102 protein-coding genes, 3 tRNA genes and 1 pseudogene (2 of these 106 cut by a window edge) are annotated in these 115343 nt (G+C 71.1%); 41 read left to right on the forward strand and 65 right to left on the reverse strand.

Annotation, left to right across the window (positions count from 1 at the left end; translation table 11 throughout):
* The 3 genes in view from NYF13_RS05660 to NYF13_RS05670 are tightly spaced (at most 58 nt apart) and all read left to right on the forward strand, a layout consistent with a single transcriptional unit that may run on beyond the window.
* Window positions 1-309, forward strand: the final stretch of a protein-coding gene (locus NYF13_RS05660) for a trypsin-like serine protease (RefSeq protein ID WP_315654601.1). The gene continues 438 nt to the left of window position 1, outside the view; the window shows 309 of its 747 coding nt (coding positions 439-747); its start codon lies off the left edge, out of view; it ends in the stop codon at window positions 307-309.
* Window positions 310-346: 37 nt separating this feature from the next.
* On the forward strand, window positions 347-682 hold the full coding sequence (locus tag NYF13_RS05665; RefSeq protein ID WP_315654602.1) for a hypothetical protein: 336 nt from the start codon (window positions 347-349) through the stop codon (window positions 680-682).
* A gap of 58 nt (window positions 683-740) precedes the next feature.
* Window positions 741-2348, forward strand: coding sequence for a hypothetical protein (locus tag NYF13_RS05670; RefSeq protein ID WP_315654603.1), 1608 nt, complete (start codon window positions 741-743; stop codon window positions 2346-2348).
* Here NYF13_RS05670 and NYF13_RS05675 read toward each other — a convergent pair.
* On the reverse strand, window positions 2314-4341 hold the full coding sequence (locus NYF13_RS05675; protein WP_315654604.1) for a hypothetical protein: 2028 nt from the start codon (window positions 4339-4341) through the stop codon (window positions 2314-2316). The genes NYF13_RS05670 and NYF13_RS05675 overlap by 35 nt on opposite strands.
* A 290-nt stretch (window positions 4342-4631) precedes the next feature.
* Here NYF13_RS05675 and NYF13_RS05680 point away from each other — a divergent pair, with 290 nt between their 5' ends.
* Complete coding sequence (locus NYF13_RS05680; RefSeq protein ID WP_315654606.1) at window positions 4632-5966, forward strand: hypothetical protein; 1335 nt, start codon at window positions 4632-4634, stop codon at window positions 5964-5966.
* Here NYF13_RS05680 and NYF13_RS05685 read toward each other — a convergent pair.
* Window positions 5922-7964, reverse strand: a complete 2043-nt coding sequence (locus tag NYF13_RS05685) for a hypothetical protein (protein WP_315654607.1) — start codon at window positions 7962-7964, stop codon at window positions 5922-5924. The genes NYF13_RS05680 and NYF13_RS05685 overlap by 45 nt on opposite strands.
* 322 nt (window positions 7965-8286) lie before the next feature.
* A tRNA-Leu gene (locus NYF13_RS05690) sits at window positions 8287-8369 on the reverse strand.
* 130 nt (window positions 8370-8499) lie between these two features.
* Between NYF13_RS05690 and NYF13_RS05695 the strand changes: the two genes are divergently transcribed.
* The 7 genes from NYF13_RS05695 (at window position 8500) to pknB (ending at window position 17986) form a co-directional block, all read left to right on the forward strand.
* Complete coding sequence (locus NYF13_RS05695) at window positions 8500-9768, forward strand: DUF3662 and FHA domain-containing protein (protein WP_315654608.1); 1269 nt, start codon at window positions 8500-8502, stop codon at window positions 9766-9768.
* Between the two features lie 101 nt (window positions 9769-9869).
* A complete protein-coding gene (locus tag NYF13_RS05700) occupies window positions 9870-10331 on the forward strand; it encodes an FHA domain-containing protein (RefSeq protein WP_033291485.1) in 462 nt (153 codons plus the stop codon).
* Entirely contained in the window at window positions 10328-11737 is a 1410-nt protein-coding gene (locus NYF13_RS05705) for a PP2C family serine/threonine-protein phosphatase (protein WP_315654611.1), read from the forward strand. Before NYF13_RS05700 ends, NYF13_RS05705 begins: the two co-directional genes overlap by 4 nt.
* Window positions 11737-13233: an FtsW/RodA/SpoVE family cell cycle protein gene (locus NYF13_RS05710; protein WP_315654612.1), complete on the forward strand. Its 1497-nt coding sequence runs from the start codon at window positions 11737-11739 to the stop codon at window positions 13231-13233. The genes NYF13_RS05705 and NYF13_RS05710 overlap by 1 nt, the downstream gene beginning before the upstream one ends.
* Window positions 13230-14693 carry a penicillin-binding transpeptidase domain-containing protein gene (locus NYF13_RS05715; protein ID WP_315654613.1) on the forward strand — a complete coding sequence of 488 codons (1464 nt, stop codon included), beginning with the start codon at window positions 13230-13232 and terminating at the stop codon, window positions 14691-14693. Before NYF13_RS05710 ends, NYF13_RS05715 begins: the two co-directional genes overlap by 4 nt.
* Before the next feature lie 3 nt (window positions 14694-14696).
* A complete protein-coding gene (locus NYF13_RS05720; protein WP_315654615.1) occupies window positions 14697-15995 on the forward strand; it encodes a protein kinase domain-containing protein in 1299 nt (432 codons plus the stop codon).
* The gene (pknB, locus tag NYF13_RS05725; RefSeq protein WP_315654616.1) at window positions 15992-17986 is read left to right on the forward strand and encodes a Stk1 family PASTA domain-containing Ser/Thr kinase; all 1995 of its coding nucleotides are present in this window, start codon (window positions 15992-15994) and stop codon (window positions 17984-17986) included. Before NYF13_RS05720 ends, pknB begins: the two co-directional genes overlap by 4 nt.
* A gap of 62 nt (window positions 17987-18048) precedes the next feature.
* Here pknB and NYF13_RS05730 read toward each other — a convergent pair whose 3' ends face one another.
* The 4 genes from NYF13_RS05730 to NYF13_RS05745 are packed head-to-tail and all read right to left on the reverse strand — an operon-like array spanning window position 18049 to window position 20386.
* Entirely contained in the window at window positions 18049-18252 is a 204-nt protein-coding gene (locus tag NYF13_RS05730; RefSeq protein ID WP_315654618.1) for a hypothetical protein, read from the reverse strand.
* 39 nt (window positions 18253-18291) lie between these two features.
* Complete coding sequence (locus NYF13_RS05735; RefSeq protein WP_315654619.1) at window positions 18292-18936, reverse strand: hypothetical protein; 645 nt, start codon at window positions 18934-18936, stop codon at window positions 18292-18294.
* Window positions 18924-19736: an ABC transporter ATP-binding protein gene (locus tag NYF13_RS05740; RefSeq protein WP_315657210.1), complete on the reverse strand. Its 813-nt coding sequence runs from the start codon at window positions 19734-19736 to the stop codon at window positions 18924-18926. Before NYF13_RS05740 ends, NYF13_RS05735 begins: the two co-directional genes overlap by 13 nt.
* Before the next feature lie 5 nt (window positions 19737-19741).
* The gene (locus NYF13_RS05745; RefSeq protein ID WP_315654621.1) at window positions 19742-20386 is read right to left on the reverse strand and encodes an aminodeoxychorismate/anthranilate synthase component II; all 645 of its coding nucleotides are present in this window, start codon (window positions 20384-20386) and stop codon (window positions 19742-19744) included.
* A gap of 111 nt (window positions 20387-20497) precedes the next feature.
* On the opposite strand from NYF13_RS05745, the gene NYF13_RS05750 reads away from it, so the two are divergent.
* Window positions 20498-21826 carry an FAD-dependent oxidoreductase gene (locus NYF13_RS05750; RefSeq protein ID WP_315657213.1) on the forward strand — a complete coding sequence of 443 codons (1329 nt, stop codon included), beginning with the start codon at window positions 20498-20500 and terminating at the stop codon, window positions 21824-21826.
* A gap of 111 nt (window positions 21827-21937) precedes the next feature.
* A complete protein-coding gene (locus tag NYF13_RS05755) occupies window positions 21938-22330 on the forward strand; it encodes an SCO5389 family protein (RefSeq protein ID WP_315654622.1) in 393 nt (130 codons plus the stop codon).
* Here the strand turns inward: NYF13_RS05755 and NYF13_RS05760 are convergent.
* Genes NYF13_RS05760 through NYF13_RS05770 form a run of 3 tightly spaced genes read right to left on the reverse strand, consistent with a single transcriptional unit; the run spans window position 22299 to window position 24402 of the window.
* On the reverse strand, window positions 22299-23336 hold the full coding sequence (locus NYF13_RS05760) for an LLM class flavin-dependent oxidoreductase (protein WP_315654623.1): 1038 nt from the start codon (window positions 23334-23336) through the stop codon (window positions 22299-22301). The two genes, NYF13_RS05755 and NYF13_RS05760, sit on opposite strands and share 32 nt — an antisense overlap.
* Window positions 23306-23464, reverse strand: a complete 159-nt coding sequence (locus NYF13_RS05765; RefSeq protein ID WP_315654624.1) for a hypothetical protein — start codon at window positions 23462-23464, stop codon at window positions 23306-23308. The genes NYF13_RS05760 and NYF13_RS05765 overlap by 31 nt, the downstream gene beginning before the upstream one ends.
* Window positions 23464-24402: a class E sortase gene (locus NYF13_RS05770; protein ID WP_315657215.1), complete on the reverse strand. Its 939-nt coding sequence runs from the start codon at window positions 24400-24402 to the stop codon at window positions 23464-23466. Before NYF13_RS05770 ends, NYF13_RS05765 begins: the two co-directional genes overlap by 1 nt.
* 587 nt (window positions 24403-24989) lie before the next feature.
* Here NYF13_RS05770 and crgA point away from each other — a divergent pair.
* Together crgA and NYF13_RS05780 are read left to right on the forward strand one after the other, a co-directional pair.
* Window positions 24990-25256, forward strand: coding sequence for a cell division protein CrgA (gene crgA, locus NYF13_RS05775; protein WP_315654626.1), 267 nt, complete (start codon window positions 24990-24992; stop codon window positions 25254-25256).
* Window positions 25257-25326: 70 nt separating this feature from the next.
* On the forward strand, window positions 25327-25746 hold the full coding sequence (locus NYF13_RS05780; protein WP_315654628.1) for a PH domain-containing protein: 420 nt from the start codon (window positions 25327-25329) through the stop codon (window positions 25744-25746).
* Here the strand turns inward: NYF13_RS05780 and NYF13_RS05785 are convergent.
* Both NYF13_RS05785 and NYF13_RS05790 read right to left on the reverse strand, forming a co-directional pair.
* Window positions 25743-26699, reverse strand: a complete 957-nt coding sequence (locus NYF13_RS05785; protein WP_315654630.1) for a rhomboid family intramembrane serine protease — start codon at window positions 26697-26699, stop codon at window positions 25743-25745. The genes NYF13_RS05780 and NYF13_RS05785 overlap by 4 nt on opposite strands.
* A gap of 37 nt (window positions 26700-26736) precedes the next feature.
* Window positions 26737-27261: a peptidylprolyl isomerase gene (locus tag NYF13_RS05790; protein WP_315654632.1), complete on the reverse strand. Its 525-nt coding sequence runs from the start codon at window positions 27259-27261 to the stop codon at window positions 26737-26739.
* 205 nt (window positions 27262-27466) lie between these two features.
* Between NYF13_RS05790 and NYF13_RS05795 the strand changes: the two genes are divergently transcribed.
* On the forward strand, window positions 27467-28129 hold the full coding sequence (locus tag NYF13_RS05795) for a hypothetical protein (protein ID WP_315654634.1): 663 nt from the start codon (window positions 27467-27469) through the stop codon (window positions 28127-28129).
* 61 nt (window positions 28130-28190) lie between these two features.
* Here NYF13_RS05795 and NYF13_RS05800 read toward each other — a convergent pair whose 3' ends face one another.
* Window positions 28191-28646, reverse strand: a complete 456-nt coding sequence (locus NYF13_RS05800) for a DUF6918 family protein (protein WP_315654636.1) — start codon at window positions 28644-28646, stop codon at window positions 28191-28193.
* Between the two features lie 137 nt (window positions 28647-28783).
* Entirely contained in the window at window positions 28784-29317 is a 534-nt protein-coding gene (locus tag NYF13_RS05805; protein WP_315657217.1) for a DUF2020 domain-containing protein, read from the reverse strand.
* A 107-nt stretch (window positions 29318-29424) separates the two neighbouring features.
* On the opposite strand from NYF13_RS05805, the gene NYF13_RS05810 reads away from it, so the two are divergent.
* Together NYF13_RS05810 and NYF13_RS05815 are read left to right on the forward strand one after the other, a co-directional pair.
* Window positions 29425-30219, forward strand: coding sequence for a hypothetical protein (locus NYF13_RS05810; protein WP_315654637.1), 795 nt, complete (start codon window positions 29425-29427; stop codon window positions 30217-30219).
* Window position 30220: 1 nt separating this feature from the next.
* Entirely contained in the window at window positions 30221-30859 is a 639-nt protein-coding gene (locus NYF13_RS05815; RefSeq protein WP_315654638.1) for a pyridoxal 5'-phosphate synthase, read from the forward strand.
* A 40-nt stretch (window positions 30860-30899) separates the two neighbouring features.
* On the opposite strand, the gene NYF13_RS05820 is transcribed toward NYF13_RS05815, so the two are convergent.
* From NYF13_RS05820 to NYF13_RS05830, 3 genes are all read right to left on the reverse strand, one after another.
* Complete coding sequence (locus NYF13_RS05820; RefSeq protein ID WP_315654640.1) at window positions 30900-31787, reverse strand: hypothetical protein; 888 nt, start codon at window positions 31785-31787, stop codon at window positions 30900-30902.
* 84 nt (window positions 31788-31871) lie between these two features.
* Window positions 31872-31944 (reverse strand) — tRNA-Ala (locus tag NYF13_RS05825).
* A 33-nt stretch (window positions 31945-31977) separates the two neighbouring features.
* A complete protein-coding gene (locus tag NYF13_RS05830; protein WP_315654641.1) occupies window positions 31978-32151 on the reverse strand; it encodes a DLW-39 family protein in 174 nt (57 codons plus the stop codon).
* A gap of 470 nt (window positions 32152-32621) precedes the next feature.
* Between NYF13_RS05830 and NYF13_RS05835 the strand changes: the two genes are divergently transcribed.
* A complete protein-coding gene (locus NYF13_RS05835) occupies window positions 32622-33425 on the forward strand; it encodes an SDR family oxidoreductase (protein WP_315657218.1) in 804 nt (267 codons plus the stop codon).
* A gap of 78 nt (window positions 33426-33503) precedes the next feature.
* On the forward strand, window positions 33504-34376 hold the full coding sequence (locus tag NYF13_RS05840) for a helix-turn-helix transcriptional regulator (RefSeq protein ID WP_315654642.1): 873 nt from the start codon (window positions 33504-33506) through the stop codon (window positions 34374-34376).
* An 89-nt stretch (window positions 34377-34465) separates the two neighbouring features.
* Here the strand turns inward: NYF13_RS05840 and NYF13_RS05845 are convergent.
* From NYF13_RS05845 to dnaA, 9 genes are all read right to left on the reverse strand, one after another.
* Window positions 34466-34539, reverse strand: a tRNA-Ile gene (locus tag NYF13_RS05845).
* Window positions 34540-34589: 50 nt separating this feature from the next.
* A complete protein-coding gene (locus NYF13_RS05850; protein WP_315654643.1) occupies window positions 34590-35264 on the reverse strand; it encodes a DUF3566 domain-containing protein in 675 nt (224 codons plus the stop codon).
* 35 nt (window positions 35265-35299) lie between these two features.
* On the reverse strand, window positions 35300-37885 hold the full coding sequence (gyrA, locus tag NYF13_RS05855) for a DNA gyrase subunit A (protein ID WP_315654645.1): 2586 nt from the start codon (window positions 37883-37885) through the stop codon (window positions 35300-35302).
* Window positions 37886-37933: 48 nt separating this feature from the next.
* A complete protein-coding gene (gene gyrB / locus NYF13_RS05860; RefSeq protein WP_315654647.1) occupies window positions 37934-39901 on the reverse strand; it encodes a DNA topoisomerase (ATP-hydrolyzing) subunit B in 1968 nt (655 codons plus the stop codon).
* Between the two features lie 197 nt (window positions 39902-40098).
* Window positions 40099-40596, reverse strand: a complete 498-nt coding sequence (locus tag NYF13_RS05865; RefSeq protein WP_315657220.1) for a DciA family protein — start codon at window positions 40594-40596, stop codon at window positions 40099-40101.
* Window positions 40597-41737: 1141 nt separating this feature from the next.
* Complete coding sequence (gene recF, locus NYF13_RS05870) at window positions 41738-42892, reverse strand: DNA replication/repair protein RecF (protein WP_315654649.1); 1155 nt, start codon at window positions 42890-42892, stop codon at window positions 41738-41740.
* Between the two features lie 21 nt (window positions 42893-42913).
* Complete coding sequence (gene gnd, locus NYF13_RS05875; protein ID WP_315654651.1) at window positions 42914-43804, reverse strand: phosphogluconate dehydrogenase (NAD(+)-dependent, decarboxylating); 891 nt, start codon at window positions 43802-43804, stop codon at window positions 42914-42916.
* A gap of 48 nt (window positions 43805-43852) precedes the next feature.
* Window positions 43853-44986 (reverse strand): DNA polymerase III subunit beta, encoded by a 1134-nt coding sequence (gene dnaN, locus NYF13_RS05880; RefSeq protein ID WP_315654653.1) that lies wholly within the window; start codon window positions 44984-44986, stop codon window positions 43853-43855.
* A gap of 1252 nt (window positions 44987-46238) precedes the next feature.
* Window positions 46239-47936 (reverse strand): chromosomal replication initiator protein DnaA, encoded by a 1698-nt coding sequence (dnaA, locus tag NYF13_RS05885; RefSeq protein WP_315654655.1) that lies wholly within the window; start codon window positions 47934-47936, stop codon window positions 46239-46241.
* Window positions 47937-48531: 595 nt separating this feature from the next.
* On the opposite strand from dnaA, the gene rpmH reads away from it, so the two are divergent.
* The 8 genes from rpmH to NYF13_RS05925 all read left to right on the forward strand — a co-directional run bounded on the left by rpmH (window position 48532) and on the right by NYF13_RS05925 (window position 54188).
* Window positions 48532-48675 (forward strand): 50S ribosomal protein L34, encoded by a 144-nt coding sequence (gene rpmH / locus NYF13_RS05890; RefSeq protein ID WP_091624469.1) that lies wholly within the window; start codon window positions 48532-48534, stop codon window positions 48673-48675.
* Window positions 48676-48696: 21 nt separating this feature from the next.
* Entirely contained in the window at window positions 48697-49128 is a 432-nt protein-coding gene (gene rnpA, locus NYF13_RS05895) for a ribonuclease P protein component (RefSeq protein WP_315654660.1), read from the forward strand.
* 5 nt (window positions 49129-49133) lie between these two features.
* Window positions 49134-49463: a membrane protein insertion efficiency factor YidD gene (gene yidD / locus NYF13_RS05900; protein WP_315654662.1), complete on the forward strand. Its 330-nt coding sequence runs from the start codon at window positions 49134-49136 to the stop codon at window positions 49461-49463.
* Window positions 49464-49467: 4 nt separating this feature from the next.
* Window positions 49468-50613: a membrane protein insertase YidC gene (yidC, locus tag NYF13_RS05905; RefSeq protein ID WP_315654663.1), complete on the forward strand. Its 1146-nt coding sequence runs from the start codon at window positions 49468-49470 to the stop codon at window positions 50611-50613.
* Between the two features lie 30 nt (window positions 50614-50643).
* Window positions 50644-51201: a R3H domain-containing nucleic acid-binding protein gene (locus NYF13_RS05910; RefSeq protein ID WP_315654665.1), complete on the forward strand. Its 558-nt coding sequence runs from the start codon at window positions 50644-50646 to the stop codon at window positions 51199-51201.
* Between the two features lie 285 nt (window positions 51202-51486).
* A complete protein-coding gene (gene rsmG / locus NYF13_RS05915; protein ID WP_315654667.1) occupies window positions 51487-52167 on the forward strand; it encodes a 16S rRNA (guanine(527)-N(7))-methyltransferase RsmG in 681 nt (226 codons plus the stop codon).
* Between the two features lie 87 nt (window positions 52168-52254).
* A complete protein-coding gene (locus tag NYF13_RS05920; protein ID WP_315654669.1) occupies window positions 52255-53181 on the forward strand; it encodes a ParA family protein in 927 nt (308 codons plus the stop codon).
* Window positions 53178-54188 carry a ParB/RepB/Spo0J family partition protein gene (locus NYF13_RS05925; RefSeq protein WP_315654671.1) on the forward strand — a complete coding sequence of 337 codons (1011 nt, stop codon included), beginning with the start codon at window positions 53178-53180 and terminating at the stop codon, window positions 54186-54188. Before NYF13_RS05920 ends, NYF13_RS05925 begins: the two co-directional genes overlap by 4 nt.
* 113 nt (window positions 54189-54301) lie before the next feature.
* On the opposite strand, the gene NYF13_RS05930 is transcribed toward NYF13_RS05925, so the two are convergent.
* Together NYF13_RS05930 and NYF13_RS05935 are read right to left on the reverse strand one after the other, a co-directional pair.
* Window positions 54302-55252, reverse strand: coding sequence for a D-alanine--D-alanine ligase (locus NYF13_RS05930; protein WP_315654672.1), 951 nt, complete (start codon window positions 55250-55252; stop codon window positions 54302-54304).
* Window positions 55253-55290: 38 nt separating this feature from the next.
* On the reverse strand, window positions 55291-56610 hold the full coding sequence (locus tag NYF13_RS05935) for a PLP-dependent aminotransferase family protein (RefSeq protein ID WP_315654673.1): 1320 nt from the start codon (window positions 56608-56610) through the stop codon (window positions 55291-55293).
* A gap of 196 nt (window positions 56611-56806) precedes the next feature.
* On the opposite strand from NYF13_RS05935, the gene NYF13_RS05940 reads away from it, so the two are divergent.
* Window positions 56807-57451 carry a GNAT family N-acetyltransferase gene (locus NYF13_RS05940; RefSeq protein ID WP_315654674.1) on the forward strand — a complete coding sequence of 215 codons (645 nt, stop codon included), beginning with the start codon at window positions 56807-56809 and terminating at the stop codon, window positions 57449-57451.
* 1405 nt (window positions 57452-58856) lie between these two features.
* On the opposite strand, the gene NYF13_RS05945 is transcribed toward NYF13_RS05940, so the two are convergent.
* The 9 genes from NYF13_RS05945 to NYF13_RS05985 all read right to left on the reverse strand — a co-directional run bounded on the left by NYF13_RS05945 (window position 58857) and on the right by NYF13_RS05985 (window position 70041).
* Window positions 58857-60005: an N-acetylmuramoyl-L-alanine amidase gene (locus tag NYF13_RS05945; RefSeq protein WP_315654676.1), complete on the reverse strand. Its 1149-nt coding sequence runs from the start codon at window positions 60003-60005 to the stop codon at window positions 58857-58859.
* Window positions 60006-60284: 279 nt separating this feature from the next.
* A complete protein-coding gene (gene trxA / locus NYF13_RS05950) occupies window positions 60285-60608 on the reverse strand; it encodes a thioredoxin (RefSeq protein WP_315654678.1) in 324 nt (107 codons plus the stop codon).
* Window positions 60609-60636: 28 nt separating this feature from the next.
* Window positions 60637-61629, reverse strand: a complete 993-nt coding sequence (trxB, locus tag NYF13_RS05955; protein ID WP_315654679.1) for a thioredoxin-disulfide reductase — start codon at window positions 61627-61629, stop codon at window positions 60637-60639.
* Between the two features lie 114 nt (window positions 61630-61743).
* Window positions 61744-62553, reverse strand: coding sequence for a hypothetical protein (locus NYF13_RS05960; protein WP_315654681.1), 810 nt, complete (start codon window positions 62551-62553; stop codon window positions 61744-61746).
* Complete coding sequence (gene sigM / locus NYF13_RS05965) at window positions 62550-63212, reverse strand: RNA polymerase sigma factor SigM (protein WP_315654683.1); 663 nt, start codon at window positions 63210-63212, stop codon at window positions 62550-62552. Before sigM ends, NYF13_RS05960 begins: the two co-directional genes overlap by 4 nt.
* A 31-nt stretch (window positions 63213-63243) precedes the next feature.
* Window positions 63244-64839 (reverse strand): protein kinase family protein, encoded by a 1596-nt coding sequence (locus NYF13_RS05970; RefSeq protein WP_315654685.1) that lies wholly within the window; start codon window positions 64837-64839, stop codon window positions 63244-63246.
* An 82-nt stretch (window positions 64840-64921) separates the two neighbouring features.
* Window positions 64922-66781 (reverse strand): murein biosynthesis integral membrane protein MurJ, encoded by a 1860-nt coding sequence (gene murJ / locus NYF13_RS05975; RefSeq protein WP_315654687.1) that lies wholly within the window; start codon window positions 66779-66781, stop codon window positions 64922-64924.
* Between the two features lie 597 nt (window positions 66782-67378).
* Window positions 67379-69520, reverse strand: coding sequence for a DUF6049 family protein (locus NYF13_RS05980; protein ID WP_315654689.1), 2142 nt, complete (start codon window positions 69518-69520; stop codon window positions 67379-67381).
* A gap of 14 nt (window positions 69521-69534) precedes the next feature.
* Window positions 69535-70041: an NUDIX hydrolase gene (locus NYF13_RS05985; RefSeq protein ID WP_315654690.1), complete on the reverse strand. Its 507-nt coding sequence runs from the start codon at window positions 70039-70041 to the stop codon at window positions 69535-69537.
* 102 nt (window positions 70042-70143) lie between these two features.
* Between NYF13_RS05985 and NYF13_RS05990 the strand changes: the two genes are divergently transcribed.
* From NYF13_RS05990 to NYF13_RS06000, 3 genes are all read left to right on the forward strand, one after another.
* A complete protein-coding gene (locus tag NYF13_RS05990; RefSeq protein WP_315654691.1) occupies window positions 70144-71589 on the forward strand; it encodes a CCA tRNA nucleotidyltransferase in 1446 nt (481 codons plus the stop codon).
* 173 nt (window positions 71590-71762) lie between these two features.
* A complete protein-coding gene (locus tag NYF13_RS05995) occupies window positions 71763-73094 on the forward strand; it encodes an ATP-binding protein (RefSeq protein WP_315654692.1) in 1332 nt (443 codons plus the stop codon).
* Window positions 73095-73119: 25 nt separating this feature from the next.
* On the forward strand, window positions 73120-73965 hold the full coding sequence (locus tag NYF13_RS06000) for a methyltransferase domain-containing protein (RefSeq protein WP_315654694.1): 846 nt from the start codon (window positions 73120-73122) through the stop codon (window positions 73963-73965).
* Here the strand turns inward: NYF13_RS06000 and NYF13_RS06005 are convergent.
* The 6 genes and pseudogenes from NYF13_RS06005 to NYF13_RS06030 form a co-directional block, all read right to left on the reverse strand.
* Window positions 73951-75849 (reverse strand): glycohydrolase toxin TNT-related protein, encoded by a 1899-nt coding sequence (locus tag NYF13_RS06005; RefSeq protein WP_315654696.1) that lies wholly within the window; start codon window positions 75847-75849, stop codon window positions 73951-73953. The two genes, NYF13_RS06000 and NYF13_RS06005, sit on opposite strands and share 15 nt — an antisense overlap.
* A 42-nt stretch (window positions 75850-75891) precedes the next feature.
* Window positions 75892-77007: an ADP-ribosylglycohydrolase family protein gene (locus NYF13_RS06010; protein WP_315654697.1), complete on the reverse strand. Its 1116-nt coding sequence runs from the start codon at window positions 77005-77007 to the stop codon at window positions 75892-75894.
* Window positions 77008-77026: 19 nt separating this feature from the next.
* Window positions 77027-79273: an ADP-ribosylglycohydrolase family protein gene (locus NYF13_RS06015; protein ID WP_315654698.1), complete on the reverse strand. Its 2247-nt coding sequence runs from the start codon at window positions 79271-79273 to the stop codon at window positions 77027-77029.
* Window positions 79274-79404: 131 nt separating this feature from the next.
* A pseudogene (locus NYF13_RS36665) lies at window positions 79405-79644 on the reverse strand (hypothetical protein); the annotation flags it as partial.
* Window positions 79645-79673: 29 nt separating this feature from the next.
* Entirely contained in the window at window positions 79674-79973 is a 300-nt protein-coding gene (locus tag NYF13_RS06025; protein WP_315654699.1) for a hypothetical protein, read from the reverse strand.
* 115 nt (window positions 79974-80088) lie between these two features.
* Complete coding sequence (locus NYF13_RS06030; RefSeq protein WP_315654700.1) at window positions 80089-81384, reverse strand: MFS transporter; 1296 nt, start codon at window positions 81382-81384, stop codon at window positions 80089-80091.
* A gap of 386 nt (window positions 81385-81770) precedes the next feature.
* Here NYF13_RS06030 and NYF13_RS06035 point away from each other — a divergent pair, with 386 nt between their 5' ends.
* Window positions 81771-82352, forward strand: a complete 582-nt coding sequence (locus tag NYF13_RS06035; RefSeq protein ID WP_315654701.1) for a YqgE/AlgH family protein — start codon at window positions 81771-81773, stop codon at window positions 82350-82352.
* Here the strand turns inward: NYF13_RS06035 and NYF13_RS06040 are convergent.
* Entirely contained in the window at window positions 82349-82771 is a 423-nt protein-coding gene (locus NYF13_RS06040) for an SdpI family protein (protein WP_315654702.1), read from the reverse strand. The genes NYF13_RS06035 and NYF13_RS06040 overlap by 4 nt on opposite strands.
* Window positions 82772-83086: 315 nt before the next feature.
* Here NYF13_RS06040 and leuS point away from each other — a divergent pair, with 315 nt between their 5' ends.
* Window positions 83087-86002: a leucine--tRNA ligase gene (leuS, locus tag NYF13_RS06045; RefSeq protein ID WP_315654703.1), complete on the forward strand. Its 2916-nt coding sequence runs from the start codon at window positions 83087-83089 to the stop codon at window positions 86000-86002.
* A gap of 63 nt (window positions 86003-86065) precedes the next feature.
* On the opposite strand, the gene NYF13_RS06050 is transcribed toward leuS, so the two are convergent.
* Window positions 86066-86803, reverse strand: a complete 738-nt coding sequence (locus NYF13_RS06050; RefSeq protein WP_315654704.1) for a TetR/AcrR family transcriptional regulator — start codon at window positions 86801-86803, stop codon at window positions 86066-86068.
* A 9-nt stretch (window positions 86804-86812) separates the two neighbouring features.
* The gene (locus NYF13_RS06055; RefSeq protein ID WP_315654705.1) at window positions 86813-87214 is read right to left on the reverse strand and encodes a hypothetical protein; all 402 of its coding nucleotides are present in this window, start codon (window positions 87212-87214) and stop codon (window positions 86813-86815) included.
* A gap of 393 nt (window positions 87215-87607) precedes the next feature.
* On the opposite strand from NYF13_RS06055, the gene NYF13_RS06060 reads away from it, so the two are divergent.
* Both NYF13_RS06060 and ptsP read left to right on the forward strand, forming a co-directional pair.
* A complete protein-coding gene (locus tag NYF13_RS06060; protein WP_315654706.1) occupies window positions 87608-88480 on the forward strand; it encodes a ribokinase in 873 nt (290 codons plus the stop codon).
* Between the two features lie 187 nt (window positions 88481-88667).
* Window positions 88668-90392, forward strand: coding sequence for a phosphoenolpyruvate--protein phosphotransferase (gene ptsP, locus NYF13_RS06065; protein ID WP_315654707.1), 1725 nt, complete (start codon window positions 88668-88670; stop codon window positions 90390-90392).
* 34 nt (window positions 90393-90426) lie between these two features.
* Here the strand turns inward: ptsP and NYF13_RS06070 are convergent, their stop codons facing one another.
* Window positions 90427-91077 carry a DUF1707 domain-containing protein gene (locus NYF13_RS06070; RefSeq protein WP_315654708.1) on the reverse strand — a complete coding sequence of 217 codons (651 nt, stop codon included), beginning with the start codon at window positions 91075-91077 and terminating at the stop codon, window positions 90427-90429.
* 198 nt (window positions 91078-91275) lie between these two features.
* Here NYF13_RS06070 and NYF13_RS06075 point away from each other — a divergent pair, with 198 nt between their 5' ends.
* Complete coding sequence (locus tag NYF13_RS06075) at window positions 91276-92202, forward strand: hypothetical protein (RefSeq protein ID WP_315654709.1); 927 nt, start codon at window positions 91276-91278, stop codon at window positions 92200-92202.
* 10 nt (window positions 92203-92212) lie between these two features.
* On the opposite strand, the gene NYF13_RS06080 is transcribed toward NYF13_RS06075, so the two are convergent.
* The 3 genes from NYF13_RS06080 to NYF13_RS06090 are packed head-to-tail and all read right to left on the reverse strand — an operon-like array spanning window position 92213 to window position 95234.
* Window positions 92213-92869 (reverse strand): response regulator transcription factor, encoded by a 657-nt coding sequence (locus NYF13_RS06080; RefSeq protein WP_315654711.1) that lies wholly within the window; start codon window positions 92867-92869, stop codon window positions 92213-92215.
* Window positions 92866-94014, reverse strand: coding sequence for a MacS family sensor histidine kinase (gene macS / locus NYF13_RS06085; protein ID WP_315654715.1), 1149 nt, complete (start codon window positions 94012-94014; stop codon window positions 92866-92868). The genes NYF13_RS06080 and macS overlap by 4 nt, the downstream gene beginning before the upstream one ends.
* Window positions 94011-95234, reverse strand: coding sequence for an AI-2E family transporter (locus NYF13_RS06090; protein ID WP_315654717.1), 1224 nt, complete (start codon window positions 95232-95234; stop codon window positions 94011-94013). The genes macS and NYF13_RS06090 overlap by 4 nt, the downstream gene beginning before the upstream one ends.
* Window positions 95235-95509: 275 nt before the next feature.
* Between NYF13_RS06090 and NYF13_RS06095 the strand changes: the two genes are divergently transcribed.
* Together NYF13_RS06095 and NYF13_RS06100 are read left to right on the forward strand one after the other, a co-directional pair.
* Window positions 95510-96568: a hypothetical protein gene (locus NYF13_RS06095; RefSeq protein WP_315654718.1), complete on the forward strand. Its 1059-nt coding sequence runs from the start codon at window positions 95510-95512 to the stop codon at window positions 96566-96568.
* A 200-nt stretch (window positions 96569-96768) separates the two neighbouring features.
* Window positions 96769-99948, forward strand: a complete 3180-nt coding sequence (locus tag NYF13_RS06100; RefSeq protein WP_315654719.1) for a PE-PGRS family protein — start codon at window positions 96769-96771, stop codon at window positions 99946-99948.
* A 65-nt stretch (window positions 99949-100013) separates the two neighbouring features.
* Here the strand turns inward: NYF13_RS06100 and NYF13_RS06105 are convergent, their stop codons facing one another.
* The 13 genes from NYF13_RS06105 to NYF13_RS06165 all read right to left on the reverse strand — a co-directional run bounded on the left by NYF13_RS06105 (window position 100014) and on the right by NYF13_RS06165 (window position 111481).
* A complete protein-coding gene (locus NYF13_RS06105) occupies window positions 100014-100784 on the reverse strand; it encodes a class III extradiol ring-cleavage dioxygenase (RefSeq protein WP_315654720.1) in 771 nt (256 codons plus the stop codon).
* A gap of 149 nt (window positions 100785-100933) precedes the next feature.
* On the reverse strand, window positions 100934-102337 hold the full coding sequence (gene dnaB, locus NYF13_RS06110; RefSeq protein WP_315657222.1) for a replicative DNA helicase: 1404 nt from the start codon (window positions 102335-102337) through the stop codon (window positions 100934-100936).
* Window positions 102338-103266: 929 nt separating this feature from the next.
* Complete coding sequence (locus tag NYF13_RS06115; RefSeq protein ID WP_315654722.1) at window positions 103267-104070, reverse strand: ESX secretion-associated protein EspG; 804 nt, start codon at window positions 104068-104070, stop codon at window positions 103267-103269.
* Between the two features lie 11 nt (window positions 104071-104081).
* Window positions 104082-105497, reverse strand: a complete 1416-nt coding sequence (locus tag NYF13_RS06120; RefSeq protein WP_315654723.1) for a hypothetical protein — start codon at window positions 105495-105497, stop codon at window positions 104082-104084.
* Window positions 105498-105548: 51 nt separating this feature from the next.
* The gene (locus NYF13_RS06125; RefSeq protein WP_315654724.1) at window positions 105549-106124 is read right to left on the reverse strand and encodes a DUF3558 domain-containing protein; all 576 of its coding nucleotides are present in this window, start codon (window positions 106122-106124) and stop codon (window positions 105549-105551) included.
* A 17-nt stretch (window positions 106125-106141) separates the two neighbouring features.
* Window positions 106142-106501, reverse strand: coding sequence for a hypothetical protein (locus NYF13_RS06130; RefSeq protein WP_315654725.1), 360 nt, complete (start codon window positions 106499-106501; stop codon window positions 106142-106144).
* 257 nt (window positions 106502-106758) lie between these two features.
* The gene (rplI, locus tag NYF13_RS06135) at window positions 106759-107220 is read right to left on the reverse strand and encodes a 50S ribosomal protein L9 (RefSeq protein ID WP_315654726.1); all 462 of its coding nucleotides are present in this window, start codon (window positions 107218-107220) and stop codon (window positions 106759-106761) included.
* Window positions 107221-107231: 11 nt separating this feature from the next.
* Window positions 107232-107480, reverse strand: a complete 249-nt coding sequence (gene rpsR, locus NYF13_RS06140) for a 30S ribosomal protein S18 (RefSeq protein WP_003098744.1) — start codon at window positions 107478-107480, stop codon at window positions 107232-107234.
* A gap of 41 nt (window positions 107481-107521) precedes the next feature.
* Window positions 107522-108058 (reverse strand): single-stranded DNA-binding protein, encoded by a 537-nt coding sequence (locus NYF13_RS06145; protein WP_315654735.1) that lies wholly within the window; start codon window positions 108056-108058, stop codon window positions 107522-107524.
* An 18-nt stretch (window positions 108059-108076) separates the two neighbouring features.
* Window positions 108077-108421 carry a 30S ribosomal protein S6 gene (gene rpsF / locus NYF13_RS06150; protein WP_315654737.1) on the reverse strand — a complete coding sequence of 115 codons (345 nt, stop codon included), beginning with the start codon at window positions 108419-108421 and terminating at the stop codon, window positions 108077-108079.
* 104 nt (window positions 108422-108525) lie between these two features.
* On the reverse strand, window positions 108526-109431 hold the full coding sequence (locus NYF13_RS06155; RefSeq protein ID WP_315657224.1) for a hypothetical protein: 906 nt from the start codon (window positions 109429-109431) through the stop codon (window positions 108526-108528).
* A gap of 93 nt (window positions 109432-109524) precedes the next feature.
* Window positions 109525-110427: a hypothetical protein gene (locus tag NYF13_RS06160; RefSeq protein ID WP_315654739.1), complete on the reverse strand. Its 903-nt coding sequence runs from the start codon at window positions 110425-110427 to the stop codon at window positions 109525-109527.
* Between the two features lie 136 nt (window positions 110428-110563).
* The gene (locus NYF13_RS06165; RefSeq protein WP_315654741.1) at window positions 110564-111481 is read right to left on the reverse strand and encodes a hypothetical protein; all 918 of its coding nucleotides are present in this window, start codon (window positions 111479-111481) and stop codon (window positions 110564-110566) included.
* A 111-nt stretch (window positions 111482-111592) separates the two neighbouring features.
* Here NYF13_RS06165 and NYF13_RS06170 point away from each other — a divergent pair, with 111 nt between their 5' ends.
* The gene (locus NYF13_RS06170; RefSeq protein ID WP_315654743.1) at window positions 111593-112366 is read left to right on the forward strand and encodes a deoxyribonuclease IV; all 774 of its coding nucleotides are present in this window, start codon (window positions 111593-111595) and stop codon (window positions 112364-112366) included.
* Between the two features lie 43 nt (window positions 112367-112409).
* Here NYF13_RS06170 and NYF13_RS06175 read toward each other — a convergent pair whose 3' ends face one another.
* Complete coding sequence (locus NYF13_RS06175) at window positions 112410-113972, reverse strand: glycosyltransferase 87 family protein (RefSeq protein WP_315654745.1); 1563 nt, start codon at window positions 113970-113972, stop codon at window positions 112410-112412.
* 25 nt (window positions 113973-113997) lie between these two features.
* Entirely contained in the window at window positions 113998-115077 is a 1080-nt protein-coding gene (locus NYF13_RS06180) for an ROK family protein (RefSeq protein WP_315654747.1), read from the reverse strand.
* Window positions 115078-115132: 55 nt separating this feature from the next.
* Here NYF13_RS06180 and NYF13_RS06185 point away from each other — a divergent pair, with 55 nt between their 5' ends.
* On the forward strand, window positions 115133-115343 hold the start of the coding sequence (locus tag NYF13_RS06185; RefSeq protein ID WP_315654749.1) for a Gfo/Idh/MocA family oxidoreductase. The gene runs 845 nt beyond the window's last position; the window shows 211 of its 1056 coding nt (coding positions 1-211); the start codon lies at window positions 115133-115135; the stop codon falls past the right edge of the window.

Below are 115343 nucleotides of genomic sequence, written 5' to 3' on the forward strand. Positions count from 1 at the left end.
CAGACGCTCACGCTGGCCGGCTGGGGCGCCACCACGGCGAAGAACCCGGCCCCGTCGGGCAAACTGCAGCAGGGCACGGTGCAGGTGGCCAACGTCGCCGGGACCACCATCGGCGTGAAGGGGGTCAGCCCGGCCGCCACCACCAGCGCGTGCACCTACGACGCCGGGGCGCCCTACTTCGTCCCGTCGGGCGCGGGCGGGCAGCTCTTCGCCGTCGAGATCACCGGCCCGGACTGCCCGCACACGACTCCGGAGCTCACCGGCCGCGTCGACGTCATCGCGGACTGGATCGCCGACCACACGAAGTGAGTACCGTGGACGGGAGCCGTCGACCCGAGGAGTCCCGATGCCCGAGCCGATCCTGACCGCCGTCGCCACCACGCTCGCGACCAAGGCCGCCACCGGCCTGTACGAGCTGGTCAAGCGCAGGTTCTCCAGCGACCGGAAGGCCGTCGCGACACTGGAGGCGGCCAAGCCCGAGGACCCGGCCACCATCGCGGCCCTGGCCGAGCGCCTGGACGTGGAAACCCGCGCCGACCCCGCGTTCGGCGCCGCCCTGCACGCCGAGTTCGAGGTCCACCAGGACGCCCGTGGCGGCAGCGTGAACAACCACGTGGGCACCGTGGCCGAAGGGGCCAAGGTCGTCCAGACCCGTGACGTACACGGCAACATCAGTTTCTGAGTCGCACGGAGAGCAATCGCCAGGGTTGCTCTCCGTGCCCCTCTCCATGCCCCTCTCCATGCCCTCTCCGCCGATCCCCGTGCCCCCGCGCTGGCGCACCGTGTCCACGGAACGCACCCTGCTGGCGGTCGTCCACAACGTCACCGCCGCCACCCGCCTGCTCGACGTGCTGGCCCTGTTCGCCGTCGACCCGCGGATCCAGACGGTGTTCACCTGCCCGGGCTCGAGCGCCTTCACCCGCGGGACCGAAGAGTTCCTGTCCGCCCGGGGCATTCCGCTGCTGCCCTGGCCGGAGGCGGTGCGGACCGAGTTCGACTGGGCGCTGGCCGCCAGCTGCGGGGGTGACCTGCACGAACTGCGGGCGCCGCTGACGGTGATCCCCCACGGCATGGGCTACAACAAGTTCCTGGACCACGGGAACCGGAAAGCGGTGTTCGGTCTTTCCGAGCCCTGGCTGATGCATCGGGGCGAGGTCGTCCCCGCGCACATCGTGCTTTCGCACCAGGAGCAGCTCGATCGGCTCGGGCGCGACTGCCCGCCGGCGGTGGACCGTGCGGTCGTCGCCGGTGATCCCTGTCTGGACCGGCTCCGGGCGAGCAGGCCGCTGCGCGAGACCTATCGGCAGAAGCTCGGCGTCCGGCGCGGGCAGAAACTGGTTCTCCTCTCCTCCACCTGGGGACCCGAGTCGTTGTACGGGCACGCCCCCGACCTGCCGGCCGAAATCGCCCGAGAGCTGCCGCTCGACGAATTCCGGGTCGTGCTCGCGCTGCACCCGAACATCGGCCAGGGCCATTTCCCGTGGCAGGTCCGGAGGTGGCTGGAGGACGGCCGGCGCAGCGGGGTGCTGGTCCTGCCGCAGGAACAACTGTGGCAGCCGGCGGCTGTGGCGGCGGACGTGACCATCGGGGACCAGGGCTCGGTCACGTTCTACTCGGCCTGCCTCGGCACCCCGGTGCTGCTGGCCACCGCACCGCGGGAGACCGTCGACCCGGCTTCCCCGATCGCCGCGCTGCTGCGAAGCGCGCCCGAGCTGAAGCCGGGCCACCTGGCCGACCAGCTCACCGAAGCCATCGCTCACCCACCCGCGCTCGACGCGGTGATCGAGCTGGCCACGAGCGTGCCGGGTGAGTTCGCGGCCCGGCTCACCGAACTCGGCTACCGGACACTCGATCTGTCGCGCCCGGAGCGCCCACCCGCCCTCGTCACGTTCGCGCCGCCGCGGATCCGGACCGCCGCCGTCGGCGCGCAGTGGGTCAGCGTCTTCGACGGCCAGGTGGTCCGGCACGCCGCGAACGGCACCTCGGCTCCCCCACGGGCGCACCTGGTGGTCACCACCGACGCGCCGGATCCGCGGCTGCTGGAGCGGGCCGGCGTGGTGCTCGGCGACCAGGTGCCGGACCCGGTCCGCTGGATCGTGGCGACCCTGACCACGTTGCCCGGCTGCTCGTGGGCCGCCTGCCCGGACGGGACGAGCTGGCTGGCCGGCGCCCACGACGGGCGGCTGGTCCGGTTCGCCACCCCGGAGCTGCCCGAAGCCGTCCCGTCACTGCTCCACTCCCACCACGGCGAGCTCCCGGCCGAACTCCGCTTCACCGTCGCAGGCGTTCAGCACGAGGTTCGGCTGAGCGTGGTCAAGGACGGAACCGCTCCTCCAGCCACTCCATGAGGTCGAGGGCCTCGGCGGTGAAACCCTGTAGCCGGGCCACGTTCAACGCGTCCTCGGCCCGGGCCGTCGCCGATTCCCGATCGCCTTCGGCCAGCGCCACTTCCGCGAGCACGCGCAAAGCCGCGATGCGCTCACGGTGCCAGCCTCCGGTCGCGGCGAGTTCGACAACCTCCCGCAGCCAGCCGGCCCCCGGTTCGCGGTGGCCGCCGTCGACGGCTTTCCGCCCACGCCACAGGAGGATCTTCACCCGGTTGCCCGGCTCGCGGTCCAGCTCGGTCGACGCCCGGTCCAGCAGCCCGGCCGCCTCCTCGGGAGCCGCGACCTTGGCCAGGTGGAGCTGGGCCAGCGCCGTCCGCCGCGGCTCGCCCAGCTCTTCGGCGAGTCGGAGGTTGAGCCGCAGCTGCTCCTCCGCCTCGGCGAGGAGCCCTTCGGCCGGTTCGTGGGCGGACGCCTCGAAGCAGGCCAGGCCCAGCGACTCGACCGCCGTCGCCCGGGCTTCGGCCGACCCGGCCTGCGCGGCCAGCTCCGCGGCCCGCGCGTGGTGCTCTCGAGCGCTCGCCCAATCCCGGCGCTGCCCGTCGGCGAACCCCCACTGCGTGAACATCAGGGCCGCGGCGAGCGGCGATCCCCAGGCCCCGGCGGCGGACGCGGCGTCCCGGTTGACCGTGACCATCTCGGCCGGGTGACCGCCCTCCTGGTGCACCGGCCACAACGCGAGCGCCAGCCGGCAGACGTCTTCGTGCGCGCCCTCCTTATACGCGGTTTCCGCCGCGGCCACCAGGTTCAGCCGTTCCGTCCGGAGCCACTGCCGGGCCTCGGCCTGGTCGAGCCCGGCCGGTTCGAACCCGGGCCAGAGCCGCGCGGCCCAGCCGCGGGCCAGCACCTTTTCCGCGACGGCGAGAGCCGTTCGCGCGTAGTGCGCCACGATCTTCGACGGCGGGCGGCCCTGGCCGGCGGCGTGCAGCCGGGCCAGCTCGGCCATCCGGTACCGGTCGGCGCCCATCGGCTCGATCAGCTTGGCGCGCACCAGGTCGGCGAGCGCGTCCTCGGCCTCGTCGAGGTCCAGTCCCAGCACGGCCATCAGCGTTTCCAGCGCAACGTCACCGTCGCCGGGGTGCGCGCCGAACAGCCGGTAGGCGGCCTGCGCGTCCTCCCGCAGCCGCTCGTAGGCGACGTCGAAGACCGGGCTCGCGAGGCTGCCCTTCCGGCGGATCCGGCCGATCAGCCGTTCCAGCGGCCGGCCCGGCGAATCGGCGAGCAGCGCGCCCGCGACCGTCAGCTCGGCCGCGGAACCGGCGCAGATCCGGATCAGCTCCTCCCGCGGCCCCGGCTCGGCGTCGAGCCGCTCGACCCCGACCAGCTCGGCGAGCACCCCGCGGGCGGCCTCGTCGCTCAGCGGGTCCAGCTCCACGTCCTGGGCCGAGTGCCGGGTCTTCAGCTCGGTCAACCGGCCCGCCTCGACGACCAGCACCATCGAACCGGCCCCGGCCGGCAGCAGCGGAAACACCTCCGCCGCACTCATCGCGTCGTCCACCAGCAGAGCGATCCGACGCCCACCACTCCAGGCCCGCCACATCGCGGACCGCCCCTCCAGGCTCTGCGGCCACTGCTGCGCGCCGTACCCGGCCAGCGCCAGCAGATCGGCGAGCACATCGGTGACCGGACGGCGCCCCAGCCGCACCGGGTACACCCCGCCGTCGAACCGATCCTGGTGGCGAAACGCCCAGCACTCGCACAAGGTGCTGCGCCCGCTCCCCGGAGCCCCTCGCACGATCGCGATCCCCACCCCGGCCCGGGCCCTTTCGTGCACCCGGCTCAGCTCGTCGAGCTGCCGCTCGTTGTTCCGGTAGTGCCGCGGCGGCTCCAGCACCGGCACCGGCGGCACCAACGACACCGATGCCCCGGCCGGCGCGTGGAAGTGGACGTCGCCGTAGACGTCCCGGCCCTGGAACACACTGCCGGCCGAACCGTCGAAGAAGTTTCCCTCGCCCATCGCTCCCCAACTCCGAACTCGTCCACCCAGGCTACCCGAGCTGTCACAATCCGTGGTGCTCCGTTCACCGGCCGGCGGAAGGTAGTATTCAATTGGTCGTTTCGAGAACGGATTTGGGCAAAATCGATGGAGCAGCAAAGCCGGTGGCAGACATTTGACCGATCCAGATCCGCTTCGTCTTCGCCGTCGACAACGGCTCCGAATTCAGCAGCGGCGTTCAGGAACTGCTCGTCCGCGCAGGAGTTCGCCTGCATTCCTGGGACGAAATCGCGAAACTGAACTACGCCCTGGTGCTGACCGCGAGTGAGAACATCGATTTCACCCGGCTCCGCGGACCGGTGCTGGTCTTCCCGCACGGAGTCGGTTTCCACAAGTACGTGCCCGATTCCGAATCCAGCGGAGACCGGTTGTCCGGGCTGGTCCCCGCGACCGCGCTGGCCTCCGGCCGGGTGCGAATGGTTGTCTCCCACCCGGCCCAGGAAGAACAGCTTCGGTCGGTGAATCCGGCCACCGCCGGGAAAACCGTGCTGATCGGCGACCCCCAGCTCGAGCAACTGCTGGAAAGTGCCGCGCACCGCGAGCATTACCGACGTCTTCTCGGCGTGGGCGATCGCCGTTTCGTCCTGTTGAGCTCGACGTGGGGTCAAGGCTCTTTGATCGGAGCCCGGCCGCGGCTGCCCGCGGAGGTCCTCGCGGCCATGCCGTTCGACGAAACCGCCGTCGGGCTGGTGCTGCACCCGAACATCTGGTCCCGCTACCGGCCGTTCCAGCTGCACGCCTGGTTCGCCGCGGCCGAGGAGTCCGGGTTGCTGCTCTTCCCGCCGGACCTGGGCTGGCAGGCCGCGGTCGTCGCGGCGGACCTGGTGGTCGGTGACCACGGTTCGGTCAGTCTGCTGGCCGCCGCGGCCGGGAAGCCGCTCGTGCTCGCGGCCTCCGGGGCCGAGATCGTCCCCGGCACCAGCGCCGCGTTGCTGAGCGAACGCGCCACCAGGCTGTACCGCGATCGTCCGCTGCGTCCCCAGCTGGAAGCAACCGAGCCACAGCACTGGCAGGAGCTTCTCGCCGAACGGACCTTCGCCCGCACCCGCGGCTCGATCGGCCGGCTGCACGCGCTGGTCCACGAGATGCTCGAACTGCCACCGCAGCCGGCCCCGCGACTGCGGGCCGCCGACCCGGAGGTCCGCCCGGCGCCGGTTCTCGCGTTCACCACCTACCCGGATGGCACCGATTCCCTCACCCTCCACCGCTTTCCCCGCGCGGTCGAGCCGTGGCGCCCCGACACCGACCGCGCCCCCGGCGATCGGCGGCACACGGTCGTGGACGAACGCGAGACCAACCTCGGCCGGATCGGCAACGCCGCGGTGCTGGTGCGATCCACAGTGGACAAAGACCCGGAACGCTGGTGCCGGACGACACTCCTCCACCACCCACGCTGTGAGCTGGCCGCGGCCGCGACGCCGGACGGCTGTGTCGCGGTGACCGCCGCCGGCGACGCCTTCACCGCGACCGGAGCGGCCGACACCGCCGCACTGGCCTCGACGCTCTACGCCGACCGGAGCGCCGGAGACCGCACCGTCTCGCTACGCCTGGGCGGCGCCGTCACCACCGTTGTCATCCGGCGCTGACCGCTCCAGTTCGTCGGCCCGGGGGCTGCCGAGCCACCGGTACAACGCGATCGCCCGGTCGAGCTGCGCCCGGGCCCGATCCCGGTCGGGCAGCTCCCGGTGCAGCAGCTCCCTGGCCTCGGCTTCGTACGAGTGGAGCCCGCTCTCGCCGAGGAGTTTCGCTGCCTCCTCCGCCGCTTCGATCCCTTGCGGCCGCGCGAGTTTCAGCCTCAGCTTCCCGATGGCCAGCAACGCGCGCGCCGCCATCCGCCCGTCGTGGGCGGCGAACCACCGGTGGGCCGCCCCGAGTTCGCTCAGTCCGGCCTCGTCGGCGAGCGATTCGCCGAGGAACATCCGGGCCAGCGCTGCCCCTCGCGGCTCTTCGGCCTGCTCGTTCAGCTCGATCGAGCGCCGGTACGCCGCCTGCGCCGCGGCCGGCTGCCCGGCCAAGGCCAGGTAGCGGCCCTGGAATTCACGCACCGAAGCCCGCAGCACCAGCGGGCCTTCGCGATCGGCCAGCTCGATCGACCGGTTGACCAGCTCTTCCGCCTCCGGGAACCGCCCGAGGTCCGACAGCGGACGGGAAGCGACGCTCGCGAGCCTGGCCTCGGCCTCGGCGTTGCCCGCCGCGCGCGCCGCTTCGATCCCACGCAGGGCGACCTGGAGCGAGTCGGCGTGCCGCTTGCGGTTGAAGTAGTAGGCCGCCAGCGATTCCGCGAGCTGCCACCCGGCGTCCGGGAGGCCGGTCTCCATCGCGATCGCCTGCATCTCGTGCAGCGTCCGCCGGTGCGACTCGAACCAGTCCAGCGCCTCGGAGTTCCGTTCGTCCTTGGTCCCGGCGAACGGGTCCGCGGTGTCCGGGGCCGCCGCCACCCGGTACCGCTTACCCATCACCGCGACGTCCGCGTGGTGGGCGACCTCGCGAAAGTCCCGGACGACCCGGCGCAGGGCCTCCTCCCGATCCTCGGCGGCACCACACGCCCGGGCGTGATCGCGCACGAGCGGGTGAAGGAGGTAGCGGCCGTCCTCCTGGCCGAGGAGCCGGAGCGTGACCAATTCGGTGAGCAGATCGGCGGCCTCGATCCGGTCGACGGCGGCCAGCACCCCTGCGGTCCCGGCCGTGATCCCCACCGCCGGGTACGCCCCGAGGAGCCGGTACATCCGCTGCGCTTCGGCCCCGGCCGCCTGATACGTGGCCTGGAAAACCGATTCCCCCTGCTTACCGCCGGGCCACACCCGCGTCAGCTCGTCGCGCGACCGCCGGAGTCGCTCACGCAGAGCCTCCAGCGTCGGGCACCGCCCGCTCAGAACGAGGTTCGCGGCCTGCTCCAGCGCCAGCGGCAGGCCCCCGCAGTGCCCCAGCACCTCATCCCCGGCCCCGATCTGCACCCCACTGAGCCATCCGAACAACTCGGCCGAGGCCGCCGGCTCGAGCGGCTTCAGCTCGAGCGTTTCGCCACCGGCCGACCGCACCCGGACCCGCGACTCCACCCGCCCCGCGGCGATCACCACGCTGTGGTCCCCGCCGGGCAGCAGAGCCAGGACCTGCTCCGCCTCGGTGACGTTCTCGACGAGGAGGAGCAGCCGCGACCCCGCGGACTTGGTGCGCCACCACGCGGCAAGCTCGGGGTCCGGCGGCATCACCGAATCATCGACGCCCATCGAGCGCAGCAACCCGCGCAGCGCGGCCGGAACCACCAGTTCCCCGTCGACCAGAAAAGTCGCCAGATCGAGGTAAAGCTGTCCGCCGGGGAAATCCGCCAGCCGCCGCCACGAGACCTCCCGGGCCAGCGCCCGCCGCCCCGACCCCGGCATCCCGTCGATCACGAGGAGCGGCAGAGCCGCACGCTCCGCGCAGTACCGAACCGGCTGATCGCGCCCGACCAGCTTCACCACGGGCCGCCGCAACTGACGCGGCACCACCGGTTCGGAACCGGACGGGATGACCTGACCGATCGAATTGGCCTGAACCACCCGCGCGCCGCCGCCCACCACCCCAACCTCGTTGCGCCCCGCCACCAACCCACCCTACCGAGACCCCCGTCACAAAAACACCCACGCACTCCCCAACAAGCCCACTCACCGGCCCCAGGCGCCTCACACCCTCCGCCCCCGCTCACCGAGGCCCGGGCGCCCCGCACCCCACCCACCGAGGCCCGGGCGCCCCGCGCCCTACGCCCTACCCACCGGGGCCCGGGCGCCCCGCGCCCTACGCCCCACCCCGCTGGTTCCGCACCCCCCGCACCGTGGGGGTCCGGGGGCTCGGCCCCCGGGAGCAATGACGACCTCCCCAACGGGAAGAGGCCCCCTCCGCGCTAGCGGAAGGGGCCTCTGACCACGGTGGGCGAGGAGGGAGTTGAACCCTCACGTCCTTTCGGACACACGGACCTGAACCGTGCGCGTCTGCCATTCCGCCACTCGCCCGAGTTGCTTCTCTCTGACAGCCAGCAAAGCTTAGCAGCCGGATTCAGCGGGTTTCACCGGGGGCCGTGTCGAGGCTTCCTCGCCCGGATAGGATCGGCGCGGAAGCACACGTGTGAGGAGGTAGTCCCCGGTGGGTCGCGTAGAGCGCTTCGACAGGCGGCTCGAGAACCTCGTGGGGAACACCTTCGCGCGCATGTTCGGTGGCAACGTCGTCACGCAGGAAGTGGCGGTCGCGCTCGAGCGGGAAGGCGAGGAGAACGTTCGTGAGCTGGCAGGCGGTCGGCAGCTCGCCCCGAATCACTACATCGTGTCCTTGGGGCAGGCTGACCACGAACGCATGGCCGGCGACGAGCAGCGGGTCACCGGGGTTCTCGCGAAAGCCGTGGCGGAACACCTCGCCGAGCACGGCTGGGACACCTATGGTGACGTCGTCGTATCACTCGAGCGCAACGAGGCGCTGCATACTGGACAGTTCAAGACCCGTTCGTCCGTCGATCCCGACGCCCGCGCGAGTGGGGCCGGTGGCTCGCCACGGTCGGCACGACCCAGCAACGCAGGAGACCCAGCAATGAGCCAGCCCCCCGGATACGGCCAATACGAACAGGGTGACCCGTACGGCCAGCAGGGCCAGTACGGCTACGGACAGCAGGGTGGCCAGCAGCCCGGGTACGACCAGGGTTACGGCCAGCAGCAGCAGGGCGGCTACGACCAGCAGGGCTACGGCCAGCCCCAGCAAGGCGGCTACGACCAGTACGGCCAGCCCCACCAGGGCGGTCAGCAGCCCGGCTACGACCAGGGTTACGGCCAGCAGCAGCAGGGCGGCTACGACCAAGGTTACGGCCAGCCCCAGCAGGGCGGCTACGACCAGGGCTACGGCCAGCAGCAGGGCGGCGGCTACGACCAGCAGGGCTACGGCCAGCCCCAGCAAGGCGGCTACGACCAGGGCTACGGCCAGCAGCAGGGCGGTTACGACCAGCAGGGTTACGGCCAGCAGCAGGGCGGCGGCTACGACCAGTACGGCCAGCAGGCGGCGTACGGACAGCCGGCCGCGGACCCGTACGCCCAGCAGGGCGGCTACGGCCAGCCGGGCGCGCCCGCGGCGGGCCGCGCGCTGGCGGCGAGCCTGCAGCTCGACGACGGCTCCAACCGCACCTACTCGCTCAAGCAGGGCGGGAACGTGGTGGGCCGGGGCCAGGACGCGGACTTCCGGCTGCCCGACACCGGCGTCTCGCGCCGGCACCTGGAGATCACCTGGGACGGCCAGAGCGCCACGCTCGCCGACATCGGCTCCACCAACGGGACCACGGTGAACGGCACGCCGGTGCAGACCTGGCAGCTCGCCGACGGCGACGTGATCCGGGTGGGGCACTCGTCCCTGGTCTTCCGAACCCAGGGCTGACCGACCGACGGAGACGGGGTTCCCGCAGAATTGTCGTGCGGGGGGATCCGCGGTGCGCGCGCACCGCGGCTTGCAGGCAGAGTCGGGAGCGGACACAACAAGTGCCAGAGCTGGTCGTTCAACTCACCAGGGTGGGCTTTCTCGTGCTGCTCTGGCTCTTCGTGTTCGCCGCGCTGCGGGTCGTGCGCTCGGATCTGTATGCCGCTTCGGGCCTGCGGGTCCAGGTGCCGAGCTTCCGTCGCAGCAAGGAGAAGAAGCCGCGGGGCAGCAAGGCCCCGCAGCAGCTGCTGGTGACCCACGGGGCGCTGGCCGGCACCCGCATCGCGCTCGACGGGCGGCCGATCCTGATCGGCCGCGCCGACGACTCGACGCTGGTGCTCGACGACGACTACGCGTCGACGCGGCACGCCCGGATCGCCCTGCGCGGTGAGGACTGGTACGTGGAAGATCTGGGCTCGACGAACGGGACCTATCTCGACCGGGCTAAGGTCACTGCACCCCTCCGGGTCCCGCTCGGAGTCCCCATCCGGATCGGCAAGACGGTGATCGAGCTTCGCCCATGACTCTCGTCCTCCGCTACGCAGCCCGCAGCGACCGTGGCCTGGTTCGTTCGAACAACCAGGACTCCGTGTACGCCGGCCCCCGCCTGCTCGCGCTCGCCGACGGAATGGGCGGCCACGCGGCCGGTGAGGTGGCCAGCAAGGTCGTCATCGCCTCGCTCGCCCCCCTCGACGACGACGAGCCGGGCGACGACCTGCTCGCCCAGCTCCGGGAGGCGGTGTCGAACGGCAACGGCGCCATCGCCGAACTCGTCTCCCAGGACCCCGATCTGGACGGCATGGGCACCACGCTCACCGCCGTCCTGTTCGCCGGCACCCGCCTCGGGCTGGTGCACGTCGGCGACTCCCGGGCCTATCTGCTGCGCGGGGGGCATTTCGCGCAGATCACCCGGGACGACAGCTTCGTGAACGAGCTGCTGGAGCAGGGCCGCATCACGCCCGAGGAGGCGGCGGTGCACCCCCAGCGGTCGCTGTTGCTCAAGGCGCTGACCGGGCACGAGGTGGAGCCGAGCCTGACCGTGCGCGAGGCGCGTTCGGGCGACCGGTACCTCATCTGCTCCGACGGCCTGTCCGGCATGGTCTCCGACGAGACCATGGCCGAGGCCGTGCTGATCAAGGACCCGCAGGACTGCGCCGATCGGATGATCGAGCTGGCGCTCAAGGGCGGCGGCACGGACAACGTCACCGTGATCATCGCCGACGTGGTCGACGTCGACTTCGGTGACGACGCCCCGATCGTCGGCGGCGCCGCGGGCGACGGCAGCGACGAGCGGCACCAGGGCGATTCGCCCGCCGCGCGGGCCCGGGCGCTGACCCAGCCGCCCCCGCCGCAGCGGACCGAGCCGCAGCAGCTCGAGGAAGACCCGAAGGCCAAGCGCCGCAAGCGGTTCCGCTGGCTGGTGGGCGTGGTCGTGGTGCTCGTCGTGCTGGCCGCGGCCGCGATCGCGACCCGGTACTTCGTGCTGAGCCAGTACTACGTGGGCGAGGGGCCCGACCAGGAGGTCGTGATCTACCGCGGCGTCCCCGGCAGCATCCTCGGCATCCAGTTGCACAGCTTCGAGCAGGGCTCGTGCCCGCCCGGCCAGCTCTGCACGGACAAGCTGCGCACCCCGGCCCTGCAGGAGGTCGCGCGCATCGCGGTGCAAAACGGCGTCAAGCGCGAGAGCCTGGACGACGCCCGCAAGTACATCGACGACTTCCTGCGCCGGAACAAGCAGCTGGCCGACTGCGAGCCGGCCGGGACCCCGGTCGGCCCCGCCTCGGGGGTGCCGACCGCGCCCGGCGGTCCGCCGAGCCCGAGCACCTCCGCTTCGGCCCCGGCCAGCAGCGCTCCGGCTTCGTCGGCGAACCAGCCTGCGGGGAGGGACTGCTCGACGTCGAGTACGGCGCCGAGCGGGGGCGGTAACTGATGGGCCAGCCGTCGGCCGACCCGCTGTCCGCCCAGTTCGCGACGAACCCGCCGCGCGAGCTCCCGACGCGGCGGGGCACCGAACTGCTGCTGCTGGCCTTCGCCACGTTCATCGTCACCCTGGCCCTGGTGCTGGTGGAGGCCAACCAGGAGCAGGAGCTGACCCTCTCGATCCTGTGGCTCGGCCTGTCCTACCTGGCCATCCTGACCGCCGCGCACCTCGCCGTCCGCCGCTGGGCGCCCTACGCCGACCCGGTGCTGCTGCCGTGCGTGGCGCTGCTGAACGGCATCGGGCTGGTGATGATCCACCGCATCGACCTGGCCAAGGCGGAGAAGGCGCTGCAGCAGGGCTCCGCCTTCAAACCGGCCGTCACCAACCAGGTGCTGTACACGGTCATCTCGCTGGTGCTGTTCGTGGTCGTGCTGATCGTGATCAAGGACCACCGCACGCTGACCCGGTACGGCTACACCGCGGGCCTGCTCGGCATCGGCCTGCTCGCGCTGCCGGCGGTGCTGCCCTCGTCCCTGTCCGAGGTCAACGGCGCGAAGGTGTGGATCCTGCTCCCCGGCTTCTTCTCGATCCAGCCCGGTGAGTTCGCGAAGATCCTGTTGATGATCTTCTTCGCCTCGTTCCTGGTGTCCAAACGCGACCTGTTCATGGTGGCGGGCAAGAAGTTCCTCGGGGTGGAGCTGCCCCGCGCGCGTGACCTCGGCCCGATCCTGATCGCCGCGGCGGCCAGCGTCGGCATCCTGGTGTTCGAGAAGGACCTCGGCACCTCGCTGCTGTACTTCTGCATCATCCTGGTCATGCTCTACGTCGCGACCGAGCGCGTGATCTGGGTCGTGGTCGGCCTGAGCTTCTTCGCGGCGGGCTGCGTGATCGCCTACAACCTCTTCACCCACGTGCAGCAGCGGGTGCAGAACTTCATCGACCCGCTGGGCCCGCGCTACGACGCCCGGGGCGGCTCGTACCAGCTCGCCCAGGGTCTGTTCGGCCTCGGCACGGGCGGGGTCGGCGGCACCGGCCTCGGCTCCGGGCGGCCGGACATCGTGCCGGAGGCGAACAGCGACTTCATCACCGCGTCGATCGGCGAGGAGCTCGGGTTCATCGGCCTCGCCGCGGTGCTGATGCTGTACCTGCTGCTGGCCATGCGCGGGATGCGCAGTGCGCTGGCCGTGCGCGACACGTTCGGCAAGCTGCTCGGCGGCGGCCTCGCGTTCACCGTGGTCATGCAGATCTTCGTGGTCGTCGGCGGCGTCACGGCGCTGATCCCGGAGACCGGCATCACCGCGCCCTTCCTGTCCCAAGGCGGTTCCTCACTGCTGGCGAACTACATCCTCGTCGCCCTGCTGCTGCGGATCTCGGACGCGGCCCGGCGCCCGGCCGTGCGCCCGAAGCCGCAGCCCCAGCAGGCCCCGCTGGCCGAGGCGCACACCGTGATGGTGCAGCGCCCGGTGGCCGAGGGCCTGATCAACGGTGACGGGAGCAAGTCGTGAACACCCCGCTGCGCAAGGTCGGCATGGCGATGCTGGTGATGATCGTCCTGCTGCTGGCCAACGACACCTACATCCAGGTGATCAAGGCCGACGACTACCGCACCGACTCCCGCAACCAGCGCGTGCTCTACGACGAGTACTCGCGCCAGCGCGGCCAGATCGTCGCCCCGGACGGCACCGTGCTGGCCGGCGTGCAGGCCGCCAACGACAAGTTCAAGTTCACCCGCACCTACACCGACGGCCCGATGTACGCACCGGTCACCGGCTTCTACTCGATCAACTACGGCGCGGGCGGCCTGGAGCGGACCGAGGACGACGTGCTCAACGGTTCCGACCCGCGGCTGTTCGTGCGCCGGCTCTCGGACATGATCACCGGCCGCGACCCGCGCGGCGGCAACGTGAAGCTGACCATCGACCCGAAGGTGCAGAAGGCCGCCTACGACCTGATGACGCAGCGCGGCTACACCGGCGCCGTCGTCGCGATGGAGCCGAAGACCGGCCGCATCCTGGCCATGGTGTCCACGCCCTCCTACGACCCGAACAAGCTGGCGGTGCACACCCAGAGCCAGACCACCGCGTACACGCAGTATTCGCAGGACCCGAAGAACCCGATGCTGAACCGGGCGATCTCCGAGACCTACCCGCCCGGTTCGACGTTCAAGCTGGTCACCGGCGCGGCCGCGCTGGCCGACGGGATCGCCCCGGACGCCCCGGTGTCCAACGCGCCGAACGTGAAGCTGCCCGGCACCAACCAGACGCTGGAGAACTACGGCGGCGAGACCTGCCCCGGCTCCACGTTCAAGGAGGCGCTGGCGCACTCGTGCAACGTGCCCTTCGCGACGTTCGCCGGCCAGCTGGGTGCGGACAAGATGAAGGCGACCGCGGCCAACTTCGGCATCGGGCAGACCGCGCTGACCGTGCCGATGAAGGTGGCGACCTCCACCGTCGGCGCGCTCGACTCGCAGGGCGCGCTCTACCAGAGCGGCATCGGCCAGCGCGACGTCCGGATCACCCCGCTGCAGGACTGCATCCTCTCCGCCACCGTGGCCAACGGCGGCATGGCGATGAAGCCGCAGCTCGTGCAGTCGATCCTGGCGCCGGACCTGTCGACGATCTCGGACACCGAGCCGGAGGAGCTGACCGGCACCCCGGCTCTGAGCGGTGCGAACGCCCAGATCATGACCGACATGATGCTCTCCTCCGAGCAGTTCACCGCGGGCGGCGGCAAGGACCCGGCGCTGAAGATCGCGTCGAAGACCGGCACCGCCGAGCACGGCACCGACTCCAAGAACACCCCGCCGCACGCCTGGTACACCGCGTTCGCACCGTCGGACAACCCGCAGATCGCCGTCTCCGTCATCGTCGAGAGCGGCGGCAACCGCGGTCTGGCGGCCACCGGTGGCTCCGTCGCCGCCGAGATCGGCCGCGCCGCGATCGCCGCGCACCTCGGGGGTGGGTAGCGGATGCTGTCCTCGGGTCAGCTGCTGGCCGAGCGCTACAAGCTGACGAACCGGATCGCCGTCGGCGGGATGGGCGAGGTCTGGCAGGCCAGCGACACCCGGCTCGACCGGGTCGTCGCGGTGAAGGTGCTGAAGGCCGAACTGTCCGGCGACGCCGAGTTCCTGCACCGTTTCCGCACCGAAGCCCGGATGACGGCTTCGCTCAACCACTCCGGTATCGCGGCGGTGCACGACTACGGCGAGACGGTGGACGAAGACCTCTCCATCGCCTACCTGGTGATGGAGTTCGTGGAGGGCGACCCGCTCGCGGGCATCCTGGCCAAGCACGGCCGGCTCTCCGCCGACTACACCCTCGACCTGCTCGAACAGGCCGGCCACGCGCTGCAGGCCGCGCACGAGCGGGGCCTGGTGCACCGCGACGTCAAACCGGGCAACATCCTGGTCACCCCGGCCGGTCAGGTGAAGATCACCGACTTCGGGGTGGCCAAGGCGGCCGACGCCGCACCGGTCACGCGTTCGGGCATGGTGATGGGCACCGCCCACTACATCGCCCCGGAGCAGGCGCTCGGTCACGACGCCGAGCCGACCAGCGACGTCTACTCCCTCGCCGTGTGCGGTTACGAATGCCTGACCGGGTACCGGCCGTTCCTGTCCGAGAACGCGGTGACCGTCGCGATGATGCACATCCGCGACCTCGCCCCGCCGCTGCCGCCGGACGTCCCACCGGGGGCGCGGGCGGTCATCGAGGCGACCCTGGTCAAGGACCCGAGGCAGCGTTACGCCAGCGGCGGCGAGTTCGCGAACGCCGTCGCCGCCGTCCGCGCCGGGCACCCCCTGCCGACGCCGCTGGGTCTGGTGAACGCCGCGTACGGCCCGGGGCCGATGGGGCCGCCGATGAGTTCCGGGCCCACTCCGGCCGCCCTGGCCGGCCCCCCGCCGCTCGGTCCCGGCTCCCACCCGCTCCCCGGCCCCGTCTCCCACCCGCCGCTCCCGTCCGGACCGGTCGCCGCGCCGCGCCGGCGGAGCCAGTGGGGCTGGTGGGTCCTGCTCGCAGTGCTGATCGTCGCCGTACTGGCGGTCGGGGTCTTCTTCGTCGCCCGAGCGGTCTACCGGGGCAACGGCCGGCCGACGGGAAGCGTGGACACGAGTGAACCCTTGCCGGGCAGACCGGCGCCGGCCGCGCTCGAGCCGCCCGGCGGTCCTGCGGAATCGGACACAGTCGGCGCGGGGCCGAGCCAAAAGCGGGGCCAACAAGGCATCATGACCACACCTTGGACGGAATGGAACGGCACACAGAGATGAGCACACCCAGACTGCTCTCCAATAGGTACGAGCTGGGCGACACGCTCGGCTACGGAGGTATGTCCGAGGTCCATCACGGACACGACGTGCGTCTGGGCCGGGAAGTGGCGATCAAGGTCCTGCGCGCGGACCTGGCTCGCGACCCGCAGTTCCAGGAGCGGTTCCGGCGTGAGGCGCAGAACGCGGCCGCGCTCAACCACCCGGCCATCGTGGCCGTCTACGACACGGGCGAGGCGAGCACCGATGTCGGGGCGCTGCCCTACATCGTGATGGAGTACGTCGAAGGCCGGACGCTGCGCGACATCGTCAAGACCGAGGGCCCGATGTCGCAGAAGCGGGCGATGGAGGTCATGGCCGACGTCTGCGCCGCGCTGGACTTCTCCCACCGCCACGGCATCGTCCACCGCGACGTCAAGCCGGCGAACGTGATGATCACGAAGAACGGCGCCGTCAAGGTGATGGACTTCGGCATCGCGCGCGCCATGCACGACGGCCAGTCGGCCATGACCCAGACCGCGGCCGTGATCGGCACCGCGCAGTACCTCTCCCCGGAGCAGGCGCGCGGCGAAGCGGTCGACGCCCGTTCGGACGTCTACGCGGCCGGCTGCGTGCTGTACGAGCTGATCACCGGCGAGCCGCCGTTCACCGGTGACTCCCCGGTCGCGGTGGCCTACCAGCACGTGCGGGAGGACCCGAAGCCGCCGTCCTCGGTCAACCCGGCGGTGACGCCCGAGCTGGACGCGGTGGTGCTGAAGGCGCTGGCCAAGGGCCCGGCCAACCGGTACCAGTCGGCCGCCGAGATGCGCTCCGACCTCGTGCGCACGCTTTCGGGCCAGCGCCCTTCGGCGCCGATGGTGATGTCCGAGGACGAGCGCACCCAGGTGATGGACACCGACCGGCGCCAGCCCCAGCGGTACGACGAGTACGCCGAGGAGCCGGAAGAGGACCCCGCCGCCAAGCGCCGGCGCCGGATCATCATCGGGGTCATCCTGGCGGTGCTCCTGGTCGGTGTGGTGCTGCTGATCATGCTGCTGAACGGGGCGTTCAAGGAGACCGACAAGACGGCCACCATCCCCCCGGTGGTGCACCAGACGGTGGTCGTGGCGAAGTCCGCGCTCAACGACCAGGGCTTCCAGAACTTCGGTCCGCAGACCCAGATCACCTGCGGGATCACCCCGCAGCCCGGCCAGATGAGCTGCACCGAAGACCAGGTCAACCAGGTCCTCGCGATCGACCCGGCGGTCGGTGCGACCGTGTCGACCAGCACACCGATCAAGCTGACGGTCGGGGTCAGCCCCGGTTCCACGACCGTGCCCGACCTGAAGGGCCTGTCCAAGGACGACGCCTCGAAGAAGCTGCAGGACGCGGGACTGACGGTGGGCGACATCAACACCGCGATCGCCGACGACCCGAACGACGTCGACAAGGTCACGCTGCAGATGCCGACCGCGAACTCGACGGCCGCGAAGGGCACCGCGGTGTCCATCACGATCGGCATTCAGCAGGCCCAGAAGCAGGTGCCGAACGTCGTCGGCCAGACCTACGACGCGGCCAAGTCCCAGCTCCAGAACGCCGGCTTCAAGGTCACCCGGACCGACGTGGACTCGACCCAGCCGAAGGACCAGGTGGTCGACCAGCGGCCCAACGGCGGCAACCTGCCCAACGGCGGCACGGTCACGCTCTCGGTGTCCAAGGGCGTGACGCAGCTTCAGATGCCGAGCCTGAAGGGCCAGACCGAGGACCAGGCCACCCAGACGCTGCAGGGCATGGGCTGGCACGGACAGACCCAGACCCAGACGGTCACCACCGGCAGCGGCGACCCGAACACGGTGGTCAAGACGAATCCCACGGCCGGCTCGACCATCGCGGCCGACCAGACCATCATCCTGTACATCAAGTCCGACAGCAGCAGCAGTCCCACGACGACCCCGCTCATCCCGACCGGCAACGGCAGCCCGCCGGGCTGGGGTCTGCCGACCAGGCGCCCGTGATCCGGGAAAAGGGCCCGCACGGTTCGCCGTGCGGGCCCTTTTCCGGTCCGGGCTAGGGCTGGTCAAGACCAAGGCTGGTCGAGGAAGTCCCGGACGCGGGCGAGCACCACGTCGGCGTCGCTGCCGGCGCCGCAGTCGAGGTCGAGTTCCTCGACCGCGCCGGAGCGTTTCACCTTGAGCCAGACCTGCTGGTCACCACGGCGCCGGCGCAGCCAGCCGAACAGCGAGCGGCACGGCTCTCCCCTCGCCCGGGCTGCCGAATGCACCTTGCCGATCACCCCCGGCGGCCGGTCGACCGGACCGGATCAGGACCGACGGTCCGCGAGCCACCCGACCACCGTCGCGCTGGCCGGCACCGCCACCACCGAGGTGAGCACGGCCAGGATCAGCGGCCCGCCGTAGCTGTCACCATCGGTGAGCGCGTGGATCAGCGGGTGCACCAGCGGTACCCACTGGCCGAGCAGCACCACTCCGAGCAGGAGCACGGCGGCGAGCACCGTCCAGCCGATCCGCGAGACCAGCAGCCGCGAGCACGGCAGCCCGATCGCCATGCCCAGCAACGCGCAGGCCAAGTGGGTCAGCAGGCCGACGCCCAGGGCATCCCAGTGCAGCCGCCACGGTCTGACCACCGACCAGCCCAGGGTGATCAGCGTGAGCCCGGCCGAGCAGCCGGACACCGTCAGCAGCGCCCCGCCGATGGTCCTCCGGCGCCCTCCGGCGTTGCTGAGCGTGACCAGAAGCTGCACCGGGTCTTCGATGTCGAGCAGCGCGATGGTCAGCCAGCAGGCCACCACCAGCATCGCGCCGCCGCTCACCCCGTACAGCGGGAGCACCGGGGAGCTCGGGTCGGAGTAGAGGATCACGCACACCGCGAGGTAGGCGAGCAGGGCCGGCAGGTACCGCTGGGAATGGCCCAGCAGCGCCAGGTAGTACCGGGTCACGGCGAGCACGGCGCCACCTCCCGCACCGACCAGCCGCCCGAAAGCGCGCGCAGCAGCACGGCGTCGGCGCTGGTCGCGTCCACGGTGAGCACCACCCGCGTGCCTTCCGCGAGGACGTGCCGCACACCCGGTTCGCCGGTCCAGTCGCCGCCGGGGCCGGACAGCACGATCCGCGTGGCCGGCCCGGGCGCACCGTCCACCGCCGGGGCGGCTGACGGCGTGAGCTGCCCGACGTCGAGCCGGTGCACCTCGTCGGCGTGCTCGCGCACCACCTCCGGCCGGTGGTCGGTGAACACCACGCTCGCGCCGCGCGCCCGCGTCTCGGCCACCAGCTCCCCCAGCACCGCGTGGGTGCCGACGTCGAGCCCGGACCACGGCTCGTCGAGGATCAGCAGCTCCGGCCGGGGCAGCACCGCCTGGGCGAGCCCGACCTTCTGCGCGTTGCCCTTCGACAGCGTGCGCAGTTGCGCGTCCGGTCCACCGACCAGCGCCAACCGGCGCAACAGCGGATCGATTGTCGACAAGTCGGCCAATCCGCGAATCCGCGCCATGTGCCGCAGGTACGCCCGCGCGCTCAGCCGCTGCCCGCCCGGGAACCGGTCCGGCAGGTAGCCGACCGACGGCCGTCCCTCGACCACCCCGCTGCTCGCGCGGGAGACCCCCGCCATGATCCGCAGCAGCGTGGACTTGCCCGAGCCGTTCGAGCCGAGGATGCCGACCACCCGGCCCGCGGGCACGGACAGGTCGACCCCGTCGAGCACCGGCCCGCCGGCCCCGTAGCGCTTGCCGACGCCGGTGAGCCGAAGCAGCGGGCTCACGCAGCGGCGGCCTTCTGCAGGGCCTCGGTCGCGCGCTCCAGCTCCTCGACCAGCGCGGGTTCGACCGGATGCCCGGCCGCGGCCATCCAGTTGGCCAGCATCCGGTGGCCGCCCTGGGTGAGCACGGACTCGGGGTGGAACTGCACCCCCTCCAGCGGCAGCGAGCGGTGGCGCATGCCCATCACCACCCCGGACCCGGTGCGGGCGGTGACCTCGAAGACGTCCTCGGGAATCGTCTCCGGCAGCACGGTGAGCGAGTGGTAGCGGGTGGCGGTGAACTCGTCCGGCAGCCCGGCCAGCACGCCGGCTCCGGTGTGGCGCACCTGGCTGGTCTTGCCGTGCAGCAGCTCCGGCGCCCGGTCCACGGTGGCGCCGAAGTGCACGCCGAGGGCCTGGTGGCCGAGGCAGACGCCGAGCATGGGCGTGCCCGTCTCGGCACACTTCGCGATGACCTCGATGCTCTGACCGGCGCGCTCGGGCGTACCCGGGCCGGGCGAGACGAGTACCGCGTCGAACTCGGGGACGCGCTCGAGGTCGACCACGTCGTTGCGCCACACCGTGCAGTCGGCGCCGAGCTGCGCCAGGTACTGCACCAGGTTGTAGACGAAGCTGTCGTAGTTGTCGACGACGAGTACGCGCATGGGCTCAGCTTAGCGACTCCCACCTGGTGGACCGTACGCCAGATCACAATGAAAATTAGGGCAGCCTAACTTACCTTGGGTAGCGTGAGCCGATCTCTTCGCGTTGCCGTCGTGGGTGCGGGCCCCGCCGGCATCTACGCCGCCGACATCCTGGACAAGTCCGACGCTTCAGGCACGGTCGCGATCGACCTGTTCGAGCGGATGCCCGCGCCGTTCGGCATGATCCGCTACGGCGTCGCCCCCGACCACCCCCGGATCAAGGGCATCGTCACCGCGCTGCACAAGGTGCTGGACCGCCCGAACATCCGCCTGCTCGGCAACATCGACTACGGCACCGACATCAAGCTCGACGAGCTGCGCGAGTTCTACGACGCGGTGATCTTCTCCACCGGCGCGATGGCCGACCGACCGCTGGACATCCCCGGCGCCGGACTCGAAGGCAGCCACGGCGCCGCCAACTTCGTCTCCTGGTACGACGGTCACCCCGACGTGCCCCGCACCTGGCCGCTGGAGGCCACCTCGGTCGCGGTGCTCGGCGTCGGCAACGTGGCCCTCGACGTCGCCCGGATCCTGGCCAAGACCGCCGACGAGCTGCTGACCACGGACATCCCGGCCAACGTCTACGAGGGGCTCAAGGCCAGCCCGGTCACCGACGTGCACGTGTTCGGCCGCCGCGGCCCGGCGCAGGCCAAGTTCACCCCGCTGGAGCTGCGCGAGCTCGACCACTCGCCGAACGTCGAGGTGATCGTGCAGCCCGAGGACATCGAGTTCGACGAGGGCAGCGTCGCCGCGCTGCGGGCGTCGAAGCAGATCGACATGGTGGTGAAGACCCTGCAGGAGTGGGCGATCCGCGACCAGGGCGCCCGCCCGAAGCGGCTGCACCTGCACTTCTTCCACTCCCCGGCCGAGGTGCTCGGCGAAGACGGCCGCGTGACCGGGCTGCGCACCGAGCGCACGGAGTACACCGGCGACGGCACCGTCCGCGGCACCGGCGAGTTCCACGACTGGGACGTGCAGGCGGTGTACCGCGCGGTGGGCTACCTCTCGACGCACCTGCCGGAGATCCCGTTCGACCACGTGGCCGGTGTGGTGCCGAACCAGGCCGGCCGGGTGCTGGACCTGGACGACAACCAGCTTCCCGGGGTGTACGTGACGGGCTGGATCAAGCGCGGCCCGATCGGCCTGATCGGCCACACCAAGGGCGACGCCGCCGAGACCGTGGCCAGCCTGCTGGCCGACGCCGAAACCCTGGCCACCCCGAAGTACAGCTCGCCGGACGCGATCCTCGACTTCCTCGCCGCCCGCGGCATCGCGTTCACCACCTGGGACGGCTGGAGCAAGCTCGACGCGCACGAACGCTCCCTCGGCGAGCCACACGGCCGCGAGCGGATCAAGGTCGTGGAGCGCGAAGAGATGGTGCGCGTCTCCCGGCTCCTGTGAGTCACGCCGGGCCGGCCCGTTCCGCCGAAGTGGTGATGAACATCGTTTTCTCTTGTGGCCGGGGCGGCCGGGCGGTAGCCAGGACAGGACCGACTGACCATGGAGGTTCTCTTGTCTCTGGACGTATCGCCCACGCTGCTGGAGAAGGCCGAGCGCGGTGAGGTCACCGACGCGGAGTTCGTGGCCTGCGTGCGGGAGTCGCTGCCCTACGCGTGGGAGGTGATCACCGGCGTGATCGCCGAGGCCGAAGGCGCCGCGGACGGGTTCGCCGACAACGAGACGCCACCGCCGGACGAGACCGCCCGCGGGCAACTGCTGCGGGCCCTGGCCTCCGACGCCATCCGCGGCGGCCTGGAGCGGCACTTCGGCGTGAAGCTCGCCTTCCAGAACTGCCACCGCGTGGCCGTGTTCCGCTCGTCCGCACTGGACGGCGACCGCTACCGCGCGTTCGTCTCGCCCCGCGGCCAGTTGCTCAACCAGAGCCCGGAACTGCGCGACTGCTGACCGGCCGCGGACGCCGCAGCGCGGGCAGCACCTCGGTGCCGATCCGCGTGATGTTCTCGCACGTGCCCTCCGGCGTGCCGGACGCCTCCACGAACATCACCACGTGGGCGACGCCGGTGCGCCGGAGGCTCGTCTCCAGGGTTTCCACGCAGTGGCCCGGATCCCCGACGGGGTGGATCGCGCACAGCCGCTCGGTGTAGTCACCGGGGTCGCGCGAAGGACCGGGCCGGCCGTCCACCGTCACGTGCGCGCCGAGGCCGTCGGCGAGCCAGCCGGGCAGCGTCCGCCGCACCACTTCGACCGCGTCCGCGCCGACCTGGCACAACACCGTCGACACGTGGTCCGCGGGCGTCCCGTGGGCCGCGACCGTGGCGGCCTTCTCGGCGTCGTCGGCGTGCAGGCCCAGCAACATCGGCAGCCCGCGCTCGGCGGCCAGGCGCACGGCGCCGGAACCCGGCCCGCCGCAGGCGACGACCAACCGCGGCTGCCGCTCCGGCCGCGGCACGAACGGCACCTCGCGGAACGCGAAGTGCTCACCATCCGCGCCCACCCGGCCGCCGGCCATCGCCGACCGCAGCAGGTCCAGCGATTCGGCGAACCCGCTCTCATACCGGTTCAGCCCGGTGCCGAACACCTCCAGGTCCTGCCACGGCCCGCCGCGCCCGACGCCGACGCGCAGCCGGCCGCCGGACACGGCGTCGAGCATCGACCACTGCTCCGCCAGCGCCACCGGGTGCGTGGTGGACAGCACGCTCACCGCCGTGCCGACGTCGACGCGCGAAGTCCGGCCGAGCACGTGCGCCGCGAGCGTGACGGCCGACGGGCAGACGCCGTAGGGCATGAAGTGGTGCTCCGCGAGCCACACGTCGTCGAACCCCGCGGCCTCGGCGGCTTCCGCGGCGCGGACGGTGCGGCGCAGCACGTCGGCGTCCGCCTGGCCCGGGAACCGCCCGGAGACCAGGAAGACCCCGAACCTCAGTTGTCGACCGCTACTTCGTTGAACCACAGCAGCGGGTCGATCCACGGGAAGATCACGAACATCAGCAGCGCCACCACCCCGAGCACCAGCACCACGGACAGGGTCAGCTTCGCCGCGAACGGTCCGGGCAGGTGCCGCCAGAGCCAGCCGTACATCAGGAGGCACCGCCGATCTGCTCGAGAAGCTTCGTGTAGTCCGAGACCTGCGACTTCGGCACCTGCTGGGCCAGCACCGAGGTGATGATCAGCCGCTGCTTGGCCGAGAACTGCGGGTGGCAGGTGGTGAGCGTGAGCAGCGAGGCCTGCTGGGCCTTGGGCAGCGCGTCGGCCGGCTTGTACGGCACCGGGTTCACGGCGTCGCCCTGGCTGGGCAGCACCACCTTGCGGCCGAAGGTCTCGTCGTACGCCCCGCCGCCCGCGAGGCTCGGGTCACGCAGCGTCGGCACGCCCTTGCACTCGGGCTGCGCGCCCTTGCCGCTGGTCCAGCCCTTCATCTCGTCGTCGTAGGGCAGGACCTTGTAGATGAAGAAGTCGGTCGAGGTCTCGATCACGATCTGGTCGCACGAGCTGAGGTTGTCCAGGTCGTTGAACGGCGCGCCCTTGCCCACGCGGTGGCCCGCGATGCCGAAGTTCCCCGGCTCGCCGGGCAGCGCGGTGCCCTTGTAGTGGCCGGGTCCGATGGCGAGCGAGTCCTCGCCCGTGCCCTCCTGGATGGTGAAGTTGAAGTCCGCGCCGAAGCTGGGGATGTGGATCCGGGCGAACGCCTTGCCGTCCACCAGCTCGGGGTGCAGCGTGCGGTCCTTGGCCCAGTCGCCCTGCAACTGGTCGCTGGCCACGGACTGCTTCTCGGCCGAGAACAGGTCGGTCACGTAGACCTCGTAGACCATGAACAGCAGCACGATCACGCCGAGGGTGATGAGGATCTCGCCCGCGGTCCGGATCGCGACGCCGCCCTTGCCGAGCGGCGCGGGCTCCGGCTTCTCCTTCACCGCCGTGCCGCCGGCGCCGACCGCCGCGAAGACCTCGGTCTCCTGGTTGGCCAGCCCGGGCCCGGTCGGGCGCCGGCGCGGATCCGGGCCGCCGGGGCGGCGCAGCTGCTCGGTCGGCCGCGCGCGGTCCGGGTCACCGGCGGGCCGGGTTCGCCTCGTGCCGTCGCCCGGCCGTCCCCGGTCCGGATCGGCCGAGGGTCGCGGCCGGTTCGGCTCGCCCGGTCGTCCACCCCGGCTCTGATCGGGTGCTCTCCGCGGGTCGGCCGCCCGGCGCGGGGGCTCCCCGAGCGGACCCGGCCGTGGGCGCCTCGGCTGTCCGGAGCCAGACGGCGGGGTCCTGGGCGGAGTCTCGCCCGGCGGCTGCCTGCGGGGTCGGCCGGCACCGTCGGGACCGGGCGGCGGCCGGTGTCCCCCACCCTCCGGCCCAGGCCCGGAGGGGCGGCGGCGATCCTCGCCCGGCCAATCCTGCGTACCCACGCAAGCTCCTCTCGCGCCCAGCGTCGCGGCCCCGCGGCGAACTCTAGGTGGCGCTATTGTCACAGTCCGGAAATCCGACCGCTCCCGACCAGTGCTCTGGAGCCGTCGTTTACGTTAACGTGTCCACGTGGCGCTGGTTGCGCAACCCGACAGCGGGGACCCCCGCGGATCAGGCACCGCCACCAGGAGAGCCCGAACCGCACGCGAGGAACACGATGCCGAAGTCCAAGGTCCGCAAGAAGACCGCGTACACCCCGCCTGCCGATCGCCGTACGCCGGTGAAGGTCAAGGCCGCGGGCCCGTCGAACCTGTTCTACAAGATCGTCATGTTCGGTCTCATGCTGATCGGGCTGCTCTGGCTCATCGTGAACTACATCGCCGGTCCCAAGATTCCGTTTCTCAACGACCTGGGCAACTGGAACTTCGCGATCGGTTTCGCCGCGATGATCGTCGGCCTGCTCATGACGATGCGGTGGCGCTGACCATTACCCCGGACGGCGGCTTGACACCGAATTACAGCGGTGTGACTCATCCCCAGTGTGGATAACCTCTGTGGATAACTACCCCACCTCGTGGGCGCCGCGCCCGGCCCTTGTGGTACTGGCCTGGTCGGTCACCGCCCTGCTGCTGGCCGGGGTGGTGACCGACGCGGTCTTCGGCGACGGCAAGGGCGCGGTGCTCATGGGCGTCGCGCTGCTGGCCGTCGCCGGTTTCGCCGCACACTGGAGCCTCGTGCGGCCACGCCTGGCCGTCGACGCCGAGGGCCTGGTGGCCCGCACCCTCGGTGGCACCCACCGGCTGCCCTGGGACCGCACCTCGGCCCGGCTGCGCACCACCCGCCGCATGGGCCGCGACGGCGTGACCCTGGAGCTCGAGCACGGCGACGAGCTGTACGTCTTCGGCCGGCTGGACCTCGGCGAGGATCCCCGCGACGTGATGGACGTGCTCAGCGCCCGACGCGGCGCCCGCTAACCGCAGAAGTACGACGGAACTCCCCGCACCGCGGCGAGCCGGCAGTCGAGCGACGGGATCTGCGCGTCGCGGTAGAGCAGCAGGCCGACGAGCGCGACCACCACGATCACCGCCCCGGTCACCTGCCAGCGCGTGCGGTTGCGCTCCGGCGCGTACAGGAACGCGAAGGCGACCAGCGCACCGGTGACCAAGCCGCCGACGTGGGCCAGGATCGAGATGTTAGGGATCGAGAACGTGATGTAGGCGTTGATCGCCAGGGTGATCAGCAGGCCGGACGGGTTCAGCTTGAGCTTCAGCACGATGACGGCGTAGCAACCCATCAGGCCGAACAGCGCACCGGAGGCCCCCGCGGTCGGCCGGTTGGGCTGGTCGAACAACAGCACGGCGGTCGAGGCGCCGAGCATCGAGACGAAGTAGAGCGCGGTGAAGCGCGCCTTGCCGAACACCGGCTCCAGTGCGCGGCCGATCATCCACAGCGAGAACATGTTCGCCGCGATGTGGATGGGCCCGTAGTGCAGGAAACCGCTGGTGAAGACCCGCCACCACTCGCCGCCGCCGAGCGTGGGGTAGGTCCAGAGCTCGCCGAGCGCGGAGAGCTGCGATCGGCCGTTGTCGAACAGGCTCCGCGCCTGGACCACGGTGATCAGGAAGACCAGCACGTTCACCGCGAGCAGCGTGCCGGTGACCGCCACGGAGTTCGACGGCCGGGCCCCGGCGATGGTGCGGGCACCCAGACCGGAGTCCTGGTAGTCGCGGTGCTGCCGGCGCTGCTGCTGGGCGCCGGTGTGCACGCAGTCGGTGCACTGGAAGCCCACGGCGGCCTCGCGCAGGCAGTCCGGGCAGGCCGGACGGCCGCAGCGCGCGCAGCTCAGGCCGGTCGGCCGGTTCGGGTGCCACCAGCACCCGGGCTGCGGGAGCTGGGGCTGGGCGGAGGGATTCGGCGGTTGGTTCACGATGCCCCCAACCTACCGAAATCCCCCCGGGCCGGCCTCAGTCCTCGACGGTGACCTTCTCGATGACGATGTCGGACAGCGGACGGTCCGCCGGTCCGGTCGCCGCACGGCCGATCGCGTCGACCACGGTGCGGGACTCCTGGTCCGCCACCTCGCCGAAGATCGTGTGCTTGAAGTTCAAGTGCGTCGTCGGCGCGACGGTGATGAAGAACTGCGAGCCGTTGGTGCCGGGCCCGGCGTTCGCCATCGCCAGCAGGTACGGCTTGTTGAACTGCAGCTCCGGGTGGAACTCGTCGCCGAACTTGTAGCCGGGGCCGCCGCGGCCGGTGCCGGTCGGGTCCCCGCCCTGGAGCATGAAGCCGTCGATCACCCGGTGGAAGATCGAGCCGTCGTAGAAGGGGCCGGAGTTGCCCCCCTGCGCGTTCGGCTGCGTGTACTCCTTGGAGCCGTCGGCCAGCCCCACGAAGTTCGCGACCGTCTTCGGCGCGTGGTCGGGGAACAGGTTCACGTGGATGTCACCCTGATTGGTGTGCAGGGTGGCCTTGCGGGCGCTTTCAGTCACGCCGCCATCGTGCCATCCCCTCGCACATTTGGGGGGTTCAGGGGGCGCCGACCGGCCGGTGTGACGCGTCCGACCGCAGGAAGAGGCCCCTTTCCGAGGTTTCGGCGATTCCCGAACGGGGAAGAGACAGCGTTACGTCGGGAAAAAGGGCACGATAGGTTGCAGGCAACAGAGCAGTACCACAACGATTGATGAGGTGAAGGCCATGACCCGGACCGCAGATTCGGTGGGCGAGTCGGTGAAGTCCGGCACGCTCGGCCTGCGCAAGCGAGCCACCGAAGCGGGCAGGGCGGGGGCGGAGGCGGCCGCGAAGGCCGCCGAGGCCGGTGCTGAGGAGTTCGCGAAGCAGAGCCGCCAGGCACGCCAGAAGCTGGCGAAGAAGACCGAGCTGACCCGCAAGGAGCTCAAGAAGAGCTCCGCCGCGGCCCGCAAGGAGGCGCTGGCCCGCGTCGCCGAGCTGAAGAAGCCCGGTCGCAAGGCGAAGAAGGCGGCCATCAAGGCGGCCAGGTCCGCCGGTGACTCCAGGCGCCGCGGCAAGAAGGATTTCAAGAGTGCGAAGAAGGACTTCCGGGCGGCGCTGATCGAGGCGAAGTCGGCGGCCAAGGGTACGCGCCGGCGTCGTCGCTGGCCGTGGCTGCTGGGCCTCGGTGCGGTCGCCGTCGGCACCGCGGTGGCGTTGAAGTCGCGTCAGCAGGAGCCTCCGGTCGCCCCGGCCCCGCCGAAGGCGACGCCGCCGGCTCCCCCGGCACCCAAGCCGGCGGCCCCGAAGCCCGTCGCCGAGGCGCCGAAGCCCGTCGCCGAAGCCCCCAAGCCGTCCCCGACGGCCAACGGCAAGGCGCCGAGCACCCCGGTCGAGAAGAAGAACTGACCGAACAGCGAAGAGGGCCCCGGGAGCGATCCCGGGGCCCTCTTGCGTTCGCTCTGATCGATCAGACCGCGGTGGCGGCGTGCTTGTCGATCAGCTGTCCGAGACGGGGAAGGGCCTCTTCGACGTTCTTCTTGCCGTTCGGGCGCAGCTTCGAGTAGACCTTCTTGATGCTGTCGCGGCTGCTGCGGTCCGCACGGGAGTCCGTGACGGTCAGCAGCGCGTCGGAGGCCTCGTCCGAGCGGCTGGTCAGGTAGGCGCCGAAGTCGTTGCCGCCCTTGGCCTTGTAGTCGCCGTAGAAGGGCTCGAGCGCTCCCGCGAAGTCGTCCAGCAGGGTGTCGACCGCCGAGGGGATGATGCCCGGCTTGATCTTCTTGACCGCGGCGAAGCCGGTCTTCACCACAGCGCCGGAGACCCCGCCCTTGTCGGAGACCTCGGCGTCCACGAGGCCTTCGAGGTCGGTCACGACCGTCGGGCGACGGCTGGAGTCGAGCAGGATTTCCTTGAGGGTGTCAGCCACGAATCTTGTCCTTGTCGTCGTATGGCGAAGTGCATGTGGTGCCGGACGGGCACCCGCCCGCGCGAGTGCTCCAGGCCTGCGCGTGACGCACAGGGTAATACAAGATCAACTTCACTCACCCGTGTGGAGGCCACTACTCAGAGCTTCAGGGCAGCGATAGCATTTTTCGCCACTTTGCGTGCCTTGATGCTCTGCTTCTGGTTGCTCGTCACGATGACGGCCGCGTTCCCTTTCGAGACCGCGTACACCACACCGTCACCAGAGGGCTGGTAGCCGCCCTTCCACCCCGGCGGGTCCGAAGCCGGGTTGGACGTGTCGATCGGGGCGACCTTGTTGACCAGCGCCGTGGCGACTTCGGCCTTCCCGACGTACACCTGCACGGTCAGCTGAACGTGCCCGTCGGGCCGGTAGAAGAAGCACGCCGGATCGGGCTGGTCGTCCGACACCCGCACCTTCGACACGTGCTGGCCGTTCGCGTCCTCGACCACCAGGCTGTCCAGGTACGGGCAGTCGGCCGTCTTGCCGGGCTGCGGATCGGGCGGCAGCCCCGTCCCCGCCGAGCTCGTCGCCTCGGTGGACGGCGCGGGCGCGGGCGTACCCGGAATCTGGGTCGGCGCTCCGCAGCCGGCGAGCAGCACCAGGGCGGGCGCGAGAACGAGGATTCGTCGCATGGCGCGCACAGTCAACCATGCCCGGTCAGGCGGGAGTGAAGCCGCGACACCACCCCGGCGTGCGACGATGTCCGGGCGCGAACGCCGGGTCGGGGAGGTCGGGAAAGTTGCTCACACCGGAGCAGTACCTGCAGGTGGTGGCCGAACGCGTCCAGCGCAGCGGCGGCCGGCTCCACACCGTCCGGATCGGCCCGTCCACCGCCGTGGTCGGCCTGTTCGCCGAGCCGATCCTGCTCTCCACGATGAACTACTGCGTGGTGGCCGCGCCGTACCCGGAGATCGACGCGCTGACCCTGCACCAGTTCACCGGGCTGGCCATCCAGCACGCCCGCGCGAACGTCCTGGGCACCCTCGGCTGGACCGCCGCCTCGGTGGTCATCGCCGGCTTGGTCGGCCGCGTCCACCCGGACGCCGCCCAGCTCGCCGCGGCCAAAACGGGCAACCAGTTCGGTGGCGAGACCCGCATGGTCGCGGTCGACCCGGCCGGCCGGCGCCACGCCTGGATCGGCGGCAAGCTCTGGGGGGCCGCCATCCACGGCTCGGTGAACGCGAAGCTGCAGTTCTGCTTCCCGGAGCCGATGGAGGCTTACCAGCAGTGGCACTGGCAGGCGGCCCAGCGGCCGGGCGGCTACCCGGCTCAGCCAGGCAACCCGGGACAGTCCGGCGCTCCCGGCAACCCGGGGCAGTCCGGCGCACCTGACGCCTACCCGGTACAGCCCGGTGTCCCCGGTAACCCGGGACAGCAGCAGATTCCCCCCGGCCCGCCCGGCCCCGGTGGCTTCCCCGGCCAGCCGATCCCACCGGGTTCCCGGCCGACGACCGGGCCGCCGCCGGCCGCGGGGCCGACCGGGCCGGTACCGCCGCACTACCCCTCGCCGGGGCTTCCCCCGTACGGTCGGTGACATGGTTTCGTTGCGTGGCTGGCCGTCCTTTCCGGCCGAACTACCCGGCTTCGACCCCGACCCGGCGCCGGACCGCCCCGAGGAGCTGTTCCTGACCTGGCTCACCGAGGCCGGTGAGCACGTGCTGGCGCCGCACGCCGTCACCCTGTCCACAGTGGATGAGCACGGCGCGCCGGACGCGCGGGTGGTGATCCTCAAGGACGTCGGCCCGGCCGGCTGGGCCGTCGCGACCAGCTCGGAGAGCCCGAAAGGCCGCCAGCTCACGGAAAATCCCCGCGCCGCGCTGACGTTCTTCTGGCCGGGCCGCGGGCGTCAGGTCCGCGTGCGCGGCACCGTCGAACCGGCCCCGCGCGAAGTCTCCGACGAAGACTTCCGCGCGCGCCCGCCCGCTTCGCGCGTCGAGGCGTTCATCGGCCACCAGTCGGAAGTACTCCGGGATCCGGACAAGCTGACCGAAGCGGCGGCCGCGGCCGAGCTCTGGGTCGAGGAAAACCCCGACGCCGCACCGGAAACGTGGACCCGCTACCTGATCACGCCGACCGTCGTCGAGTTCTGGCAAGCGAGCCACGACCGGCGGCACGTCCGCCTCCGCTACCGGCGCGAAGACGAGGGCTGGACGCGAGAACGCCTTTGGCCGTAGGGCCGCGGCGTGGTCACCACGCCCGCAGCCCCAGTGCGGCTCACCAGGTGACGCGGGAGTTGGCGTTGAGCACCCGGATCGCGTTCACAGTGGTGTAGCCGCGCCATTCGAGCGTGGCCGCGGGTGAGTAGCTGGCGAACACCACGGGCCAGCCGCCATCGTCCTGCTGCCCGGCTTCGAGGTCGTCGAGTTCGCGTTCGACGGCTCGGTCGTCGAAGAGCCTCCGGGCCGGACCGGGGTTCGGGGCGAAGTCGAGCGGGCGCATGAACTCCTCGGCCGAGCCACCCGCGACGTGGAGGATTCCGTTGTCGGGCAGGAACTTCCCGAGGTGGTCGAGCAGCTCGGCCGCCTCCGGCCGGGTGGCGTGCGCCGCGTCGAGGAACCGGATCGCGAACGACAGCTCGATCGCGTGCGGCGCGCTGTCGATCCGCCGGATGGCCTCGATGCAGGTGCGCGTCGCCTCGGCCAGCCACGGGTGCTCAGCGACGGCACCGTCGTGCGCAGCGACCCGCAGCGCCGTACCGGCGACAAAAGCCGTGCTCTGCAAGGAGAACGTCGGTACGGCCTGTGTCCAAAATGGAGCGCACCCGGCCGGGTCGGCCACGGGGAACGCGAACGGCAGCCCACCGCCCGGCAGCGAGACCGACGTCAGCCAGTCACACAGCTCGGCCGCGAGGGGCGTGGTCGCCGGCGCGATCTGCTCGAAGACTTCGAACGCGTGCAGCGCCCCACCCGGCTGGCTCTCCGGCGCGCGCAGATCGGGCTCCAGCCCCCAGCCGTAGCCGCCGTCCGCGTTCCGATACCCCTCGACCGCCCCGAGCACGGCCTGCGGTATAACCTCGCCGGTCAACAGCTCGAACCGCCGCCGTTCGAGCACCCGGGCGTGCGTGGCGAGAAATGAGGCGGCGGCGTTCAGATTCACAGTCACCCGATCACCGTGACATGCGCGCGGGCGAACGTCTTGAACAGTTCGGTCATCCGGCAGCAGTTCACCCGGGAAGACGGAACGGAGTGGAGCTGAGGGGAATCGAACCCCTGACCCCCGCCTTGCAAAGGCGGTGCTCTACCAATTGAGCTACAGCCCCGGGCACGGGCGGCGGCGGCCGCCCGTCCGCAGGTCAGTTGTGCGAGGCGTCCGTGGTCTTGGCCGGCGTGGTGCCGTTCACCGAGATCGGGCCGGTGGGAGCCGTGGCTTCACGCCACAGGTCAGCTTCGGCCTTGGCCGCCTTGTTGCGCTTGACGACGAACAGAACGCCGCCCGCGACGACCGCGAGTGCCACCAGCTTCTTCACCTGAAGCCCCCTTATTCGACTTGCCGAGGTACTCCCCGATGCTACTGCACCCGGCCGACACGGAACCCGGCGGTTCCCGGCCCGCGTTGGTTCCACGTGGAACCACGGGCGGCCCGCGTCACCGCGAGCCTGGAATACCGACGCGGCCCGGACGGTTGAACCCACTGGTCGGTACGCCCACCGTGTCCCCCGGGCTCACCCCCTGGCCCTCGCGGAGTTCCGTTCGGCTGGAACCGCGTCGCGCCCTCCGCCGAGAGGCGACCGTGTGCGGGCCGACCACGCACAACTCAGCCCTGCCGGTCCTTCTCTTCCCGGCAGGGCTGACTCTTGTCCACCGCCGCTCGCCCTCGCTGAAGGGTGGCTCGCCCAGTACCGGTATCGCCGGGATCTCCCAGACCGCCTGGCCGCCTGCCAGCCTGGTCGAGCCGGTTCACGGCACCCAAGCTTCCCCGGCGGAGGAACGAAAACCCATGGCGGACAACCACTTCACCCCTCACACTGACCTGTTCACCTTGAGCGGGAAACGCGCGCTCGTCACGGGCGGCACCCGGGGAATCGGGCTGATGATCGCGCGCGGCCTCCTCCAGGCAGGCGCTCGCGTCGTCATCAGCTCACGCCAGGCAGACGCGTGCACCGAGGCCCAGCGGCAGCTATCCGAATTCGGCGATGTCCGGGCGATTCCGGCCGACCTGTCCCGGCACGACGAGTGCCGGCGCCTCGCCGATCTGGTCGAAGCCGGCTCGGAGCGCCTGGACATCCTCGTCAACAACGCGGGGGCGATGTGGCGCGAACCCCTGGAGACCTTCCCGGAACAGGCTTGGGACTCGGTGGTCGACCTCAACCTGAAATCGCCGTTCTGGCTGGTGCAGGCGCTGCTGCCCGCGCTCGGCCGGGCGGGCACCGCCGACGATCCCGCGCGGGTCATCAACATCGGCAGTATCGCCGCCATCCACGTCGCCGCTTCGCCCAACTACTCCTACGCCAGCAGCAAAGCGGCACTCCACCAGCTCACCCGGGTGCTGGCCCGGGAGCTGGGCCCCCAGCACGTCACGGTGAACGCGGTGGCCCCAGGGCCGTTCCCCTCGCAGATGATGGCGTCCACGCTCGAGGCCATGGGCGACACGATCGCGGCGAAGGCCCCGCTGCGCCGGCTCGGCCGTGACGACGACATGGCCGGTATCGCCGTCTTCCTCGCCAGCCGGGCCGGGTCCTATCTCACGGGCGCCGTCATCCCGGTCGATGGCGGCATCGCCACGACCGCATCGGGTACCTGACGACCGGTCCTCGCGGACACAGCCGGGGGGCACCGGCAGAGCCTCCCCCCGTCCGCGGACCGGGCCTATGGTGAAGGCGTGGCCAAGATCGATCTGCGCACCGAAATCAAGGAGTTCCTGACTTCCCGTCGCGCGCGGATCACGCCCGAAGAGGCTGGTCTGCCCGCGTACGGCGGCAACCGCCGCGTCAAGGGCCTGCGCCGCGAAGAGGTGGCTCTGCTGGCCGGGGTATCGGTCGACTACTACGTGCGGATGGAGCGCGGCAGCCTCGCCGGCGCCTCCGACGGAGTGCTCGACGCGATGGCTTCCGCCTTGCACCTCGACGAGGCCGAGCGCGATCACCTCTTCCACCTGGCCCGGCAGTCCCGGACACCCGGTGGTCCACGCCGCCGGCGGCCCGCCGCGACGGTGCGCCCGGCCCTTCAGCAGGTGCTCGACGCCATCACCGGCGCACCGGCGTGGATCTGCAACAGCCGTGACGACGTGCTGGCCACGAACCACCTCGCCCGCGCGCTGTACTCGCCGGTGCTGGCCGACCCGCGGCGGCCGGCGAACACCGCGCGGTTCGTGTACCTGAACCCCGAAGCGGCACGAACCTTCTTCGTCGACTACGACCGGATCGCCCGCGATGTGGCCGCGAAGCTTCGCATGGAGGCCGGGCGCCACCCGCACGACGAGGAGCTGATCACCCTGGTCGGCGAGTTGTCCACCCGCAGCGAACGGTTCCGGCAGCGGTGGGCCTCGCAGGACGTTCGGCTCCACCGGTCCGGGCTCAAGCGGATGCACCACCCGGTGGTCGGCCGGCTCGACCTGGACGTCGAGTCGATGGAGCTGCCGGCCGAACCCGGACTGATCCTGAACGTCTACACCGCGCCCACCGGCACGGCGACCGCAGACGGTCTGGCCCTTCTGTCGTCGTGGGCGGCGGACCAGGAGAACCCCGTGCGCTGAGCCACCGGCTCATCCTCACCAGGTCGGGCGAAAATCACCCAGACCAAGCAAAAGCCCGGCTCGCAGCTTGCGAACCGGGCTTTGGACTGTGGGCCCACCAGGACTTGAACCTGGGACCTCTTCGTTATCAGCGAAGCGCTCTAACCACCTGAGCTATGGGCCCGTCGAACGGAAGGAACTCTACCGGACCCCCGCAGGGGCCCGGCAACCGGGTTACTCCCGTTCCGACAGGGTCACTTCCAGTCCGCCCGCGAGATCGGCCGAGACGTTGTAGATGAACGCGCTCACCGTGGCCAGCGCGGACACCAGCACGATGTTGATCGCCCCCAGGATGGCGGCGATGCCGAACACCCGGCCCGCGCTGATCAGCGGCTCCGAGGACGCGTTGGCGCCTTCACCGCCGACCAGGGACGAGTACGTGCCGTTCAGCTTGTCCCACACGCCCATGCCGTCCAGCACCGTGTACAGCACACCCACGGCGACCAGCCACACGAAGAACATCGCGACGCCGAGGACCAGGGCCAGCTTCAGCACCGACCACGGGTCGAACCGCTTGATCTGCAGGCTGGCCCGGCGCGGGCCGCGACCCGGGCGGCGCAGTGCGCTGGGGGTGGGGCGGGGCCGGCCGGCCGGCGGGAGGTCTTCGGCCGGCTCGGGCTGCACCGGCCCCGCGGCCCCGCCGAACAGGCGGGGGGCCGCGGAGCCGGTCACCACGGGGTATTCGCTCTCGCTCACGCGCGGTCCGTCCTGCTCATGATCCGAGTAGACCACACCCTCGGTGGCGATTCCGGTCGAGACCGTGGCCTCGGCGTCACCGCCGCCGTCCTTGGCGGTCCGCTGCCACGGAGGGGTCGCCGACGCGCCGTCGGCCTTCTCGGATGGTGTCACGAAGAGTCAGTCCTTACCCGTGCGTGGGGCGCCGCTCACTGTTCCGGCGCCGTGCCGTCTTCTGCGTCGGTCTCCTCGGGCGTGGTGGCCACCTCGCCGTCGATGACGGTGGGGGTTTCCACGTCCGCGGATTCCTCGCCATCACTGGCGACGTCCGAACCCTCGTCGGCGTTGCGTGCGACCGCCAGAAGTGTGGTTCCGTCACCCAGATTCATCAGGCGCACCCCCTTGGTCTGCCGACCGGCCTTCCGCACGTCGCGCGCCGGCGTGCGGATGACCCCGCCGCTGGACGTGATGGCGAACAGCTCGTCGTCGAAGTCGACGATGAGTGCCCCCACCAGCCTGCCACGCTTGCGGTCGTGCTGGATGGTGAGCACCCCCTTGCCGCCGCGGCCCTGCACCGGGTAGTCCTCGATGGGCGTGCGCTTGGCGTACCCGCCGTCGGTCGCGACGAGCAGGAACTTGTCCGGTTTGACCACGCTGATGCCGAGCAGTTCGTCGCCGTCGTTGAAGCGCATGCCGAGCACGCCCGAGGTCGCCCGGCCCATCGGCCGCAGAGCCTCGTCGGTGGCGTGGAAGCGGATCGACTGGCCCTCCGCCGACACCAGGAGCAGGTCGTCCTCCGCCGCGGCCAGCACCGCGCCCATCAGCTCGTCGCCCTCGCGCAGGTTGACGGCGATGAGGCCGCCGGCGCGGTTGGAGTCGAAGTCGGTGAGCTTGGTCTTCTTCACCAGGCCGCGCTTGGTGGCCAGCACCAGGTACGGCGCCACCTCGTAGTTCGGGATCTCGATGACCTGGGCGATCTTCTCGTCCGGCTGGAACGCCATGAGGTTGGCCACGTGCTGGCCGCGCGCGTTGCGGTTCGCCTCCGGCAGGTCGTAGGCCTTGGCGCGGTAGACGCGGCCCTTGTTCGTGAAGAACAGGATCCAGTCGTGCGTGGAGCAGACGAAGAAGTGCTGGACGATGTCGTCCTGCTTCAGCGTGGCGCCCTGCACGCCCTTGCCGCCGCGCTTCTGCGAGCGGTACAGGTCGGTCTTGGTGCGCTTGGCGTAGCCGGTCCGGGTGATGGTGACCACCACGTCCTCGACCGCGATCAGGTCCTCGACCGAGACCTCGCCCTCGAACGGGATGATCTTCGTGCGCCGGTCGTCGCCGTACTTGTCGACGATCTCCATCAGCTCGTCGCGGATGATCGCGCGCTGGCGCTCCGGCTTCTCCAGGATGTCCTTGAGGTCGGCGATCTCCAGCTCGATCTCGGCCAGCGTGTCGATGATCCGCTGGCGCTCGAGGGCGGCCAGGCGGCGCAGCTGCATGTCGAGGATCGCGGTGGCCTGGATCTCGTCGACGTCGAGCAGCTCCATCAGGGCCGGCCGGGCCTCGTCGGCCGAGGGCGAGCGCCGGATCAGGGCGATCACCTCGTCCAGCAGGTCCAGGGCCTTGACCAGGCCACGCAGGATGTGGGCCCGCTCCTCGGCCTTGCGCAGGCGGAAGCGGGTCCGCCGGACGATGACCTCGACCTGGTGCGTCACGTAGTGCCGGATCATCTGGTCCAGCCGCAGCGTGCGCGGCACCTGGTCGACCAGGGCCAGCATGTTCACGCCGAAGTTCTGCTGGAGCTGGGTGTGCTTGAACAGGTTGTTCAGCACGACCTTGGCCACCGCGTCCCGCTTGAGCGTGACCACGATCCGCATGCCGGACCGGCTGTTGGACTCGTCGGCGATGTCGGCGATCCCGGTGAGCTTGCCGTCGCGCACCAGGTGCGCGATGTTCTCCACCAGGTTGTCCGGGTTGACCTGGTACGGCAGCTCGGACACGACGAGCGTGGTGCGCCCCTTCGCGTCCTCCTCGACCTCGACCACGGCCCGCATGCGCACCGAGCCGCGGCCGGTGCGGTAGGCGTCCTCGATGCCGGAGTTGCCGAGGATCATCGCCTTGGTCGGGAAGTCCGGGCCCTTGACCCGCACGAGCAGCGCGGCCAGCAGCTCGTCGTCGGAGGCTTCGTAGTTCTCCAGCGCCCACACGACGCCGGAGGCGACCTCGCGCAGGTTGTGCGGCGGGATGTTGGTCGCCATCCCGACCGCGATCCCGGAGCCGCCGTTGACCAGCAGGTTCGGGAACCGCGCGGGCAGCACGTCGGGCTCCTGCGTGCGGCCGTCGTAGTTGTCGGAGAAGTCGACGGTGTCCTCTTCGATGTCCGCCAGCATCTGCATCGCCAGCGGCGCCAGGCGCGACTCCGTGTACCGCATGGCGGCGGCGGGGTCGTTGCCCGGCGAACCGAAGTTGCCCTGCCCGTCGATCAGCGGGTAGCGCATGGACCACGGCTGGGCCAGGCGCACCAGCGCGTCGTAGATCGCCGAGTCGCCGTGCGGGTGGTAGTTGCCCATGACGTCGCCGACCACGCGCGAGCACTTGTTGTACCCGCGGTCCGGCCGGAAGCCGGAGTCGAACATCGAGTAGAGCACCCGTCGGTGCACCGGCTTGAGGCCGTCCCGCACGTCCGGCAGGGCCCGCGACACGATCACGCTCATCGCGTAGTCGATGTAGGACCGCTGCATCTCCTGCTGGATGTCGACCGGCTCGATCCGGTCGTGGTCCGGCGCCGGCGGCAAGGTTTCCGTCATGGGTTCCTTCTCGGTGGAGAGTCCTGGGGTGGCAGAGCGGGCGGACGGCTACACGTCCAGGAAGCGCACGTCCTTGGCGTTGCGGGTGATGAACGATCGGCGGGCCTCGACGTCCTCGCCCATCAGCACGGAGAACAGCTCGTCGGCCTGGGCCGCGTCGTCGAGGGTGACCTGGCCCAGCAGGCGGTTGGCCGGGTCCATCGTGGTCTCCCACAACTCCTCGGCGTTCATCTCGCCGAGACCCTTGTACCGCTGGATCGCGTCGTCCTTCGGCAGCCGGCGACCGGCCTCGACCCCGGCCTGGATGACGGCGTCGCGCTCCTTGTCCGAATAGGCGTACTCCGGCTCCTGGCGCGGCCACTTGATCTTGTACAGCGGCGGGCGCGAGAGGAACACGTGGCCGTGCTCGATCAGCGGTGACATGAAGCGGAACAGCAGGGTGAGCAGCAGCGTGGTGATGTGCTGGCCGTCGACGTCGGCGTCGGCCATCAGCACGATCTTGTGGTACCGCAGCTTCTCGAGGTCGAAGTCGTCGTGGATACCGGTGCCGAGCGCGGTGATCAGCGACTGGACCTCGGTGTTCTTGAGCACGCGGTCGATGCGGGCCTTCTCGACGTTGATGATCTTGCCGCGGATCGGCAGGATCGCCTGGTACATCGAGTCGCGGCCCTCCTTGGCCGAGCCGCCGGCCGAGTCGCCCTCCACGATGTAGAGCTCGCACTCGCCCGGGTTGGTGGAGCGGCAGTCCTTCAGCTTGCCGGGCAGGCCGCCGATCTCCAGCGCGCCCTTGCGGCGGACCAGGTCACGGGCCTTGCGCGCGGCCATCCGCGCCTGGGCCGAGGAGATCGACTTGTTGATGACCGTCTTCGCCTCGGCCGGGTTGCGCTCGAACCAGTCGGCCAGCCACTCGTTGGACTGCTGCTGCACGAACGTCTTGGCTTCGCTGTTGCCCAGCTTGGTCTTGGTCTGGCCCTCGAACTGCGGCTCGGACAGCTTGATCGAGACGATCGCGGCGAGGCCCTCGCGGACGTCGTCACCGGTGAGGTTCGCGTCCTTCTCCTTGAGCAGCTTCTTGTCGCGCGCGTAGGCGTTCACCACGCGGGTGAGCGCCGCGCGGAAGCCTTCCTCGTGCGTGCCGCCCTCGTGCGTGTTGATCGTGTTGGCGAAGGTGTAGACCGACGGCGTGAACCCGTTGTTCCACTGCATCGCGACCTCGACCTCGAGGCCGGTGCCCTTGGCGTCGAAGGAGATCACGCTCTCGTGGATCGGGTCCTTGCTGGCGTTGATGTGGCGGACGAAGTCTTCGAGGCCGCCGGGGTAGCAGTAGACCTTCTCCTTGACCCGGGCCTGCTTGCCCTGGGCGTCCTGCTCGGTCTCCTCGTCGGCGACGCGCTCGTCGCGCAGCGACAGGGTGAGGCCCTTGTTCAGGAACGCCATCTCCTGCAACCGGCGGGAGATCGTCTCGAAGATGTAGGTGGTGGTCTCGAAGATGTCCCCGTCGGCCCAGAAGGTGATCGTGGTGCCGGTGTCCTCGGCCGGGCCGAGGTCTTCGAGCTCGCCGGCGATCTGGTTGGTGTAGAGCTGACGCCAGCTGCGGCCGCCGACCTTGATCTCGGCCAGGAGCCGGGTCGAGAGCGCGTTCACCACCGAGACGCCGACGCCGTGCAGGCCGCCGGAAACCGCGTAGGAGTCGCTGTCGAACTTGCCGCCCGCGTGCAGGATGGTGAGCACGACCTCGAGGGTCGGCTTCTTCTCCTTGGGGTGCATGTCCACCGGGATGCCCCGGCCGTCGTCGACGACCCGCACCCCGCCGTCGGCCAGGAGGGTAACCTCGACCTTGGTGGCGTACCCCGCCATCGCCTCGTCCACGGAGTTGTCCACCACCTCCTGGACCAGGTGGTGCAGACCGCGTTCACCGGTGGAGCCGATGTACATGCCAGGACGTTTGCGGACCGCTTCGAGGCCTTCGAGCACGGTGATGGACGACGCGTTGTACTCGCTCTTGTTCTCGGTCACCGGCGTTGTTTCTCCTCGTCTCGCCCGAGCGGACGCTCGCTACCCGTCCAGTGTACTTGCCCGCCTACGCTGACATGCGGCAAGGACACCCCTCAGTGCGTCACAGAGGCGCGAAATCGTTCGAGGGCTAGTCATCTCGTATCCGGACCAGCTTGACGCGGTTCTCGGGGAACTCACCCGCCGCCGCGCAACCCGGGTCAGCCGTACGTGTCACGCGGCCCGCGCCCGGGCACGTGCCGCGGCCCCTTCCGCCAGCTCGGAGCGGTCGGACCCTGGATCCGCATCCGCTTGACCACCCCGTGCCCGACCCCCGCCGCGATCTTGGTCAACAGCTTGCCCTGCAGCAACCGAAGCTGCGTGGCCCACGCCGTGGAACTCGCGCGCACGGTCAGCTCACCGTCCTTGAGCGCCACCGGCTGGGCGTGCTCGGCGACGTCCTCCCCGACCAGCCGGGCCCACTGGCCGAACACCTGCGCGTTGGTCACGGTGCCCTGCCACCCGCTGTCGGCCACCAGCCGCGAGACCAGCCGCCCGAGCGGCTGCGGGTCGCGCGCGTCCGCCCCGGAGCCGGACCACCGGCGCCGGCGCGGGTTCTGCCCACCGCTCCCACCGGTGATCCGCCCGCGCCGCAGGTTCGGCGGCGCGCCCCGCTCCTTGGCCTTCGCCTTGGCCGCTTCGAGAGCGGCGTGGGCCAGGTCACGTCCGGAAACCGCCTCGGAGCCGGACGGCTGAACACCGCCGGGTCGCTCCCGGTCGTCTCCGGCCCGGTTTGCGGCGGACGAGGCATCGGTACCGGAATCCGTCGGTCCTCGATCGGCTGGTCCCCGGCCGACGTCGCCTCGGCCGGCCGCCGCACTTCGCCCGGGTGCGCGCTGTTCGGCCGCATCCTGACCGGTGGCGGTTGGTCCGGCCGCACCGCGACCGGTGGCGCTCCGGTCGGCGGCCTGGCCGTTCGACCACGACCGCGTACCGGAAGCCCGGCGGTCCCGGGCCTGACCGCGCTCGGCCCGGCCGTTCTGCCGCCGACCACCCGAAGACTGCCCCTCCGGCGCCCGGCCGATCGAACGCGGCCACGCGGCGGCACCGGCCGGCAGCACCGGACCCTCGCCCGAGGACGTCCGGCCGCCCGCAGGCCGCTCACCGTTCCCCGGCGGATCGAGCGCGAACAGACCGTCCAGAGCCTCGTCCGCCGAAGCACCCGAAGCCGCACCGCCTGACGACCCACCGCCCGGCGAGGCACCCTTCGCCGAAACACCACGCGCTGGGACCCAGCCCGCTGAAGCAACCCCCGCCGACGCACCGCCTGAGGAGACACGGCCCGAGGAGGCACCGTCTGCTGAGACACCACCCACCGAGGTCCGTGCAGCCGACCCACCGGCCGAAGCCCGGCCCCCGACTAACCCGCGTGCTCCGGTCCCACCCGGTGCGGCCCGAAGAGCGGAAGTCCGAGGCGCGGAAGTCCGAGGCGCCGAGTTCTGGCCATCTGAAGTCTGGGCCGCTGAAGTCCGGGCCGCTGAGGTCTGGGCCTCACCCCGTCCTCCAGCCGTCCCGTCCCCGGCACCTGTGGACCGTTCCCCCGCCCCCCGCCGGACCGAATCGGCGCCCGGCCCGATCGGCCCAGCCACGTTGTCACGCTGGGTGTCCGAAACGGCCTCCCCGCGTGGGGGATGACCCACATGGGGGATTTCAGGACCCCCATCTGGCCGGTTGGTCACGCGCGGCGATAACCCCTTCACGGGTTTATCCACACTGTCCACAGGTTTGTCCCCAGATTGGTGGGTAACCGCTGGGGCCGCAGTCACTCCGCGTGGCCAGTCCGATCCTGCCGGTGATTCCTCAGGCACGGGTGACCTCGCCATCCGCCACGACGAACCGGCATCCGGCCAGCTCGGCGGGCACGTCCTCGTCGACCGCCGCCGTGATGAGCACCTGTTCGGCCCCCGCGGCGACCTCCGCGAGCCGGGCGCGGCGCTTGCGGTCCAGCTCCGCGAACACATCATCCAGCAGAAGCACCGGTTCGCCGGCTTCGCCACGCAGGAGCTCGTAACTCCCGAGCCGCAGGGCCAGCGCGAACGACCAGGACTCGCCGTGGCTCGCGTACCCCTTCGCCGGCATGTCGCCGAGGATCAGGTCCAGCTCGTCACGGTGCGGTCCGACCAGGCTGATCCCGCGCTCCAGCTCGTTGCGACGCACCTCGGCCAGGGCCTTGAGCAGCAGCTCCCGCAACACCTCCGCGTCGGCCCGCTCACCACCAGCCACGCCGTACGACGATGGCAGCGCTTCGCCGAGCGAAGACCTGTACGCGATCTTCGCGGGCCGCGAGTCCGGAGCGACGCCCATGTACGCCTCAGTCGCGTACGGCCCGAGGTCGGCGATGAGGTTGAGCCGTGCAGCGAGCAGCGCAGCCCCAGCCACCGAGAGGTGGTCGTCCCACACGTCGAGCGTCGACAGCGCGTACGGGTCCTCTCGACCGGTCCGGCGCTTACCGGCGGTCTTGAGCAGGGCGTTGCGCTGCTTCAGCACCTTCTCGTAGTCAGCCCGGACGCCGGCGTAACGCGGCGCGCGCAGCACCAGCAGCTCGTCCATGAACCGCCGCCGCTCGCCCGGGTCGCCGCGCACGAGCGCCAGGTCCTCCGGGGAGAACAGCACGGTGCGCAGGATGCCGAGCACATCGCGCGGCTTGCCGACCGCGCCGCGGTTGACGCGCGCGCGATTGGCCCGGCCCGGCGTGATCTCGAGCTCGACCGTCAGCTCGCGGTCTTCGTTGACCACGGCGACCCGGACGAGCGCGCGTTCACAGCCCTGCCGCACGAGCGGCGCGTCCGTCGCGACCCGGTGCGAGCCGAGGGTCGCGACGTAGCCGATCGCCTCGAGCAGGTTCGTCTTCCCCCGGCCGTTCTGGCCGACGAGCACGACCGGCCCCGGTTCGAGGGCGAGGTCGGCCTGCGGCCAGGACCGGAAGTCGGTGACCTGGAGGTGTCGCAGATACACGGGCGGGGACCGGGCCGGGAGCTAGCTCCCGGCCTTCTTCACCGCGTGGCCGCCGAACTGGTTGCGCAGCGCGGCGACGGCGCGCATCGCCGCGGAGTCCTTCTGCCGCGAGGAGAACCGGGCGAACAGCGCGGCGGAGAGCACCGGCGCCGGCACCGCGTGGTTCACCGCCTCCTCCAGCGTCCACCGGCCCTCACCGGAGTCCTCGACGTACCCTTCGAGGTCGTCCAGGTCCGGGTCCTCGTCCAGCGCGCGGACCAGCAGGTCGAGCAGCCAGGAGCGGACCACGGTGCCGCGCTGCCAGCCCTTGATCACGGCCGGCACGTCGTCGACGACCTTCGAGGCTTCGAGCAGCTCGAAGCCCTCGGCGTAGGCCTGCATGATGCCGTACTCGATGCCGTTGTGGATCATCTTCGCGTAGTGGCCCGCACCGACCGAGCCGGCGTGCGAGAAGCCCTCTTCGCGCGGGCCCTCGGGACGGAGCGCGTCGAAGATCGGCATCGCGCGGGTGACCTCGGCCGCCGCGCCGCCGACCATCAGGCCGTAACCGTTGTCCTTGCCCCAGACCCCACCGGAGACACCGCAGTCGAGGTAGCCGATGTTCTTGGCCGCGAGCAGGTCGGCGTTCAGCTTGTCGTCGGTGAACTTCGAGTTGCCGCCGTCGATCACCATGTCGCCTTCGGACAGCAGCGAGCCGAGCTCGACGATGGTCTGCCGGGTCGCGTCGCCCGCCGGGACCATGATCCAGACGATCCGCGGACCGTCCAGTTTGGACACCAGATCGGTCAGCGAATCGGAGTCGCTGACGTCGGGGTTGCGGTCGTAGCCGACCACCTCGTGCCCGGCGGCGCGCAGCCGCTCGCGCATGTTGAAGCCCATCTTGCCCAGGCCGACGAGACCGAGCTGAACCATGAGATCCCCTTAGGTAGTAACGAAAATCCGCGGTGTGAACGGCTTGCGTCAGCCGGGCAGCCGGACCGGCATCAGCAGGTACAGGTAGCCGGGGACGACGTTGCCCTCGGCGTCGGCGGGCTTGATCAGCGCCGGCCGGTTCGGGGTGGTGAAGGTCAGCTCGGCGCGGTCGCTGTGCAGCGCGCCGAGGCCGTCGACGAGGTAGCCCGGGTTGAACGCGATGGTCACCGGCTCGCCCTCGTAGTCGACCTGCAGCTCCTCTTCGGCACTGCCCTCGTCGTCGCCGCCGGCGGACAGCCGCAGCGAGCCGTCGGCGAATTCGAGCCGCACCTGCGTGCCGCGCTCGGCGACCAGCGACACCCGCTTGATCGACTCGGCCAGCGCCGAAACGTCGATGACCGCGCGCGAGGTGTGGCTGGCCGGCAGCAGCTGCCGGTACGGCGGGAACTCGGCGTCGAGCAGGCGGGTGGTCGTGTACCGGCCGTTGCCGGACAGGCCGAGCAGTCCCTCGCCGCTGGCCAGTGCGAGCTTGACCGTGCTGCCGGCCCCGCCGAGCGTCTTCGCGGCCTCGGCCAGCGTGCGCGCCGGGACGAGCACCGCGGCGTCGGGCAGGCCCTCGGTGGGCTTCCAGGTGAACTCGCGCATGGCCAGGCGGAAGCGGTCGGTGGCGACCAGGGTCAGCGTGCTGCCGGAGATCTCCAGCCGCATGCCGGTCAGCATCGGGAGCGTGTCGTCCTTGCCCGCCGCGGTGACGACCTGCGTCACCGCCTGGCCGAAGACGTCGCCGGTCAGCTCACCGGCGAACGCGGGCTGGGACGGCAGCTGCGGGTAGTCCTCGACCGGCATGGTGGGGAGGCTGAACCGGGCACTGCCGCAGGTGATGGTGGCCCGGGAGCCGTCGACGGAGATCTCCACCGGCTGCGCGGGCAGCGCCTTGGTGATGTCGGCCAGCAGCCGGCCGGACACCAGCAGCCGGCCGCCGTCGGCGATCGTCGCCGGGACGCCCACCGTGGCGGAGACCTCGTAGTCGAAGCCGGACACCGTGAGCGCGTCGCTCTCCCCGTCCGCGCCGGCGTCGAGCAGCACCCCGCCCAGAACCGGCACCGGAGGCCGGGACGGGAGGCTTCTGGCCACCCAGGCGACGGCGTCGGCGAGCCCGTCGCGCTCGACGCGGATCTTCATGCGCGCATCCTTTCGACAGCCGAGCCCCTCGGCTCGTGAAGGGGTCGACGGGGTACCGGCCCATGAACAACCGCGCAGACCGGGTCCCCACCGGGCTGGTCCGGATCCCGTGCCGGGGACGGCGCGGAGTTCGGACCAGGTGCAGACATCCACGTTAGGCCGTCGCCGGGGGTGCCGTCACCTCGGCCTCCCCTTGAGTTTGTCGACAAGACGACAGCATTCGCCGGTTGTCCCCAACTTCGTCCATCGCCTGTTTTTGTTCTGTTCTCTTCTTAAAAAGATCTAAGGGCAGTGACAGTAATAGGGGCTGTGGATTGTGTGGATGGAGCTCGTTCGCGCAGGTCGCGTCGCGCGCCGGGGTGTGGAGAGCCCTGGTGGTGGATCCGTGGACAGCTCGGGCCGGCCGTGGATGGTTTCTGGGGATGGCCGATCTGTCCACAATCGGCCCTAGTTGTCCCCATGGTTATCCCCAGCTGTGCGCCCAGTTGTACCCAGGCTCTGTGGGTCTCCGAAGCCGTCCGGTTCGCCCTGGCGAGTGACGGGCGACGCATGTGGATCATGTGTGGGCAACCTGTGGAATCCCCGTGGACAACCCTGTGGAAAGACTGTGGATTCCGTGTGGGTGGGGTGTGTACGGATTCGACGTCGTCGCAGGCTGTGGATGTGTTGAGGGTGTGGGCAAACTGCACACAGGGTGGGGAAAAGTCTTTGTGTATCAATGGGTTTGGTGATTGCTGCGTACGCGGGTGTACACGGCCAAGAGCACGGCGCTTTGCTTCGCTGCTTCGGACGGTGTCGTCCATGTGAGACCGACGTACGCGGCGGAGCGTTGCGTGGCTGGGGAAGCGCCCTAGCGAGACGGCACTGAACCGAAGCCACGCAAGACGACGATGGCCTGAAAGCAGTGCGGGTCTGGAAGCAGAGAGGCCGGGAAGCAGTGAGGCCCGGTGACACTGCAACCTCGGTGACACTGCAACCTCGGTGACACTGAAGCCGAAGAACAAGCAGTGCCGCGCGCGAAACGCCCAGCCTCAGTGGGCTGTGGACGCTTACACGCAGCTGGGCGACGCTGCCGCGGTGATGCGGGTGCGGGAGTCCGTCTCGGCGAGTCTGTCGTGGTGCCTCGGTGTAGTGATTCGGTGCCGCTAGCCGTGCGAGCGGGCTAACGGAGCGCGGACGACAAGCCGTCTGACGCAGAGCGCGGACGATTGGCGGCCCGGAGTACGGGCGGCCGGACGATGAGCGGCCCGGACTACTGGCGGGCGCGCTGCTTGATGCGCGAGGTCAGCTCCTGCACCTGGTCGTAGATGCGCCGGCGCTCGGCCATCTCCTTGCGGATCTTCTTGTCCGCGTGCATCACGGTGGTGTGGTCGCGGCCGCCGAAGGTCTGGCCGATCTTCGGCAGCGACATGTCGGTCAGCTCGCGGCAGAGGTACATCGAGATCTGGCGGGCGGTGGCGAGCGCCTTGGTCTTGCCCGGGCCGCAGAGGTCGTCGAGCGTGACGTCGAAGAACTCCGCCGTCACGCCCATGATGGTCGGCGCCGTGATCTCCGGAGCGTGGGAGTCGGGGATCAGGTCGCGCAGCACGATCTCGGCCAGGCCGATGTCGACCGCCTGCTGGTTCAGCGAGGCGAAGGCCGTGACGCGGATGAGCGCGCCCTCCAGCTCGCGGATGTTGGCCTCGACCCGCGACGCGATGAACTCCAGCACCTCGCCCGGCACCGCGAGGCGGTCCTGCGCGGCCTTCTTGCGCAGGATGGCGATGCGGGTCTCGAGCTCCGGCGGCTGGATGTCGGTGATGAGACCCCATTCGAACCGCGTCCGCAGCCGGTCCTCCAGCGTCTCGAGGCGCTTGGGCGGGCGGTCGGAGGAGACGACGATCTGCTTGTTGGCGTTGTGCAGCGTGTTGAAGGTGTGGAAGAACTCCTCCTGGGTTCCTTCCTTGCCCTCCAGGAACTGGATGTCGTCCACGAGCAGGATGTCGATGTCGCGGTAGCGGCGCTGGAAGGCGACCTTGCGGTCGTCTCGCAGGGAGTTGATGAAGTCGTTCGTGAACTCTTCGGTCGACACGTACCGCACGCGCATGCCGGGGAACAGCCGCTGCGCGTAGTGCCCGACGGCGTGCAGCAGGTGCGTCTTGCCGAGCCCGGACTCACCCCAGATGAACAGCGGGTTGTACGCGCGGGCCGGTGCTTCGGCGACCGCGAACGCGGCGGCGTGGGCGAAGCGGTTGGATGCGCCGATGACGAAGGTATCGAAGGTGTACTTCTCGTTCAGCTTGGTCTTCGACGTCTGCGGCTGCGCGGGCGCGGTGTAGGGCTGCCCGGCGGTCGGCTGTCCGGAGAAGGACGGCCAGATCTCGTGCACGGCGGCAAGGGCGTCGCCCTCTTCGTCCACTTCTTCTTCGGTGTCTTCGAAATCCTCGGCGGACATCGGCTGGCCGCCGGACCTGGGCGGCGGGCCCGGCCGGGGCGGTGCGCCCGAGGGCATCAGGCCGTTTTCACCGAAGGACGGGCGCGGCGGCTCGGCGCGGTTTTCGGGCCGGCCGTTGTCGAGGTGGACGCCGCCGAGGTGGTTGTTGCCCAGGTGGCTGCCGTCGAGGTGGCCGTTGCCGGTTTCGGGCCGTCCGTTTTCCACCCGCGCGGGTGACGGCGCGTACCGGGGCGTGGGCGACGGCGCGACGGCCTCGGTGCTGTCGACCTTCACCGCGAGCGAGACGGTGCGGCCGAGGCGGCGGGACAGCGCGTCGGTGATCGCGCCGCGCAGGCCGCGCTCGATCGCTTCCTTGGCGAAGTCGCTGGGGGCGGCGAGCAGGGCGGTGCCGTCGAGCAGGCCGATGGGCCGGGTGACGCGCATCCAGGCCCGTTGCTGCGGCGACAGGGTGCCGTTGGACAGCTCCCGCACCACCTGCTCCCAGATGACACCCAGATTGTGCTGGTGCTCGGACACCTGTCTGGCTCCCCTCCCCTCGGCGGCGTGAACGGCGAAATCACCCCAAACACGCCCGGAACTCTCCCTCGGACGTCATTTTGGACCGACCTGCGCACGGGCACAGCGAATATCCACATAGTTGTCCACAGCTGTGCACTAATGTACGGCGGCCCGTAGCCACGCCACGTGCGGGTTCGACGTCCGCCCCGAGTGCCTCCACACCTGGGCCGCGATCCCGCCGCCACCTCGTCCGGTGACCCGAAAGAGGCACGCTAACAAGCCCGGTGCGCGGCCACAAGACGTCGTCGCGCGCAAGCATTTCACGCGGTCCGGCGCGGGGCCATTCGATGCCCGGGCGGTCCGTGGGCCGGGGATCGGGGTCCGGTCGCGGTGCGTGGTAGAGGGGTGCCTTCACGGCTCCCGACCGGGGTGCGTACCCTCGTAAGGTCTCCCGTAAGCGGCGGGCTCGTTTCGCGTGCCCAGGTATGTCGTCGCTCGTCGTGACGAGGCCACACGTTGGTAGGAGACACCAGAGACTGCCGTGCGACCGCACGACATGCCGGTAGAGACGGCCGAAAAGCCGTCGCCCGACGGCCGACACACAGGAGAAGCAGTGAGCAAGGGTAAGCGCACCTTCCAGCCGAACAACCGACGACGCGCCCGGGTCCACGGTTTCCGCCTCCGCATGCGGACCCGTGCGGGCCGGTCCATCCTGGCGGCCCGCCGTCGCAAGGGCCGCGGCGCGCTGTCCGCTTGATCCGGCTCGTCGAGGCACGCCGTGCTGCCCGTTGCCGCACGTCTGCGGCGGAGTGAGGACTTCCGGGTCGTCCTCCGCCGGGGGGCGCGGGCCGGTCGGCGGCGTCTCGTCGTCCACGCGTTGACCACGGACCCGTCCGTGGCCGCACCCGATGCGGCCAGGGCGGGTTTTGTGGTGAGCAAGGCCGTCGGGAATTCGGTGGTCCGCCACCGGGTCTCCCGGCGGCTTCGGCATCTCGTTTCCGCCCGGCTCGGAACACTGCCGCCCGGCAGCTCGTTGGTGGTACGGGCACTACCTCCGGCGGCGTCCGCTTCCAGTGCGGAGCTCGGCGCCGATCTCGACGCGGCGTTGCGACGACTCGGTCTCGCGCCGCACCGTCGTCCGTCCGGGGACGATGCTCCCCGGCAGCCGCGTCAGCAGGACCCGGCCCCAGACCACGGATCAGCGGTGTAACGCTTATGCAAGCCACCCCCGAGCACAGCGCCGGCGAGGCTCCCGAGGTACCCGCCCCGACGGCCCGCCCCGGCCCGGCCGCCTGGGTGCTGCTGCTCCCCGTCAAGTTCTACCGCAAGGCGATCTCGCCCTTCCTGCCGCCGGCCTGCCGCTTCTACCCGAGCTGCAGCGCGTACGCAGTCGAAGCCCTGACCCGGCACGGGGCCGGCCGGGGCTCCTACCTCGCGCTGCGCCGGCTCCTCCGCTGCGGCCCGTGGACGCCACCCGGCCGCGACCCGGTCCCCGAGAAGTTCTCGTGGCGACACCGCATGCCTGAAACACCGATCGAGGAGTAGCTCAGTGCTCGATTTCATCTACTACCCCGTGTCCTTCATCCTGTGGTGTTGGCACAAGGTCTTCGGTTTCGCGTTCGGCGACGCCTCGGCCATCTCCTGGATCCTCGGCATCATCTTCCTGACGTTCACCGTCCGCGGCATCATGTTCAAGCCGTTCGTGAACCAGGTCCGGTCGATGAAGAAGATGCAGGACTTCGCGCCGGAGATGAAGAAGGTCCAGAAGAAGTACGCGAACGACCGGCAGCGCCAGGCGCAGGAGATGCAGAAGCTCCAGCGCGAGCACGGCGTCAACCCGCTCGGCAGCTGTCTTCCGATGCTTCTCCAGATCCCGGTGTTCATCGGCCTGAACCACGTGCTCCGCGCGTTCACCATCCAGCCCGCCGGTGGCGGCGCCAAGACGGAGAACTACTTCTTCAGCCAGACCGACGTCAACTCCTACGTCAGCGCGAAGCTGTTCGGGGTCAACCTCGGCGAGGCCGTGAACAACGGCGTCGGCGTCGTGAGCGGCGGCGCCGGCGGCAGCGGCTGGCACTGGAACGTGCTGCCGGTCGCGCTGCCCCTGATGATCGTCGCGGCCATCGCCACGCACCTCACCGCGCGCCACTCGGTGGCCCGGCAGAACGCCGCGTCGGCCACCTCGCAGACCGCGATCATGAACAAGCTGACCATGTACGTCTTCCCGCTCGGTGTGCTCGTGTTCGGTGCGCTGTTCCCGCTCGGCCTGCTCTTCTACTGGCTGGCGAACAACGGCTGGACCCTGATGCAGCAGCGCCTCGTCTACACGAAGATCGACAAGGAAGAGAAGGCGCGCAAGGAAGAGGCCGCGGAGAAGCGCGCGTCGCTCGGGCCGAAGCCGGGCCAGAGGCCGGCCGCGCCGAAGGTCGGTCAGAAGCCGGTCCAGCAGAAGCGCAATCAGCCGTCCGGCAACGGACAGCAGCGGAAGGTGACCAAGGCGGGCTCGGCCCACGGTTTCGCGCAGACGGCCACCGCGGCCGGTGTCGAGAGCAAGCCGGCGGTCACGCCGGAAACCCAGACCACTCCGTCCGAGCCGGCGAAGCAGCCGGCCCAGAACGGATCGAAGGAGAACGGCACCGGGATGCCGGGGCTCCTCAAGGACTCGAACAGGAAGTCGGGCCGGAAGCGTCGCTGACGTCGATCCGGTTCGGAGAGGAGACGAATGATGTCGGAGACGGTCGACACGATCGAAGCCGATCAGGACGACGCGGGCGTGGCCGAGACCGCTGCCGCTCCCGCGGAGAAGCAGGGAGGTGCCGACGACACCCTCGTGCAGGAGGGTGACATCGCCGGCGACTACCTGGAGCGCTTGCTGGACCTGCTCGACTACGACGGGGACATCGACCTCGACGTCGAGGCCGGTCGCGCCATCGTGAGCATCGACGGCGGTGAGGATCTGGAGAAGCTGGTCGGTCCGCGCGGCACGGTGCTCGAGTCGCTGCAGGAGCTGACCCGCTTGGCGGTCCAGCAGGAGACCGGCTCGCGCAGCCGCCTCATGCTGGACATCGCGGGCTGGCGCGCAGACCGCCGTGAAGAGCTTCGCGAACTCGGCCGCTCGACGGCCGAGTCGGTGCTCGCCAATGGCGAGCGTGTGCGCCTGCAGCCGATGAGTCCGTTCGAGCGCAAGGTGGTGCACGACGCGGTCGCGACCGTCAAGGGCGTCACGAGCGAGAGCGAGGGCGAGGACCCGAAGCGGCGCGTGGTGATCTTCCCGGAGGACTGAGGTTCTCCTGTTTGACTGAGCACTGAGCCGAAGCGGCCCGCTGGACACTCGTCCGGCGGGCCGCTTCGTGTTCTGCACCTGATGCGGCGCTCCCCCGCCTCGGCGTCGGAGTGAATTACACGCGTGGCGTTTCACGTGAAACTTCGAGTCTGGGTTACCCACAAGGTCGGACCCAGGAGTGGAGTTGTCCACAGTTGCGGTCTGTCGGCACGATTTGCGCTCGGCATCGGGGACAATCAAACAAGCGCGTTTCACGTGAAACGCGCGGACCGAGGAGTGGGTGTAGTGAGCTTGGACGGCGCCACCGGGACGGTGCGGACCGCGGCGGCAGCAGTGTTTGGAGATCGCGTCGAACGAGCCGCCAGCTACGTCGAGCTACTGGCAACCCATGGGGTCGAGCGGGGGCTGATCGGCCCGCGCGAGGTGGAGCGGTTGTGGGATCGGCACGTGCTGAACTCCGCCGTCATCGGTGAGCAGATCCCCCAGGGCGCCAGCGTGGTCGATGTCGGATCGGGCGCCGGACTTCCGGGTGTGCCGCTGGCCATCGCCCGACCGGACCTCGCTATCGTTCTCCTGGAACCGATGGCCCGCCGGATTGACTGGCTGGCTGAGGTCGCCGAGAAGCTGGAACTCCCGATCACCATCGTCCGTGGACGGGCGGAGGAGCGGTCCGTACGCGAGCAGCTTGGTGGCGCTGATGTCGTCACCGCTCGCGCTGTCGCTCCTCTGGCTCGCCTTGCGGGCTGGTGTCTTCCGCTGGTTCGCCCAGAAGGCCGTCTGGTTGCGCTCAAAGGGGCCAGCGCGGGAGAAGAGATCAGTCGGGACCGCGATGCCGTGCGAAGGGCGGGCGGGGCCGATCCGGAGCTCGCCGAGTGCGGCAAGGCGGTGCTCGAGGTTCCCAGCACGGTCGTGATGATCCGCCGCCTGCCTTCGAAACCGCCTAGGTTCCGGGGCAAGCGGAGCTAGTGCACGAGAACCAGCCACGGCGTTCCACGTGAAACAACGCGGTTCGAACGCCACCGAATCGTCTACCCAGAGGAGGTGTCGAGACCGGTGAATCCCCCACCGTCCGACCCTGCGAACACCGGCCACGAGTTGGGCTGGACGCCGATTGCTGAAGAAGCTGTCCGAGCCGCCAGCGTTCTCCACCCGAAGGAGGGCGCGCTCCCCCGGCCCAACCGGCGACGCGTGCTCACCGTCGCCAATCAGAAGGGCGGCGTCGGCAAGACCACGAGCACGGTGAACCTGGCTGCCGCGCTCGCCGTGCACGGACTCAAGACCCTGGTGATCGACCTTGATCCTCAGGGCAACGCCAGCACCGCGCTCGACATCGAGCACCGCTCCGGGACACCGTCGATCTACGAGGTACTCATCGGCGAGGTGTCGCTCGCGGAGGCGGCAGCGAGCAGCGAGCAGTCGCCCAATCTCTTCTGCGTCCCCGCGACCATCGACCTGGCCGGCGCCGAGATCGAACTCGTCTCCATGGCCAGCCGGGAGACGCGGCTGAAAGAAGCCCTGTCGGACGAGGTGCTCGATCAGATCGGCGTCGACTACGTCTTCATCGACTGCCCGCCGTCGCTCGGGCTCCTCACCGTCAATGCGATGGTCGCCGCCCAGGAGGTGCTCATCCCGATCCAGTGCGAGTACTACGCGCTGGAGGGGCTGGGGCAGCTGCTGAGCAACATCGAGCTCGTGCAGCAGCACCTCAACCGCGAACTCCGGGTGTCCACGATCCTGCTCACCATGTACGACGGCCGCACCAAGCTGGCCGACCAGGTGACCAACGAGGTCCGGAACCACTTCGGCGACACTGTGCTGAAGACCGTCATCCCCCGCAGCGTGAAGGTGTCGGAGGCGCCCGGGTACGGCCAGACCGTGCTCTCCTACGACCCCGGTTCGCGCGGAGCGATGAGCTACCTCGACGCGGCGAAGGAGATCGCGGAACGTGGTGCGAGCGATGGAAGGAGCAACAGCGCATGACTGAGCGCAGAGGAGGGCTGGGGCGAGGGCTCGCGGCCCTGATCCCGACCGGGCCGCCTACCCCGGCTCCCTCCGTCGGAGAAGGCAGCGCCCCGGCCGAGAAGACGGTGCGCGAGGACAAGGGCTGGTTCCCGGCGAACGAGGCGGTGACACCGGCCGGTGGTGAGGTCGCCGGTGCGGTGTACCGGGAGATCCCGGTGGGCTCGGTCAAGCCGAACCCGAAGCAGCCCCGTCAGGTCTTCGACGAAGAAGCGCTGAGCGAGCTCGAGCACTCCATTCGCGAGTTCGGTCTCATGCAGCCGATCGTGGTACGCGAGCTGGGCGAAAACGAGTACGAGCTCGTCATGGGCGAGCGGCGACTCCGCGCGTCGCAGCAGGCCGAGCTGGAGGCGATCCCGGCGATCGTCCGCCAGACCGCCGACGAGTCCATGCTGCGTGACGCCCTGCTGGAGAACATCCACCGCGTCCAGCTGAACCCGCTCGAAGAGGCGGCCGCGTACCAGCAGTTGCTGGACGAGTTCGCGGTGACGCACGAGGAGCTGGCCGGCCGGATCGGCCGGAGCCGGCCTGTCATCACCAACACGATTCGGCTGCTCAAACTGCCCCTCCCCGTCCAGCGCCGCGTCGCCGCAGGCGTGCTTTCGGCCGGGCACGCGCGGGCACTGTTGTCCCTCGATGATCCGGAGAGCCAAGAAGAGCTGGCGGCGCGGATCATCGCGGAGGGCATGTCGGTCCGTGCGACCGAAGAAGCCGTCACGCTGAAGAAGAGCGAGAAGCCGGCCAAGCCGAAGCCCGCTCCCCGTAAGCCGATTCAGGCACCGGGATTGCAGGAGCTGGCGAACCGGCTGTCGGACCGCTTCGACACCCGCGTGAAGGTCGACCTCGGTCGGCGCAAGGGGCGCATCGTGCTCGAGTTCGGCTCGGTGGACGACCTCGAACGCATCGTCGCGCTGATCGACACCGACGGTGGCGGAAAAACGGCGAATCAGACCGAGAAAACCGACTAGGGATCACCCAGGGGCGTTTCGTCACGGTGATGATTGCGCATCGGGGCGACAGGAAGCACCCTGGGTGATCAACGGCGAACCGCCGTTGGTCATCGGAACGAGAGGGGCGGCGATCAGCCGGCGCGGTTGACGGCGCGGGTGACGAGCTCGGCGAACACCGACCCGAGCGACTTCCCCGCGGCCTCCACGGCCATCGGCACGGTCGAGGTCTCGGTGAGCCCGGGCGACAAGTTCACTTCGAGGAACTGCACGGTGCCGTCGGACTTGATGACGGCGTCCGTGCGCGAGATGTCCCGGAGTCCGAGCCACCGGTGCGCGGCGACCGCAAGCTCGCCGACGGCCTTCGAGGCTTCGTCGGAGATCCGCGCCGGAGTGAAGAAGTCCGTCAGCCCGGCGGTGTAGCGCGCGGTGTAGTCGTAGACACCGCTCTCCGGCACGATCTCGACCGCGGGCAGAGCCTCGGCCCCGTTCTCCCCTTCGATGACCGTCACAGCTACTTCAACGCCGTCCACCAGCCGTTCCGCGAGCACGGTGTCCCCGTAGGCGAAGCAGCCGACCATGGCCGCGGGCAGTTCCGTCGCCTCGCGGACCACCTGGGTGCCGAGCGCCGAGCCACCCTGATCCGGCTTGAGGATCAGGGGCAGGCCGAGCCGTTCCACCATCGCGTCGAGCACCGACTGCGCGCCGAGCTCGCGGAAGGTGCTGTGGGGCAGGACGATCCAGTCCGGTGTCGAGAAGCCGGCCTGCTGCACGAAGGCCTTGGCCGTGGGCTTGTCCCAGGCGCGGCGACAGCCCTGCGAGCTGGTGCCGACGAACGGCACGTCGAGCATCTCCAGCACGGTCTGCACCGAGCCGTTCTCCCCCTCGCCGCCGTGCAACGCAACGACCACGGCGTCGGGCCGCTGCGTGCGCAACCGCTCCAGCAGACCGGCGTCGGTGTCCCACTCCTCGACCGCCAGCCCCTCGCTGCGCAACGCGGCCGAAAGCCGGCGACCGGAGCGGAGGGAGACGTCGCGTTCGTGGGAAAGCCCGCCGGCGAGCACGGCAACGGTACGGTCGACCACCGTGGGAACTCCTTAGCTGAGGGTGGACCTGCGGTCGGTCAGACCGTGTCCGGAGACGGGGTTTCTGACCCCGGGATGGTGCGCGCCTTCACGCTACCGAAAGTGCGGCCGAGGTCCATTTCGGACTCCAGCACCGCGGCCAGCCGCCGCACGCCCTCGCGGATCCGCTCGGGCGTCGGGTAGCAGTAGGAGAGCCGCATCTGACGCGAGCCGAAGCCGTCCGCGTAGAAGCCGGTGCCCGAGGCGTAGGCCACGCGCGCGGTGACGGCACGGGGCAACATCGCTTTGGTGTCAACGCCTTCCGGCACCGTGATCCACACGTAGAAGCCGCCGTCGGGGGTGTTCCAGGAGCAGCCGGGGGGCAGGTACTGGTTCAACGCGGACAGCATCGCGTCGCGCCGCTCGCGGTAGTTCTCCCGGAAGGTCTTGATCTGGCCCTTCCAGTCGTGCGTCGCGAGGTAGCGCGAGACGATCATCTGGTTGAACGTCGGTGGGCACAGCGTCGCGGATTCCGCGGCCAGTACGAGTTTCTCGCGCACCGCGTGAGGCGCGAGCACCCAGCCGACGCGCAGGCCGGAGGCGAAGGTCTTGGAGAACGAGCCGAGGTACACGACGTTGTCGGGGTCGATCGAACGCAGCGCCGGGTAGGTCTGGCCGTCGAAGCCGAGTAGTCCGTAGGGGTTGTCCTCGACGATCAGCACCCCGTGCTCGCGGCAGATCTCCACGATCTCCGCGCGCCGCTCCACCGCGAGCGTGACGCCGGCGGGATTGTGAAAATTCGGGATGGTGTAAAGGAATTTGACGCGCTGCCCGGCCTCCTCGGCCTGCCGCAGCGCCTCGCGCAGTCCGTCGGGCACGAGTCCCTGGTCGTCCATGGCGACGTGCACGACCTTCGCCTGGTACGCCGCGAACGAGCCGAGCGCACCGACGTACGACGGTCCTTCCGCGATCACGACGTCGCCCGGGTCGCAGAACAGCCGCGTCACCATGTCCAGGCCCATCTGGGAACCGACGGTGACGACGACGTCGTCCGGGTGCGCTTTGATGCCCTCGAGCGCCATCACTTCGCAGATCTGGTCCCGCAGCATCGGCAGCCCGTGCGCGGAGCCGTACTGGAGCGCGACGAGCCCCTCTTCGGCGATGATCTCGCCGACCTGCGACGACAGGGTTTCCAGCGGGAGCGCGGCGAGGTTCGGCATCCCGCCGGCCAGCGAGACCACCTCGGGCCGGCTCGCCACCGCGAAGAGAGCCCGGATCTCCGAAGCGGTCATCCCCGCGGTGCGCGCGGCGTACCGGTCGAGGTGCGGGTCGAGGTTGTGGCGGCCGGCTGGCGGCTTGGCGGGGCGGTTCTCGGTCATCGACGGCAACCTGAAGGGCTCGGTGGTACCTGCTGGTAGATCCATCGAGTGTAACCGTGGACTCTTCGTGGTCCCCGCCCTTCCGGCGCTCGTCACATCGGCTTATCCTCGGGGTGGCTCTTCCGGTACTGCTCGCGCTTGCGCGGGCGAAGAGGCCGGTGCTGAGTTGTCGGGTGAGGCTTTCAGGAGGTTTCAGGTGTCGCGTCGCGTCGTGGGCGTCACCCTGGACAACCTGGAGCACCTGCCCAAGGGCTGCCGCCAGTGCGTGTATTGGGAGATGGCGCCGCACCTCAAGGCGCAGGCCGAGGAGTTCGGCTCCACCGAGGTCGAGAAGGAGGCCTGGGTCTCCAGCGTGCTGCTGGAGTGGGGCTCCTGCGGCCGCATCGTTTACAGCGACACGCTGCCGGTCGGCTTCGTGCTGTACGCGCCGCCGAACGCCGTTCCCCGCTCGCTTGCCTTCCCCACTTCGCCGCCGAGCGCCGACGCGGTGCTGCTGACCGCCTTCCAGGTCCTCCCCGAGTTCCGCGGCGGCGGCTTGGGACGCATGCTGGTCCAGGCCGTGGCGAAGGACCTGACCAAGCGCGGCGTCCGCGCCATCGAGGCCTTCGGCGACGCGAACCCGGATGAAGCCGACCCGATGGGCCAGCACACGTGCGTGCTGCCGGCGGCGTTCCTGCAGAGCGTGGGCTTCAAGACGGTCCGCCCGCACTCGAAGTGGCCGCGACTGCGCCTGGAGCTGCGCTCGGCGATCAGCTGGAAGGAAGACGTCGAGGCCGCCCTGGAGCGCCTGCTCGGCCAGGTGACGATCACCACGGCCGAGCCCAGCCTCGGGCGCGCCTGACCAGCCATTGAGCAACCGCATGAGCTGTCCTATGCCTGACCTCAGGGCGGTGTCTTTTATCGACAAATCCAGCCCCCAGCTTCCGGCTGAGCTGGCCCGAACAGAACGACTTCGGTCCCCGCCGGACAGCTAAGAGCCCGCGCAATTCCAACTCGTTGACGGTGCCGAACGGCTCCGTGGCGGGCATTTCGACGTTGCAGAGACCGCTTCGCCCACCACCTATAAATCCCCCGTGCTCAGACCCGACGATTACTTTCTGTGCCCGCCCGCGCTAGCCCTCGGGTCACCGCGCGGATCCCCCTGTCCCTCTTCGCGCCCGTTCCATTCGTCGAGTGCCTCGGCTCCCCTCCCAGCTCAGCCCGGCGGTCCCTAGGTCAACTTCATCTCGCCTACGGCCTACCCCCGTCGCCCGCGCGCAGGAGGCGTCACCGCCATCGCGAACTTGGCTGCCACCATGCATATCTCCCCCCGACAATCTCCTCCCTAGCACATTCGCTCCTGTCGGAAAGATCCGATTTCGCGTGCTGTGCACAACTGTGGAAGAAGTGCCGAGTTATCCACAGATTGCAGATAGAGGCCGTGGAAAAGCTGTGGATGACTAGACTGGATCTGGGGACGCCCCCCAGGGAGGGCGGGGGCTGCCCCAAGGTGTGGTGGGTCCAGATGTCGGCGAGCGCAAGGGGTTGTGGCGGAGATGGTGGCGGGCGAAACGGTCGGGGGCTCCGGTTTTGCTGAGGCTGGTGTGACTTGTGGGGCTTGAGGGGGTCGTGCTGATGGGGGGTGGCGGTCGGGCTGGCGTGAATGTGGGGTCCAGCGAGTGAGGAGGGGTGATGGGGTTGATCTTGTGGAGTGGTGGTCGAGTGGGGCTTGGCGCGTGCGGGTGGGGTGGGCTGCGATTGATGGGGCTGACGGCGGTGGTCACGTTGGGTGACTGAAGGGCTGGGTGATGGTGGCGAGTTGCGGTGGGCAGAGACGGTGTTGGTGGTGCGGGCAGCGTAGTGGCGGGTGGGGTGGCCGCGGCGAGAAAACGGGCGGCGGCGAGTTGCGCGGCGGAGTCCGGTAAGGAGTTGGGGCGAGGTAATGGGGGGTGGGTAAATCGGCGCTGGCCCTGGTGTGGACGGTGACGGGGGTATGTCCGGGCCAAGCGGGATGCCAGCGCTGGAGGAGGGCGGCGTAGGGCTTGCGTTGAGTTGCTGGAAGCGAGACTCGACGCGGGAGGCCAGGGGTGTTGAAGCGAGCGGCGAGGCGCGTGTCGGGCTCGGACTGGCGGGGTAGGCCGCTAGGTACAGGAGTGCCGGGAAGTATTCGTGAGCGGTCGAAATCCGCAGTGGACGAACCCCGGAAGCCGAAGTCCGGGGTTGGCTGAAGCCCTCAGAGCCCCAGCCAACCCGCGTGAAGACTCCGGCTACTCGGCCTTCGCGAGTTCGTGCGCCAGCACGTCGGCGAAGGTGAAGGTTCCCGTGGGCTGGTCGCCTTCGCCCAGGAGGTAGAGGCGCTTGACCGCGATCAGGATTCCTTCGGCGACGATGTCGCGGAAGGCGGGGTCGCCCAGGTTGCGGGCGTCGTCCGGGTTGGTGAGGTAGCCGATCTCCACGCGGACCGCGGGGCAGCGGGTGCGGGTGAAGATCTCCCACGTCTTGTAGTGCGTGCGGCAGTCGCGGAGGCCGGTGCGGGCCGCGACCTCCCGCTGGATGAAGCCGGCCAGGAGTTCGCCCACGGTCGAGGTGGTGCCGTTGCCCGTGCCGAAGTGGAAGCTGGCCACGCCCTGGGCGCGCGGGGACGGGTTTCCGTCGCTGTGCAGCGACAGGAACAGGTCTGCGCCGGCGTCGTTGGCGAAGCGGGCTCGTTCGAGCTCCGTGGGGCTGTGGTTCGGGCCCCGGGAGATCAGGGCTTCCATGCCCGTGGCCTGCATGCGGCCTTCGAGCCGGCGGGCGAGGTCCCATGCGATGTCGGCCTCGCGCAGACCACCGGCCACCACACCGAGGTCTTCGCCGCCGTGGCCGGGGTCGATCACGATGCGCTTGCCGCGCAGGCGCGGACCGGCGCGGCGGACCTGCTCCTGCTCGCGCAGGAAGACCGGGCGGCCGCCACGGGCTCGGGGGGACGAGAGGCGGTGCAGCTCACGGATGGTGGCCGGGCCGCAGATCCCGTCCGGGGTCAGGCGCATGTCGCGCTGGAAGGTCATCAACGCGCGGGCCGTCTGCGAGCCGAAGTGGCCGTCCGGGCGACCGGCGTCGAAACCCAGCTCGGTGAGGCGCTCCTGCAGCGCGAAGACGTCGTCACCCTGCACGGGCGAGGAGATCATGTGCGCCAGCGGACGGCTGCCGAGGTGGTAGCTGGCGCCCTTGAGCGCCTGGTACGTCGCCGGGCCCACCACACCGTCGGTGATCAGCCCGCGCCGCTGCTGGAAGGCCCGCACCGCCTGTTCGACCGCCACGTCGAAGGTCTCGTACTGCTCGGCCCCCGTGACCTGGGGCAGCAGGTCCATCCCGGCGAAGATCGCCCTGATTTCGGCGACGTCCGGACCGGTGTCACCGCGGCGGAGTACCCGCATGCACTCCTCGCTCTTCCTAGGGCACCGAAACCAGCTCGATGCGAAACAGAAACCTGGATGGGTGGTAGGCCCAGGCACCCATTGTGCCCTGTGAACTCTCGGTGAGCGCGCAGGCCCGGTGGGTGTGGCCGGTCCCCGAACGTTTGGCCTGCTTCGCAACACGCCGCTGCACCTGCGTGATCATGGCAACGGGAGGCTCACCCGAACGGGCGAGAACCCGGGCCCGCGGGTGGATCACCGCAGGCCCGGGTTCTCAACGGATGGACAGCGCCCGCTCGCTCAGAGCACGTCCGACAGGTCCGAAAGCAGCGCGGCCTTGGGCTTGGCGCCGACGATCTGCTTGACCGGCTTGCCGCCCTGGAACAGGATCAGCGTCGGGATCGACATCACCTGGTAGTCACGCGCCGTGTTCGGGTTCTCGTCGATGTCGAGCTTGGCGACGGTGATCTTCTCGCCGTTCTCGGCCGCGATCTCCTCGAGCACCGGGGCGACCATCTTGCACGGGCCGCACCAGGTGGCCCAGAAGTCCACCAGTACCGGCTTCTCGCTGGTCAGAACGTCGTCGACGAACGACTGGTCCGTCACCTTCACGGTGTTGGTCATCGGTTTCTCCTTCGCGTGGTTGGGAAGATCAGTGGGCGCCGGCGCCGTAGCCGCCGCCGACCAGTTCAGGGGCTTCGTGGGCCTCGGCTTCACCGTGCTCGGCCAGCCAACGTTCGGCGTCGATCGCGGCGCTGCAGCCGGAGCCGGCCGCCGTGATGGCCTGCCGATACGTGCGGTCCACCAGGTCGCCGGCCGCGAACACGCCCGGCAGGTTCGTGTACGAGCTGCGCCCCTGCGTCACCACGTAGCCGTCTTCGTCGACGTCGACCTGGCCCCGCACCAGCTCGCTGCGCGGGTCGTGGCCGATCGCCACGAAGAAGCCGGTCACGTCCAGGGTGCTTTCGTCGCCGGTCTTGGTGTCCTTGACCTTGACGCCCTCGACCTTGCCCTCACCCTCGACCCCGGTGATCTGGGAGTTCAGCTGCCACTTGATCTTCTCGTTCGCGCGGGCGCGCTCAAGCATGATCTTCGACGCCCGGAACTCGTCGCGGCGGTGCACCACGGTGACGGACTTGGCGAACTTGGTCAGGAAGGTCGCCTCCTCCATCGCGGAGTCGCCGCCGCCGGCCACGACGATGTCGTGGTCGCGGAAGAAGAAGCCATCGCAGGTCGCACAGGCCGACACACCGCGACCGAGCAGCTCCTGCTCACCCGGCACGCCGAGGTAACGCGCGGCCGCGCCCATCGCGAGGACCACCGCGCGCGCGGCGTAGCGCCGGCCGTTCGCGACGACGTACTTGACGTCCCCGGTCAGCTCCAGCGATTCGACGTCCTCCGCCCGCAGCTCCGCGCCGAAGCGCTCGGCCTGCTTGCGCATCTCCTCCATCAGATCGGGACCCTGGATGCCTTCGCGGAAGCCGGGAAAGTTCTCGACCTCCGTGGTGGTCATCAGTGCGCCGCCGAACTGGGTGCCCTCGAACACCAACGGTTCCAGCTGCGCCCGTGCCGCGTAGACCGCGGCGGTGTAACCGGCAGGACCAGACCCGACGACGATCAGGTTCCTGATTTCCTCGGCAACCACCCGTGGACCTCCGCTCGTAGTGACCTGTGCATCAGGCTCAACATGATCGTAGGTGGCGGTGTTCCCGACGGTGACGCCCACTACTTACCGAACCATTACCGGCCCGACCAGCGGCTACTTCTTCCCCACGACCCGGTCGAACAGCTTGTCGGCCCGGCCCGGTCCGCAGTCGGCGCCGAAGGCCACGATCCGGTACTGCGCGAGCTCGCCCGTGGTGTACACGACCAGCACGCCGGCCTTGCCGTCCACGTTCACCGGCCGGATGCCCACCGGGCGCACGTCCGGGTCCAGACCGGCCGCGGAGACGCACGCGTCGAGCCGCTGCTCGTCCTGGAGGGGGCCGAAGTCCCGGACCCCCATCGCGCCACCCAGCAGGGTCTCCGCCCCGCGGCCGTCGCCGCTGACGGACGGCGCGGACGGCGCGGACGGCGCGGGGGCCGCCACCCCGGACTCCTGCGGGCGGCCGGGCACCGCGACCGCCACCACGACGATCGCCGCGGCCGCCGCGGTCAGGACTCCGGCGGCCCAGCCGAGCCGCCGGTTGCGCTTCCGCCGTGCGGCCGCGAGGTTCGCCACGGGCGCGTCGCCGGCCGCCGGAGCGGACGGTGCCGGGGCCGGGATCGGGGTGGTGACGGGAAACGGGGCAGCCGGCCGGGCTGAGGTCTCCGCCGCCAGCGCCGCGTCCAGCCGGGCCGCGTACTCGGCCGGCATCGGCGGGGCCGGCTCCAGGGCGAGCGAAGCCAGGTCGGCCGTGGTGGCCTCCAGCGCCTCGATGACCGCAAGCGCTTCGGGATCGTTGTGCACCCGGGGCCACAGCTCGGCGGCCTCGTGCTCGTCCAGGACGCCCGCGTGGAGGTCGGCGAGCAGGTCGACAGACCAGGGCGGGCCGGCGGCCTCGCCGACCCCCCGGCTTTCGTCCGTCATCGTCCCTCCTCGTTCCGCGGCGAGCCTTCGACCCGCCCGGCACTTCGAGACCCCTCCGAAGTGGCGTGCCTGCGTTTGCTTTCGCTAGTTGGGACGCCCCCGTGCGCATCGGGGTTCCGCAGATGCCCGAGAACCTTCGCGAGTTTCCCGCGCCCTCGCGCACACCGGCTCTTCACCGTGCCTTCGGCGATGCCGAGCATCTTCGCCGTCTCGGCCACCGAGTAACCCTCGACGTCGACCAGCAGGATCGGCGCGCGCTGATCCTCGGGCAGTTGCTCCAGCGCGGCGCGGACGAGCAGGCTCGTCTCCTTCTCCGCCATCGAGTCACGCGGTGATGCCGGCTCGTTGAAGCCGGTCTCGGGCAGCGGGACGGTGGGCCGGGCCTGGCGCCGGCGGATGCGGTCGAGGCAGGCGTTGACCACGATCCGGTGCAGCCAGGTGGTCACCTGGGACTCGGCGCGGAAGTTGCCGGCCGCGCGGAAGGCCGAGATGAACGCCTCCTGCAGCGCGTCCGCGGCCTCCTCCGGGTCGCGTAGCGTCCGCAGCGCGACCGCCCAAAGGCGGTCCCGGTGTCGCCGGACCAGTTCACTGAACGCATGCGGGTCCCCGGCGGCGTGCGCCGCTAAGAGATCCGCGTCCGTGGGAGCTGCAGCCGTCACCCGCGAGAGCCTACTGAGTGGGTAAGACGCGTCACCCCGCAGGCAGGAAGCTCAGCTCCCCGATCTGGCTGATGAAGCCGCCGTCGCCGTCGTCCCCCAGCTGGGTGATCCAGACGATGAAGTACTGCCCCTGCGTCGGCTGCTGCAGGGTGAGGGTCGTGTCGGAGGAGTTGAGGTCCCCGGTGCCGACCACCTTGGTGTCGTCGAGCTTGGGGTTCTTGCTGTCCGCCGACCGGATCTCGACCTTCGTGCCCGGGCTGTCGGCGGTGATCTTCACCTGGGCCAGGTTCACCGCGTCGTCGAAGGAGACGACGATGCCGACGCCGGGCTTCAGCACCGGCAGCTGCTGCTGGTACTGGTCGGTGCGCCAGACCGTGCCGGGGTCACCGTCGATCGTGTTCTTCGCCCGCCCGGCGTTGTCCCCCGAGCCCTCCGGGTTGTAGACGGCGGCCGACTTCGGGGTGACCGGATCGCCGAGCTTCGGCTGGGCCGGCGAGGACGGCGGCGCGCCCGAGCTCGCCGGTGGCGCGGCGCTCTGACTGGTCGGCGCCGCGACGTTGATCGTCGGGCCGGTGGCCTTCGAATCACCCTGGAACAGGTTGATCAGCATCAGCCCGCCCCAGGCCAGGATCACCACCGTGGCGACCACCAGCACGGTGACGCCGAAGGCCAGTTTCCGCCGCCGCGCGACGTCCTTCACCGGCTTCTTCGTGGTCCAGAGCGTGCCGTCGGCCGGGGCCTCGTCGCTGTCGCCGACCGCCTTGATCAGCTGGGTGCGCTCCTCCTCGTCGGCCACCTGGCCGAGCACGCGCAGGATCGCCGAGCTGGTCCGGATCCCGCCGTTGCCGCCGTCCTCGATGGTGCGGACGGCCAGCGAGGACAGCTCCGGCGGCACCGCGGGCACCAGCGTGCGCGGCGGCACGACCAGACCCTGCGGGGTCAGCGGGGCCGCGGGGATCGCGGGCGGACCGCCGGGCAGCGCCCAACGACCGGTGAGCAGCAGGTAAAGGACCGCGCCGAGCGCTTTCACGTCGTCGCGCAGCGTCGCCTCCGGCAGCGGGCCGGGGAACGCGAGCTTCAACGCGCCGTTGGGCGTGAGCCGCAGGCGCTGGGGGTGATCGAGCCCGAGGACCAGGCCGTTCTGGTGTGCGTGCTCCACCGCTTCGGCCAGCGCCTGGACCATCCGCGCGGCCGCGGCGGGGGCCACCGGCCGCTGCGCGACGAGGTCGACCAGGTCACTGCCCTTGGTCCACTCCGCCACCACGACGCCGAGCAGACCCTCGCTCGAGGTGACCCCGCTGCCGAGGCTCAGCACGTCGAGCACCCGGGCGACGCCGCCGTGCCCGAACTTCGACGCGTGCGCCGCGCGCTCCAGCGTCCGCCGGGCCAGCCTCGCGGCCTCCGGGTCGGCCGGGTCCCCCACCAGCAGGGTCAGCGCGACATCACGCTTGAGCTGCCCGTCTCGTGCCCGCCACAGGTGCGCGGCGGCTCGTTCGTCCACCCCGAACTGCGCGAGCAGGCGATACCGGCCGTCGCCGACGACCCGGCCCGGGGCCAGCGAGCCGCCCTGGGCGCGTACGCCCGATCGGCTGGCCTCCCCTGCCTGTTCGCTCCGTCTCGTGTCCACCGCTTCTCTCCCGCGTCGCGCTCCCGGACCGAGGATACCCGGACAAGGCCTGGGACAAGCGTCGTCACTCGTGAATCAATCGTTACCCGCGCTTGATCAAACGGGTGATCCTGGACGAGGCGGGCTTCAGCTCCTCGACCTTCAGGGCCATGAGCACCCCGAACGAAACGGTGATCCCGACGATCCCCTGCAGCAGCAACTTGATCCAGGCCTGCAGGGTCACGCCCAGCGAGTCGGGCACGATCTGGCCCACCAGCCACGCCGCGGCCACCCCGAGACCACTGGCGACGACCGTGAACAGGATCACGCCGATCACCCGCTTGCTCCGCAGGTTGCCCAGCGTCACCCAGAGCCACACCTGGCCGAGGATCGCGCCGACCACGAAGGTCAGCGCGTTGACCATCATCACGCCCAGCACGATGTTGTCCGAGGTCAGCACCACCGGGCACAGGTACAGCAGCGGCACCTTGACCAGCGTCATCACGATCATGATCAGCGTCGGCGTGCGGGCGTCCTTCATCGCGTAGAACACCCGCATCTGCAGCATCACCAGCGCGTACGGCAGCAGCGCGAAGGCCGAGATGGCCAGCGCCTCGCCGAGCCGCTCCGCACTCTCCAGCGAGCCCTTGCCGAAGGTGAACAGCGCCACGCCGATCGACGAGCCGACGATGGTCATCACCGCCGAGATCGGCACGAGCATCACCGTGGAGATCCGCGAGGCGTAGGACAGGTCGCCGATCAGCTTCTTCGTGTCGCCGTCCGCGGCCGCGCGGCTCATCCGCGGCATGATCGCGGTGAGCAGCGAGACGCCGATGACGCCGTACGGCAGCTGGAACAGCAGCCACGCGTTGCTGTACGCGGTGACCCCGCCGGGCGTGCCCTTGGTCAGCACCCGGGTGGTGACCGTGTAGCCGACCTGGCTCACCGCGACGTAGCCGACGATCCACAGCGCCAGCCCGCCGAACTCCTTCATCCGCCGGTCGAAGCCCCAGAGCCACTTCGGCCGGAAGCCCGACCGCAGCAGCGGCGGGATCAGCATGAACGCCTGGGCCACGATGCCGGCGGTCACGCCGAGGCCCAGTGTGAGCACCTTCGGGTCGGTGATGGACGGGTGGACCTCGTCGATGCCGCCGGGCATCACCCAGACCACCAGGATGGTGAAGATGACCACCATGTTGTTGACCACCGGCGCCCACGCCGTGGGGCCGAAGATCTGCTTGGCGTTCAGCACCGCCGAGAGCAGCGCGAACACCCCGTAGAAGAAGATCTCGGGCAGCAGCAGGTAGGCGAACGCCGTGGTCAGCTGCGGGCTGGCCTTGCCCGAGGAGTCGACGTAGAGCGAGGTGAACGCGGGTGCCGCGATCACCGCGACCACCGTGCCGATCAGCAGCAGCGTGACCGCGACCGTGAGCAGCCGCTGGGTGTAGGCCTCGCCGCCGTCCTCGTCGTCCTGCGAGCGCACCAGCAGCGGCACGACCACGCTGGCCAGCACCCCGCCCATCAGCAGCTCGAAGATGATGTTCGGCATCGTGTTGGCGACGTTGAACGAGTCGTTGGAGATGCCCGCGCCGATCGCCGCCACCAGCAGCAGCTTCCACAGGAAGCCGGTGACACGGCTGATCAGCGAGGCGATCGCCATCCGCCCGCTCGCCTTGGCCAGCGAAGGCGACTTCGCCGGGGCGATCGGCTGCTCGCCGGTGGTCTCGACCCCGGGCGGACGCGCCAGCGGCGCGTCTTTGATCCGCGGCATGACCTGCGTGGCCAGCGCGTCGTACGGGCGCAGCACGTCCGGGTCGGCGGTCGGCCAGCGCGAGGCGGCCATCGGCACGCCGGCGGTGCGCGGGATGAACCGCGTCGCCTCCGGATCGCGCAGGGCCTCCTCCTGCCACGGCCGGATCGGCGTGCCCGGGCGCGGTCCGCGGCCGCGGTGCGGCGGGGGCATCGGGCCGGGCGAGACCGGCTGCGGTCCCGACGGCGGCCCCGTGACCGGCGGCTGCGGGACCGGTCCGGACGGCACGGGCGCCGAAGGCTGGGGCAGCGGGCCCGGTGGCTGCGGAACCGGTCCGGACGGCACGGACCCCGACGGCCTCGGCCCGGACGGCTGCGGCAGCGGCGGCCGTCCCTGCGGTGGTGGCACCGGTTGGCGACGGGTGGGCGGCGGCCCGGCCGGCTTGCGCGGCGGGGCACCCTGGCGACCCTGCGGGGGCGGCGGCGGGACCCGGCGCTGCGGCCGCTCCTCGGGCACCGGCATCTGCCGCGTCCGCCCGTTGGCGGGTGGCGGCTGCCGTCGGTCCGTCGGCGGCTGGCCCTGTGGCGGCGGCTGGCGGCGGCGGCGCGGCGGCTCACCCCGCTCGTCGCGCCGCGGTGGCGCGCCTTCGCGCCGAGGACGGCCCGCACGCTCGGGTGGTAAGCCCGGCTCTTTGTCCAACGCGTGCCCAATCCTCGTGCTCGGGGTCCCTGCCGTTGTGGCAGTGGTCGACCCAGGGTAATCGCCGAAGGGGCCGCGCACTCGGTCCCCCGCAGGACCGGGTGGGAAAAATCAGCCGGCCTTGCGGCTCTCCTTGATCCTCCGGTAGATGCGGCGGGAGGCCAGCAGCAGCAGCGCGGCCCCGGCCACCACGGTGAAGATGATGGTGATCGGGCCGTACTCGGTGGAGGTCAGCTCGAACCGCGCGGGCGTGCCGAGCGAGGTGCCGGTGGGCGTGGTCAACGACACATCGACGCTGAGCAGGCCGGCGCGCAGGGCTTCGATCTGCAGGTACTTGTTCTGCCCGGCATGGGCCGGGAACGGCGTCTGCTGGGGGGCCAGCGGCCGGATGCCGATGTTGTTCTTCAGCGCGATCTGCGCGGTGATGCCCACCGGCAGGTCGTTGCGCACGTACACCGGCAGCGGGGACGAGCCGGAAGCCAGCGCGATCGTCTGCTTCGGCTGCTCCACGGTCACCTGGTTGCGGATCGCGCCGAGCTCGGCGTTGGCGTTCGCCACCGCGGCGTCCGGGGCGGCGGACTGCCACGCCGTCGACGCGCCGCGCACGATCGCGTCACGCACCGGCGCGACGATGGCCTCCGGTTGCACCCGCGCGGTGGTGTCCACCCGCATAGCCGACAGCAGACCCGAAGCCTGGGTGTCGAGCGTCGAAAGCGCTTCGGGATCACCGGTCGAGGCGGGCTGGTCGCGGGAGCCGGCCGAGAGCGAGGCGGTGCCGGTCGCGTCGGCCTGCAACTGCGCGGTCAGCGGGGCACCGGTGGCCAGACCGTCGGCGAAGTAGGCGCCGAGCTGGTCCAGGAAAGTGGTCAGCTCGGACGTCGGCGCGGTCCAGCGGCGCGGCGGCGCGACCAGCAGGCGGGCGTTCGGCTTCGTGTCCGTCCGGCCGAGACCCGCTTCGAAGGCGATGGCGGCGAGGCCGTTCTGCCCGGAGATCGCGGGCTGGGAGGCGGCGCCGACGGTGGTCGGGAACTGCGGGTTCGGCGGGGCACCGGTCATCGCGGCGGCGATCAGCCCGTCGATCGGCTGGGCGCGCTGCCCGCTCGGCGACAGGGTGACGGCGCCGGAGATCGGGGCCTTCGCCTGGAGCTTCGAACCATCGGTGAGCACCGTGGTGAACCCCGCGCCGGCCATCGCGATGAGCGCCTGCGAGTCCGGCGTCCCGTCCGGCCACAGCACGCCCTCCTGCGGGCGGACGCCGAGCAGCCGCTGGATCGTCGCGGCGCCGCCCAGCGCGGATTGGAGCAGGTCCGGGTCGGCCCCGGTGGCGGAGTGCACCTTGCCGAGGGTGGTGAGGTCGGCGTCGGCGAACGGCATGGTCACCACGCAGCGGCCCTTGACCAGCGCCTGCAGCGAGGACAGCCAGTCCTTCGCCGCGCCGCCGCCCGGACCGGGGGCCCCGCCGACGACGTAACCGCGGGTCATCGCATCGACGGTCTGAAGCAGGTCCGGATCGATCGCGAAGCACAGCGAGTCACGGACGCGGGGGTTGTTCTCCTGGGCCGCCCGCGCGGCGGAGACCAGGGAGTACAGCCGCCCGTCCGGCTTCAGCTCCTTCTCCAGCGTGTCGTCGGAGAGGGTCAGCTGGCCGCCGTAGGGCGACGAGAGCACGTGCGGCGTGCTGTCGGTGATCGGCCAGAGCACGCTGACGTTCGCGCGCTTGGCCGCCGGCGGGTTCGCCTTGCCCCCGGGCGCCGAAAGCACCGGCATCAGCAGGCTGACCGCGGCGAGCCGGGCGGCCCCGCCGAACTCCGGCGTGCCGTTGACGTTGACCAGCATCGGGTAGACCCCGGGCTTGGACAGGGTCCGGCCGTTGAGCGGGACCCGGATGTCGAAACGGGCGCTCTGGCCCGGCTCCAGCGCTTCGGTGAGCGTGCTGAAGTCGGTCAGCGGGGTGTCCTGGGCCTGCTCGCCCGACAGCACGCCGGTCACCGCGCGGTCGCTGGTCAGCCGCTCGCCGACCTGCAGCCGGGCCTGCGGGCGCGTGATCCGCCGGTCGCCGATGTTGCGCACGGTGCCGGACACCGTGAGCAGGTCCGAGTCGCCGGTGACGACGCGGGGGCTGAGCTGGGTGAGGTCGATCCGCAGCCGCGGGGGCTCCGGGTTCGGCTCGTCCTGCGCCCACGCGGGCGCGCCGAACAGCGCGGCCACTGCGAAGAACAGCAGGGACAGGAAGAAGGCGGCCGGCCGCTTCACTCGGGTGCTCCCTCTCAGGCGCGGTCGTCGTGCGCGAAAAGTTCTTTGGCCTTGCGGACCAGCTTGCGCTCGTCCGAATAGGCGAGAGTGTGCTCCAGCTCGGCCAGCGGGACCCAGGCGACCTCGGTGACCTCGACGTCCTCGTCCGAGAGCTCGCCCCCCGTGGATTCGAGCAGGAAGTGGTGCACGGTCTTGTGCACCCGCCGCCGTTCGGCCACGAACCAGTAGTCGATGGTGCCCAGCGGGCGCAGCACCCGCGCCGAGATGCCCGTTTCCTCCCGCACCTCGCGCACCGCGGTCTGCTCCACCGTCTCACCGTCCTCGATGTGGCCCTTCGGCAACGACCACAGCAGTTTGCCGTGCCGGTCGAGCCGCCCGATCAGCGCGGCGTGCTCCCGGCCGGGGTCGACGACCAGCCCGCCGGCCGAGGTCTCGTCCACGGTGGTCAGCCGCCGGCCGCGCTGGCGCCTGCGCCGCCGTCGCGGCTTGGGCGCTCCGGCGCGGCCGGAAGATCCAGGCATGCTGCGATGCTAGAGCAAACGGTTGCCCGGGTACGCTGGCTCTCTCGTGTCCGTGTCCGACGGTGCCCGTAGTACGGGCACCACTTCCGTGGTGGGATCGAAGTGAACAACCTGGTCGCCCAGCAGAACGCGGTGACGGAGCTGATGCGTGTCTCCCCCCTGGCCGACGAGCTGGCGGAGCGCTTCGTCCGCGCCGGCCACCGGCTGTACCTGGTCGGGGGCAGCGTCCGTGACGCCATGCTCGGCCGGCTCTCGGCCGACCTCGACTTCACCACCGACGCCCGGCCCGACCGCGTGCTGCAGATCGTCGGCGAGTGGGGCGACGCGGTGTGGGACGTCGGCATCGCCTTCGGCACCGTCGGGGTGACGAAGAAGGGCATGACGCTCGAGATCACCACGTTCCGCGCCGACAACTACGACCGGGTGGGCCGCAACCCGGAGGTCACCTTCGGCGACAGCATCGAGGGCGATCTGCTCAGGCGCGATTTCACCGTCAACGCGATGGCGATCGACCTGGCCGCCAAGACGTTCATCGACCCGCACGGCGGTCTCGACGCGGTACGGCTGAAGGTGCTCGACACCCCCGCGACCCCGCAGGAGTCCTTCGCCGACGACCCGCTGCGGATGCTGCGCGCGGCCCGGTTCGCCGCGCAACTGGGCTTCGGGCCCGCGCCGCGGGTGGTCGAGGCGATGACCTCCATGGCGGGCGAGATCACCCGGATCACGGCCGAACGCGTGCAGACCGAGCTGTCGAAGCTGCTGCTGGCCGACGACCCGCGCCCCGGCCTGGAGCTGCTGGTGGACACCGGCCTGGCCGACCACGTGCTGCCCGAGCTGCCCGGTATGCGCCTGACGATCGACGAGCACCACCAGCACAAGGACGTCTACCAGCACTCGCTGACCGTGCTCGCGCAGGCGATCGGTCTGGAGCAGCGGCACGAGCCGAAGTCGGAGCCGGACCTGGTGCTGCGGCTCGCGGCCCTGCTGCACGACGCCGGGAAGCCGGACACCCGGGAGTTCCAGCCGGGCGGCGGAGTGACCTTCCACCACCACGAGGTGGTCGGGGCACGGATGGCCCGCAAACGTTTGCGGGCGTTGAAGTACTCGAAGGAGATCGTCGAGGACGTCTCCCAGCTCGTGTTCCTCCACCTGCGGTTCCACGGGTACGCGAACGGCGAGTGGACCGATTCGGCCGTGCGCCGCTACGTGACCGACGCCGGCGACCTGCTGACCCGGCTGCACAAGCTGGTCCGCGCCGACTCGACCACGCGCAACCGCAAGAAGGCGGCGGCGCTGCAGGCGACGTACGACGACCTCGAGGTGCGCATCGCCCGGCTGAAGGAGCAGGAGGACCTCGACCGGGTCCGGCCCGACCTCGACGGCAACGAGATCATGCGCCTGCTGGGGCTCGAACCGGGCCCGGAGGTCGGCCGCGCGTGGAAGTTCCTCAAGGAGCTGCGGCTCGACCGCGGCCCGCTGGACCACGACGAGGCCGTGGCCGAGCTGAAGCGCTGGGCCGCCGCCGAAGGGCTCTCCGGAGGGAAATGATCTCGCGCTCCGGGCACGGTTGATCACCCTGGGGTGAGCTCGGCGAACAAGAGTCGAATTCGTGATCGAGAATCGGCCCGCAACCCCGTTCGGCCTCTGGATCGAGCCGTGGTGGCGGGTGATACTCGCTGCCCGGTGCGCCGTCGTGGGCGCGCCCCGAGCCGGGGAGATCGATGGCGGCACAGGCGTCCGGAGACCGCTCGGAACGCAGCTCGAGCTTCCTCGTCACCCTGCTGCGGCGCGGCACGCCCGCGCTGGCGACGGCGACCACCGGGTTGACCGACGAGATCGCCGACCCCACGCCGGTCCGGGCGCTGAAGCGGATCTCCCGCATGACCGGCCCGGTCGACGTGCGGTACAACGACGGCCTGATGCTGCGGGCCGCGCGGTACGTGGTGCTGGTGCCGCTGGCCTACCGGATCGTCGCGGTGCCCGGCGCGTTCGGCGCCTTCGTGGCGGCGCACGGGACCCGGGACGCGCTGCCGGTCGGGCTGGTCGCGCTGTGCTCGGTGCTGATGAGCGTGTTCGGCCTGTTCTGGATGCTGCGCCGCGCCCCGTTCCGCAGTGACCGGGCGGCCCGGCTGCTGATCGCCGACCTGGTCATCACCATCGGGTTCCAGCTCGTGATCGGGCTGAGCGTGCCTTCGGCGGTGTTCCACGACGCGCTGGGCGTGGCCGACAAGCACCTGCTCGGGGACGTCGCGCTGCTCACGCTGGCCGTCGGCATCCCGTCGGGCATCGGGCTGGGCCTGATCAGCCTGCCCGTGCGGCTGCTTTCCGACTGGCTCAACCGCGGCTCGGCCGACTTCGCGCAGGCCTGGTCGCTGTACCCGACCATGTTCGGCGTGCTGTTCACCGGGATCGGCGGGCTGATCCTGCTGGGCCTCGGCATCCGGCTCGCGCTGGCCTACGGGATCCGCAACGGGCGGCTCGCCGAGCGCGCGCAGCAGCACCGGATGCTGCACGACACCGTGCTGCAGACGCTGGAGGCGATCTCGCTCGGCGGGGCCGGGGACGCCCGGGAGCGGCTGGTCGAGGTGCAGCGACTGGCCCGCGCGCAGGCGATGGAGCTGCGGCAGACGATCGAGACGGCCGCCGCGGAGCGGGCCGAGGAGGGCTCGCGGCCGCTGGGCGAGAAGCTCGCCGCGCTGGCCGCGGAGATGGCGCGCGACGGCCTGCGCGCTCAGCTCGTGATCTCCGAACTGGACAACGACACGCTCACCGAGGTCCGCCAGATCGCGATCCGCGACGCCGTGCGCGAGGCCCTGCGCAACACGATGAAGCACGCGGGGACCGACAAGGTCGTGGTGCGGGTGGAGGAGCGGGAAGGCGGCATCGCGGTGATCACCCGCGACCACGGCACCGGCTTCAGCGCCGAGTCCCGCCCGGCCGGGTTCGGCATCAGCGAGTCGATCACCGCGCGGCTGGCCGAGGTCGGCGGCACCTCGCTGGTCGAGTCGACCCCGGGCAGCGGCACGCGGGTGACGCTGTGGGTGCCGTTCTGAGCCGGGGCCTGCTAGACACTCCGGGATGAGCACCCACCTCGCCGACGCGCTGGCCGCCTACCGGGCCGGGGACCGCGCCCGGGCCGCGAACCTGGCCGGCCGCACCGATTCCCCGCTGGGGGCCGAGCTTTCCGCGTACCTCACCACCGACGGCGCCGGTCCGGTGTACGACCAGCCGCGGGCCTTCACCGCGTTCATCCGCGGCGGCGGCAACGTCGAGCTGTACCGGAGGTTGAGCGCCGAGCTGGCCGCGCGGTACGACCGGCTGCGCCCGGAGTCCTTGCTGGACCTGGGTTGCGGGGACGGACTGGCCGTGGTCCCGGCGCTGGCGCAGTCCTCGTTCCGGCCCTCGCGGATCGACCTGGTGGAGCCTTCGTCCGGGCTGCTGTCCGCAGTGGACGTTCCCGGGGCGAACCGGTTCGAGGCGACGGCGCAGGAGTTCCTGGCTTCGTCCGGTTCCACGTGGAACCTCGCGCAGTCGACGTTCGCGCTCCAGTCCATCCCGTCGGCCGAGCGCGCCGAGCTCCTGCGCAACCTGTGCCCCTGTACCGCAACGCTGGTGCTGGCCGAGTTCGACGTACCGGAGCAGCCCGAGGGCTCGGCCGAGCACCTCCACTCGCTGGCCGCCCGGTACGAACGTGGGGTCGCGGAGTACGGCGAGGACGCTTCCCTTGTCGCACAGGGCTTTCTCCTGCCCGTGCTGCTCGGTCTGGTGGCCGACGAGCAGCGCACGAACTGGGAGCAGCCCGCTGCGGACTGGTCGGCCCAGCTCGCCGGTGCCGGTTTCGCCGAGATCGACGTCGAACCGCTCGCCGACTACTGGTGGTCGCCCGCGGTCCTCGTCACCGCGCGCGGCTCACACGCGGGATAGCGCCCCGGCCTCCACGTGCTGCGCGATCGGGCGCGGCAGCAGGTACGCGACGGCGCCGCCGGGCATCGGGCCCCACGGCGCGGTCACGCCGGTGAGCACCCGCACCGCGCGCTGCACCCGGTACACCTGCCGTTCCCGCTCGCGTGCGGGAGCCAGCGAAGTCTCCTCGAATCGCGAGGACGCGGAGTGCACGAGGTTGCCCGTCTCGTTGCCGTAGCGCTGCACGGTGGTGCCGGCCGGGAGCACGATCAGCCGCTTGCCCCGGTAGAAGCTCAACGGCGGTTCGCCGCGCAACGGGAGGATCGGCCAGTCCGCCGGCTGGTCGGACTCGTCGGGTGCGCGCGGCGGCAGCATCAGCAGCGTGCCGAGCAGGTACCGGGCGGCTCCGGCCAGGTTCGGGAAGGACACCGGCTCCGTCGACGGCGGACGCGAGACCTCCCAGCGGTTGTCGGCCCGGCGCAGCGTCCACACGTCCTCGACCGGCACCTCGTTGGCGCCGATGCGGTAGGCCGAGGCGGGCACGCCGCTTTCGGTCAGCCGTTGCTGCAGCAGGGCGAGCGTCTCGGCGGCGCGCAGCGGACGGCCCGGTTCGTCTTCGCGGGCCACGCGGGCCAGCGCCTTTTCGTCGGGCAGGTCGGCCTCGGACCGCGGTGGCCGCGGCTGGCCGAGCACGTCGGCCTCCGCCGTGGCCCGCACCAGCTCACGCACGAACGGCGGCCGGAACCCGGCCGCGCGGATGTGCTCGATCAGCTCCGGCTCCGGCGGCACCCCGTACTTGCGCAGGTAGTGCGGCACGGCGGCGGGCCAGATCCAGGCGCCGTCGGTGTGGAAGGCCTGCGGGACGTCCGGCGGGGCGCCGGGCGCGAAGACGTCCGGCTGCGGCACCGGCCGGACCAGCGCCACCGGCGCGCGGAACAGGTAGTCGAGCACGCCGCGGACCTGGTCCGGCGGCACCGGCGGCCGGTTGACCACGGGCCGCTCACCCTCGTGGTGCGCGTCGACCACGCGGGCCTGGCGGAAGACGAGGTCGAGCGGCAGTTCGGCCTTCGCGGCCAGCCACTCGGGCAGCTGCTTCGGCGGGCGTGGGAAGTTCGCCAGCTCCATCGCGTACGGCAGCGACGTCGGCCGGCCGCTGTCGTTAGGCGGCAGCCGCCACCCGGGCTCCTGGTCGGCGTCGAAGTCGAAGTCGAACTGCGCCTCGGTGTCGAGGGTGAACGTGCCCTGGAACCAGGTGCCGCTCTCCGGCTGGTACATCGCGGCGCGCAGCAGGGAGAACAGCGAGGTCAGCCGAGGTGGCGCGGGCAGCGAGACGGACACCGGCCCGTTCTCGTCGCCGATGGCCCGGACTTCCAGCTCCGAGTAGTCACCGACCTGCCGGAACTGCGCGCCGACCCGGGTCCAGCCACCGGGCACCGCGCGCAGCGTGCGGCCGATGGCGCGCAACAGCCTGCTCTGGTCGATGCCGGCTTCGTGGCTGATTTCGAGGTTGTAGTCGCGGCGGGCCTGCCAAAGCGCCGTGAGCTGCTTCGCGGGCACTGTCACCGAGAAGTCGGTGAGGCCGAGCTGGACGGCGCGCACCGGGTCGTGCTGCGTCCACCGCAGCGTCAGCTCGGGCCGCTCACCCGGGGCGACCTCGAACAGCTCGTCGTCGTACTCGCAGTAGGTCTTGAGCGTGAACGTCGCCGGGACCTCGTTGGCCAGCACCACCCGGGCCGGACGGCCGTTGTGCTCCCGGTCGAAGCCCTCGGGCGTGTCCTGGTCCCCCGGCAGCAGCGACAGCATCAGCGTGCCGTCGGTGGTCGACCGCTCGGCCGCGAACGTGCGGCCCTCCAGCGTCGCGTACAGCCCGTCCGGGCGTTCCGCGGCTTCGACCCGGTAGCGCACGTCGGTTCCTCCCCATCCCCTTCGCCTGACCCCGGAAAGAACTTAGTCGACCGGGTAGAGCGTGGACCACCGGTCGCCGGACGGCGCGTCCGGCCCGAACTCGGCGACGGCGTCGTCCGCCAGCCCCGTGATCACTTCGCGCAGCTCCAGCCGGTCGAGCCAGCGGGACGGCAACGCCTGCTCGCCGTACATCGCGCCGACGAGGTTGCCGCAGACCGAGCCGGTGGAGTCGCTGTCGCCACCGTGGTTCACCGACGCGAGCAGGGCGGATTCGGCGTCTCCGCAGTTCAGAGCCACGTACACGGACATGGAGAGCGCCGTTTCCCCGACGTTGCCCTGACCGAGCGCCTCCAGCCGCTCCGGCGTCGGCGGCCCGGGAGCGGCCAGAGCCTGCTCCAGCGCGACGTCGGTCTCCTCGTGCCCGGGATGGCGCACCAGCTCGGCGCGCGCGGTCGAGACGGCGTCGAGCAGGGGTTTGCCGATCAGCAGCTCGTGCACGACCACCGCGAAGGTGCCGGCCGGCAAGTACCCGCTCGGGTGGCCGTGGGTCAGCGCCGCCGCCTCGGCCGCGAGCCCGAACACCTCGCCCAGTTCGTCGGACCACAGCGCCACCGGCGCGACCCGCATGACCCCGCCGCAGCCCTTGGAGTTGTTCACCGGCCGCTCGACGCCACCGCGGAGGCCGGACCGGCCGTACTCCTCCAGCTCGCCGAAGCAGGTCAGTCCGGGCGCGCGGCGGCTGAACAGCTCGCCCTGCGTGATCAGGTGGCCGTCCGGCGCGGGTGCCGGCGACCGCGGTCCGCGCGCCTGCACCCACGGCACGCCCTGCGTGTGCAGCCACCGCTGGTAGGCCAGTTGGAGCGAGTGCACGACGTCGGCGTCGCCGGTCCGGCGTTGCTGCGAGTGGGCGCGGATCAGCGCTTCGAGCGTGAACAGCGTCATCTGCGTGTCGTCGGTGAAGCGCCCTTCACCGCCGTACGCGGATAGAAAGTCGGTGATGCCGTCCGGCCCGGTCAGCTCCCGGATCCGGTCCATCGAGTCGAATTCCGTGGCCGCGCCGAGCGCGTCACCGATCGCCCCGGCGAGCAGGCTGCCGCGCAGCCGGTGTGCCTCCATGCCGCCCATCTTGCCCAGTACCGCCGTCGTCGTCTCGGGCACCGGGTGATCCGGTGCCGGTTCAGTGCCGCGGGTACCGCTGCACCCACTGCTCGCCGAGCCGGCTCAGCGCCGGATCGCGGTCGAAGTGCCACAGCGCGTCGGACGAGAGCTGCTCGATCAGGTGGCGCAACTCCAGCTGGTCGACCCACTTCGGCGGCAGTCCGGGCACCCCGGCCCTGGCCCCGAGCAGGGCGCCGGCGATGGCGCCGGTCAGCGCGCTGCGGCCGGAGTGGTTGACCGCGCGCAGCAGGGCCTGCTCCGGGTAGTTCTCGAAGCCGGACAGCGCGGCGAAGGCGCGGCCGAGCACCGAGAGCGTGCTCTGGCCGTCGCCGATCAGCTCGGGCATCCGCAGGTCCGGCAGTCCGTGCTCGCCGAAGAACGGCACCGACTCCGCGACCATCGCCTTCACCGGCGCCCACTCCGGGCCGTTGACGAACGTGGTGTTGTGCTCGGTGAGGATTTCGCGCGAGAGGTTCCAGACCGGGTAGCTGAACGCCTCCTTGGTCAGCGCCGACTCGAACAGCCAGGCCAGGTAGGTGGCCACGGTCAGGTCGTCCTCGTGCGGGTGCGTGACGCCGGCGAGTTCCCGCACGGCCTGGCGCACGCCGCCGCTGAAGCCCGTGCCCGGACCGGCCGTGGTGAGCACCGCGGGCAGCGCCGCCACCAGCGCCGCCGGGCCCGACATCGGCGCCGCGGCGGGTGAGCCGGTCACCAGCGCGTGGTAGCCGTTCAGTTCGGCGTCCTCGGCGGTGCGGCGGACGTGCAGTTCCGGCACCTGCACCAGCCAGCCGTCGGCCTCCTCGTACGGCGCGCCCTGCGTGTGCAGCCAGCGCATCAGCGCGCCGCGCACCACGCCCGGGAAGAGTTTTTCGACCTCGCGCGACTCCGGCTGCTCGCGGTGCGGGCTGCGGATCACGGCCTCGGTGTAGAACAGCAGCCGCTGCGTCAGCGAGCCGATGCGGCCCGGCTGGTCGAAGGCCACCGGCAGGTCGGCGACGCCGTCCGGGCCGAACTGGGTGATGATCTCGTCGAGCCGCAGCCGGTCGACGGCCATGCCCAGCGCCTCGCCGAGCGCGAAGCCGACGAACGCGCCGGTGACGCGCTGCCAGCCGTAGCGGAAGTTCTCCAGCTCCTGCTCGTGGTACTTGCCGAAGGTGTCCAGCCGCGCGACCAACCGTCCGTGGTTGTCCCAGGACGGCACGAGGCCGTTGGCGCGCAGATCGTTCGGCTTGCTCCGAGGCGCGTCCGGCTGGGCCATCCGCCGCAGCCAGGATTCGCCGAGCACGGTCTTCTGGCACTCTTCGGCGGTCAGCTCGAACCCGTGCCGGCGAGCCCGCTCCGCGGCGCCGAGCGGCGGCGGCACGGGCTCGTCCAGGCCCATCCGCGCGGCCGTGTCCCGGGCCAGCCGCGCCAGGTCCTCCTCGGCCTCCGGGCAGCGGCCGTTGCGGTCGATCCGCGGCTCGTGACGCGGGAACCGCTTGGCGATCGCGGCCAGCTCGTCGCCGCCGACGTCCTCGAAGGTCGCCGGACCGCCGTTGATCACCAAGTTGGGCGGGTGCTCGAACTCGGCCAGCGTGGCCAGGTCCACCCGCCACCAGGCGTGCTCGCGCGGCGGGAAGTGCCGGGTCGCGCTGAACACCTTGAGCTCGTTGCGCTCCTCGGAGAAGTAGAAGCGGTCGGTGGAGCCGCTCTCGGCGTCGAGCGGCACGAAGACCTCGCAGCGCAGCAGGCCGATCAGCAACTGCTCGCGGGTCAGCCAGCCGACGCTCGCGAACGCCAGCAGCGTCTCCAGCGTGTTCTCCGGGTTGGGGTAGCCGCGGCGGATCGGGCCGGCCTTGTACTCGGGGTTCTCGCGCTCGTCGCCGGTCTGGTGGCCCTCGTTGTCGACCTTGACCCAGCCCGCGACGGCCTGCAGCGGCACGCCCAGCTCGCCCAGCCCGGCCTTCACGTACTCCGGGTCCACGACCTCGCGCCAGCTCTCCTGGCCGGGGAACGCGACCGGGATGCTCAGCCCGCCCGGGTGCGGGTGCGCCTGGCGCAGTTCGCCGTCCGGCTCGCGCACCACCACCGAAGGCGGCGGGAACAGCTCCTTCTCCGGGCGGCCGTCGTCGAGGAAGGCCACGGTGTTGTACGGGATCGACCAGCCTTCGGGAATGCGCAGCACCTGATCGCGGTCGACCCGGAGGCCGCCGGGGCCGACGACTTCGGGACCGTGCACAGCGCGCAGCCAGTTCCCGACCTTCTCCATCGCTTCCGCCGCTTCCACCTACTCGATCCTCTCCGGGCTTCCGTCGGACTCGTGCGCCGAGATCGGCTTCGGCCGCACGTACGCCACGGCCCGCCCGGCCGGTTCGCCCTGGGCACGGTGATCCCGGTGATCACGTGGAGTGATCGCCAGAGTCGATAGGTGCGGGCCACTCGCTCTCGTTCGAGTGGCAGTGACGTCGTAACGAACCGTACCTCGTCGTGATGTACCAGGTTGACGGGTTCCTCGCCGAAACGCAGCACGGCGGCGCCTTCCGCCAACCGGGTGAGTCCGTTGGTGCGGGTCGGGTCGGCCTGGATCGGCCAGTCGTCCCGTCCCCGGTCGGTCTCCGGCAGCGCTCGCTGCTCGTCCGCGGAGAAGGTTTGTTCCACGTGAATCAACGCATTCGGGACGGGCGGTCTCAGAGGCCGCGGCGGCGGTTCTGCGGCAGCGCGGCCCGTGGACGCACCCGTCTCGGCGTGGGGCGCGGGGCCGGCTGCGGCAACCCGTCGGCGAGTGGGGCCTCGGCGAGCTGCTGCACCAGGTCCTGGACGGTGTGCGCGAGCTGCGCCGGAGAGGTGCGCTCGAAGGTGTCGGGAGCGAACTCGAGCTTGCCCAGCGCCCCACCCGCACCGACGGTGACCTGGACCAGTCCGTCCGGCGAAGTCAGCACGGCGGAAGTGGCATCGAGGCGGGCTCGATCGTCGCCGGTGGTGCTCACGATGGCCCCCCGTGGTGGACGAACTCGCCGGTTCTCACCCGGCCGGGTCACGCGTCACCCTAATGCCAGCAGACTGATCACAGTTCCGTTCGGCCCAACGGTTTGCGGCAGCGAATCAGCCTGGCCCGGTGCGCCGGCGCGCGAGCAGGTAGCCCGCCCCGCCCAGCACGTAACAGGCGGTAGCCGCCAGCATCAGCCCCGGCGAATGCCCGGTGACCGGCACGAACGCCGCGCCGATGGCCACGGCCGCCACCTGCGTGAGGTTGAAGAGCGTGTCGTAGAGGGCGAACACCCGGCCGCGCGCCTCGTCGGCGACGTCGAGCTGGACCGAGGAATCGACCCCGAGCTTCAGCACCTGGCCCGCGCCGGTGATCAGGAACGACGCGATCAGCGCCAGCGGCAGCAGCATCGGCAGGCCGAGCGCGGATTGCGCGATCGCGGCCACGACCAGGGCGCCGAGGATGGTGCGCAGCCGGCCGAGCCCGCGGATCAGCCGCGCCGTGCCCAGCCCGGCGACGACGATGCCGACCCCGGCCAGCGCCACCATCTGGCCGAGCCCGGGCAGCCCGGCCCGGAAGACGCCGTCGTCCACGAAGTAGTTGCGCATCAGCAGCACGGTGACCAGCAGCGAGATGCCGTAGGCGGCGCGGTGGGCGAAGAGCGCGATGAAACCGGCCGTCACGCTGGGTGCGCGCCAGGCGTGCCGCGCGCCGTCCGCGAGCCCGCGGGCGACGGCGAGCAGCGGGTTCGTCGGCTCGTCGACCACCGTCGGCCCGAGCACCCCACGGCTGAACCGCCAGGCGAACAGCGCGGAGGCCAGCGCGCCCAGCGCGGCGAACGCGGTCGTCTCGGCCGAGCCCACGTCATCCGCGCCGAACACGGCGCGCAGCAGGATGGCGCAGCCGCCACCGACCACGGCGAGCCCGGAGCCCAGCGTCGTGGCGAAAGCGTTGGCCGAGACCACGCTCGAGGTGGGCACGACGTGCGGCAACGAGGCCGACAGACCGGAGCCGATGAAGCGTGACGTGCCCTCGGCCAGCAGCGCGAGGGAGAACAACCCGGTGCCGCTCAGCCCCGTGCCGACCGCCGCGGCCGAAGCCAGGATCGCGACCGCGCGCAGCAGGTTCGCGGCCACCAGCACCTTCCGCCGGTCCCAGCGGTCGAGCAGCGCCCCCGCGAACGGCCCGACGATCGAGTACGGCAGCAGCAGCGCCGCGAACCCCCCGGCGATGGCCAGCGGGTCGGCGGCGCGCTCGGGGTTGAACAGCACCGCCCCGGCCAGCCCGGCGCGGTAGACCCCGTCCCCCCACTGCGCGGCGAACCGGGTGTAGAGCAGACGGCGGAAATCGGGGTCGCGCACCAGCCGCCTCGGACCGATCCGCTCCGTGGTCGCCGCGCTGCTGGTGGTCACGCGGTTCAGGGTAGCCATCCGGTCACCGGGCTCAGAAGGTGCTTTCGGGTCGGGCCCCGGTGGACACCCGGGTGTGGCCTCGGCGATGCGGTGCTCGGCGGGTAGCTGGGGGCCGGCGCACCGGTGGGGGGTTCGGGGGCCCGGCCCCCGGTGGACACCCGAGTGCGGCCCCGGCGAAGCGGTGCTCCGCGAGTAGCTGGGGGCCGGCGCACTTGGTCGCCTCTCGGCGGCTTGGCGCAGTGTGGCTCCAGCCGAACTGGTATTCCACAAAGGCGGTTTCTCAGTGAGCCCGGGGGACACGGAGTGCACCGGCCACTGTGTCCAACGGGGCGGGTGGGGCTGGTGTTCCCCGGCCGCCGGGTTTTCTCCGGGCCGGAGGTGGGATCATGGCGGGCGTGCCAGCGGACGCCGAGGTTGAACCGGGAACGCTCCTGGTCGCCGCACCCACGATGTTCGACCCGAACTTCAAGCGCACCGTGGTGTTCGTCATCGACCACCGCGACGAGGGCACGCTCGGGGTGGTGCTGAACCGACCGAGTGACGTGCCCGTGCACGACGTGCTGCCCGCCTGGGGCGGACACGTGGCCGAACCGCAGTCGGTGTTCGTCGGCGGGCCGGTGGAGAAGAAGACCGCGCTGTGCCTGGCCGCGCTGCGCACGGGCGAGACCGCGGCCAGCGTGCCGGGGGTGATCGCCGTGCGCGGACCGGTGGCGCTGGTCGACCTCGACACCGATCCCGAGGTGCTGGTGCCGAAGGTGCGCGGCGTGCGGGTGTTCGCCGGCTACGCCGGCTGGGACTCGGGGCAGCTCGCGAACGAGATCGAGCGGGAAGACTGGGTCATCGTGCCCGCGCTGCCGAGCGACATCCTGGCCTCGCCCGACCGTGACCTGTGGGGCCAGGTGCTGCGCCGTCAGGGCGTGCCGATCGCGTTGCTGGCCACCCACCCGGGCGACCTGCAGCGCAACTAGCTGCCGTCGGCCTTCTGGAACACGCCGCAGCCACCGGCGCCGCAGGCACAGCCGCTGCAGCCGGCGGGGGCGGCCGGGGCCGGGGCGGGCACGGTCAGCGCCGCGCGGGCGCCGAGCACCCCGCCGCCGACGACCATGGCCAGCAGTCCGAGCACCCCGACGAAGGCGGCCGCGACCAGCCCGGCCGTGGTCGGCATCGCGAGCGCCGCGAGCCCGGAGACCACGGCCACCGCGCCGCCGGCCAGCGTCGGCAGCCCGGCCACCCGGTTGGCCAGCTTGAACGCGGCCTCGCTGCGCAGCGAGGCCGCCGTGCGGACCCCGGTACCGCTTTCCCGGGTCAGCCGCCCGCGGAAGCCGAGGAAGCCACCCCAGCCGACGAGCAGACCCAGCACGATCGGGACGAGCGCGATAGCGAACACCCCACGAGGATAAGCGCGACGCCCCGGCCACCCGGTGGACACCCTCGTCCGCCGTGCTGCAGCCCATGTCCTCACCGGCGCAGCGCCGTTCGAGGGGGCTGCGCCCCGGGTGACGCCGGCAATCGCTGGGGCGGTCCCGTCCGAACGGCTTTGACCAGGACGTTAAGATAAGACCATGAACACGGCTCGGCTGCTCCTTAGCCTGCCGCGCTGACCAGGCCACCATGGCCACGCACCGGCGCGGCGACCCCTCACGCCTTCGGGCCTGGGGGGTCGAGTTGTTTCTGGAGCGGCTCGACACGGAGGAAAACGGCGATGACAGGGTTCACGGAATCCCCGGCTGCCGGCGCGGCGGAAACACCGACGCCGGCCGAAGCCGCGCCCGGCGCCGAGAAGGCCCCACCGCACCGCTACACCGCGGAGCTGGCCGGGCAGATCGAGCAGCGCTGGCAGGACTACTGGTCCGACCACGGCACCTACCACGCACCCAACCCCACCGGCCCGCTCGCGGCCGAGGGTGAGCCGGTGCCCTCGGACAAGCTGTTCGTGCAGGACATGTTCCCCTACCCGTCCGGCTCGGGCCTGCACGTCGGGCACCCGCTGGGCTACATCGGCACCGACGTCTACGCGCGCTACCACCGGATGATCGGGCGCAACGTCCTGCACACGCTGGGCTACGACGCGTTCGGCCTGCCCGCGGAGCAGTACGCGGTGCAGACCGGCACGCACCCGCGCACCACCACCGAGGCGAACATCGCCACGATGCGCCGCCAGCTGAAGCGGCTGGGCCTGGGGCACGACGAGCGCCGGTCGATCGAGACGATCGACCCGGAGTACTACCGGTGGACCCAGTGGATCTTCCTGCAGATCTTCAACTCCTACTACGACGCCGAAGCCCGCAAGGCGCGGCCGATCGAGGAGTTGGAGAAGGCGCTGGCGGCCGGCGAGCGCCCGACGCCGGACGGCCGCCCGTGGGCCGAGCTGAGTGACGTCGAGCGCCGCAAGGTGATCGACGACCACCGGCTGGTCTACATCTCCGAAGCGCCGGTGAACTGGGCTCCGGGCCTGGGCACGGTCGTGGCGAACGAGGAGGTGACCGCGGACGGCCGCAGCGACCGCGGCAACTTCCCGGTGTTCCGCAAGAGCCTGCGCCAGTGGATGATGCGGATCACCGCGTACGCCGACCGCCTGGTCGACGACCTGGACCTGCTGGACTGGCCGGACAAGGTCAAGTCCATGCAGCGCAACTGGGTCGGCCGCTCGCAGGGGGCCCGGGTCGGGTTCGCGGCCGGACCGGACGGGGTGAAGGTCGAGGTCTTCACCACCCGGCCGGACACCCTGTTCGGCGCCACCTACCTGGTGATCGCGCCCGAGCACCCGCTGGTCGGCGAGCTGACCGCCGCGCAGTGGCCGGGCGAGCACCCGCGGAGCTGGACCGGCGGCGCGGCGACCCCGGCCGAGGCCATCGCCGAGTACCGCGCGGCCACCGCCCGCAAGTCCGATCTGGACCGGCAGGAGAACAAGGACAAGACCGGCGTCTTCACCGGCACGTACGCGGTGAACCCGGTCAACGGCAAGGAAATCCCGGTCTTCGTCGGCGACTACGTGCTGATGGGCTACGGCACCGGCGCGATCATGGCCGTGCCCGCGCAGGACCAGCGCGACCACGACTTCGCCAAGAAGTTCGAGCTGGACATCGTCCGCACGGTCGACCCCGGCCCCGGCTTCGAGGGCGAAGCGTTCACCGGCGACGGCGTGGCGATCAACTCGGCCAACGACTCGGTCAGCCTGGACGGCCTGGGCGTGGCCGACGCCAAGAAGACGATCATCGACTGGCTGGAGGAGCACGGCCACGGCGAGGGCACCGTGCAGTACAAGCTGCGCGATTGGCTGTTCGCCCGCCAGCGCTACTGGGGCGAGCCGTTCCCGATCGTCTACGACGAGTCCGGCCTGCCGATCGCGCTGCCCGAGGACCAGCTGCCCGTGGTGCTGCCGGAGGTCGACGACTACTCGCCGAAGACCTTCGACCCGGACGACGCCGACTCCGAGCCGTCGCCGCCGCTGTCGCGCGCCACGGACTGGGTCGAGGTCACGCTGGACCTGGGCGACGGCCCGAAGAAGTACCGGCGCGACACCAACGTGATGCCGCAGTGGGCGGGCTCGTGCTGGTACCAGCTGCGCTACGTCGACCCGGACAGCGAGGACGTGTTCTGCGCGCCGGAGAACGAGGCCTACTGGATGGGCCCGCGCCCGGCCGAGCACGGCGTGGACGACCCGGGCGGCGTCGACCTGTACGTCGGCGGCGTCGAGCACGCGGTGCTGCACCTGCTGTACTCCCGCTTCTGGCACAAGGTGCTGTACGACCTGGGCCACGTGTCGTCGAAGGAGCCGTACCGCCGCCTGTACAACCAGGGCTACATCGAGGCGTACGCCTACACCGACCAGCGCGGCGTGTACGTGCCGGCCGAAGAGGTCGTGGAGCGCGAAGGCCAGTTCTTCCTGGGTGACGAGCCGGTCAACCAGGAGTACGGGAAAATGGGCAAGAGCCTGAAGAACGCCGTCACGCCCGACGAGATCTCGGACAACTACGGCGCGGACACCTTCCGGATGTACGAGATGTCCATGGGCCCGATGGACATGTCCCGTCCCTGGGCGACCAAGGACGTGGTCGGTGCGCAGCGGTTCCTGCAGCGGCTGTGGCGCCTGGTCGTCGACGAGCACACGGGCGAGCTGCGCGTCACCTCGGACGAACCGACCGAGGCCGACCGCAAACTGCTGCACCGCACCATCGCCGGGGTCCGGGAGGACTACGCGGAGCTGCGCTTCAACACCGCGGGCGCGAAGCTGATCGAGCTGAACAACCACCTGACCAAGGTGTACGGCTCGGCCGCGGCGACCCCGCGCGAGGTGGCGGAGCCGCTGGTGCTGCTGCTGGCCCCGATGGCCCCGCACGTCGCCGAAGAGCTGTGGCACCGCCTGGGGCACGTGGACTCGCTGGTCCACGGCCCGTTCCCGGTGGTGGACGAGAAGTACCTGGTCGAGGACTCGGTCGAGTACCCGATCCAGGTCAACGGCAAGGTCCGCTCGCGGATCACGGTTCCCGCGGACGCGGCGAACGACGCGGTCCAGGCCGCCGCGCTGGCGGAGGAGAAGGTCGCCGCGCTGGTCGGGGACAAGACGCCGCGCAAGGTGATCGTGGTGCCGGGGCGGTTGGTCAACATCGTGCTGTGACCGCGCCCCGCGCCGAAGGCCGCTCCGGGAACCGCCCGGGGCGGCCTTCGGCGTTACGGCGGCCTAATCCGAGTGCAGCCCGACGTCGCGGGCCAGATCGGTCAGCATCGCCTCGAACAGCACGTCCGGCTCGGACACCGGGATCGGGTAGTTGCCGAACACCTCGAGGGTCACGTGGCCGTACAGCCGCGCCCAGAACTGGATCATCAGGTAGGTCAGACCCAGGTCCAGCTTCTCCGGGGCGATCGCCCGCCCGGATTCCGCCAGCACCGCGAGCAGCTCCCCCTGGAACGCGGTCAGATCGCCGCGGAGTTCGGGCGGGACCACGTCGTTCGGCGGCATCACCAGTTCGTGGATCGCCAGCACCCGGCCGGCGGCGGCGAGGAAGATCCGGCCGAACGGCTCGTCCAGGCGGTGCAGCGCGCTGCCCGCGGTGGTGCCGACCCCGCCGGTCGGCGACGCGAACACCAGCGTGAACTCCTTGGTGTGGGTCAGCGCCCAGCGCCGGAAGCCCTTGCAGATGGCGAACAACTGCGGCAGACCGTCGTCCGGCAGTTCGGCGATGTCCCCGGCCAGCTCGGCCGCAAGGTCGGCGCAGACGTCGAGGCGCAGGTTCTCCACCAGGTCGTCGCGCGACTCGTAGTACCGGTACAGCGCCGGCGCGGTGATGCCCAGCTCCCGCGCGATCGCGCGCAGGGTGACCGCCTCCGGGCCGTGGTCCACCAGGAGCTTTCGGGCGGTGCGGCGGATGTCCTGCTCGGTAGCCGCTCGCGTGCGACCCCTTCGCGTGGGGCTGCTCATCCGCACATCCTAGGTGGTCGAACGCCTCGTTTCGCCCATCGACGCGGCCGCGGCCTGGGCCGTGGTCAGCGGCCGGAGCAGCCACATCGCGGGCACGGCCATGCCCAGGGCGCAGAAGAAGTGCACGATCCAGGCCCCGATCAGCGACGGCCCGCCCCACGAGGAGCCGGCGCCGGCCGGGTCCCAGAACAGGCCGTAGGTCGCGATCCGCCAGACCAGGAACCAGGTCAGCACCGCGAACGGCCACGCCAGCAACGCCAGTCCGCCCGCGGCGAGGGGGCGAGGGGGACTTCCGCTCCCGGTGAGACCCAGCAGTCGCGCGGCGAGCCACCGCCGGGCCTGCGGGCCGGCGGCGTAGGCGGGCAGCGCGAGCAGGGCGTAGAGGGAGCGTTTCCAGTCCTGAATCGTCATGCCTCGACGGTAGGAACCGCTGAGCTGCGACAACACGGGGAAATCCGCCGGGCCGGGTGGGGAAACCCGGGGCCGCGCGCCCCGTGGAACCGGGGCGCCGCCGACGCCGATCACTCGGGGGGCTACGTGATCGGCGCCGGCGACCCGATGCCCTTTCCGGTGCGCTTCCGGTCCGGGCAACGCCACAGGTCTCGAGGACCGTGACGCACCACAAGAGCGGAACCCGTGTCAGAAGTGACGCCTGGGGGAGTTCTATCCCCCGATCGAGTGACGGGTCGGCCGCTGCTCGCCTGATTGTCGCACCCGGCGCGGGATAAGTTACAAAAACCTTCACTTTCGTCCACTCGTGGACCTTGACCAGCGGAACCGGCGTTCCGTGGCAAAGTGTCGGCCATGAGTTCCGCCGTGCTCGTCGTGGGATCCGCCAACGCCGACCTGGTCGTGCCGGTCGACCGCCGCCCCGGCGGCGGGGAGACGGTGCTGGGCGGCGACACCGCGCTGTCGGCCGGCGGGAAGGGGGCGAACACGGCCGCCGCGGCCGGGCGGCTGGGCGCGGACGTCGCGCTGCTCGGCGCCGTGGGCGACGATCCGTACGGCCGGCTGCTGCGGGATTCGCTCGCCGAGGCGGGCGTCGAGACCGGTCACCTCCGCACCGTCGGGCGCCCGACCGGCATCGCCTACATCACCGTGACCCCCGACGGCGAGAACTCCATCCTGGTCTCCCCCGGCGCCAACTCCGCGCTGGAGCCCGGCGACATCACCGACGACGCCCTCGACGGCGCGCGGGTCATGGTCGCCTCGCTCGAGGTGCCGTTGCCGACGGTCGAACACGCCGTGGCGCGCGCGAGCGCGAAGGGCGTCCGCGTGCTGCTCAACCTGTCGCCGGCCGCCGAGGTTTCACGCGAAACACTGGGCGCGCTCGACGTCCTGCTCGTCAACGAGCACGAGGCCGCGTACCTGCTCGGGGCCGAGGCGGCCGACCCGCGCAGGCTGCTCGAACTGGGCCCACGTGCGGCGGTGGTGACCCTGGGCGGAAAGGGCGCGGTGGTCGTCGAAGCGGACGGATCGACGGAGGTCGCTTCGCCGAAGGTCGAGGCTGTCGACACCACGGGCGCCGGTGACGCTTTCGCGGGCGCGCTGGCCGCTTCGCTGGCTGAAGGCGCGACGCTCGTGGATGCGGCGAAGCGGGCCGTGAAGGTCGCTGCCGTGAGCGTCACGCGGCACGGCGCACAACCGTCGTACCCCACTCCCGACGAGCTGGACTGACCCGCGGCGGGTTCGGCGGGGGCGCGGGGTTTCCGGCAGACTCGGCCCAGTCGCCGCCGTTCGGGCCGGAAGCCACCGGCCGAGGCGAGGCCCGGGGAGGTGTGGTCGGTGCTGGAGCGAGTGCGCGTACGCGGGTCGGCGACGCCACCACGAGATATCCCGGCCCATCTGAGCTATGGTCTAGACCATGTCTGAGACCCTCACGGGCACCGCCGCCTCGGGCCAGCCCGCCGCGACCGTCGAGTCAGCCGGAGTCACCGTGACCAACCACCCCGCCGTTTCGTCGCTGACCGGGGTCGCCGTGAGCCCGGGGCGCGCCAGTGGTCCCGTCGTGCGCGTCGCCGAGCCGCTCGGCGAGCCCGCGAGCACTCCGGCCCCGGCCGATCCGGCCGCCGAGGCCGCGCGGATCGAACCCGCCGCCGCGGCCGTCGCCGCCCGGCTGGAAGCGCAGGCCGAGAACGCCGAGGGCGAGGCCGCGACGATCCTGGTCACCACCGCCGCGATGGCCGCCGACCCGGCGCTGGCCACTCAGGCCCAGCAACTGGTGAAGACGCAGAACCTGCCCGCGGCCCGCGCGGTCTACCAAGCCGCCGAGGGGTTCGCCGAAGCGCTCGCGGCCGCGGGCGGCTACATGGCCGAGCGGGTCCGTGACGTGCGTGACGTGCGTGATCGGCTCGTGGCCGAGCTGCTCGGCATCGCCCCGCCGGGCGTGCCCGAGCTGGCCACGCCGAGCGTGCTGGTCGCCCGCGACCTGGCGCCCGCCGACACCGCGGGGCTCGACCCGGCGAAGGTGCTCGCGCTGGTCACCGAGGAGGGCGGGCCGACGAGCCACACCGCGATCCTGGCCCGCGCGCTCGGCATCCCGGCCGTGGTCGCCGTCCGCGGGCTGCTGGCGCTGGACGTGCCGGCCCTCGCGGTCGACGGGGACACCGGCGTGGTCGAGGTCGCCGACCCCGAGGCCCCGGTGGTCACCGCCGTCGCGGCCGACCCGGCCGAGTGGAACGGCACCGGCGCGACCGTCGATGGGCACGTCGTCAAGGTCTACGGCAACGTCGGCTCCCCGGCCGACGCGCAGGCCGCCGCGGACGCGGGCGCCGAAGGCGTCGGCCTGTTCCGCACGGAGTTCTGCTACCTCGACGCCTCGGCCGAGCCGACCGTCGACGAGCAGCGCGCGGCCTACACCGCGGTGCTTTCACCGTTCCGCGGCCAGCCGGTCATCGTCCGCACGCTCGACGCCGGCGCGGACAAGCCGCTCGCCTTCCTGTCCCCGGAGGCCGAGCCGAACCCGGCGCTGGGCGTGCGCGGACTGCGGGTGGCGTTCGACCGGCCGGAGGTGCTGGACCGTCAGCTGACGGCGATCGCCGGTGCGGCCGAGGACTCCGGCGCGGTGGTCTCGGTGATGGCCCCGATGGTCGCGACGGCGGAGGAAGCGTCCTGGTTCGCCGAGCGCGCCCGCGCCGCCGGACTGGCCCGGGCGGGCGTGATGATCGAGATCCCGGCCGCGGCGCTGGCCGCCCGGGAGATCCTGGACGCCGTGGACTTCGTCTCCGTCGGCACCAACGACCTGGCCCAGTACACCTTCGCGGCCGACCGCCAGCTCGGCGCGGTGGCCCAGCTCAACGACCCGTGGCAGCCGGCCCTGCTCCGCCTGCTGAAGCTGATCGGCGACGCGGCCACGGCCACGGGCAAGCCGGCCGGAGTCTGCGGCGAGGCGGCGGGTGACCCGCGGCTCGCCCTGGTGCTGGCCGGGCTCGGCCTGACCAGCGTTTCGATGAACGCCCCGGCGATCCGCCCGGTCGGTGCGAGCCTGGCCTCGGTCACCCTGGACCAGGCCCGGTCGCTCGCCGCCGCGGCACTGGCCTCGGCCACCCCGGCCGACGCCCGCGCCTCGGTCGCCGCCGCCCTCGGGTGAGCCAACGCCGGGTCGGCCCGGCGCACCCCACCGGTCAGCCGAAGAGGCCCCGCCGAGGGTTGCGGATGACCAGCGCGCCCCCGTGGACGTGGCCGGTGATGACGTACCGCGGATTACCCGCGCGTCCGTTGCTGCCGGTCTTGTCTTCGAGCGAGCCGAACTTGATCTCGGTGATCGAGTTGCAGTCGACGGAGGCGTGCGGCGGGATGACGATCTCCACCGAGCCCCACTTCGAGTCCAGCTCGATCTCGATCACCGGGGTCGAGGTGCGGGCCTCGGTGAAGTCCAGCTTGGTGCTGCCGTACTTGTTGCGGACCAGCAGCGCCGCCGGTACCTCCCACGGTCCGCGGCGGTGCAGTGACGAGTACTTCGCGTTCAGCTCCAGCCGCTGGCCGGGGGCGTGGTAGCGGGTGTGCTCCGCCGCGTACGGGGGCGGGCCGGATTCAGGGTGCGTGAGGCCGGGCAGGTCGGCCAGCACCGCGTTCAGCTCGCCGCGGGTGCGGGAGGCGAGTGCGCGGTCGGTGCGCTCGGTGAACTCGTCGAGGTCGAGCAGGCCGAGCCCGATCGCCTTCTGGAGCACGCCCACGACGTGGTCGCGCTCGTCGTCGGAGACCCGGATGTCGCGCGCGGTCAACGGCTTGGTCTCGGTCGCGGTGTCCGCGGTGGTTGTCTCTTCCTCACCCATGCCCTTGATGGTAGAACTCGGTTTCGCCAGCCAGATCGGGGAAAAACCCTGAACAGACCCGTATTTCGCACCGGTGCCGCGCTGGTCGCGGCCGTCCTGCTGCCGGCCGCCTGCACCAGCGGGACCCCCGCGCCGGTCACCACCACCACCAGCCCGACCGGTGGCCGGGCCCAGCCGGTCGAGCCCCCGCCCTCCGGATTGGCCGGCCGCCTCGCCGACCGGATCGGCACGCGGCTGCTGCTCGCCACCTCCCCGCCGACCGTGTTCGACGCGGACACCGGCGTGCAGGGCGGGGTCGGCGGCCTCCCCGGCGGCGACCGGCAGGTCAGCGTGCAGCGCGTCGGCCACACCCCGGTCATCCTGACCGCGCCCGAGTGCCGGGGTGACACCTGCGAACCCGCCGAGGTCTACGCCTACCCCGGCGCGCTGGTCCCGCTCGGCCAGGCGTTCAGCGTCGCGCCCGCCGCCGACGGCGAAGGGGTGTGGCAGATCCGGCCGGACAGCCCCGGCAACTGCCGCCTCCAGCACGTCTCCCTGGCCGGTCGCGTCCTCGGCACCGGCACCGTGGCGAGCTGCCGCACCGTGGTCCGGCAGGAGACCTCGCACGGGCTGCTGATCACGGTGGACAACGGCAACGCCGAGACGGTCGACGTGCTGATCGACCCCGCCACCGGCCGTTCCGTGCAGCAGGCCCCGCGGATCCTCGCGGCCACCGGTGACCGGCTGGTCCTCGGCGGGCTGACCGAGCTCACCGTCGTCGACCTGCGCGACGGTGGGCGGGCCAAGCTCGCACCGCCGGTGGTGCAGTCGGCGCCGTACGTGCTGCCGAACCGCGAAGGCACGCTCGCCGCCGTCGACTTCGGCACGGCCGCCTGGCGCAACACCGACACCCAGACCCGTGACCTGTGGCTGCTCGACCTGCGGGACCTGACCTGGCTGGAGGCGCCGTCGATGCCCTACACCACCGGGCACCTGCGCACCTCCGGCCTCGACTGGTCCCCCGGCGGCGACCTGGTCCTCGACGACGGGGTGGTCGCGACCTGGCACCCCGGCGAGCCCGCGTGGCGGCTGGGCCGGGCGAAGATCCCCGCCGACCGGCAGTCCCCGGGCGTCTCGACCTCCTGAACGCCGGCCCTCAGTCCTCGTCGAGCCCGTGCTCGATCGCGTAGCGCGCCAGCTCGACGCGGTTGTGCAACTGGAGCTTCCGCAGCGTCGACTGCACGTGGTTCTCCACCGTGCGGTGCGAGAGGACCAGCCGCTCCGCGATCTGGCGCGCGGTCAGCCCCTTCGCGACGAACCGCAGCACATCCGTCTCACGCTCGGTCAGGCGCGGCGGTTCGGTACCGCCTTCGGGGGCGTCGGCCATCCTCCGGTACTCGCCCAGCACCAGTCCGGCCAGCCCGGCCGTGAACACCGGGTCGCCCGCGGCCGTGCGGCGCACGGCGTCGACCAGCTCCACCACCGAAGCCGACTTCATCAGGTAACCGGAGGCGCCCGCTTTCACCGCTTCCAGCACGTCGCTGTGCTCACCACTGGCCGAGAGCACCAGCACCTTCGTCTCCGGCAACGCGGTCGTGATCTCCCGCGTGGCCTCGACCCCGGAGGTCGTGCCGAGGTTGAGGTCCATCAGCACCACCGACGGCCGCACGGTGCGCGCGATCCGCACGGCGGCCGGTCCGTCGGCCGCGGTGGCCCGCACGTCGAAGCCGTTTTCGGACAGGTCGCGGGCCACCCCGTCGCGCCAGATCGGATGGTCGTCGACGACCATCACCGAAATCGTGCCTTCCGTCATCTCTTGCCCCTCGTCGTGCTCGGCACCCGCACTTCCCACTCCGTGCCGCGGCTCGGAGCGGTTTCCAGGGCCGCGGTCCCGCCGAGATCGCGCACCCTCCCCCGGATGGACTCCACCACACCCAGATGTCCCAGCGCGGCCGCGCGTTCCAGCCGGCCGGCGGGAATTCCCGGACCGTCGTCGCGGATGCTCACGACCACCTCGGCGCCGAGGTCCTCCAGCAGCACCCACGCGTGCGCCTCCGGCCCCGCGTGCTTTTCTACATTGGACAGTGCCTCGCGCGTGACCGCCACCAGCTCTTCGGTGACGTGCGTCGCCAGGTCGACGGTGCCCGCGGGCGTCGAAACCTGCACGGTCGGCGTGGCCAGCAGTTGCAACGCCGAGCGCAGGTCCGAGAACCCGCCGGCCCCGCCCGCACTCGCCCAGGTCGGCTCGGTCGTGACGAGAGCGCGCAGGGCGATCTCCTGCTCGCCGGCCAGCTTCGCCAGCTCCGCCGCTTCGCCGCCGACCTCGAGGCCACGCCGCCGTACGCGGGCGAGGACCTGGAGCACGCTGTCGTGGATCGAGCGCGCGAGCCGTTCCCGCTCCGTCGTGGCGGCCTCGGTGCGCAACGCGCGCGCGAGCGCTTCCGCCGAACGTCGCGCCGTCGTCGCCGCCATGCCGATCAGGAGCCCGCTCGCGCACAGCAGCACGCCGTCCCGGGCGACGTCGAGGTCCAGCTTCTCCCGCGCGAACCCGGTGCCGACCGCGACCACGAGCCCGGCCAGCACCCCGCCGCCCGCGCCGAACCGGATGGCCGCCGCCAGCGGCCCGGCGGCGGCCCAGACCGTGGTGATCAGCGGGGTCACCGCGGCGTACTGCGCGGGGGAAAGGATCAGCGGCGAGGTGAGCATCAGCCCCGTGGTGACCACGACGTCCAGCACCACGAGCCAGGTCCACCGGCTCGACTCGCGCGAATACGCGAGGCTCGTGGCCAGCGACCACCCGCCCATCGCGGCGACCACCGCCCACGCCAGCCAGGGCCGGGCGAACTCGGCGCGGTGTCCGACGACCACGGCCAGCGCGAAGAACCAGGTGAGCGCCCGCAGCAGCACGACCGCGCGCCACAACGGGGTCGCCGGGTCACGGGTGGCCGGCGAGGTCACTTCTGCTCGATGTCCTTCTTCTCCTCCTCGACGAGCGACGACCCTCCGTCTTCCGAATCGGGCACCGCGTCGTTCGGCTGCGCGGCCTGGGCGTGCAGCACGTCCACGGCCGCCGGGTCCGGATCGTGCTCGTGCAGCAGCGAGCGGATGCCGGCGTTCAGCACGGCCAGCAGCGGCACGGCCAGCAGCGCGCCCGCGATCCCCCCCGCCACCAGACCGGTGGCGATCGCCAGCACCACGGCCAGTGGGTGCAGCCGCACGGCCCGCCCGAGCATCAGTGGCTGAAGCACGTGGCTCTCCAGCTGCATCACGCCGATCACGATGGCCAGCACGATCACCGCGCCGACGAAGCTCTTGGTGACCAGCGCGATCAGCACCGCCACCCCGCCGGCGATCACCGCGCCGATGATCGGGATGAACGCGCCGAGGAACACCAGCGTGGCCAGCGGGATGACCAGCGGCACCCCGACGATCCACAGGCCGATGCCGATGCCCACCGCGTCGACCACCGCGACCGCGGCCGTCGCGCGGATGTAGCTGACCAGCGACGCGAACCCGCGCCGCCCGGCCACGTCGACCCGGCGGCGCACCCGCCTCGGCACCCCGCGGACCAGGAACGAGTAGATCTGGTCCCCCCCGGCCAGGAAGAAGATGGTGACGAACAGCGTGAGCACGAAGCCGGTGAGGATCTCGCCGACCGTGCCCGCCGTGGTCAGCGCCGTGGTGGTGAGCGAGGACTGGTTGTTCTGGATGAAGCCGATGGACTGGTTGATGAAGTCCTGGATCTGTTCCTGGCGCAGGTGCAGCGGGCCGTTGATCAGCCAGTCCTTGATCTGGTTCAGGCTGTTGTTGAGCTGCTGCTGCAACTGCGGGAGCCCGCTGGAGAACTGCGTGACGACGAAGGTGAGCAGCCCGCCGAGCACGGCCAGCCCGGCGATCAGCACGATCCCGGTCGCCAGCCCGCGCGGGAAGCGCCACTTCACCAGCTTCCCCACGGCCGGGGCCATCAGCGCTGAGAGCAGCAGCGCGATCGAGACCGGGATGACCACCGCGGAGAGGTAGCCCATCAGCCACAGCACCGCGTACAGCGCGGCGATCACGACGATGAACCGCCAAGCCAGCGCCGCGCCGATCCGCAGACCGCGCGGGATCAGACCGGTGACGTCGGTCTTGTCGCTGAGAAGCAGTTGTTCGCGCTGTTCGCGCCCAGTCTGGACCACAGGGTCAACCGTATCGGTCCCACCGACAATTCCGGGCGAAACGACGGTGTCCGGACCCGGCGCGTTCTACGCCGTCTCCCGATCGGGCGCTTGACAGAACCGTGCCGGGGTGGTCGGTCCTCGCCTGCGTAGATCACTTTTCGTGATGGCCGGACACACTCTGTGCTTTTCACACGATGGTGGCATCAAGTCGGGTCGAAGGTGCGCTGCGTCGGTTCCGGCTGGTTTTCTCGGCTCCGCACCCACGGGCCGGACCCAGTCGAGGAGAAGCACGAGTGAAGAACGCGGCGAAGGAGGGACGGGACGCGATGCGCGTCGGTCGTTTCGCCTCGCGTGCGCTCCTCGTGTTCGGTGGCGCCGTGGCCGCGACCGCCGCGGCCTGGGCCCTCTCCACCACCGCCGCGTCCGCCGACACCGGCACCGTCGAGGCGGTCGGGGTCGGCACCAGCGTCACGCCGGTCACCGATGCCGCGATGGCGAATCTCGGCGACGTGAACCACGGCGTCTCCATCGTCACCGGCGACATCGCCGGGGCCGCGGTCGGCGGTCTCAGCCCGATCGGTACCTGCCAGCCGGACGCCACCACCTGGTCCGAGCCCGGCCACTCCCGTCCGGCGTGCCCGCCCGAACACGACGGTGCCACCCCCGCCGAACCGGTCCGCACCACCGTCGACCACGAGATCTCCGGCCGGGTCAGCGACGCCGTGGCCGACCTCGGCCAGGAGGTCGTCCTCCAGCCGCTGCAGCGCACCCTCGGCGCGGCCGAGCACATCGTGCGCGAGCCGGCGGACACCCGCCAGGTCATCGAGCAGACGGTCGCGCCCTCACCCGGGGGCCGGGACTTCGGCCGCAAGGTCTGGGACCTGGTCGAACCGGGCCGGAGCGGCAAGCCGGCCGAGCTGCCCGCGTTGCCGGTCCCGGTCGAGCCCGCGACCCACGAATCCGCCGCCACCAGCACCGGCGAACCGGCGCAGGATCTCGGCGCCACCACGGTTTCCACCACCGAGTTCGACCGTGCCCTGTACCCGCTCGCGGGTCTCGCGCGCACCGACGTCGCAACCGGCAGCACCGGTTCCCTCTCCGCCGAAGGCCCCAAGCGGCCGATCGCCCCGTTCGGTCCGGAGCAGCAGTTCCCGGTGGCACCCCCGAGCACCCCGACGACCCCGGGCGGCGGCAGTTCCGCGCCCGGCGGTCACCTCGACGGTCTGAACTTCGGCGTCCCCTCGTGGGTCTCCGCGGTCGTCGACCGCGCCGTGGCGGGTTCGACCCGCTCCGGCGGGCAGCGGCCCACGCCGCCCAGCCCGGGCGAGCAGCCCGGCGTCACCCCTGACTGAACTCACCTCACCCGCGGGGTCGTTGACGCGCCCTGAAACCTGGCACCCCTTTCCGTGCCGGTTCGGCGTCACCGGCTGAACCCGCGGGTTTCTCGCGTGCGCATTCCTCCGCGCCCGCCTCCGCACCATCCCCCCTCCGGTGCGCTCCGCCTGCGCGAGGCCGCACGAGCGCACCCCGCAATCCCGCAAGGGAAACCCGAATGAAGGAGAAAAACCCCATGCAGACCTGGGCGAAGCGCGGACTCCAGACCGCGTTGGTCACGGGAGGGTTGCTGATGCTGGGTACCGGCATCGCTTCAGCCGACGAAAACGTCAACCCGGACACCCCGGCCTCCCCGCTCGACCTGAACGTGACCGTGCCGATCGACGCGGCGGACAACGCCATCGGCACCCCGCTCGGTCAGTACGACGCCCCCGCGGAACACACCGAGCTGAGCACCAGGCCGCTGACCCAGGCCGTCCGCGAAGCCGGCCACCAGCTCGACGAGTCCAGCCCCATCGGCAAGAGCACCCTCGGTGCCACCGACGGCGTGGCGGGCAAGTTCACCCCGAGCCACCGCAACCTCAAGGGCAACGAGGTCGCCGGCGACGTCGTCCTCCCGATCCAGATCGTGGACAACGCGGTCGGCGTGGTCGGCGACGCGCACGTCGACGGCACTTCGCACGAGCAGAACTGGGCGCACGACCGGGACATCCGGACCTCGGGCAAGGACTCCGGGATCGCGGGCAACGTCGTCAGCCTCGACTGGGCCGCCCCGGTCCAGCTCGCCGGCAACGGCGTCGGTGTGGCCGGCGGCAGCGGCGCGGTGCACGGCGGCGCGGCGTACCAGAGCGCGACCGAGACCGGGAACATCGACACCGATGGCCAGGGCTCCGGCCTCTCCGGCAACGTCGTCGCGGGCCAGTTCGCCACCCCGGTCCAGGTGAGCGGCAACTCGATCTCGTACCTGCTGGGCAACGCCTACAGCTCGTACGTCGCGGACACCTCCGCCACCTCCGGCGGATCCGTCCTGAGCAAGGGCGAGGGCGGCGCCGCCACCGGCAACGTCGTGGGCGCCCCCATCGCGCTGCCGGTGAAGTTCAACGGCAACGCGGGTGGCGTGTGGGGCTCGGACGCCGACACGGTGTCGAGCTCCTCGGCCGACGCGAAGGCCGGGGCCAAGCGTCCGGGCAGCCTCAAGGGCACCCCGACCTACCTCGAGACCGACGGTGACGACTCGTTCCTGGCCGGCAACGCCGCCGCGGCGCAGCTGAGCCCGGTCGCGAACGTGGCCGAGGTGGCCGCGACCTGGATCGGCAACGCCGGCACCGGTCACGCCTTCGACCGCGGCAACACCGCCGGCGCGACCTCCAGCACGGTGGACTCGGGCGGCTTCGTCAAGACCACCGGCGACGACGCGACCGGTTCGGCCAACGTGGTCGACCCCGCCGTGGCCCTCCCGGTCGACGTCTGCGGCATCGGCGCGGCGGCCATCGGCAACTCGCGCGCCGCGTGCGAGAACACCGTCGACGCGAACGCCGGCAACGGCAGCTACACCCGCGCCAACGGCGGCTTCCTCGGCGGCAACGTCGCCAACACCCAGTTCGCGGGCGCACCCGAGGTCTACGGCCTCGCCGCCGGCGCCATCGGCAGCACGACCGGCCGCGCGAACGAGGACAAGACCGTCACCGCCGGTGGCTACGACGGCAGCCAGGGCAGCGACTCCTCGGGCTCGGGCAACATCGTGGGTGTTCCGGTGGGCGTGCCCGCCGAGGTGTTCGGCGTCGGTGCCGCGGCCCTCGGCCAGGGCTCGGCCGAGGCGCACGAGACCAAGGTCGTCCGGGGCGGCGGCGGTGGCAACACCGCTGACGACTACGGCTTCCTGAGCTCGAACCTGGGCACCGTGCCGGCTTCGCTGCCGGTGCAGGTGTTCGGGGCCGGCGCGGCGGTGCTCGGCCAGGGCCACGGCATCGGCTCCAGCGACACCACCTCGACGGCCGGCTCCCACGTGAACGCCACCGGCGTCAAGGGCGCCGGTGCGGGCAACATCGTCGAGGCCCCGGTCTCGCTGCCGGTGCAGGGCCACGGCCTGGGTGCCGCGCTCGGCGGCATCGGCACCGGCTGGGCCGACAACCTGACCGACTCGAAGGCCGGCGGGGACGCCGACAGCGACGGCCGGGACGGCGCGATCGCCGGCAACATCGTCAAGGCGCCGATCGCCGGCGCGGTCACCCCGGCGGCCACGGGCGTCGCGGCAGCGGCGCTGGGCCACGGCGGCGGCACCAACGACATCTCCTCGGTCGCGGGCGGCAACGCCCTGACCAACGGGACCGCGGGCACCGTCGCCGGCACCATCGTCGGCGCGGACGCGGAGCCGGTCGCGCAGGTCATCGCCGACTCGGTCTCGGCCGCGGGAGTGGCCTCGGGCCGGTCCACCACCAGCACCGTGGTCAAGAACGCCGGGGACGACACCACGTCGGGCGTCGAGGGCTCCATCTCGGGCGACATCCTCGACCTGCCGGTGACCGCTGTCCCCTACGTGACGGACGACGCGATCACCGCGGCCGGGGTGGCCCACTCGGCCGCCGACAACACGATCACCGCGACCAACGGGGGCATTCCCACCACGGCCGGCAACCGTGCGCTGTCCGGGCTCGACTTCTACCGCGTCGTGCCGGCCACCATGCCCGTGTACGGCGTGCCGCAAGAGCTGCTGGGCGTGGCGACCTCTCAGGGCACCGACTCCACCGACCGGAAGGAGCCGAAGCTCGAAGGGCCGCTGGGCAACGAAATGGCCGCCGACGAGCTGCCGGTCCTGTCGGGCCTGACGCAGCGCCTTCCGGTGCTGCCCACGGGTTCCGGGTTGCCGCAGCTGCCGGTCCTGTCGGGTCTGACGCAGCGTCTCCCGGTGCTGCCCACGGGTTCCGGGTTGCCGGTCTTGTCGGGCCTGACGCGGAGCCTGCCGACCGCGTCGGCGCTGCCGCAGTTACCGGCCATGGCCATGCTGCCGGGGGTCGAGCGGGCCGACGGGCCGCAGATCAGCGGGCTGTCCGCCCTGGGTCAGCTTTCGCAGGTCCGGCACCTGGTCTCGCTGCCGGCTTCCGGTCTGCCCACCCCGGCGCTGCCGGGCCTGCCCGGGCGTTCGGACGCGGAGTCCGCGCCGCAACTGCCGGCCCGGCTGCCGGTGAAGGCTTCGCTGCCGACGCTGAGCCAGCTGCCCGCCGTGACGGCGCTTCCGGCCTTGCCGGGCACCGACACCACGGCGCCGACCGTGGAACTGCCCGTCGTGCCGTCGCGCCCGGCCGTGGGCCAGGTGCCCGCACTGTCCGGTGTGGACTCCTCGCCCCTGGGCGCGTTGCCGTCGCTGGCCGCGAAGGTGACCGGCTTCTTCAAGAAGTGAACCGCTAGCCGATCGGCGAAACGGGCCCGACAGCAGCCGGCTGTCGGGCCCGTTTTGCTGTGTGCTCAGGAAAACTCGAGGGAGCGCTTCGCGAGGCCGTGCCAGAACCCGTCGATCACGGTGCGGCCTTCGGCAGAGCTGGCGCCGAGCGAGACGAACAGCGGCGCGAAGTGCTCGATGCGCGGGTGTGCGAGCGCGGCGGCCGGGGCCTTGCGCTTGAAGTCGAGCAACGCGTCGACGTCGCCGGCGCGCACCGCTTCATCACCCCACTGATCGAACTCGGCGGACCACTGCGGCGGCACTCCGGCCGAGCCGTCGACCTGGCGCAGGGCACTGAGGTTGTGGGTGAAGAAGCCGCTGCCGATGATCAGCACCCCCTCGTCACGCAGCGGCGCGAGCTTGCGGCCGACGTCGAAGAGCACCTGCGGGTCGAGCGAGGGCATGGAGATCTGCAACACCGGGAGGTCAGCGCCGGGGTACATCTCGACCAGCGGCACGTACGCGCCGTGGTCGAGCCCTCGCTCCGGCGCGTCGTGCACCGGCGTGGCGGTGGAGTGCAGCAGCTTGCGGACCCGGCCCGCGAGCTCGGGCGCGCCGGGGGCGGCGTAGCCGACCTGGTAGTAGCGGTCGGGAAAGCCCCAGAAGTCGTACACCAGCGGCACGGTGGTGGTCGCCCCGACCGTCAGCGGCGCCTCCTCCCAGTGCGCCGAAACCACGAGGATCGCCTTCGGCCGCGGCAGGTCCGCGGACCAGTCCGCCAGCTGCCGGGTCCAGGTGGGGTCATCGGCGAGCGGCGGCGCGCCGTGGCTGAGGTAGAGGACCGGGGTGGGCGCCATGGCTGCCTCCAAGTGTTTGAAAGTTCAACTACTAGCGTACGCCTCTCCTCGCGCGGTCGATCCCGTTATGGGGGGTAGAACAACTGGTGAGAGCTACCAGCGTGACGTCGCGGTCGCCCGGATCCGCTACCGCGGCGGCGACGGCCGGGTCATTCGTGGGCGAGGTCGACGAATCGGCTGTAGTGCAGCTGGTGGGCGACGACGATCGTCGCGGTCGGCCCGGCACGGTGCTTCGCGATGATCAGGTCCGCTTCGCCGGCCCGGGGGTCGTCCCGCTCCCAGGCGTCCGGGCGGTTGACCAGGATGACGAGGTCGGCGTCCTGCTCCAGCGAACCGGACTCACGCAGGTCGGACAGCATCGGCTTCTTGTCGGTGCGCTGCTCCGGACCACGGTTGAGCTGGGAGATCGCGATGACCGGCACTTCGATCTCCTTGGCCAGCAGCTTGAGCTGCCGTGAGAACTCCGAGACCTCCTGCTGCCGCGACTCGACGCGTTTGCCCGAGGTCATCAGCTGGAGGTAGTCCACGACCACGAGCTTGAGGTCGTGCCGCTGCTTGAGCCGCCGGGCCTTGGCGCGGATCTCCATCATCGTCATGTTCGGTGAGTCGTCGACGAACAGCGGAGCCTCGGAGACCTCGCTCATCCGCCGGGCCAGCCGGGTCCAGTCGTCGTCGGACATCTTGCCGCCGCGCATGTCGCCGAGACGGATCTTCGCCTCGGCCGAGAGCATGCGCATGACGATCTCGGTCCGGCTCATTTCCAGCGAGAAGATGACGCTGGACAGGCCGTGCTGGATGGACGCCGAGCGGACGAAGTCCAGGCCCAGTGTCGACTTGCCGACACCGGGCCGGGCCGCGACGATGATCATCTGACCGGGGTGCAGTCCGTTGGTCAGCTCGTCGAAGTCGGCGAACCCGGTCGGGATGCCCTGGGACTGCCCGCCGCGGGAGGCGATCGCGTCGATCTCGTCCATGGTCGGCTGCAGCAGGTCTTCGAGGGCGACGTAGTCCTCGCTCGTGCGCCGCTCGGTGACGTCGTAGATCGCGGCCTGCGCGCGGTCGACGACCTCGTCGATGTTGGCGCCGTCGGCGGCCGCCGCACCGTAGCCGTACTGCACGATCCGCGTGCCCGCCTCGACGAGCCGGCGCAGCACCGCCTTCTCCGAGACGATCTCGGCGTAGTAGCCGGCGTTGGCCGCGGTGGGCACGGTCGCGATCAGCGTGTGCAGGTACGGCGCGCCGCCGACCCGGCCGAGTTCGCCGCGCCGCTCCAGCTCGGCCGACACCGTGATCGGGTCGGCGGGCTCGCCGCGGCCGTAGAGGTCGAGGATGCAGTCGTACACCGCCTGGTGCGCGGGCCGGTAGAAGTCGCCGGGCCCGAGCGCCTCGATCACGTCGGCGATCGCGTCCTTCGACAGCAGCATGCCGCCCAGCACCGACTGCTCGGCCGCGAGATCCTGCGGCGGCTGACGATCGAACCCGCCGGACCCGGGGTCACTCGGACCCGGATCGGACTCCGCGTACGACGGACCGCGGTCGTCGGTCAGCGCCACCGCCCCGGACACCTCCTCGGCCGACCGCACCCCGGCCGGCTCCACACGTCACTTCTCCAACAGGTCACTTGCTCGAACCGGCCTCGACCGCCCCGTGATCGACCGCAGCCGACCCCGTGTCCGGGACCGGCTCGGCCGCTCCGCCGCCCCGAACGCCAGCAGCTGCGAGTCGACCGAACACCAGTTCGATTATGCCGGATCCGCCCCGGCTTTCCCAGTCGTCCGCCGACCCTCCTGATGATGGACGGCGCCCCTCCTCGCCGGCGGTTCGCCACGCCGGGCACCACCGTGAGTACTGGCCGACAGCGCACGCTAGATCCCTCATTAGGAGCAAGGCAATTCCGGGTGTTGACCGTCTTGTGGACAACTTGTGGATGACTGGGGGCAACCAATCACAGGAAGCCGTTGCGCTGTGGACAAGCTGGGGACAAAGTTGGGGGGCCGGGATAAAACCGCAGCTCAGACCCTGTGGAGAGACTGTGGAGAACTTTGCTGAAATTCGTCCGGCGTGTCGCGTCCAACGCGTTGTTCGGCGTGTCGCGGCCGACTCGCGCTGGCTGGCTGTGGATGAACGCTACGGAGCGTAGAGCAAGGACACGGTGGGCTGAATGGCCTACTCGAAGCAGCGACACGGAGCGACGTACTGCGCTCCGTAACCGCTTGAGGAGAAGCCGCAGGTAGGGCTCTCGCTGCTGCCGTCAGAAGATAAAATCGAACGGCGTTCACCCTCTGGTCACGTCGAGGTGGCTCGGGGGAAACCCCACCTGGCGTAGTGATTCCGGCGGCGAGCCGAGCAGCGCGATGCCGAATGGGCCGATCGAACTCCGGCTTTCCCCGCACTTCGCGAGCCTCCCGCACGCAAAACCGGGTGGGGCGCACCTCCGGCCATTCGGTCCGGCGGAGACCCCACCCGGTTCGGGGACGTCAGGTCAGGCGAGTGCGCTCTGCGCGTTCCGCATCCGCTCCGCGATCACCTGCGGGGTGCCCGGCGTGAACACCACGAGCGAATCGTCGCGGCCCGGGCGCTCCTCCATCAGCCAGCGGCCTTCAGGCACGTCGATGAAGTTCAGCGGCCGTGGGCTCCGGCGCCGCCGGCCCCCGTTGGGCCGCGTCGCGACGTACAAGCTGCCGGCGCCGGTCCGTGGCTCCTTGAGGATGCGCTGCATCTCCTTGAGCGGCGAGAGCGGTTCGTTCCGCCCCGGACCGGACCGCATGATCGAGCGCTGGGTCTCGTCCTCCGCGGTCGCGGCCCGGCCGCTCTCGAACTCGGCCTTGCTGGTCACCAGCGGTTGCCCGGTGGCGCCCCGGCCCTGCGGGATCATCCCGAGGAAAGTCGGCAGCAGCAGGTCCGGGCGCTGCCGCTGGACCGTCACGGTCTCCTCGCCGGCGACCCGGATCAGGCCGAACCCGCCACCGCTGCCACTGCCGACGAGCACCGAGTAGTTCGACGGGCTGCCGTCCTCGAACTGCCCGTCGAACCAGCCGTAGTACTCCAGCTGCGGATGCGAGATCGACTCGATCAGGCTCAGCAGATCACGGTCCATCCCGCGCGCGCCCATCAGGCCGTTCTCGGTCAGGACGGCGTTGACCTGCTGGTCGAGCGCGCGCTCGGCGGTCTCGTCGTAGAAGGTCGGCACGTCGGAGAACGTCTGGTGGGCCTCACCGCCGCGGCGCTTGATCAGGTTGAGCAGCGTCGGGATGGTGAACTTGGTCGGCCGGTCGAGAGTGATCACGTGAGCGGGCCTCATTCCCCGATGACGGGAGGAACGGTCAGCTCGTCGGAGCCGAACAACTCGTTGGGGTCCTCCTCGACGAGGTACTTGGTCTGGTGCTCCTCGTCGCCGGGACCCTTGCCGCCCTTGCCCGTGCCGGCCATGCCGCCCATTCCGGACGCCCCGGCCCGGCCGGTCGCACCGGCGGAGGCACCGCCGCGGACGCCGCCGACTCCGCCCGCCCCGGCTCCTGCGCCGGTTCCAGCCCCGACGCCAGTGCCGGTGCCGCCGCCGGTCATCGCGCCACCGGCCGCGCTGCCACCGAAGCCGCCGGGCCCGAACCCGGCCACGCCGCCGAGGCCCGCGCCCGATCCGGCCCCGCCGCCACCGGGCCCGAAGCCGCCACCGCTACCACCCGGCCCGAAGCCGGTGCCGCCGCCACCGGGCCCGAACCCGCTCGGGTCGAACGACGGGGGCACATAACTGGACGTCGAGGTGGTGTCCGAAGACGGGAGGTGACTGACGGGCAGGTTCGGATGCGAGGTCGGGTCACCGATGTGCCCCGGCCCGTTGGGCAGGGTGGTCGAAGGCAGGTCGGTCGAAGGCGGGTGGGAGTCGAACTTCGGCAGGCTCGTCGAGCCGTGGGGCGGGCTGAAGCTGCTGCCGCCCCCACCGCCGCCGGACCCGGTGAACCCGCCGCCGCCCCCGCCGCTGCCGGGCCCGCCGGGGAACTTGCCGCCGCCACCCGGGGGGTTCGACAGGTTGTTGCCTTCCCAGGCGCTGTACTGCGGCATGCCACCGGCGTTGCTGCCGCTGGCGTTGTAGTAGTTCGTGTAGGCCTGGACGTTGGCCTTGCCGACCTCGTTGTACTTGTTGATCTCGTCGTCCTTGTCGCTGAACGGGTTGACCCCGTCCAGGAACCCCGCGGACGGCGGGTCCTTCGCGATCTCCTGCACGTTCTTGTGCACGGTGCCGAAGCTCTCGACCTGCGTGTTCAGGTACGTGTGGCTCTTCTGGAGGTTGGCGGCCGAGTCCTGCAGCCAGAGCCCGAGCGGGTGCGCCCCGGCCTGCGCGGCACTGGCGCCGCCGCCCTGCCAGGCCGCGTCCATCTTCGTGTTGATCTGGTCGATCTGGGAGACCCGGCCGGTGTGCACCTTCTGCAGCGTGCCGGCCGCGGTCACCCCCTGGTTCAGCGAACCCGTGTTGCCCGGGTTGATCTTCTCCCAGATCGTCCGGGCATCGATCGACCGGCCGCCCACGTTGGCCTGGGCGTTCACCGCTTCCGGGCCGCCGCTGAACAAGCCGACCAGGCTCCCGGCAACGGCGCCGACCCCGGCGCCGACCGCGGTGCCGAGCACCGGAACGACCGAACCCACGGCGGCGCCGACTCCGGCACCCGCCGCGGCGTACTTCAGTTCTTTGCCGGTGGTGTTGGCATCATTCCCCATGATGTGCCACTCCTTCCGAGGCTTTCAGGCTGGCTCTTGGGCTCATGGTGATCACGACTTCAGGTGCGTGATCATCGCGTCTGCGAACTTCTTCGCGATCGGGCAGGGATCGGTCTTGCCGACTCCGATCTGCGGGATCACGGAGACCGCGAGCTGATCGGTGACACCAACCCACAGGGTGCAGCTGCCCTCGGTGCGGGCATCCTGGACATCGGTGAACACCCCCGGGTAGCCGCTGACATCGACGGGCTCGAAGTACGCAGAGCCGGACTTGTTGCTGTAGATGTCGCTGATGCCGCCGGTGTTCTGCGGCAACGCCGTCAGCCCGATCTGGTTCTGCTCGGTCTGCGTGTACTTCCAGGTGCAGCCCGGCAGCGTGCTCGTGCTGTCGTTCTTGCCGGGCGAGCGAAGGCCTATCCGGGCTGCTTCCGCGGCGGTCAGGACGCTGCACGGATCGCTGAGCAGCGCCTGGGTGGGCAACGGGGCGGGCACCTTCGGCCCGGCGCCGGGCGAACTGCTACTCGGGCTCGGCGACGGTGACGGGCCGCCGGAGCCGCCGCCACAGGCGGTGAGCGAACCAACGGCGGCGAGGGTCGCAGCGACGAGCCGGACGGTGCGGGGCAGCATGGGGTGACTCAAGCTCCTCAACCTGCTTGGCTGGCGGAATCGCGGGCCTCTTGCTCGGCCACGGTGATCTTGTTCTTGGCCGCCTTCAGCGCGGTGATGAAGTTGTTGACGTACTGGACCATCCGCTGGTGCTGCTCGAGCAGAGTCGTCCCGGACGGGTTGGCACCCTTGTCGATGAAGTCGTTGCTGGCGGGCTCATCGGCCGGTCGTCTGACCTCGGCGATGGTTCTTGCCTGCTTGAGGTCGGTGTTCAGGTCGTCCAGCAGGTCCTGCCACTGCTTGATGACCGAGTCGACCTCGTTCGCTTCGAACTTGTAGCCGCCGGCCGGTCCGTAGCCGCCGACCTGGATCGGTGCGGGCGGTGGTACTTCGGCCATGGTCCAAGACCCCCTTAGCTACTTCTCGCTCCCCAATTGGCGAGATCAGCGACTTGGATGGTAACTCAACGGCGTCGGTTCCCGCTGGCGATTCGGAAGTACGGGTGAGCGGAAAAGCCGCGTCCGGCCGGCGGTAATGCTGCACGCAGGAGAATGGGCTGGTGACTCAAAGCGATCGGCGAGGGCGCGAGGAACGCGAAAAAGCGGGGCGCTCCCCCGAACAAGGGAGCGCCCCGCTTTCGAAAGCAGAACCGCCGTCAGTTGGCGACGGCCTTGACCTCGAGGCGGACGTCGACCTTGACGTCCGGGTGGAGGCGGGCGCCGACCGAGTGCTTGCCGACCGTCTTGATGTGCTCGCGCAGGTCCAGGACCCGCTTGTCGAGCAGCGGGCCGCCGGCGGCCTTGATGGCGTCGACGATTTCGCCGGCGGTGATGGAGCCGAAGAGCTTCTTCGAGCCCTCCGCCGCCTTGCCGGTCAGGGGGATGGCGCCGAGGCCCTCGAGGGTCGCCTTGATCTCCTTGGCGTGGTCGAGGTCGCGGATGCGCCGGGAGTCCTGCGCGCGCTTGATCGTGCGCACGTTCTTCTCGGCTCCCTTGCTGGACGCGATCGCGTAGCCGCGCGGCAGCAGGTAGTTGCGGGCGTAGCCGTCCTTGACCTCGACGATGTCGCCGGGGCCGCCGAGGTTCGCCACGTCCGTGGTGAGAATGATCTTCGCCATGACGAGCCTCCTCAGCGGGCGGTCGAGGTGTAGGGAAGCAGGGCCATCTCACGGGAGTTCTTCACCGCGATGGCGATGTCCCGCTGGTGCTGGCTGCAGTTGCCGGTGACGCGACGGGCCCGGATCTTGCCGCGGTCGGAGATGTACTTCCGCAGCAGGTTGGTGTCCTTGTAGTCGATCAGCTCCGGGCGGCCCTTCTTCTCGGCCTTGCAGAAAACGCAGACCTTCTTCTTGGGCTTACGGATGGGTGGCTTGGCCACTGTCTACTCCTGGAATCAAATCTTGGGTAATGAATACGAGATCAGAACGGGGGCTCGTCGGCGAAACCGCCGCCGCCGCCACCTGCGGGAGGGGCCGAGCCCCACGGGTCGTCGGCGGGCGCGCCGCCTCCGCCACCGCGGTTGCCGCCTCCGCCACCGCCGCCGTTGAAGCCGCCGCCTCCGCCGCCGAAGTCACCGCCGCCTCCGCCACCGCGGCTGACCTTGTTGACCTTCGCCGTGGCGTAGCGCAGCGAGGGCCCGATTTCGTCGACTTCGAGCTCGACGACGGTGCGCTTCTCGCCTTCCTTGGTCTCGAAGGACCGCTGCTTGAGCCGGCCCTGCACGACCACGCGGGCGCCGCGGGTCAGCGACTCGGCGACGTTCTCCGCCGCCTGGCGCCAGATGTTGCAGCGCAGGAACAGCGCCTCGCCGTCCTTCCACTCGCCCGACTGGCGGTCGAGGGTGCGCGGGGTGGACGCGACCGTGAAGTTCGCGACCGCCGCACCGGACGGGGTGAAGCGCAGTTCCGGGTCGGAAGTCAGGTTCCCGATCACCGTGATGACGGTGTCTCCAGCCACGGGTGGCGTCCCTTCGGATCAGGCCTTGGCGGCAGCGGGCGCAGCGGCGGCAGCGGGCTTGGCCGCGGCGCGCTTGACCTCGCGGCGCATGACCTTGGTGCGCAGCACGGTCTCCTGCAGCGAAAGCTGCCGGTCGAGCTCCTTGACCGCGTCCGAGTCGGAGTTCAGGTCGAGCAGCGCGTAGATGCCCTCGGCGTGCTTCTTGATCTCGTACGAGAGGCGACGACGGCCCCAGACGTCGACCTTCTCGACGCTTCCGCCCGAATTGCGGATCACGTTGAGGAAGTTGTCCAGGGTGGGGGCGACCGTGCGCTCGTCGAGCGTGGGGTCCAGGATGACCATTACCTCGTAATGGCGTGACATAACCACTCACCTCCTATGGGCTCGCGGCCACGGACTATCCGTAGCAGGAGGGTTTGTCCGGGCAAGCGTACCTGCCGGGACCGGCGGTCCCGTGCGGCGGGGTCTCAGGCGGCCCGGTGCAGCACCCAGGTGCGCACCAGTCCCGCCGTCACCCCGGCCAGCACGATCACCGCGAGCAGCATCGGCAGCTGGACGTCGTGGCCGCCGGAGTTCGCGAGCGCCTCGGCGTTCCCGGCGTTGCGGATGTCCGGGCCCTGGCCCTGGCTGTCCGGGCCACCCAGCTGCGGGGCGGAAGCGGCGCCGGGCAGCGCGCCGCCGGCCGGGTAGCGGATACCGGGGGCGATCGCCGTGCCCGGCGTCGCGGTCGGGATGCCGTTGTAGTCGCGCTGCGGCGCGGTGCCGCCGTTGCCGCCCGGGAGCAGATTGGCCAGTGGGGCGCCGCCGGAGCCGGTGGCCGGGTCGGCCGGGGACCGGCCGCCGTTCGCCGGGCCGGTGGTCGGCGCCGAGGACGTCGGCGCGGTGTAGTTCGTGGCCAGCGTGGTCAGCGCGCAGGACGAGGCGACCTTGTTCTCGATCGCGGCCAGCACCTGGTTCTGGGTGCCGCTGGTCAGGCCGAGCCCGCTCGCACCCTTCAACGCGCCGGCCACGGCCGTGCCGATCGCTTCGCCGCCGATGGTGCCGCCCGCGGACTGCGGGATCTGGCCGACCTGGAGGTTGCCCTTGCCGGCGATGGTGTTCGCCAGCGAATCCGGCCACACGGTGAGGAAGTTGAACAGGCTGACCTGCTGCTGCGCGGCCTGGCGGACGACCTCCTTCACCGAGGAGCCCGGCAGCGCGACGCTGTCGCCCATGCTGCCGTTCACCGAGCCGGTGCAGGCCGAGGCCAGCGTGGTCGCGGCCGAGGCGGTGCCGGTGCCGAGGAACGCGCCGCCGGTCACCAGCGCGGCCAGCGCGGTGACGGTCAGTGCTCGACGGGTTCGCCGCCAGGCGGGGGTCTTCCGCACGAGCAGGGTTCTCACGAGCACGTCCTCCAAGGTCCGTGGGCGTCGGCCATCGTCACGGGAACAACGACCGGGACCTGGAAAAGATACTGGCGGGTCGGCCTAAGCAGAAGCGGCCATCCGGCGGAGCACCCAGGTCCGGACCAGGCCGGCGCTGACTCCGGAGAGTGCCAGAACGGCGACCAGCATGGGCCAGTCCAACCCGTTCGTGTGATTACCGCCGTCGGTCGGTAACGCCTCGGCCTGCCCGGCGTTCTGCACGCCCGCGTTGCCAGAGGCCGGGCCGGCCGGGCTCGAAAGGCCGTACTGCGGCTGGTAACCCGGGATCTGGCTGCCGTACCGCAGGGCCGGCGAGGGGGTGAACAGCCCGGCCATCGCCATCGGGATGTTGCTGTAGTCCCGCATCGGGGCGTACCCGGTGCTGTAGCCGAAGGGCAGGCCGGCGAAGTTCGGGATCATCGACGCGAGCGGGCCCGCCCCGCCCCCGGCGGAGGACGGCAGCAGCGGGCTGTTCACTCCCGGGATCGGACTCTGACCGGCGGGGGCCCCGCCTTGGGGGGCGCCGGGGCCGGTGTTCGGCGGCTGCTGCGGGCTGCCGCCGGGGCCGGGGTCCTGCCGCGCGGGCTGGCCGCCGCCGAGGGCGTGGCCGAGATCGCCCGTGGTCTTGCTGATCCCGTTGGTGGTGCCCTGCACCGCCTGGTCGACCGCGCTCGCGGCCGGAGCGCCCACCACGGGTACCGGCGCGACGACGGTGTCGACCACCTTCACGGTGATCTGGCACAGACCGCCGAGCAGACCGCCGACCAGGCTGGTCAGCCCGTCGGTCACGGTCTGGAGGCCGAACGGGGTGGAGACGACATCACCCGGTTTCACGGTGACGGTGTCCCCGCACCGGGCGTTCACGGTGTCCGCCGAGGCGGTGCCGGGCGTGGCGAACACGGCCGAGCCCGCCAGTACGAAGGCGGCGGCGCCCACCGCGGTCGCCTTCCGTGTCCGATGCTGCATGGTCTTCGACCCCTTCGCCGCATCCCGCCGAACTCTCCTGCCCAGGACAACGACGGTAACGAAAACGAGTGACGCCCGCCCGGCCACCGGTGTGGGGCATTCGGGTGGTTCCGGGCGTCACTCGGGGTGCACGGGATCAGGCGGGGTGGCGGCGCAGCCACGCGCGGACCAGCGCCGCGGCGACGATCGCCAGCGCGAGCACGGCGAGCAGCATCGGCAGCCGGGCCGGCGGGTTCACTACCGGCAGCGCCTGCGCGGTGCCGGACTTCTTGGCGTCGACCGTCGGCGGCTGGTCGGTGGGCACGCGGCCCGGGATGACCTGGGTGATCACCGGCGCCTGGACGAAGCCGGCGGGCAGCATCGCGGCGTTGGTGAAGGTCCCGGGGGCCGGGTCGAGCCCGGACAGCACGTCGCCGGGGCCGGTGACCACCGGTTCGACGGTGCTGCCGCCGGACTTCGGGTGGCTGGGCCCGGGGTCGCCGGGGGCCGGTTCGGTTCGGCCGGGGGCGGGGTCGCCGGGACCGGGTCGGCCGGGAGCGGGCTGATCCGGCCCGGGCTGATTCGGATCCGGCTGATCCGGGCCGGGCTGATCCGGGTCCGGTTCATCCGGCGGGGTGCTCCCGGGCGGCTCGGGCCGGGCGTCCTGGAGCCCGCTGACCAGGCCCTGGGTGGTGTCGCCGACCACGTCGACCGCGCTCTGCACCACCGGGCAGACGATCTGGCCCACCACGTCGCCGACCACCGGGAGCTCGCCGACGCCGAGGGCACGGGTGACGTCGCCGACCGGCAGCTTCAGCCGCGGTCCGTGGCCGTCGGCCTGCTTCGACTTGGAGTCCAGGCCGACGGTGAGCCGGTCCGGCGCGTCCAGCGGGGCGCCCGCGTCGACGGTGAGGCCGTGGCCGGGCCGGCTGTTCTGCAGCGTGGCCGGGCAGCTACCACCGAGGGTGGGGCCGGGTGCGGCGGCGGCCGTGCCCGGCAGGGCGATCGCGGCGGACAGGCCCGGCACCGCGGCGGTGATCACCAGCGCGGTGATCCGGGCGGCGTTCTTCCCCATACGAGTCCTTCGTCGAGCCCCAGCAGGATCACGGAACGCGCTCACGGTACTCCACGAGCGTGACGAACCGGGGCGTCCGGTGCGGATTCACCCGGGAGGTAGCGTGCTCGCATGAAGATTGGCGCCCATGTCCGTGACGACGACCCGCTCGCCGCCGTCGCCGAGCGAGAAGCCGAGGTCGTCCAGTTCTTCCTCTCCGATCCACAGGGATGGAAGGCGCCGAAGCCGCATCCGCACGGTGAGGCGATCAAGGCGGCCCCGGTCGAGGTGTTCGTCCACGCGCCGTACCTGATCAACGTCGCGTCGCTGAACAACCGCATCCGGATCCCGTCCCGCAAGAACGTCACCCAGCACGCGACCGGCGCGGCCGAGGTCGGCGCGAAGGGGCTGATCGTGCACGGCGGGCACGTCACCGCCGGGGACGACGTCGAGGACGGGTTGCTCAACTGGCGCAAGCTCTTCGAGCGCGAGGCGGAGAAGGGCGGCTTCGCCGTGCCGATCCTGATCGAGAACACCGCGGGCGGCGACCACGCGATGACCCGCGAGCTCGAGGTGATCGCGCGGCTCTGGGACAAGGTCGGCGAGTTCGGTGCGGGCTTCTGCTTCGACACCTGCCACGCCTACGCCGCGGGCTGGGACCTGACCGAGGCCGTGGCCCGGGTCAAGGCCATCACCGGCCGCATCGACCTGGTGCACCTCAACAACTCCCGCGACGAGTTCGGCTCCAACCGCGACCGCCACGCCAGCGTGGTCGACGGTGACGGCACGATCGACCCCGAGGTGCTGGCCGAGGTCGTGCGCCAGGCCGGTGCCCCGGTGGTGGTCGAGACCCCGGCTGACGGTCAGGCCGCGGACATCGCCTTCCTGCGCAAGCACGCCGGCTGAAGCTCCGGGGCCCGCCGAAGGGGGAGCGGGCCCGGCCGCCGGTTCAGGTCCGCGGCGCGGCGGCGGGCGCGGCCCGGCTGCGCCACCCCGGCAGCCGGACGCGGTCGCGGGCGCGATCCAGCACACCGCCGGCCGGGTCGTCGTCGCCGGAGAGCCGGACCAGGTCGGTGCGGGGGCGGTAGACCTCCCGGATCACCAGCACGCACAGGCCGAGCACGGCGAGGTCGCGCAGGACCACCGTGCCCAGGAACCAGCCCTCCGGCAGTCCTTTGTGGTCGGTGCCGAGGTAGTAGAACATCCGCGGCGCCCAGACCAGCGCGTCGAGCACCATCCAGCCGAGCAGCAGCCGCCAGCGCGGGATCGCGAGCACGGCCAGTGGCACCAGCCACAGCGAGTACTGCGGGCTCCACACCTTGTTCGTCAGCAGGAACGCCGCCACCACGAGGAAGGCGAGCTGCCCGAGCCGCGGCCGACGGGGCGCGGTCAGCGCGAGGTAGGCGATGCCCGCGCAGCAGATCAGGAACAGGACCGCGACCACGGTGTTGAGCCAGGTCGGTGACTGTCCTTTGTGGAGCACGCCGTCGAAGCCGGTCCAGCCGGTGGCGTAGGAGAAGGCGTTGTAGAGCGAGTCCGGGTCCATCGGCCGCAGCGCGTTGAGCCGGAAGAACTCCCACCAGCCACGGGTCGCGACGAGCATCAGCGGCACGTTCACCACCAGCCAGGTGAGCGCGGTGAACAGGGCCGCCCGGCGCCACTCGCGCAGTTTGCCCGCGCGCAGGCAGAGCACGAAGAGCACGCCGAGCAGCAGCAGCGGGTACAGCTTCGTGGCCGCGCCGAGCCCGAGCAGCAGCCCCGCCACCTCCGGGCGCCGGCGCGACCAGGCGAGCAGCGCGGCGGCCGTGCAGGCCGTGGCGATGGCGTCGAAGTTCGTGAACGCGTGCACGAACACCAGTGGTGAGGCCGCGACCAGCAGCGCGTCCCACGGCCGGCGTTTCACCGTGCGGCCGGTGGCCCACACCGTGACCAGCCAGGCCAGCGCGAGCCAGAACGCGGAGATGTCGAAGTAGATCGCCACCGGCAGCGCGCCGGGCAGCCAGCCGGAGCCGGCGACCGAGAGCCAGGCCGCCGCGAGCTTCGCGTCGGCCCACTGGAACAGCCCGCTGACCACCGGGTACTCCATGTACCGGGTCTGGTTCTCCGCCGTCTGCGTGTCCTCCTTCCAGGACGAGACGTACGGGAAGGTGTGCGGGTCGTTCAGCCGCTCCGAGCTGTAGAGCGGCACGATGTCGGAGTAGCACATCGCGACGAACGGGCGACCGGCCCGCCAGTCGAGCTGGGTGGCACCGCTGGAGTCGGTGTACTGCTGGATGCACGAGGCCTTGCCGAACCAGCAGACCACCAGGGCCAGCACCGCCACCGCCAGCCCGACGCGCTGCGGCGACCAGAACCAGTGCCGCCCGATCGCGGCGTGCTCGCCGACCGGGCCGCCCAGCGGTCTCGTCGCCGCGGCCGCCAACGGGTCGATCCGGCTGGGCACCACCCGCTCGGCCGGGGTCAGCGTGCGGGGAGCCGCGTCCGGCTCTTCGTCGGTGACTGGGTTGGGCACGTCGCGGATGGTAGCGCCACGCAGGTCAGGCGCCGGTCATTTCCGCCGCTTCGTAGAACCCGGCCAGCACCTCGAACGCCCCGCCCAGGGCCACGGCGTCCTCGCTCAGCGAGCTCAGCTCGACGTCGATCCGCTGCCAGTGCGGCACCGGCAGCAGCTCCCGCAGCTCGCCGGCGACGGTGTCGAGGTAGGTCTGCGGGGCGGCGCGCACGGCCCGGCCGAACAGCACGATGCGTTCCAGGTCGAGCACCTGGACCAGGTCGGCGAGCCCGATCCCGAGCCGCCGCGCGGCCTCCTCGGTGCTGCCCGCGCGGTTGTGCATCACCTCGACGCAGCCGCGCCGCCCGCACGCGCAGCGCGGCCCCTCGTAGGCGATCGTGGTGTGGCCGAACTCACCGGCGTTCGTGCGCGGTCCGCGGTAGACCTTCCCGTCGACCAGCAGGCCGACCCCGATGCCGGTGCCCACGAGGACCACGGCGGTGGTGTTCGGCGCGTTCTCGGGCCAGGCGTGCGCGAAGGCCGCGGCGTTGGTGTTCTTGTCCAGCGTCACGGTCAGCCCGGTGCGCTCGGCCAGCAGGTCGCGCAAGGGCACGTCGTGCCAGCCGGGCATGTTCGTCGCGTCGCGGACCCGGCCCTCGTGGTGGTCGAGCGGGCCCACGGCGCCGACGCCGAGGCCCAGCACCCGGTCCGGCTCGATCCCGGCCAGCAGCGTGCGCGCCGCGCCGGCGAGTGCGGTCACCGCCTGCTCCGGGGTGAAGCCGACCGGCAGCGGGCCTTCGGTCACGTCCTCGACCCCGCCGGCCAGGTTGGTGCGCAGCATGCGGAACTCGTCGCGGTCGAGCTGGGCGCCCAGTGCGCACCGCGCCGACGGCCGGATCCGCAGCAGCGTGCGCGGTTTGCCGACGCGGGTGGACGGCTGGCGTTCGAGGTCCAGCAGCTCGGTGTCGAGCAGGTCGACCACGATCTTGGACACGGCCTGCTGGGTCAGCCCGCTGAGTTCGGCGAGTTCCACGCGGCTGAGGCCGCCGGAGCGCAGGATGTGGCCGAGCAGCAAGGCTCGGTTGTACCGGCGCAGCCCGCGCAGATTGACCCCGGTTTCCGTCATGGGGTGATCTTCGCAGAGGTGGCTAGTTTCGCAACAGTGTTGTTTAATGTGCCGCATGGCTGATGACTTGAAAGTGGGGATCCTCGGCTACGGCATCGGCGGCCGGGTCTTCCACGCTCCGCTCGTGGCCGCGACCCCGGGGCTGGTGCCGGCGGTGATCGTCACCTCGAACCCGGAGCGGGCCGCGCAGGCCCGGGCCGAGTACCCCGGCGCCGAGGTGATCGCCGGTCCGGACGAGTTCTTCGCCCGCGCGGGCGAGCTCGACC

The sequence above is a fragment of the Amycolatopsis sp. PS_44_ISF1 genome, assembly GCF_032335455.1.
Taxonomy (GTDB): Bacteria; Actinomycetota; Actinomycetes; order Mycobacteriales; family Pseudonocardiaceae; genus Amycolatopsis.

Excerpts from the sequence above, each read along its gene's own strand:
- NYF13_RS06070 (WP_315654708.1), bottom strand. The coding sequence starts at position 91,077 with ATGGGTGAGGAAGAGACAACCACCGCGGACACCGCGACCGAGACCAAG.
- NYF13_RS05815 (WP_315654638.1), top strand. The coding sequence starts at position 30,221 with ATGGTTTCGTTGCGTGGCTGGCCGTCCTTTCCGGCCGAACTACCCGGC.
- pknB (WP_315654616.1), top strand. The coding sequence starts at position 15,992 with ATGAGCACACCCAGACTGCTCTCCAATAGGTACGAGCTGGGCGACACG.
- NYF13_RS06165 (WP_315654741.1), bottom strand. The coding sequence starts at position 111,481 with ATGGGGAAGAACGCCGCCCGGATCACCGCGCTGGTGATCACCGCCGCG.
- NYF13_RS06180 (WP_315654747.1), bottom strand. The coding sequence starts at position 115,077 with ATGACGGAAACCGGGGTCAATCTGCGCGGGCTGCGCCGGTACAACCGA.
- gnd (WP_315654651.1), bottom strand. The coding sequence starts at position 43,804 with ATGGTTCAGCTCGGTCTCGTCGGCCTGGGCAAGATGGGCTTCAACATG.
- NYF13_RS05935 (WP_315654673.1), bottom strand. The coding sequence starts at position 56,610 with ATGACCGAGAACCGCCCCGCCAAGCCGCCAGCCGGCCGCCACAACCTC.
- NYF13_RS06080 (WP_315654711.1), bottom strand. The coding sequence starts at position 92,869 with ATGACGGAAGGCACGATTTCGGTGATGGTCGTCGACGACCATCCGATC.
- gyrA (WP_315654645.1), bottom strand. The coding sequence starts at position 37,885 with ATGACGGAAACCTTGCCGCCGGCGCCGGACCACGACCGGATCGAGCCG.
- rpsF (WP_315654737.1), bottom strand. The coding sequence starts at position 108,421 with ATGTCACGCCATTACGAGGTAATGGTCATCCTGGACCCCACGCTCGAC.
- NYF13_RS06170 (WP_315654743.1), top strand. The coding sequence starts at position 111,593 with ATGAAGATTGGCGCCCATGTCCGTGACGACGACCCGCTCGCCGCCGTC.
- crgA (WP_315654626.1), top strand. The coding sequence starts at position 24,990 with ATGCCGAAGTCCAAGGTCCGCAAGAAGACCGCGTACACCCCGCCTGCC.
- NYF13_RS06050 (WP_315654704.1), bottom strand. The coding sequence starts at position 86,803 with ATGAGCAGCCCCACGCGAAGGGGTCGCACGCGAGCGGCTACCGAGCAG.
- NYF13_RS05945 (WP_315654676.1), bottom strand. The coding sequence starts at position 60,005 with ATGCGGGTACTCCGCCGCGGTGACACCGGTCCGGACGTCGCCGAAATC.
- rplI (WP_315654726.1), bottom strand. The coding sequence starts at position 107,220 with ATGGCGAAGATCATTCTCACCACGGACGTGGCGAACCTCGGCGGCCCC.
- NYF13_RS05910 (WP_315654665.1), top strand. The coding sequence starts at position 50,644 with ATGTCGGAGACGGTCGACACGATCGAAGCCGATCAGGACGACGCGGGC.
- NYF13_RS05805 (WP_315657217.1), bottom strand. The coding sequence starts at position 29,317 with ATGCGACGAATCCTCGTTCTCGCGCCCGCCCTGGTGCTGCTCGCCGGC.
- NYF13_RS06060 (WP_315654706.1), top strand. The coding sequence starts at position 87,608 with ATGAGTTCCGCCGTGCTCGTCGTGGGATCCGCCAACGCCGACCTGGTC.
- ptsP (WP_315654707.1), top strand. The coding sequence starts at position 88,668 with ATGTCTGAGACCCTCACGGGCACCGCCGCCTCGGGCCAGCCCGCCGCG.
- NYF13_RS05835 (WP_315657218.1), top strand. The coding sequence starts at position 32,622 with ATGGCGGACAACCACTTCACCCCTCACACTGACCTGTTCACCTTGAGC.
- NYF13_RS05960 (WP_315654681.1), bottom strand. The coding sequence starts at position 62,553 with ATGACGGACGAAAGCCGGGGGGTCGGCGAGGCCGCCGGCCCGCCCTGG.
- dnaN (WP_315654653.1), bottom strand. The coding sequence starts at position 44,986 with ATGAAGATCCGCGTCGAGCGCGACGGGCTCGCCGACGCCGTCGCCTGG.
- trxA (WP_315654678.1), bottom strand. The coding sequence starts at position 60,608 with ATGACCAACACCGTGAAGGTGACGGACCAGTCGTTCGTCGACGACGTT.
- NYF13_RS06055 (WP_315654705.1), bottom strand. The coding sequence starts at position 87,214 with ATGACGATTCAGGACTGGAAACGCTCCCTCTACGCCCTGCTCGCGCTG.
- NYF13_RS05675 (WP_315654604.1), bottom strand. The coding sequence starts at position 4,341 with ATGGGCGAGGGAAACTTCTTCGACGGTTCGGCCGGCAGTGTGTTCCAG.
- NYF13_RS05925 (WP_315654671.1), top strand. The coding sequence starts at position 53,178 with ATGACTGAGCGCAGAGGAGGGCTGGGGCGAGGGCTCGCGGCCCTGATC.
- murJ (WP_315654687.1), bottom strand. The coding sequence starts at position 66,781 with ATGCCCCCGCCGCACCGCGGCCGCGGACCGCGCCCGGGCACGCCGATC.
- NYF13_RS05745 (WP_315654621.1), bottom strand. The coding sequence starts at position 20,386 with ATGCGCGTACTCGTCGTCGACAACTACGACAGCTTCGTCTACAACCTG.
- NYF13_RS06125 (WP_315654724.1), bottom strand. The coding sequence starts at position 106,124 with ATGCTGCCCCGCACCGTCCGGCTCGTCGCTGCGACCCTCGCCGCCGTT.
- NYF13_RS06000 (WP_315654694.1), top strand. The coding sequence starts at position 73,120 with ATGAGCACCCACCTCGCCGACGCGCTGGCCGCCTACCGGGCCGGGGAC.
- NYF13_RS05795 (WP_315654634.1), top strand. The coding sequence starts at position 27,467 with ATGACCCGGACCGCAGATTCGGTGGGCGAGTCGGTGAAGTCCGGCACG.
- NYF13_RS06100 (WP_315654719.1), top strand. The coding sequence starts at position 96,769 with ATGAAGGAGAAAAACCCCATGCAGACCTGGGCGAAGCGCGGACTCCAG.
- NYF13_RS05765 (WP_315654624.1), bottom strand. The coding sequence starts at position 23,464 with ATGTACGGCTGGCTCTGGCGGCACCTGCCCGGACCGTTCGCGGCGAAG.
- yidD (WP_315654662.1), top strand. The coding sequence starts at position 49,134 with ATGCAAGCCACCCCCGAGCACAGCGCCGGCGAGGCTCCCGAGGTACCC.
- NYF13_RS05670 (WP_315654603.1), top strand. The coding sequence starts at position 741 with ATGCCCTCTCCGCCGATCCCCGTGCCCCCGCGCTGGCGCACCGTGTCC.
- NYF13_RS06130 (WP_315654725.1), bottom strand. The coding sequence starts at position 106,501 with ATGGCCGAAGTACCACCGCCCGCACCGATCCAGGTCGGCGGCTACGGA.
- NYF13_RS05985 (WP_315654690.1), bottom strand. The coding sequence starts at position 70,041 with ATGCCTGGATCTTCCGGCCGCGCCGGAGCGCCCAAGCCGCGACGGCGG.
- NYF13_RS05995 (WP_315654692.1), top strand. The coding sequence starts at position 71,763 with ATGGCGGCACAGGCGTCCGGAGACCGCTCGGAACGCAGCTCGAGCTTC.
- NYF13_RS06160 (WP_315654739.1), bottom strand. The coding sequence starts at position 110,427 with ATGCAGCATCGGACACGGAAGGCGACCGCGGTGGGCGCCGCCGCCTTC.
- leuS (WP_315654703.1), top strand. The coding sequence starts at position 83,087 with ATGACAGGGTTCACGGAATCCCCGGCTGCCGGCGCGGCGGAAACACCG.
- NYF13_RS05710 (WP_315654612.1), top strand. The coding sequence starts at position 11,737 with ATGGGCCAGCCGTCGGCCGACCCGCTGTCCGCCCAGTTCGCGACGAAC.
- NYF13_RS05705 (WP_315654611.1), top strand. The coding sequence starts at position 10,328 with ATGACTCTCGTCCTCCGCTACGCAGCCCGCAGCGACCGTGGCCTGGTT.
- NYF13_RS06120 (WP_315654723.1), bottom strand. The coding sequence starts at position 105,497 with ATGGGGAATGATGCCAACACCACCGGCAAAGAACTGAAGTACGCCGCG.
- NYF13_RS06105 (WP_315654720.1), bottom strand. The coding sequence starts at position 100,784 with ATGGCGCCCACCCCGGTCCTCTACCTCAGCCACGGCGCGCCGCCGCTC.
- NYF13_RS05720 (WP_315654615.1), top strand. The coding sequence starts at position 14,697 with ATGCTGTCCTCGGGTCAGCTGCTGGCCGAGCGCTACAAGCTGACGAAC.
- NYF13_RS05665 (WP_315654602.1), top strand. The coding sequence starts at position 347 with ATGCCCGAGCCGATCCTGACCGCCGTCGCCACCACGCTCGCGACCAAG.
- NYF13_RS06035 (WP_315654701.1), top strand. The coding sequence starts at position 81,771 with ATGGCGGGCGTGCCAGCGGACGCCGAGGTTGAACCGGGAACGCTCCTG.